This window comes from Dokdonia sinensis (genome assembly GCF_003688895.1).
Classification (GTDB): Bacteria; Bacteroidota; Bacteroidia; order Flavobacteriales; family Flavobacteriaceae; genus Dokdonia; species Dokdonia sinensis.
Genome location: NZ_REFV01000007.1, coordinates 57,672 through 173,014, shown reverse-complemented (window position 1 = coordinate 173,014; position 115,343 = coordinate 57,672). Strand labels below are relative to the sequence as shown.

At 40.4% G+C, this 115,343-nt stretch carries 96 protein-coding genes, 2 tRNA genes and 1 pseudogene (2 of these 99 cut by a window edge); 51 read left to right on the top strand and 48 right to left on the bottom strand.

Features of this window, described 5'->3' with window-relative positions:
- The 3 genes from infB to rimP all read right to left on the bottom strand — a co-directional run.
- On the bottom strand, positions 1-687 hold the 5' end (the start) of the coding sequence (infB, locus tag EAX61_RS09045; RefSeq protein ID WP_121917361.1) for a translation initiation factor IF-2. It extends 2,037 nt beyond the left edge of the window; 687 of the gene's 2,724 nt are visible here — the first part of the coding sequence; the start codon lies at positions 685-687; its stop codon lies beyond the left edge, outside the window.
- A gap of 62 nt (positions 688-749) precedes the next feature.
- A complete protein-coding gene (gene nusA, locus EAX61_RS09040) occupies positions 750-1,982 on the bottom strand; it encodes a transcription termination factor NusA (RefSeq protein WP_121917360.1) in 1,233 nt (410 codons plus the stop codon).
- Positions 1,983-1,992: 10 nt separating this feature from the next.
- The gene (gene rimP, locus EAX61_RS09035) at positions 1,993-2,457 is read right to left on the bottom strand and encodes a ribosome assembly cofactor RimP (RefSeq protein ID WP_121917359.1); all 465 of its coding nucleotides are present in this window, start codon (positions 2,455-2,457) and stop codon (positions 1,993-1,995) included.
- A 176-nt stretch (positions 2,458-2,633) separates the two neighbouring features.
- Between rimP and EAX61_RS09030 the strand changes: the two genes are divergently transcribed.
- Positions 2,634-3,470: a universal stress protein gene (locus tag EAX61_RS09030; protein WP_121917358.1), complete on the top strand. Its 837-nt coding sequence runs from the start codon at positions 2,634-2,636 to the stop codon at positions 3,468-3,470.
- Positions 3,471-3,618: 148 nt separating this feature from the next.
- Here EAX61_RS09030 and EAX61_RS09025 read toward each other — a convergent pair.
- Positions 3,619-3,700, bottom strand: a tRNA-Leu gene (locus EAX61_RS09025).
- Between the two features lie 132 nt (positions 3,701-3,832).
- On the opposite strand from EAX61_RS09025, the gene EAX61_RS09020 reads away from it, so the two are divergent.
- Positions 3,833-5,218 carry a dipeptidase gene (locus EAX61_RS09020; RefSeq protein WP_121917357.1) on the top strand — a complete coding sequence of 462 codons (1,386 nt, stop codon included), beginning with the start codon at positions 3,833-3,835 and terminating at the stop codon, positions 5,216-5,218.
- A 167-nt stretch (positions 5,219-5,385) separates the two neighbouring features.
- On the opposite strand, the gene EAX61_RS09015 is transcribed toward EAX61_RS09020, so the two are convergent.
- Positions 5,386-6,984, bottom strand: coding sequence for a DUF4139 domain-containing protein (locus EAX61_RS09015; RefSeq protein ID WP_121917356.1), 1,599 nt, complete (start codon positions 6,982-6,984; stop codon positions 5,386-5,388).
- Between the two features lie 296 nt (positions 6,985-7,280).
- On the opposite strand from EAX61_RS09015, the gene EAX61_RS09010 reads away from it, so the two are divergent.
- The 4 genes from EAX61_RS09010 to EAX61_RS08995 all read left to right on the top strand — a co-directional run bounded on the left by EAX61_RS09010 (position 7,281) and on the right by EAX61_RS08995 (position 11,812).
- The gene (locus EAX61_RS09010; protein WP_147448355.1) at positions 7,281-8,525 is read left to right on the top strand and encodes a hypothetical protein; all 1,245 of its coding nucleotides are present in this window, start codon (positions 7,281-7,283) and stop codon (positions 8,523-8,525) included.
- Positions 8,503-10,305, top strand: coding sequence for a MutS-related protein (locus tag EAX61_RS09005; RefSeq protein WP_236642016.1), 1,803 nt, complete (start codon positions 8,503-8,505; stop codon positions 10,303-10,305). Before EAX61_RS09010 ends, EAX61_RS09005 begins: the two co-directional genes overlap by 23 nt.
- A 71-nt stretch (positions 10,306-10,376) precedes the next feature.
- On the top strand, positions 10,377-10,748 hold the full coding sequence (locus tag EAX61_RS09000; protein WP_121917354.1) for a VOC family protein: 372 nt from the start codon (positions 10,377-10,379) through the stop codon (positions 10,746-10,748).
- Between the two features lie 62 nt (positions 10,749-10,810).
- Positions 10,811-11,812, top strand: coding sequence for a metal-dependent hydrolase (locus tag EAX61_RS08995; RefSeq protein ID WP_121917353.1), 1,002 nt, complete (start codon positions 10,811-10,813; stop codon positions 11,810-11,812).
- On the opposite strand, the gene EAX61_RS08990 is transcribed toward EAX61_RS08995, so the two are convergent.
- From EAX61_RS08990 to EAX61_RS08975, 4 genes are all read right to left on the bottom strand, one after another.
- Positions 11,809-12,228, bottom strand: coding sequence for a response regulator (locus EAX61_RS08990; RefSeq protein ID WP_121917352.1), 420 nt, complete (start codon positions 12,226-12,228; stop codon positions 11,809-11,811). The genes EAX61_RS08995 and EAX61_RS08990 overlap by 4 nt on opposite strands.
- Positions 12,229-12,233: 5 nt before the next feature.
- The gene (locus EAX61_RS08985) at positions 12,234-13,646 is read right to left on the bottom strand and encodes a sensor histidine kinase (RefSeq protein WP_121917351.1); all 1,413 of its coding nucleotides are present in this window, start codon (positions 13,644-13,646) and stop codon (positions 12,234-12,236) included.
- Positions 13,646-14,194, bottom strand: coding sequence for a response regulator (locus EAX61_RS08980; protein WP_121917350.1), 549 nt, complete (start codon positions 14,192-14,194; stop codon positions 13,646-13,648). The genes EAX61_RS08985 and EAX61_RS08980 overlap by 1 nt, the downstream gene beginning before the upstream one ends.
- Before the next feature lie 139 nt (positions 14,195-14,333).
- The gene (locus EAX61_RS08975) at positions 14,334-15,158 is read right to left on the bottom strand and encodes a helix-turn-helix domain-containing protein (protein WP_121917349.1); all 825 of its coding nucleotides are present in this window, start codon (positions 15,156-15,158) and stop codon (positions 14,334-14,336) included.
- 153 nt (positions 15,159-15,311) lie between these two features.
- On the opposite strand from EAX61_RS08975, the gene EAX61_RS08970 reads away from it, so the two are divergent.
- Genes EAX61_RS08970 through EAX61_RS08945 form a run of 6 tightly spaced genes read left to right on the top strand, consistent with a single transcriptional unit; the run spans position 15,312 to position 22,089 of the window.
- Positions 15,312-16,223, top strand: a complete 912-nt coding sequence (locus EAX61_RS08970) for a dihydrodipicolinate synthase family protein (RefSeq protein WP_121917348.1) — start codon at positions 15,312-15,314, stop codon at positions 16,221-16,223.
- Positions 16,224-16,273: 50 nt separating this feature from the next.
- Positions 16,274-16,537, top strand: a complete 264-nt coding sequence (locus tag EAX61_RS08965) for a DUF1272 domain-containing protein (protein ID WP_121917347.1) — start codon at positions 16,274-16,276, stop codon at positions 16,535-16,537.
- Positions 16,534-18,033 (top strand): aldehyde dehydrogenase (NADP(+)), encoded by a 1,500-nt coding sequence (locus EAX61_RS08960; protein ID WP_121917346.1) that lies wholly within the window; start codon positions 16,534-16,536, stop codon positions 18,031-18,033. The genes EAX61_RS08965 and EAX61_RS08960 overlap by 4 nt, the downstream gene beginning before the upstream one ends.
- A gap of 10 nt (positions 18,034-18,043) precedes the next feature.
- On the top strand, positions 18,044-19,753 hold the full coding sequence (locus tag EAX61_RS08955) for a DUF885 domain-containing protein (RefSeq protein ID WP_121917345.1): 1,710 nt from the start codon (positions 18,044-18,046) through the stop codon (positions 19,751-19,753).
- 54 nt (positions 19,754-19,807) lie between these two features.
- Positions 19,808-20,812, top strand: coding sequence for a 4-hydroxyproline epimerase (locus tag EAX61_RS08950; RefSeq protein ID WP_121917344.1), 1,005 nt, complete (start codon positions 19,808-19,810; stop codon positions 20,810-20,812).
- Positions 20,813-20,835: 23 nt separating this feature from the next.
- Positions 20,836-22,089, top strand: a complete 1,254-nt coding sequence (locus EAX61_RS08945) for an NAD(P)/FAD-dependent oxidoreductase (protein ID WP_121917343.1) — start codon at positions 20,836-20,838, stop codon at positions 22,087-22,089.
- A 65-nt stretch (positions 22,090-22,154) separates the two neighbouring features.
- Here the strand turns inward: EAX61_RS08945 and EAX61_RS08940 are convergent, their stop codons facing one another.
- The 6 genes from EAX61_RS08940 to EAX61_RS08915 form a co-directional block, all read right to left on the bottom strand.
- Positions 22,155-25,256, bottom strand: a complete 3,102-nt coding sequence (locus EAX61_RS08940) for an aminotransferase class III-fold pyridoxal phosphate-dependent enzyme (RefSeq protein WP_121917342.1) — start codon at positions 25,254-25,256, stop codon at positions 22,155-22,157.
- A 190-nt stretch (positions 25,257-25,446) separates the two neighbouring features.
- Entirely contained in the window at positions 25,447-26,550 is a 1,104-nt protein-coding gene (locus EAX61_RS08935; RefSeq protein ID WP_121917341.1) for a DUF4407 domain-containing protein, read from the bottom strand.
- Positions 26,551-26,753: 203 nt separating this feature from the next.
- Positions 26,754-28,019, bottom strand: a complete 1,266-nt coding sequence (locus EAX61_RS08930; protein WP_121917340.1) for a mechanosensitive ion channel family protein — start codon at positions 28,017-28,019, stop codon at positions 26,754-26,756.
- 588 nt (positions 28,020-28,607) lie between these two features.
- Positions 28,608-28,937: a hypothetical protein gene (locus tag EAX61_RS08925; RefSeq protein ID WP_121917339.1), complete on the bottom strand. Its 330-nt coding sequence runs from the start codon at positions 28,935-28,937 to the stop codon at positions 28,608-28,610.
- A 252-nt stretch (positions 28,938-29,189) separates the two neighbouring features.
- The gene (locus EAX61_RS08920) at positions 29,190-31,643 is read right to left on the bottom strand and encodes an alpha/beta hydrolase family protein (protein WP_121917338.1); all 2,454 of its coding nucleotides are present in this window, start codon (positions 31,641-31,643) and stop codon (positions 29,190-29,192) included.
- Positions 31,644-31,680: 37 nt separating this feature from the next.
- The gene (locus EAX61_RS08915; RefSeq protein WP_236642015.1) at positions 31,681-32,307 is read right to left on the bottom strand and encodes a DUF2306 domain-containing protein; all 627 of its coding nucleotides are present in this window, start codon (positions 32,305-32,307) and stop codon (positions 31,681-31,683) included.
- Between the two features lie 360 nt (positions 32,308-32,667).
- Between EAX61_RS08915 and EAX61_RS08910 the strand changes: the two genes are divergently transcribed.
- The gene (locus tag EAX61_RS08910) at positions 32,668-35,694 is read left to right on the top strand and encodes a class I tRNA ligase family protein (RefSeq protein ID WP_121917337.1); all 3,027 of its coding nucleotides are present in this window, start codon (positions 32,668-32,670) and stop codon (positions 35,692-35,694) included.
- Positions 35,695-35,967: a SemiSWEET family sugar transporter gene (locus tag EAX61_RS08905; protein ID WP_201739438.1), complete on the top strand. Its 273-nt coding sequence runs from the start codon at positions 35,695-35,697 to the stop codon at positions 35,965-35,967.
- A gap of 1 nt (position 35,968) precedes the next feature.
- On the opposite strand, the gene arfB is transcribed toward EAX61_RS08905, so the two are convergent.
- The 7 genes from arfB to EAX61_RS08870 form a co-directional block, all read right to left on the bottom strand.
- The gene (arfB, locus tag EAX61_RS08900) at positions 35,969-36,370 is read right to left on the bottom strand and encodes an alternative ribosome rescue aminoacyl-tRNA hydrolase ArfB (protein WP_121917336.1); all 402 of its coding nucleotides are present in this window, start codon (positions 36,368-36,370) and stop codon (positions 35,969-35,971) included.
- Between the two features lie 20 nt (positions 36,371-36,390).
- Positions 36,391-37,944 (bottom strand): DUF4301 family protein, encoded by a 1,554-nt coding sequence (locus tag EAX61_RS08895; RefSeq protein ID WP_121917335.1) that lies wholly within the window; start codon positions 37,942-37,944, stop codon positions 36,391-36,393.
- The gene (locus tag EAX61_RS08890; RefSeq protein WP_121917334.1) at positions 37,941-38,501 is read right to left on the bottom strand and encodes an AAA family ATPase; all 561 of its coding nucleotides are present in this window, start codon (positions 38,499-38,501) and stop codon (positions 37,941-37,943) included. Before EAX61_RS08890 ends, EAX61_RS08895 begins: the two co-directional genes overlap by 4 nt.
- Positions 38,462-39,094 (bottom strand): nicotinamide riboside transporter PnuC, encoded by a 633-nt coding sequence (pnuC, locus tag EAX61_RS08885; protein WP_121917333.1) that lies wholly within the window; start codon positions 39,092-39,094, stop codon positions 38,462-38,464. Before pnuC ends, EAX61_RS08890 begins: the two co-directional genes overlap by 40 nt.
- Positions 39,078-39,338 (bottom strand): hypothetical protein, encoded by a 261-nt coding sequence (locus tag EAX61_RS08880; RefSeq protein ID WP_121917332.1) that lies wholly within the window; start codon positions 39,336-39,338, stop codon positions 39,078-39,080. Before EAX61_RS08880 ends, pnuC begins: the two co-directional genes overlap by 17 nt.
- Positions 39,339-39,608: 270 nt before the next feature.
- Entirely contained in the window at positions 39,609-40,568 is a 960-nt protein-coding gene (locus EAX61_RS08875) for a peptidase associated/transthyretin-like domain-containing protein (protein WP_121917331.1), read from the bottom strand.
- A gap of 17 nt (positions 40,569-40,585) precedes the next feature.
- Positions 40,586-41,338, bottom strand: coding sequence for a phosphoglycerol geranylgeranyltransferase (locus EAX61_RS08870; RefSeq protein ID WP_121917330.1), 753 nt, complete (start codon positions 41,336-41,338; stop codon positions 40,586-40,588).
- Positions 41,339-41,469: 131 nt separating this feature from the next.
- Between EAX61_RS08870 and EAX61_RS08865 the strand changes: the two genes are divergently transcribed.
- From EAX61_RS08865 to EAX61_RS08835, 7 genes are all read left to right on the top strand, one after another.
- Positions 41,470-42,171 carry a zinc metallopeptidase gene (locus EAX61_RS08865; RefSeq protein WP_121917329.1) on the top strand — a complete coding sequence of 234 codons (702 nt, stop codon included), beginning with the start codon at positions 41,470-41,472 and terminating at the stop codon, positions 42,169-42,171.
- Positions 42,172-42,178: 7 nt separating this feature from the next.
- Positions 42,179-42,700 carry an STM3941 family protein gene (locus EAX61_RS08860; protein WP_121917328.1) on the top strand — a complete coding sequence of 174 codons (522 nt, stop codon included), beginning with the start codon at positions 42,179-42,181 and terminating at the stop codon, positions 42,698-42,700.
- A gap of 211 nt (positions 42,701-42,911) precedes the next feature.
- Entirely contained in the window at positions 42,912-43,229 is a 318-nt protein-coding gene (trxA, locus tag EAX61_RS08855) for a thioredoxin (RefSeq protein WP_121917327.1), read from the top strand.
- 287 nt (positions 43,230-43,516) lie between these two features.
- Positions 43,517-44,089, top strand: coding sequence for a ClpP family protease (locus tag EAX61_RS08850; RefSeq protein WP_347337925.1), 573 nt, complete (start codon positions 43,517-43,519; stop codon positions 44,087-44,089).
- Positions 44,090-44,150: 61 nt separating this feature from the next.
- Entirely contained in the window at positions 44,151-44,366 is a 216-nt protein-coding gene (locus EAX61_RS08845; protein WP_121917325.1) for a hypothetical protein, read from the top strand.
- Between the two features lie 62 nt (positions 44,367-44,428).
- On the top strand, positions 44,429-45,364 hold the full coding sequence (locus tag EAX61_RS08840) for a DUF58 domain-containing protein (RefSeq protein ID WP_121917324.1): 936 nt from the start codon (positions 44,429-44,431) through the stop codon (positions 45,362-45,364).
- A gap of 146 nt (positions 45,365-45,510) precedes the next feature.
- A tRNA-Asp gene (locus EAX61_RS08835) sits at positions 45,511-45,584 on the top strand.
- A 310-nt stretch (positions 45,585-45,894) separates the two neighbouring features.
- On the opposite strand, the gene EAX61_RS08830 is transcribed toward EAX61_RS08835, so the two are convergent.
- A complete protein-coding gene (locus EAX61_RS08830) occupies positions 45,895-46,911 on the bottom strand; it encodes a helix-turn-helix transcriptional regulator (RefSeq protein ID WP_121917323.1) in 1,017 nt (338 codons plus the stop codon).
- Between the two features lie 178 nt (positions 46,912-47,089).
- Between EAX61_RS08830 and EAX61_RS08825 the strand changes: the two genes are divergently transcribed.
- Positions 47,090-48,484 (top strand): RtcB family protein, encoded by a 1,395-nt coding sequence (locus EAX61_RS08825; protein ID WP_121917322.1) that lies wholly within the window; start codon positions 47,090-47,092, stop codon positions 48,482-48,484.
- Positions 48,485-48,750: 266 nt separating this feature from the next.
- On the opposite strand, the gene EAX61_RS08820 is transcribed toward EAX61_RS08825, so the two are convergent.
- Positions 48,751-49,458, bottom strand: a complete 708-nt coding sequence (locus EAX61_RS08820; RefSeq protein WP_121917321.1) for a hypothetical protein — start codon at positions 49,456-49,458, stop codon at positions 48,751-48,753.
- A 293-nt stretch (positions 49,459-49,751) separates the two neighbouring features.
- Here EAX61_RS08820 and EAX61_RS16465 point away from each other — a divergent pair, with 293 nt between their 5' ends.
- The 5 genes from EAX61_RS16465 to EAX61_RS08795 all read left to right on the top strand — a co-directional run bounded on the left by EAX61_RS16465 (position 49,752) and on the right by EAX61_RS08795 (position 54,888).
- Positions 49,752-49,910: a hypothetical protein gene (locus tag EAX61_RS16465; protein WP_161555214.1), complete on the top strand. Its 159-nt coding sequence runs from the start codon at positions 49,752-49,754 to the stop codon at positions 49,908-49,910.
- 96 nt (positions 49,911-50,006) lie between these two features.
- On the top strand, positions 50,007-51,590 hold the full coding sequence (locus EAX61_RS08810; RefSeq protein ID WP_147448354.1) for a tetratricopeptide repeat-containing sensor histidine kinase: 1,584 nt from the start codon (positions 50,007-50,009) through the stop codon (positions 51,588-51,590).
- Complete coding sequence (locus EAX61_RS08805) at positions 51,591-52,256, top strand: response regulator transcription factor (RefSeq protein ID WP_121917318.1); 666 nt, start codon at positions 51,591-51,593, stop codon at positions 52,254-52,256.
- Between the two features lie 294 nt (positions 52,257-52,550).
- Positions 52,551-52,916, top strand: coding sequence for a hypothetical protein (locus tag EAX61_RS16545; RefSeq protein ID WP_201739437.1), 366 nt, complete (start codon positions 52,551-52,553; stop codon positions 52,914-52,916).
- Positions 52,917-53,142: 226 nt separating this feature from the next.
- Positions 53,143-54,888 carry a hypothetical protein gene (locus tag EAX61_RS08795; protein WP_121917317.1) on the top strand — a complete coding sequence of 582 codons (1,746 nt, stop codon included), beginning with the start codon at positions 53,143-53,145 and terminating at the stop codon, positions 54,886-54,888.
- 261 nt (positions 54,889-55,149) lie between these two features.
- Here the strand turns inward: EAX61_RS08795 and EAX61_RS08790 are convergent, their stop codons facing one another.
- Complete coding sequence (locus EAX61_RS08790; protein WP_161555213.1) at positions 55,150-59,895, bottom strand: T9SS type A sorting domain-containing protein; 4,746 nt, start codon at positions 59,893-59,895, stop codon at positions 55,150-55,152.
- 139 nt (positions 59,896-60,034) lie between these two features.
- Positions 60,035-60,907: an alpha/beta hydrolase gene (locus EAX61_RS08785; protein ID WP_121917315.1), complete on the bottom strand. Its 873-nt coding sequence runs from the start codon at positions 60,905-60,907 to the stop codon at positions 60,035-60,037.
- A gap of 115 nt (positions 60,908-61,022) precedes the next feature.
- On the opposite strand from EAX61_RS08785, the gene EAX61_RS08780 reads away from it, so the two are divergent.
- The 5 genes and pseudogenes from EAX61_RS08780 (at position 61,023) to EAX61_RS08760 (ending at position 66,313) form a co-directional block, all read left to right on the top strand.
- On the top strand, positions 61,023-61,736 hold the full coding sequence (locus EAX61_RS08780) for an alpha/beta hydrolase-fold protein (RefSeq protein WP_121917314.1): 714 nt from the start codon (positions 61,023-61,025) through the stop codon (positions 61,734-61,736).
- A gap of 27 nt (positions 61,737-61,763) precedes the next feature.
- Positions 61,764-62,711, top strand: a pseudogene (locus EAX61_RS08775) (ATP-grasp domain-containing protein); the annotation flags it as partial.
- A 429-nt stretch (positions 62,712-63,140) separates the two neighbouring features.
- On the top strand, positions 63,141-64,238 hold the full coding sequence (locus tag EAX61_RS08770; protein WP_121917312.1) for a carboxylate-amine ligase: 1,098 nt from the start codon (positions 63,141-63,143) through the stop codon (positions 64,236-64,238).
- Between the two features lie 45 nt (positions 64,239-64,283).
- Positions 64,284-65,120, top strand: coding sequence for a type 1 glutamine amidotransferase (locus EAX61_RS08765; protein WP_121917311.1), 837 nt, complete (start codon positions 64,284-64,286; stop codon positions 65,118-65,120).
- Complete coding sequence (locus tag EAX61_RS08760) at positions 65,117-66,313, top strand: hypothetical protein (RefSeq protein WP_121917310.1); 1,197 nt, start codon at positions 65,117-65,119, stop codon at positions 66,311-66,313. Before EAX61_RS08765 ends, EAX61_RS08760 begins: the two co-directional genes overlap by 4 nt.
- A 57-nt stretch (positions 66,314-66,370) precedes the next feature.
- Here EAX61_RS08760 and EAX61_RS08755 read toward each other — a convergent pair whose 3' ends face one another.
- The 6 genes from EAX61_RS08755 to EAX61_RS08730 all read right to left on the bottom strand — a co-directional run bounded on the left by EAX61_RS08755 (position 66,371) and on the right by EAX61_RS08730 (position 72,162).
- Positions 66,371-66,775 (bottom strand): DUF2452 domain-containing protein, encoded by a 405-nt coding sequence (locus EAX61_RS08755; protein ID WP_121917309.1) that lies wholly within the window; start codon positions 66,773-66,775, stop codon positions 66,371-66,373.
- Between the two features lie 55 nt (positions 66,776-66,830).
- Entirely contained in the window at positions 66,831-67,115 is a 285-nt protein-coding gene (locus tag EAX61_RS08750; protein ID WP_121917398.1) for a TIGR03643 family protein, read from the bottom strand.
- A 92-nt stretch (positions 67,116-67,207) separates the two neighbouring features.
- A complete protein-coding gene (locus tag EAX61_RS08745; protein WP_347337924.1) occupies positions 67,208-68,710 on the bottom strand; it encodes a cryptochrome/deoxyribodipyrimidine photo-lyase family protein in 1,503 nt (500 codons plus the stop codon).
- 13 nt (positions 68,711-68,723) lie between these two features.
- Positions 68,724-70,259 carry a cryptochrome/photolyase family protein gene (locus EAX61_RS08740; RefSeq protein ID WP_121917307.1) on the bottom strand — a complete coding sequence of 512 codons (1,536 nt, stop codon included), beginning with the start codon at positions 70,257-70,259 and terminating at the stop codon, positions 68,724-68,726.
- Positions 70,260-70,656: 397 nt separating this feature from the next.
- Entirely contained in the window at positions 70,657-71,946 is a 1,290-nt protein-coding gene (locus EAX61_RS08735; RefSeq protein WP_121917306.1) for a DASH family cryptochrome, read from the bottom strand.
- A 78-nt stretch (positions 71,947-72,024) separates the two neighbouring features.
- Positions 72,025-72,162 (bottom strand): DUF2256 domain-containing protein, encoded by a 138-nt coding sequence (locus EAX61_RS08730; RefSeq protein WP_121917305.1) that lies wholly within the window; start codon positions 72,160-72,162, stop codon positions 72,025-72,027.
- A gap of 189 nt (positions 72,163-72,351) precedes the next feature.
- On the opposite strand from EAX61_RS08730, the gene EAX61_RS08725 reads away from it, so the two are divergent.
- Together EAX61_RS08725 and EAX61_RS08720 are read left to right on the top strand one after the other, a co-directional pair.
- Entirely contained in the window at positions 72,352-72,732 is a 381-nt protein-coding gene (locus EAX61_RS08725) for a hypothetical protein (protein WP_121917304.1), read from the top strand.
- A gap of 1 nt (position 72,733) precedes the next feature.
- Positions 72,734-73,876: a hypothetical protein gene (locus EAX61_RS08720; protein WP_121917303.1), complete on the top strand. Its 1,143-nt coding sequence runs from the start codon at positions 72,734-72,736 to the stop codon at positions 73,874-73,876.
- Between the two features lie 2 nt (positions 73,877-73,878).
- On the opposite strand, the gene EAX61_RS08715 is transcribed toward EAX61_RS08720, so the two are convergent.
- Entirely contained in the window at positions 73,879-74,829 is a 951-nt protein-coding gene (locus tag EAX61_RS08715; RefSeq protein WP_121917302.1) for an NAD-dependent epimerase/dehydratase family protein, read from the bottom strand.
- 143 nt (positions 74,830-74,972) lie between these two features.
- Here EAX61_RS08715 and EAX61_RS08710 point away from each other — a divergent pair, with 143 nt between their 5' ends.
- The 3 genes from EAX61_RS08710 to EAX61_RS08700 all read left to right on the top strand — a co-directional run bounded on the left by EAX61_RS08710 (position 74,973) and on the right by EAX61_RS08700 (position 78,833).
- A complete protein-coding gene (locus EAX61_RS08710; protein ID WP_121917301.1) occupies positions 74,973-75,614 on the top strand; it encodes a hypothetical protein in 642 nt (213 codons plus the stop codon).
- Between the two features lie 25 nt (positions 75,615-75,639).
- Positions 75,640-76,155, top strand: a complete 516-nt coding sequence (locus EAX61_RS08705; RefSeq protein WP_121917300.1) for a nuclear transport factor 2 family protein — start codon at positions 75,640-75,642, stop codon at positions 76,153-76,155.
- 146 nt (positions 76,156-76,301) lie between these two features.
- Positions 76,302-78,833 carry a T9SS type A sorting domain-containing protein gene (locus tag EAX61_RS08700; protein ID WP_161555212.1) on the top strand — a complete coding sequence of 844 codons (2,532 nt, stop codon included), beginning with the start codon at positions 76,302-76,304 and terminating at the stop codon, positions 78,831-78,833.
- A gap of 95 nt (positions 78,834-78,928) precedes the next feature.
- Here EAX61_RS08700 and EAX61_RS08695 read toward each other — a convergent pair whose 3' ends face one another.
- The 3 genes from EAX61_RS08695 to EAX61_RS08685 form a co-directional block, all read right to left on the bottom strand.
- On the bottom strand, positions 78,929-79,207 hold the full coding sequence (locus tag EAX61_RS08695) for a chaperone modulator CbpM (RefSeq protein WP_121917298.1): 279 nt from the start codon (positions 79,205-79,207) through the stop codon (positions 78,929-78,931).
- Positions 79,208-79,209: 2 nt separating this feature from the next.
- A complete protein-coding gene (locus tag EAX61_RS08690; protein ID WP_121917297.1) occupies positions 79,210-80,124 on the bottom strand; it encodes a DnaJ C-terminal domain-containing protein in 915 nt (304 codons plus the stop codon).
- An 88-nt stretch (positions 80,125-80,212) separates the two neighbouring features.
- Positions 80,213-80,758, bottom strand: coding sequence for a hypothetical protein (locus EAX61_RS08685; protein WP_121917296.1), 546 nt, complete (start codon positions 80,756-80,758; stop codon positions 80,213-80,215).
- A gap of 204 nt (positions 80,759-80,962) precedes the next feature.
- Between EAX61_RS08685 and EAX61_RS08680 the strand changes: the two genes are divergently transcribed.
- From EAX61_RS08680 to EAX61_RS08665, 4 genes are all read left to right on the top strand, one after another.
- Positions 80,963-81,991 carry a ligase-associated DNA damage response exonuclease gene (locus EAX61_RS08680; protein ID WP_121917295.1) on the top strand — a complete coding sequence of 343 codons (1,029 nt, stop codon included), beginning with the start codon at positions 80,963-80,965 and terminating at the stop codon, positions 81,989-81,991.
- The gene (locus tag EAX61_RS08675) at positions 81,988-83,652 is read left to right on the top strand and encodes an ATP-dependent DNA ligase (RefSeq protein WP_236642014.1); all 1,665 of its coding nucleotides are present in this window, start codon (positions 81,988-81,990) and stop codon (positions 83,650-83,652) included. Before EAX61_RS08680 ends, EAX61_RS08675 begins: the two co-directional genes overlap by 4 nt.
- Before the next feature lie 51 nt (positions 83,653-83,703).
- Positions 83,704-84,048, top strand: a complete 345-nt coding sequence (locus tag EAX61_RS08670; protein ID WP_121917294.1) for a GIY-YIG nuclease family protein — start codon at positions 83,704-83,706, stop codon at positions 84,046-84,048.
- Between the two features lie 151 nt (positions 84,049-84,199).
- Positions 84,200-86,683 (top strand): ligase-associated DNA damage response DEXH box helicase, encoded by a 2,484-nt coding sequence (locus tag EAX61_RS08665; protein ID WP_121917293.1) that lies wholly within the window; start codon positions 84,200-84,202, stop codon positions 86,681-86,683.
- Positions 86,684-86,704: 21 nt separating this feature from the next.
- Here EAX61_RS08665 and EAX61_RS08660 read toward each other — a convergent pair whose 3' ends face one another.
- The 8 genes from EAX61_RS08660 to EAX61_RS08625 form a co-directional block, all read right to left on the bottom strand.
- Positions 86,705-88,162: a hypothetical protein gene (locus tag EAX61_RS08660; protein ID WP_121917292.1), complete on the bottom strand. Its 1,458-nt coding sequence runs from the start codon at positions 88,160-88,162 to the stop codon at positions 86,705-86,707.
- A 97-nt stretch (positions 88,163-88,259) separates the two neighbouring features.
- Positions 88,260-89,726, bottom strand: a complete 1,467-nt coding sequence (locus tag EAX61_RS08655; protein ID WP_121917291.1) for a hypothetical protein — start codon at positions 89,724-89,726, stop codon at positions 88,260-88,262.
- Positions 89,727-89,779: 53 nt separating this feature from the next.
- Positions 89,780-91,906 (bottom strand): Tex family protein, encoded by a 2,127-nt coding sequence (locus EAX61_RS08650; protein ID WP_121917290.1) that lies wholly within the window; start codon positions 91,904-91,906, stop codon positions 89,780-89,782.
- A 12-nt stretch (positions 91,907-91,918) separates the two neighbouring features.
- The gene (locus EAX61_RS08645; protein WP_121917289.1) at positions 91,919-92,272 is read right to left on the bottom strand and encodes a hypothetical protein; all 354 of its coding nucleotides are present in this window, start codon (positions 92,270-92,272) and stop codon (positions 91,919-91,921) included.
- Positions 92,269-93,369, bottom strand: a complete 1,101-nt coding sequence (locus tag EAX61_RS08640; protein ID WP_121917288.1) for a hypothetical protein — start codon at positions 93,367-93,369, stop codon at positions 92,269-92,271. The genes EAX61_RS08645 and EAX61_RS08640 overlap by 4 nt, the downstream gene beginning before the upstream one ends.
- Before the next feature lie 19 nt (positions 93,370-93,388).
- On the bottom strand, positions 93,389-95,485 hold the full coding sequence (gene metG / locus EAX61_RS08635; protein WP_121917287.1) for a methionine--tRNA ligase: 2,097 nt from the start codon (positions 95,483-95,485) through the stop codon (positions 93,389-93,391).
- A 356-nt stretch (positions 95,486-95,841) separates the two neighbouring features.
- Positions 95,842-97,491, bottom strand: a complete 1,650-nt coding sequence (locus EAX61_RS08630) for a DUF1501 domain-containing protein (protein ID WP_121917286.1) — start codon at positions 97,489-97,491, stop codon at positions 95,842-95,844.
- 8 nt (positions 97,492-97,499) lie between these two features.
- Positions 97,500-98,957, bottom strand: coding sequence for a DUF1800 domain-containing protein (locus EAX61_RS08625; protein WP_121917285.1), 1,458 nt, complete (start codon positions 98,955-98,957; stop codon positions 97,500-97,502).
- A gap of 123 nt (positions 98,958-99,080) precedes the next feature.
- Here EAX61_RS08625 and EAX61_RS08620 point away from each other — a divergent pair, with 123 nt between their 5' ends.
- Positions 99,081-99,980, top strand: coding sequence for a S66 peptidase family protein (locus EAX61_RS08620; protein WP_121917284.1), 900 nt, complete (start codon positions 99,081-99,083; stop codon positions 99,978-99,980).
- An 82-nt stretch (positions 99,981-100,062) separates the two neighbouring features.
- Entirely contained in the window at positions 100,063-100,422 is a 360-nt protein-coding gene (locus EAX61_RS08615) for a YraN family protein (RefSeq protein WP_121917283.1), read from the top strand.
- 26 nt (positions 100,423-100,448) lie between these two features.
- Here the strand turns inward: EAX61_RS08615 and EAX61_RS08610 are convergent, their stop codons facing one another.
- Together EAX61_RS08610 and EAX61_RS08605 are read right to left on the bottom strand one after the other, a co-directional pair.
- A complete protein-coding gene (locus EAX61_RS08610) occupies positions 100,449-101,210 on the bottom strand; it encodes a patatin-like phospholipase family protein (protein WP_121917282.1) in 762 nt (253 codons plus the stop codon).
- A 57-nt stretch (positions 101,211-101,267) separates the two neighbouring features.
- Entirely contained in the window at positions 101,268-102,092 is an 825-nt protein-coding gene (locus tag EAX61_RS08605) for a helix-turn-helix domain-containing protein (RefSeq protein ID WP_236642013.1), read from the bottom strand.
- Positions 102,093-102,320: 228 nt separating this feature from the next.
- On the opposite strand from EAX61_RS08605, the gene EAX61_RS08600 reads away from it, so the two are divergent.
- The 3 genes from EAX61_RS08600 to EAX61_RS08590 all read left to right on the top strand — a co-directional run bounded on the left by EAX61_RS08600 (position 102,321) and on the right by EAX61_RS08590 (position 104,501).
- Entirely contained in the window at positions 102,321-102,770 is a 450-nt protein-coding gene (locus EAX61_RS08600; RefSeq protein WP_121917280.1) for a DUF3291 domain-containing protein, read from the top strand.
- Positions 102,771-102,898: 128 nt separating this feature from the next.
- On the top strand, positions 102,899-104,005 hold the full coding sequence (locus tag EAX61_RS08595) for a CNNM domain-containing protein (protein ID WP_121917279.1): 1,107 nt from the start codon (positions 102,899-102,901) through the stop codon (positions 104,003-104,005).
- Positions 103,998-104,501, top strand: a complete 504-nt coding sequence (locus tag EAX61_RS08590) for a DinB family protein (RefSeq protein WP_121917397.1) — start codon at positions 103,998-104,000, stop codon at positions 104,499-104,501. Before EAX61_RS08595 ends, EAX61_RS08590 begins: the two co-directional genes overlap by 8 nt.
- On the opposite strand, the gene EAX61_RS08585 is transcribed toward EAX61_RS08590, so the two are convergent.
- On the bottom strand, positions 104,502-106,736 hold the full coding sequence (locus EAX61_RS08585) for a tetratricopeptide repeat-containing hybrid sensor histidine kinase/response regulator (protein WP_121917278.1): 2,235 nt from the start codon (positions 106,734-106,736) through the stop codon (positions 104,502-104,504). It abuts the gene before it with no gap.
- A 113-nt stretch (positions 106,737-106,849) separates the two neighbouring features.
- Here EAX61_RS08585 and EAX61_RS08580 point away from each other — a divergent pair, with 113 nt between their 5' ends.
- From EAX61_RS08580 to EAX61_RS08560, 5 genes are all read left to right on the top strand, one after another.
- On the top strand, positions 106,850-107,323 hold the full coding sequence (locus EAX61_RS08580) for a methylated-DNA--[protein]-cysteine S-methyltransferase (RefSeq protein ID WP_121917277.1): 474 nt from the start codon (positions 106,850-106,852) through the stop codon (positions 107,321-107,323).
- Positions 107,324-107,402: 79 nt separating this feature from the next.
- Complete coding sequence (locus EAX61_RS08575) at positions 107,403-108,551, top strand: serine hydrolase domain-containing protein (RefSeq protein ID WP_121917276.1); 1,149 nt, start codon at positions 107,403-107,405, stop codon at positions 108,549-108,551.
- Positions 108,552-108,604: 53 nt separating this feature from the next.
- Positions 108,605-110,371 carry a DUF4153 domain-containing protein gene (locus EAX61_RS08570; RefSeq protein ID WP_121917275.1) on the top strand — a complete coding sequence of 589 codons (1,767 nt, stop codon included), beginning with the start codon at positions 108,605-108,607 and terminating at the stop codon, positions 110,369-110,371.
- Complete coding sequence (locus EAX61_RS08565) at positions 110,368-111,081, top strand: 3'-5' exonuclease (RefSeq protein WP_121917274.1); 714 nt, start codon at positions 110,368-110,370, stop codon at positions 111,079-111,081. Before EAX61_RS08570 ends, EAX61_RS08565 begins: the two co-directional genes overlap by 4 nt.
- 16 nt (positions 111,082-111,097) lie before the next feature.
- Positions 111,098-111,295 carry a GldL-related protein gene (locus tag EAX61_RS08560; RefSeq protein WP_121917273.1) on the top strand — a complete coding sequence of 66 codons (198 nt, stop codon included), beginning with the start codon at positions 111,098-111,100 and terminating at the stop codon, positions 111,293-111,295.
- Positions 111,296-111,436: 141 nt separating this feature from the next.
- Here the strand turns inward: EAX61_RS08560 and EAX61_RS08555 are convergent, their stop codons facing one another.
- Positions 111,437-115,343 carry the 3' portion of a M36 family metallopeptidase gene (locus EAX61_RS08555; RefSeq protein WP_121917272.1) on the bottom strand. It continues 41 nt past the right edge of the window, so only the last 3,907 of its 3,948 coding nucleotides appear in the window; the start codon falls outside the window, past its right edge — the gene reads right to left on this strand; the stop codon is at positions 111,437-111,439.

Genomic DNA, 115,343 nt, shown 5'->3' with positions numbered 1-115,343 from the left:
ATTATCAGCACTAGAAGCACTTTCCCTTTTCTTTTTCTCTGGTTTCTTAAATTGAGAGAGATCTATTTTTTGTCCTGTAAAATTAGGTCCATCTAATTTTTTATAATCCGTCTTAAGAACTTCTTTTTCAGGTTCAGCAGGAGTTACTTCTTTGACAGCCTCTTCTTTTTTTGCAACAGGTTTGTCTACTTCTTTTGCTTTCGCGGAAGCGGGCACATCCTTTTTCTTAGGAATAACTTTTTCGGCTATTGGCTTTTCTACTTTGGGAGATTCTTCCTTTTTGACCTCCTCTTTTTTAACCTCTACTTGAACAGGTTTCTCTTTTGTGGCAGGAGTCTCTTTCTTGCCAAGGTCAATTTTACCTACCTGTTTAGGACCAGTAAGCTGTGCTTTTGCTTTTACAACCTCAGGCTTCTTAGACTCTTGCTTGGCCTCGATCTCCACCTCACGAGCAATTCGCAGAGCCTCTTTTTCCTTTTGCTTTTCTACAGCAACTTCTTTGGACTCAATTTTTTTGTTTGCGTCCGTCTGAAACTCATCCGAAAGCACCCCATAAATCTCGGCTGAAATTTTTGTGGTCGGACGCGCCTCTATATCATGACCCTTTGAGTTCAAAAACTCAACGGCACGATCTAGAGAAATGTTCAGTTCTCGTAAAACTTTGTTTAATCGCATTGTTGCTGCCATAGACTGCTTGCTGTAATTGTAATTTTTATTGCTTTCCTACGTCAAATGTACTGTAGGAATGTTTAATCTTCAAATTCTGCCTTGAGGACATTCATAACCTCAAGCACTGTTTCTTCTTCTAGATCTGTACGACGTACTAAATCTTCAACTTCCTGTTCTAATATACTGCGCGCAGTATCTAGACCTATTTTTGCAAATTCCTCAATAATCCATCCTTCGATTTCATCTGAGAATTCTGTAAGCTCCACATCTTCCTCTACACCTTCTCTATATACGTCAATTTCGTAACCTGTGAGTTGACCCGCTAGACGGATATTGTGTCCACCTCGACCTATGGCCTTGCTCACTTCTTCTGGCTTAAGCATTACCTGAGCGGTTTTTGCCTCTTCATCTATTTTAATGCTTGTGATACGTGCAGGACTCAAAGCTCTTGTAATGTACAAGTTAAGATTATTTGTATAATTGATTACATCTATATTCTCATTTCCAAGCTCACGTACGATACCGTGAATACGTGATCCTTTCATTCCTACACAGGCTCCTACTGGATCTATACGGTCATCATAAGAGTCTACGGCTACTTTTGCCTTTTCCCCTGGGATACGCACTACTTTTTTGATAGAAATCAAACCGTCAAAAACTTCTGGAATTTCGGATTCAAATAATTTTTCAAGAAATAAAGGAGACGTACGAGACATCACTATAGATGGTTTGTTTCCTTTAAGCTCAACACTCTCAATAATACCTCTTACGTTTTCTCCTTTACGGAAAAAATCAGATGGTATCTGACGATCTTTAGGCAAAATTACTTCATTCCCTTCATCGTCTAATAGAATAATTGCTCTATGGCGAATGTGGTGCACCTCTGCTGTATACATTTCACCTTCAAGCTCTTTAAACTGCTTGTAGATATTCGTATTATCGTGCTCGTGAATCTTACTGATCAAGTTTTGGCGTAAAGCCAAAATAGAACGACGTCCAAGATCAATTAACTTCACCTCTTCAGACACATCTTCTCCTACCTCAAAATCTTCTTCAATTTTACGTGCTGCGGTTAGTGATATTTCAGCATTTTTATCCTCTACTTCTCCATCTGCCACAACAACGCGGTTACGCCAGATTTCTAGATCGCCTTTGTCTGGGTTTATAATAATATCAAAATTATCGTCACTTCCAAAACGTCTTTTTAACGTACTTCTAAATACCTCTTCGAGTATCGCCATAAGCGTTACACGATCGATTAACTTATCGTCTTTAAATTCTGAAAAAGAATCGATTAATGCGAGATTCTCCATATCAACTAGCTTAAAATTTTATTTTAACTTTTGCTTCTGTTATTTCTTTTACAAGAAACGTTTCTGTTTTCTCAACAGTTACTTTCCCTTTTCCTACTGGCTTAGGCTCACGCGTTTTCCAGTATAGGGTAACACTATCGTCTGTCACATCTTCCAGCTCACCTTCAATTTTATCTCCATTTTCCAGCTTTATCGTAAGAGTGCGACCTATATTCTTTTTATACTGTCGCATGTTTAATATAGGACCGGCAGCCCCATAAGACATTACTTCAAGAGAAAAATCCTCTTCATCTCGGTCCAGATTGTGCTCAACTTTGCGGCTTACCATTATACAATCTTCAACAGTTACACCATTATCGCCATCTATCACAACCTTTACCTCATTAGCCCCATGTATATCAAGATCTATAAGAAATAACGACGGATTTTCATCCATCACTTCTTGCAATAATTCTTGTACTTTTTCTCTAAACATATTGAAGTATAAAAAGAGGGGACATGCGTCCCCTCGTTAATTTTCTTAATTCAACGGTGCAAATATACTATAAATTTTCGATTTATAAAAGAAGGTTTGCAATGGCATAATTTCGTAACTTTAAGAAGCTTTAACCATATCGAAAGTGTGATCTAAATTATGACAAACCTCAAATTATGATAAAAAAAATACTCGTCCCAACTGACTTTTCTGTTCAAGCAGAAAATGCACTACGTGTTGCGGCAGACCTTGCCAAACGTCACGACGCAGAAATTAACCTATTACACATGCTAGAACTACCTATGCAATTAGTAGATGGGGCATATGGCGGCGCAAAAAGCGAGCTGCCTGAGGCAATCTTTTTTATGAAGCTTGCACATCAAAAATTTCAAGCAATGATGGCCTCTCCTTTTCTTGATGGAATTACAGTCATCGAGACAGCTGAGTTTGATGGTGCATTTGAAGGAATAATGGACTACGCAAAAAAGTATGAAGCAGACATGATTGTCATGGGCACCCACGGAGCAAGTGGTCTTCAGGAATTTTTTGTAGGCTCAAACACAGAAAAAGTTGTGCGCAACTCTGAAATTCCTGTACTGGTTATTAAAAACAGACACGAGAAATTTGAGATCAAAAACTTTGTTTATGCCCTTGACTTTCAGGCCGAAAACCACAATGCCTTCAAGCAAGCTATTGCTTTTGCAAAAATAAACGATGTAAAACTACACGGGCTGTATGTAAATACTCCAGGTGACTTTAGATCCACGCATGAAGTTGAAGCCCAGATGAAGAAATTTATTGATGAATATGGAGCTATAGACAATTATACTCTTAATATCTACAATGACTCCACCGTAGAAAGTGGTATCCTACATTTTGCAGAAATGGTAAATTCCGGTCTTGTTGGTATTGCCACTCACGGTCGTAAAGGGCTTGCTCACTTTCTAAACGGATCCCTAAGCGAGGGTCTTGTAAATCACGCAAATAGACCCGTGATCACTTTTAAAATATAAGATTACTTGCAAATAAAGCATTTGCAACTTCTATTTTTCGATTCGGAAAATCTTTTGATAGTTACACACCACATTTTTGCTCTTGCTACAATAAAGGTGCCCTATAACAGAAAAAAGCTAACTTTAATAAGTTAGCTTTTCTTCGTTGTACGGGCGAGAAGACTCGAACTTCCACACCGTGAGGCACCAGATCCTAAGTCTGGCGTGTCTACCAATTCCACCACGCCCGCATTTCAATAAGATCGTTACACATTGTTTTGTAACGGGGTGCAAATATAAAACATATTTTCAATTCCAAAATAATTTTTTGAATAAAAATTCGCTTTCAGATTTCGTATTTTTGAGGAAAACACCTTTTTATAATGCAAAACCCAAAAGATTATATCGATCAACACAAGGATCGTTTTATAAACGAACTCATAGAATTACTCAAGATTCCTAGCGTGAGTGCAGATTCCGCTTTCGCGAAAGCGACCCACCAAACCGCCTCTGTCGTAGCCGAAAGCCTGCGCAAAGCTGGGTGTGATTGTGTCGAAATATGTGAGACCCCAGGATATCCTATCGTTTATGCCGATAAAATCATAGACCCAGAATTACCCACGGTACTAGTTTACGGACATTACGATGTGCAACCACCAGATCCTGTGGAACTTTGGGATTCGCCACCTTTTGAACCCGTCGTCAAAAAAACAGAGCTACACCCAGACGGAGCCATTTATGCCCGCGGTGCCTGTGATGACAAAGGGCAGATGTATATGCACGTGAAAGCGATGGAATATATGACGGCAAACGATCAACTGCCGTGCAACGTGAAGTTTATGATCGAGGGTGAGGAAGAAGTAGGCAGTGAGAACCTCGCTTGGTATGTAGAGCGTAATCAGGAAAAACTGGCAAATGATGTTATTTTAATTTCAGATACAGGAATGATTGCAAATGATATTCCGTCTATAACCACAGGGTTACGTGGTCTAAGTTATGTGGAAGTAGAAGTGACAGGACCAAACAGAGATTTACATTCTGGATTGTATGGAGGAGCAGTAGCAAATCCTATTAATGTGCTCGCCAAAATGATTGCTTCCCTACACGATGAAAACAATCACATCACAGTAAAAGGGTTTTACGATAAAGTAGAAGAACTCTCGACAGCCGAACGCGAGAAAATGGCAGAGGCACCTTTCTCTTTAGAAAATTACAAGAAAGCGCTAGACATAGACGCTGTTTATGGAGAAAAAGGATACACCACAAACGAGCGCAACTCCATACGCCCCACCTTAGACGTAAACGGAATCTGGGGAGGTTATACAGGTGAAGGTGCAAAAACAGTAATCGCAAGCAAAGCTTATGCAAAAATCTCAATGCGTCTCGTGCCAAATCAAGATTGGAAAGAAATTACTGAGCTCTTCAAAACCCATTTTGAAAGTATCGCTCCCGCAGGTGTAAAAGTAAAGGTATCTCCACATCACGGAGGACAAGGCTATGTTACCCCGATAGACAACATCGCATACCAAGCTGCCGAAAAGGCTTACGAAAAGACCTTTGGCAAGTCGCCTATTCCACAGCGCAGTGGTGGGAGTATTCCTATAGTCGCCTTGTTTGAAAAGGAACTTAAGAGTAAAACGATTCTTATGGGATTTGGATTAGACAGCGATGCGATTCATTCGCCTAACGAGCATTTTGGAATATGGAATTACCTGAAAGGAATTGAAACCATTCCTTATTTTTACGAATATTTCACAGAGATGAGCTAGTAAATTTATGCTTACTCAAACCAAAAAATGGTCAATAGCTTTATACTACTGACCATTTTTTTATAGGGTATTGTTTGCTTTTGCGATGTATCCTGAGTACGACTCAGCGAAAGCGGAAAAACCATATCTCACACCGCAAGCCTACTACACCTCTAGTTTACTACAGATTAATAATACTGCAACACCATATCTTTAGGGTATTTTACTTCGTAATTAAAATTAATGGTAGTTCCTGCTCCGGCATCTAGAGATTTTTCCCAAAGAATACTTCCCGTGCCTTTATCATAGTCACCTCCTGCAAGATCGAGCGCCTCTATCTCTATCTTATTATTTTGCGATATAGGCAGTTGGTCAAAAATCTCAATACTAATTGCCTTAGGACCATTGTTGCGCACCGCAATCTCATAGCCAAAGGCTTCCACTTTCTTAGAGCTCAAAGTTCTTTTTGTAGAAAGATTATCTAGTAATCGATACTTTACAACAACGCGTTCATCTACACCCAGAGAAAGAGGATACTCATCTTTTGTGTAATTAGGGTTAATGGTCGTTTTTCCTATAAAATTCCCTTCAAAATAAAGGTTTGCTTCCGTGAGTAATAGATTAAGAGATCTCCAATTTTTTATTTTGGCGATTAGGAACGTTTCCTCCGTAAGTTTTGGGATGGTATGGTGCACATACTCGGCATTTACCTCTTTTGTGTCTAAAATAATCGTCTGCCCTTTTCCAGTAGAAGCTATAGATTGTTCTGAGTTGAGCACATAAACAGCATTAAACTGCTGTTCTACAACCTCCGTCACGGCTACATCTCCTAGTGCTTTTTTATTCTTAGCACGCATCTGTACGGAATTTACCATTTCTGGAGCAATAACCACTACTTCTTCTAAAGCATCCTCTCTAGCATAAGCATAAGTGGGTTGCTCGCGTATGTAAAATGGATTGAGAATAGGTCGGTTTTGGTTCCCTTTAGGTAAATAAGTAGACACCTTAAGCTGTACATTATCCCAGTCCTTACCTGTATTTTGATATATTTTCCCTTTTGTTACAAGTGATAACGGAGCCTCTAACGAGGTCGCTCTTATGTCATATAAAGGTTGCCATCCTGCGTTATTTACCACATAGGCCAGAGAAACTGTTGTTGTCATACTCCTGGATGCTTCTATCTCAAGGGTAACTAACTGTCTATTCTCATTACGTTCTGTGTTTGTCTCTGTAAGTTGCTTGTTTACCTTAGTTATGGAATCGCGCAGTTCTTTTAACTCCACGTCCAGCTTTATCTGTTTCTTAGTGATTTCTGGAATACGCTGGGCATAAAAGGTTGCCAGTTCGGCGAGTTGAGTGGTACTCCAACCTTCGTTTGTATTTCCTATTTTACGATTCTCTTCTATAAGTTGTATTTCCCCTGCGAGCGCACTTTTTTCTGCTTCTTTATATTTTATCGCAAGGTTAAGTGCATCGCGCTCGTCCATCAGCGCCTGCTCGCTTTCTGAAAAGGTATCTGCTTGTAGATAGTTGTTTCCAGGAGTTACAGACAATAAAGTGGCTCCGCTAGACAATCCTATCTGATACGTATTAGTATCAATGTAATTAGACAGGTTTTCTATAGTGATTGTGTTCTTACCTTTCACTAAAGAAACAGTACCACTTTCCTCCACCTTTGCAGATTGCAAATAGACCGTCACAGCCTCAGGCTTCGTTTTGACCGTTTTATCTTGTCCGTAAGTAATCGCCGTAACAAGGAATAGTAGTATAATGTGTAGTGTTCTCATAATCTTTTATTTAATACCGTAAAATTAGGCAGTACCTTATCCTCAAAAAAACATAAATGAGTAAAATGGTCTTTTGAACGCGTAAAGTGAGAAGTCCGAGCTGTAAATTAGACTAAAGAAGTTTTTGTTTTTTACGCTTTCGCTGAGTCGAGCTCAGGATAAATCGCGAAAGCGTAAACATAATTTCCTCCACACATTTGCTAAAATTAAAGTAGTTACAAAATCTTCAATCGCTCCCCAAAACTTGCAACCAAAGCTTGGTTTTTGCATCTTCGATATACCAATCAACCTTTTTTATGCGATTAAGTCACGAGTACCGCGAGCAATGGAGCACATCGAGTAAAGTTCTTTTTAGGCTTCTTTTTATTTACTTCTCCCTCTTTCTTTTCTTCTTTGTCGCTGGATCATTGCTCACACCTATCCTCGTAAAATTAGGCCAAGCCATAGGAAGCGAGGGACGACTGGAACGCTTTCCCACGGGGAGTGGTGACACGACTATGGCGTATCTCCAGCTATTATTTTTAGCCCTTATAACTCCACCGCTCACGATAATATGGAGTATTCTGGATAGAAAACGACCTTCTTACAATCAGTTTTTTTATTGGTTTTTAGTAATTCTCAGGATGTTTCTCATCCTCCAAATGTTCATTTACGGTTTTGCCAAAATCTATAAAGTCCAATTCCCCACAACATCCCTAGCACGGCTATTAATGCCTATAGGCGATATGTCACCTATGGGACTTGCGTGGACATATATGGGACACAGCGAGGGGTTCAATATGTTTGTGGGAATTATGGAAGTGCTGGGCGGATTGTTGCTCATCCCACGTAGGACGCAAACGCTGGGCGCATTTATCACAATAGGAGTGATGACGCAAGTGATGATGATGAATTTCTTTTTTGATATTCCTGTAAAGTTACTTTCTGCCCATCTTGTGATAATAGCACTCATAATTTTTCTGGCAGACTGGAAAAGGTTCAGTCAAGTCTTCATTAAAAACGAGACTGCTTCATCCCTAAAATATTACGAAGTCTCTCGAGATCCGCACTACAAGAAACTCATCTTCTGGTTTAAAGTTATTGTCGCTTCCATTCTTATTGGTTTAATGTGTTGGCAGGGATATTCCAGAGAGCGCAGTTTTGGGGACAAAAGAGAGAAACCCGAGTTGTATGGGATTTGGGAGGTTTCCACTTTCGTAAAAAATGCAGATACCCTACCACCACTCCTCACAGATCAAAACCGCTGGCGATACCTCATCGTAGACCGAAAAGGAAGCGCAACCATAAAATATATGACTGACAAAATGGTCTGGTACGACTTTGAAGTAGACAAACCCAACCAAAGCCTATCCATTTACAGAAAAGTAGACAGTACAGCGGTAAATACCTTTAAATTTGCACGCAGAGATTCTACATTGCACATCGACGGTATTTTTTATAAGGATACATTACGTGTAGATTTTAAAGCAAAGGACCTCTCAAAAATTGAGCTCCTTAATCGTGGTTTTCATTGGGTAAATGAAACTCCTTACAACAGATAATTTAAGAATGCAACAACCTGCTTCATTTTATAAAATACAACTTAAGTCACACAAGACTACCCTGAGCACACTCAAGAAAAAGCTCAACCTTTCTAGTAGTGTTCGATTACTGCTATTTATAGGAATAGGTGTGATGGTATACTTTACTTTCAACACCCCAAAGCTCGCTGGTGTGATTGCGATAGCAGGAATTGCATTCTTTCTATTTCTAGTGACCCGTCACGCAAAACTTAAATTACAACGTGATCTGACGAAAGCCCTTATAGCTATAAATACTAAGGAATTGCAAGCGCTGGAAGGAATCTATCAAAACTTCCCAGACGGCAACCAGTTTTACAATCCAGAGCACTTTTACAGTCAGGATATAGACCTCTTTGGGCGAGGGTCATTTTATCAATATGCAAATCGTACGGCGCTCGAGAGTGGTGCTCAGGTTTTTGCAGATACACTTCTTGCTAATGATATAGACCATATTCCAGAGAAACAGGAAGCCATAAAAGAACTCAGCAACCTTCCAGAGTGGCGACAAAGATTCTCGGCTATTGCAAGTCTTGTAAAAACAGAAATTCCAGCAGGTGATGTCGTAAGTTGGCTTGATAATTACAAACCGTTTACTCCCAAACACATAAAAACTATTGCGCGTATTTTCGGCATACTCTCAGTACTGATTTGTGCGCTTTATGGGTTCAGTATCATAAGCGGGTATTGGGTGTTTGTGATTTTTGGTCTTGGCCTCTTTATCTCTGCGCGATTTATGGGAAAGGTGAGTATGTTGCACAACAAAGCTTCAGAGGTACAAACTACCTTTCAGCAGTATGCGCAATTGTTGTTTGAAATTGAGGAGCAGGAATTTTTGAGTAGTACGCTTTCGCGAAAGCGTAAAAAAATTATTTCTACAGACCGTTCAAGTTCTGGAATATTAAAAAAATTTTCGCGTTATCTGGATGCACTCGATCAGCGCAATAATGTACTGGTAGCGGTTTTTGTAAACGGATTTTTCCTGCGCGACCTTATCATTGCAAGTAATATCGAGCAATGGATTAAAACGTATGGTCAAGATGCCGAAGTATGGTTTGAGACCATCGCGTTTTTTGACGGATACAATAGCTTAGGCAACTATGCCTTTAATCATCCCGAGCACACCTATCCAGAAATTACAGATTCAAAAACGACCATTCACGCTACAGAAGCAGTTCACCCGCTTTTAAAAGCAACAACGGCCGTTCCTAACGACATAGCTATAAACCGAAATGAGTTTTTTATTATCACAGGTGCAAATATGGCGGGTAAAAGTACCTTCCTGCGCACGGTAGCGTTGCAGATTGTTATGGCAAATGCTGGTCTACCCGTAAGAGCGACAGCTACTACATACACACCCATAAAACTCATCACGAGTATGCGCACCACAGATAGTCTTACGGATGATGAGAGTTACTTTTTCTCAGAGTTAAAACGCCTTAAGTTTATTGTAGATGCGATTAAAGAAGATGAATACTTTATCATTCTGGACGAAATATTGAAGGGCACAAATAGCACGGATAAGGCTACAGGTTCTCGCAAGTTTGTGGACAAGCTTGTTCAAGGTGGTGCCACGGGAATTATTGCCACGCACGACTTAAGCCTGTGTGAAGCGTCAGAGACTTTACCAGAAGTAACAAATTATTACTTTGACGCCCAGATTATAGACGACGAACTCTTCTTTGACTACACCTTTAAAAAAGGGATTTGTCAAAATATGAATGCCAGTTTCCTACTCAAGAAAATGGAAATTGTTGATTAAGCCATTTTGACTTTACACAAGCGGTTCAATCTTGTTTGTTTAACTTTAACTCCAATCCAAATCCATAGATTATGAAACTAGGAGCATTTTCGGCAAGTTTGAGTGTGAAGGACTTGCAAGTATCTCAGGAATTTTATGAGAAGTTAGGATTTTCAGTTTTTGCTGGTGATCCAGAGCACAACTACCTCATTATGAAAAATGGGAATGCGCTCATTGGACTTTTTCAGGGAATGTTTGACCAGAATATTTTAACCTTTAATCCAGGTTGGGACGAAAATGCAGACCCTGTTGATACATTTGATGATGTAAGAGCAATTCAAAAAGACCTAAAAGCAAAAGGATTAACATTAGAAAGAGAAGCAGATGAAGATGGCGAAGGCCCAGGAAGTATCGTACTTTCTGACCCAGACGGTAATGCTATTCTTATAGACCAGCACGTTTAAATGAGAGCATTTAAAATGTCCAAGGCCCCCATTACATTATATAACCCCATAATTAAAAAACATTGGACAGTCTTACACAAATAGTGCTCGGCGCCGCGGTGGGCGAAGCCGTTCTTGGCAAGAAAATAGGAAATCGTGCGATGCTCTGGGGTGCCATTGCTGGAACTATACCAGATCTAGATGTCATTGCGCGCTACCTTACAGACACGATTACGGCTACAGAAATGCACCGTGGTTTTAGCCACTCCATAGTTTTCTCCATCTTGATGGCTCCTATTTTAGGTTGGCTCGTGCATCAAATCAAGAAACGACCTGATGTCGGCTGGAAAGGATGGTCTTGGTTGTTCTTTTGGGGACTTTTTACGCATCCGCTTTTGGATGCTTTTACGACTTGGGGAACGCAACTGTTTTGGCCTTTTGAAACACGGCTCGCATTCAATAATATTTTTGTGATTGATCCTTTGTATACGCTTCCGTTCTTGACGTGTGTGATTATTGCAATGACGAGGAGGCGAGGTACGCTTTCGCGAAAGCGTATAAACAACCTCGGTATATATTTAAGCACCGGCTATCTTGCCATTACCTTATTGCTCAAGTGGGTCGCACACACAAAAATCACCGAAGCTTTAGAAAACCAAAACATTGCATACACGCAAATTTCTACCCGTCCTGCTCCTATGAACACTGTCTTATGGAATGCAAATGTGGATGCTGGAGACAACTATTTGATTGGGGACTACTCGTTATTTGATAGTGAACCAGTCTCATTTAAAGCATACCCAAAAAATCGTAAAGCCTCAGAAAAACTTGCAAGTCGTGATGAGGTAAAGCGTCTCATCAATATTTCTGAGGGGTGGTATATTCTAGAAAAAGAAGATGGAACGTGGATATACAATGATCTCCGTTTTGGGTTAATCCCAATAGATCCTGAGAATCCTCAATTTGTATTTCGCTATAAATTAACCGAAGAAAACGGCACCATCATCGCAACCGAAGATCGTCCAGAAACTGAAAATATGGATGCTGTTTTAGGAACGCTCTGGGAGCGTATTAAAGGGAATTAGTCTTCAAAATTTTGAGGAAAATGACCTTTTATGACTTTCATCAAATTTTCTTCGGTAAGCGGCTTGTTATCAAAATGCTGTAAGAGTTTAAACCCTGCGGCCTTTTCTCTATCTACTGGAGAGGTAGATGTTGTAAGCATTGCAATGACAACGTCTGCCTTTTGTATATCTTCCAGCTTCTCGTAGTGCTCAAGAAATTCCCAGCCGTCCATCCCTGGCATATTGATGTCCAAAAATATCAAACTAGGACGTGGATAATTCTCATTGATCAACGTCTTGAGGTAATCTATACCCTCTTCGCCAGAATATTTGATTGTTATCTTATCTGTAACCTGTGCTTTTTTAATTACTCTAGAATGTACGAAGTTGTCCGACTCTGAGTCGTCTATCAAAAGGATTTCTCTTAATTTTTTCATATGATCTATTTTTTAAGGGTAAATTTAAAAGTGCTGCCCTCGCCTAATGTAGAAGTCACACTTATTTTACCGCGATGTAATTCTATAATTTTTTGACAAAAGGCAAGCCCTATTCCCGTACCCTCGTAGTCCTTAGCACTATGAAGACGAGTAAACATATTAAAAATTTTATCGATATGTTCTTCCTTAATCCCTAGGCCGTTGTCTATAATTTTAAACTCGTGGAAGCTCTTAAGTTCTTTATAAGCGATGTGAATTTTAGGTGATCGCTCTGGTGGAGTAAATTTAATGGCATTGTTAATCAAATTCATAAACAATTGCCTAAGTTCAACAGGATACCCGTTTACCTTAGGGAGGTCATCTTGAGTGATAACAACTCCTCTTTCATTTATACGAACGCTAAGATCTTCTTTAATATTTGTAATTAATTCGTTGAGAAAGACATCTGCTTTCACACCAGACTTACCTAATCTACTATAATTAAGAAGCCCCGTTATCAAATCTTTCATCCTAGAAGTAGCACCTTTTATAAAACCAAAGTACTGACCTGCTTCTTCATCCAGCTTATCCTTATATTCCTCTTCAAAAATATCTATAAAATTATCTACTGTTCTTAACGGCTCCTGTAAATCGTGAGATGCTATGTATGCAAATTGATTGAGCTGTTTGTTCTTATCCTCCATCTGGAGTAGCAAATCTTCGTTTATTAAAACTTGTTTTTCTTTCTCTTTTATTTCCTCATCTCGTGAAGTAACCATATCAGACAACATATCGTTACTTTCTTCCATCATTAGGAATAATGGAAATAATCGTTTTCTCAACATAAAAAGGCTGAAAAACATAATACCTAAACCAATTATAATTAAAATTAGGCCAATGATGTAAATCAAGTCTGCGGTAGATTTACGCTCTTCTAAAAGCATATTTTCTTCCATAAGCATCGTATCTCGTAGATTCTCAATACTTTTTATAAGCCCTTTTACTTCATCTCTATTACTCCTGTTTATATTTTCACTTGCAGACCCAACTACATAACTTTTTATATTCTCATCCATAATGAGAATACGCTCGTTGATGAGTTCATTTAAAGTCGATAATGACTTCATTTGCACATCATTATCCTGAATTTTTGATTGAAGCACATCAATTATAGGTTGAATTTTATTTATCTCAACCTTATAGTCAATTCTATATTCTTCATCCTTAGTAAGGATATATCCTCGGTGTAAGCTTTCTGCTTTAATAACCTTCTCTGAAAGATTAATAATCGTAGACTTAACTTCACTTGTATGCGTAACCCAATCTTGAGCATATTGTGATGCAAAATACATTACCGCCACCATTACAACTACAGAAAGGGTTGCAAAAAAGCTGGTGTAAATGGACTTTATAATCTTATCAGAATGTTCGTGTTCCATTAACGAAAAGAGAGGAATTTAAGGACTTTGTCTTTAAAAGACTCTAACGCCATTTTATCTTCGGCAGCTTCATAATCATACTCTCTCAAAAAATCAGAAAGCTCTTTTGCCTTGGCTTCCTTGTCGTGCTGGCGCTGTAAACGCTCCATAAGCTCCTGCTTTTCCTGTATGAATCTCTGGAAAAGGGGCTCTAGTTTTTCACTAAGATTAGAAAGATTTTCCTTAAGAAAAAATGCTGATGCGCCTTCCATAATAAGTCTAGCGGCCTTTTCCTCATTGTTAAGGTTTCCAGTAATAATAATAACAGGGATTTCCTTGTTAAATTCTTTTACAGCTTTTATTACATCAAAACCTGTAAACCCTACAAGGTTAAAATCACTTATCACAATGTCTGGCACCATTTGTTTGAGTGCCACAGAAAGAGACAGCTCTTTATCTGAAATACTAATTTCTGCATTGCTACAAAATTTCTTGATCTGTTTCTGAACTAAAAATGCATCCGACACAAGGTCTTCTACAATTAAAATACGTAAAGGAGTATCTATCATAAGGTAAGTATTGATTGGTGATCAGTATACCGCGTAAAGATAAACGTTAAACAAAATCACCTACCTTTTTAAATCTTAAGATTTTCAGAAAAGATTTAACATTTGAGGTATAATGTAATTGTATCAGAAAAATAGAACACTATTGACCTCTAAACTGCGTTGGCACCGTTCCTTTTAACTCTTTAAAAGTGCGATTAAAATGAGATAATGTCTGGAATCCAGATTGTTCTGCAACTACTGCGACGGGGAGTTCTTTACTGGTAAGTAGCAACTCACAGGATTTCTCTACACGCAACTCCATAAGAAACCGGAAGTAGGTTTTATTCGTTCTTTTCTTAAAGTACTTGCAGAAGGCATTGGGCGTCATTGTGGCAACTTCGGCAACGTCATTTAAGGTAATTTGTCTTCGATAGTTCTCTAGCGAATATTCAAAAATTGCGCTCATTTTTTTACCCTCTTTTTCGGAAAGCATTTTATCCTGCACAAATTGAGAAAGATGTTCCCCTTTGGCCACCTGAAGGACTGCGACTAAATCAATAAAATGTTTCAGCTTGTGCATTCCTTGAGCACTTGCGATACTCTGAAATAATATATTTAGAGCTGGTGTGGTGGTTGTTTTAAAGCCCGCTTTCGCGAAAGCATAAAAATCCCCAATCCCCTTCCCTTCATCTAATTGTAAAAACAAATCGCCGAAGGCCTCAACACTAAAAAAAACAGAATGCATCATCGCCGAAGTATCTGTATTGCGAAAAACGTGGGGTTGCTGCCCACCTATGATGATAACATCTCCCGCGCGGTACGTATGCACCGCATCACCTACTAAAAGCGTTCCTTCTCCCTTTATAATCAAGCTTATCTGCACCTCTTTATGTTGATGTAAAAAACCATACAACGACCCACTATCTACTTGAAATAGTAGTGCAGCGTTTGAGGGTTTGGGTATTTTAAAAGGCAGAACTTTCACGCATCAAAGATACTTTTTTAACTCAATAAGAACACTATAGTTGATTTTTGGATAATTTACGCATAGTAATGGATAATTGGAGGGGAAAGATTGAAACCTCGAACTACTATTTTTGACATAGAAAACCTACCAACAAAATTTACATTTTACACTATGATACAATGGAAAGGCGTGATGCCCGCAGTAACCACAAAATTTACAGATAACGACGAGTTAGACCTAGATATGTTTGCCGTAAATATAAAAGCACAGTTAGACGCTGGAGTTCACGGGATCGTCCTGGGCGGAACATTAGGAGAAGCCAGTACACTGGAAGATCACGAGAAAAGGACTCTAACTACAGAGACTGTAAAACTTGTAAATGGTAAAGTGCCTGTGCTCATAAACATTGCAGAGCAAACGACTAAGGGCGCCATTGCCGCCGCTCAAAAGGCGCAAGATGATGGAGCAACAGGTTTAATGATGTTGCCTCCTATGCGCTACAAAGCGGGCGATCACGAAGTGGTCACGTATTTTAAAGCAGTGGCAAATAGTACGGACCTACCCATTATGGTATACAACAACCCTGTAGATTATAAGATTGAAGTCACGCTGGATATGTTTGACGACCTGCTTAAGTGCGATAATATTCAAGCCGTAAAAGAAAGTACTCGGGATATCTCAAATGTGACGCGTATCAAAAACAACTTTGGCGATAGGCTCAAAATTATGACAGGTGTAGACACGCTCGCATTAGAGTCATTACTTATGGGTGCAGACGGATGGGTTGCAGGACTTGTATGCGCATTTCCAGCAGAAACAGTTGCGATTTACGAACTTCAAAAAGCTGGAAAGATCAAAGAAGCACTAGAAATATACAGATGGTTCCTTCCCTTGCTAGAGTTAGATATAAACCCGAAATTAGTACAAAACATAAAACTGGCAGAAGTCCACACGGGAATCGGCACAGAAACAGTTCGTGCACCTCGACTTCCATTATCTGGTGCAGAACGTGAGCACGTGCTTTCAGTCATAAAAACTGGAATTAAGAATAGACCAACGTTACCCGATTATAAAAATCTGTAAGATTCACTTCTCCACTCTTTGGGGCGGAGGAACGAGAAATTTAATCTATAATGTTAGAGATAAGACCCTCTTGTGAACATTGTGACAAATCATTACCCTACGATTCAACAGAGGCAATGATATGTACGTTTGAATGTACGTTTTGCAAGGACTGTGTGGAAAATGTTTTACGCAAAATTTGCCCTAATTGCGGTGGTGGTTTTGAAAGGAGACCCGTTAGACCAAAAGAATTACTAGAAAAATATCCCGTTTCGACGAAGCGGGTTTACAAGCCCGTAGATATAGAGGCACATAAAAAGAAACACAACTTATGATAACAGGAAAAAATCAAATAGGTTTTAATCAAAGTGCCCAAGGCTCAAAGACCTATCACACTATAAATCCAAAAACAAACGCTACTAATCCTACTACATTCCACGAAGCGACGCAATCGGAAATTGATACCGCTTGCGCAAAAGCAAAAGATGCCTTCACTTCCTATTCCAAAACTACAGGTACTGAACGTGCCAAATTTTTAAGAACCATTGCCTCCGAAATTGAAGCACTAGGCGAATCGCTCATCCAGATGTACACTACCGAAAGTGCATTGCCAGAAGGAAGGGCTAATGGAGAGCGAGGACGCACCCTGGGCCAACTCAGAATGTTTGCAGACCTTGTAGAAAATGACGACTGGCGCAACCCCACCAAGACTGGAGAAAACAATGGGCTTAGAAAAGCCTTGATCCCTATCGGACCTATTGCCGTTTTTGGAGCTAGTAATTTCCCATTGGCATTTTCTACAGCAGGAGGAGACACGGCTAGTGCCCTTGCTTCTGGGTGTCCCGTAATTGTAAAGTCACACCCTATGCATTCAGGAACAGGAGAAATGATTGCCACAGCAATTACAAAAGCGGCGCAATCTTGCGATATTCCAGATGGAGTTTTCTCAAATCTAAACAGTTCTGGGATTGAAGTGGGAGAACAACTCGTAAAACATCCAGCCATAAAAGCGGTTGGTTTTACAGGAAGTCATAAAGGCGGGAGGGCGCTGTTCAATTTGGCAGCAAAACGGGATTCCCCCATCCCGGTTTTTGCCGAAATGGGTAGCATCAATCCCGTCATAATTACCACAAAAGCCATCAAAAAAAGAGGTGCCGAACTTGCCGAAACCTATGCAGGTTCCATTACGATGGGCGCAGGACAATTTTGTACAAACCCAGGACTCATTCTTACAGTAGTGAGCGACGAAACAACCGCCTTTGTTCAAGATCTTGCAGATAAGACCGCCGCGCTAGATGCACAATGTATGTTAGGTCCCAACATTGTAAAAACATACGTAAAAAATACTCAGGAAATGCAATCTCAAGAGGGCTTAAAAATAGTTGCTACCACCCAGAATGCATCGGGAGATAATATGGCTCAAGCACAAATAGCAACAGTTTCTGGAAAGCATTTTCTTAAGAATTCCACCTTACAGCAAGAGGTTTTTGGCCCTTTCTCGCTCGTTGTTCAGTCGCAAGATACAGATGAGCTCCTCAAAATTATTCACACCTTAGAAGGACAGCTCACGGCAACCCTGATTGCCGAAGATGAAGAATTAAATGAATTACAAGAAATCACAACAGGGTTACAAGAAAAAGTGGGTCGTATTATTTTTAATGGTGTTCCCACAGGAGTTGCCGTGGAGGATGCAATGACACACGGTGGTCCTTATCCTGCGAGTACAGACAGCCGGTTTACGGCGGTGGGGAATCATAGCATCCTGCGCTGGGTACGTCCGTTTAGTTTTCAGGATTTTCCTGAAGCGCTGTTACCAGAGTATTTAAAATAATATCAATATTATGAAAGCAGTCAATACCTTTTTGCTAGCACTATTTTTTCTTCCACTTTCGGCGCAGACGGCCTCGGAGCGACTTTCGGCAGTAATTGATACGGTTCAAAACCGAAATAGTGTGGACTATGGGAAGTACCCTATGGGACTGTTTTCAAAAAAGGTGTTTGAAGATGATGCCGCTTTTGCGAAAGCGCAACTTGCAACATTAAACGCCATCTCGCCAGAATCATTGACCGAAACAGAATCGATATCGCTAGAATTGCTCAAATTCAGACTGCAGGAAACCATAGATTATTTTGAATATGAAAGCTATCTGAATCCGCTGTTGTCTGACTCTGGATTTCATAGTAGTTGGAATTATATGGTACGCCCCATCACAAGTTACGAGCAAGCAAAATCCTATCTCAACAGACTCAATGCGCTTCCAGATGTAGTCGAGCAGTATTTGCCCTTGCTACGCGAAGGATTAGAAAAAGGAATGTCGCAACCTCGCGTTATATTTAACGGTTATGAAAGCACCTACGACTCTCAGATTGTAGACGATCATAAAACGAGCTTTTATTATGAGCCTTTTCTGACATTGCCGAGTACGCTTTCGCGAAAGCAAAAAGATTCACTTCTCGCTCAAGCAAAAGTGGCTATAGAAAAGAGCGTGGTTCCTTCCTTCAAGAAAGTAAAGACCTTCTTTGAAACAGAATATTTCCCAAAAACACGAACATCCATAGGCGTATCTGACACGCCAAACGGCAAGGAATACTATCAAAACCGCATCAACTATTACACAACGCTAGACATAACCGCAGACGAAATTCATAACAAAGGATTATCCGAAGTTGCCCGTATCAAAGCGCAAATGGAGGACATTATCAAGGAGGTAAACTTTAAAGGCTCCTTTGCAGATTTCCTACAATTCCTGCGTACAGACGAGCAATTTTATGCAAAAACACCAGAAGAACTTTTAATGATTGCCCGGGATATGGCAAAACGAGCAGATGCGCAATTACCTAGATTCTTCAAAACACTACCTCGCAAACCCTATGGTGTTGCCCCCGTACCAGATGCCATCGCTCCCAAATATACAGGAGGTCGCTACGTAGGAAGTGCAAAGGGCAGCACAAGCCCAGGATATTATTGGGTAAATACTTACGACCTACCAAGCCGGACATTATACACATTGCCAGCGCTTACCGTACACGAGGCTGTTCCTGGACATCATTTACAGGGTTCGCTCACACAAGAATTGGGCGATAGCATACCGCAATTTCGACGTAATATGTATGTAAATGCGTATGGCGAAGGCTGGGGACTCTACTGTGAATACCTCGCCGCCGAAATGGGAATGTACACCACGCCCTATGAGCGTTTTGGCCAACTCACCTACGAGATGTGGCGCGCTTGCCGTCTGGTAGTCGATACTGGAATACATGCCAAAGGCTGGACCCGCCAGCAGGTGGTAGATTATATGTCTCAAAACACAGCGCTGTCCATACACGAAGTAAACACAGAAACAGACCGCTATATCTCGTGGCCCGGACAAGCACTTGCCTACAAAATGGGCGAACTCAAAATTAGAGAACTACGAACACTTGCCGAGGAAGAATTAGGAGCACAATTTGACATCCGAGAATTTCACGAGATAGTGCTGGAGCAAGGTACGGTGACTTTAGCTATTTTAGATAGACGGGTTCGGGAGTGGATTGAGAAGGAGAAAAAATAAAAAATTAGTATAACCTTGATGAGATTTCCGCCTTCGCGGAAATTTAATAAAACTATGAAACACACCTTCACCTGCATAGACGCCCACACTTGTGGCAATCCTGTGAGACTTGTAGTACAAGGAGGCCCACAACTCATAGGAAATACAATGAGTGAGAAAAGACAACATTTCCTCAAAGAGTACGACTGGATACGCAAAGGGTTGATGTTTGAGCCTCGCGGTCACGATATGATGAGTGGGAGCATTCTTTTTCCACCTCACGATCCAAAAAATGACTTTGCGATACTCTTTATTGAGACTTCCGGCTGTCTCCCTATGTGCGGTCACGGTACGATAGGTACGATTACGATTGCTATAGAAGAAGGAATCGTAAAACCTAAAACCCCAGGGAAAATCAGGATGGAAGCTCCCGCTGGTCTTGTAGAAATTGATTATCAGCAAACTGGAGATAAGGTAGACTGGGTAAAGCTCACAAATGTTCCTTCCTTTCTTGCGGCTAAGGATTTAACCATCAAATGTCCTACTTTGGGCAAGATCACTTTTGACGTTGCTTATGGTGGGAATTATTATGCGATTGTTGATCCTCAAGAGAACTTTTCTGGCGTTCATGACTTTCGCGCAAGCGAGATAATTTCATTGAGCCAAGTGCTGCGCGAACTGATTAATAAAAAATATCCCAATCAATTTATCCACCCAGAAAATCCAACTATAAAGGATGTTACTCATATGCTGTGGACAGGAAACCCAATAGATATTACTTCAGACGGGCGCAATGCCGTTTTTTATGGAGATAAAGCGATTGATCGTAGTCCCTGTGGGACGGGAACTTCGGCGAGGCTGGCTCAATTGTATGCTAGAGGAAAACTAGAAATAGGACAACCTTTTGTACACGAAAGTTTTATAGGGTCGACTTTTGTAGGACGGGTGGAAAAAGAAATGACTTTAGGAGTATATAAAGCCATTATCCCGAGCATTCAGGGATGGGCGAGGGTATATGGACATAATACAATCACAATAGATGAAGAAGATCCGTATGCGTTTGGGTTTTCGGTGATCTAATTAAGACTGTAATTTATAGATAAGTGGCAGTTCAAAAAAACATAATAGTAGTAGGTGGTGGCATCATTGGTCTTTCCTGTGCTTATTTTTTAGAAAAATCTGGACATCAGGTAACCGTGATTGACGCCTCAAAAATGGATGGCGGAGCCTCCTATGTAAATGCGGGATATCTTTCCCCCAGCCACCTCGTACCGCTCGCAGCACCTGGAGTGATGAAGCAAGGGATAAAGTGGATGTTTAATCCTAAAAGTCCGCTGTACATAAAGCCACGATTGAATCCTGATTTTATAAAATGGTCGCTGGCTTTTAATCGGTCTTGTAATGCGACTCACGTACGCAAATCTATTCCTGTGATGAAGGAAATTGCGGTTTTGGGCAGGGATTTGTATCACCAAATCAAGCAAGAGGAAGGTTTTAATTTTCAGCTGGAGAAGAAAGGATTACTAATGCTTTGTAAGACGGAACAGGCCTTACATCACGAGGATGAACTCGCCCAAATTGCAGTAAAAGAAGGGCTTGTTGCACGCACTATTTCGGCAAAGGAGGTTCAAGAAATGATGCCAGATACTACGCTGGATATCGTGGGTGCTTCCTATTTTGAATGTGACCACCATACTACTCCGGGTGAATTTATGAGGGAGATGAAAACGCATCTTTTAAAGAAAGGTGTTATCATTCGGCAAGAGGAAAAGGTTGTGGATTTGAATACTGATAATGGCAAAATTACTTCCGTCATTACAAATAAAGAAACATTAAAAGCAGACGAATTTGTCCTTGCGGCTGGGAGTTGGACGAGTACGCTTTCGCGAAAGCTAAACCTCAAACTACTCCTTCAAGCAGGAAAAGGATATCGCATACAGACTACAAAAGAAACGGGAATTACCTACCCTTCTATTCTCGCCGAAGCTAAGGTCGCCATCACACCTATGAATGGATTTACCCGTTTTGCGGGAACAATGGAAATCGCGGGAATAAATCACAGCATCAACAAAAAACGTGTAGACTCCATCGCCGAAGGTGTATCAAAATACTTCCCAAACGTACACGTCACCTCCGAAGAAAAAAGTGACGCCGCCTGCGGATTGCGTCCTGTTTCTCCAGATGGGATGCCCTTTATAGGTAAGAGTGAGAAATGCAAAAACCTTACGATTGCCACAGGGCACGCGATGATGGGCTGGAGTCTGGGTCCGAGTACGGGGAAATTAGTGCAGGAAATTATAGATGAAGCATCTTTAAGTATGGGGATTGATGCTTTTCATCCAGATAGGAAGTTTTAATCTGCGAATTAATTATTCATCACAGGTGCGGAATTAATTTCGCACCTGTGATGATTTTGTGCATTTCATACACGCATAAAATCCTCTTGAAACACCTTTCTCAAATAATAAAGCAACGTCTCCGCATTCTCTTTTGAAAACACCATAGGTGGTTTGATTTTAATCACATTATGGTCTGCACCATCTGTGCTCATAAGGATGCTGTGTTCCTTCATTCTGTTTACGAGATAATCTGCATGGTCTGGTAATGGTCTCATCGTAGTGTCTAGCAGTTCAAAACCTAGAAATAATCCTTGTCCTCTTACGTCTGCAATGATCGGGAAATCTTTGGCGAGATTTTGTAATTCGGTTTTTAGGAACGCACCTACATCAAACGCGTGTTGTTGAAGATTCTCATTTCTAACAGTATCTAATACTGTTTTTCCTATCGCGCAGGAAACAGGGTTCCCACCAAATGTATTAAAGAATTCCATCCCGTTTGCAAAAGCATCTGCCACTTCTCGAGTACAGGCGACGACTGCAAGTGGGTGCCCATTACCTATAGGTTTTCCTATGGTTACAATATCTGGAACCACATCGTGCAACTCAAATCCCCAAAAGTTTTTTCCCACACGACCTACACCAGTTTGTACCTCATCAGAAATACAAATACCTCCCGCTTTTCTAACTGCGTCAAAGGCTCCTTTTAAAAACCCTTCTGGAAGTTCAATTTGCCCTCCACAGCTAATGATACTCTCTATGATAAACGCTCCTACACTTTCGTTTTTGTTATGAATGTTTTTAATACAATTCTCAACTTCAGCCAGATATTTTGCGCCAGCGTTTGCCCCTCGATGTTTTCCTCTAAAAGCGTCTGGCAATGGAAAAATATGGGTGAAATCTGGAGCTCCCGTCCCTCCTTTTCCATCAAATTTATAGGAGCTTATATCCACAGTCATATTTGTATTCCCGTGGTAGCCTATTTCTGAGGCGATCACTTGCCGACTTCCCGTTACTGCTCTTGCCATTCGGATAGCGAGTTCGTTTGCCTCACTTCCAGAATTTACAAAATGCAAAACAGAAAGTTCTGATGGAAGCGTTTCCAGCAAAGCCTCAGAAAAATCTACAATATTCTGATGCAGATATCTTGAGTTTGTGTTTAGGACTGCCATTTGATCGCGCCCTGCTTCCACCACAGCCCGATGCTCGTGACCTACGTGCGCTACATTATTTACAGTATCCAGATATTTTCTTCCGTTCTCGTCCAACAAGTATGCCCCGTTACCCCTTACGATATGGAGCGGCTCTTTGTATTGCAGGCTCATTCCTCGGCCTAGATGCTCAGAGCGGTAGTTTTTAATATGCTCTTTTGAAGGTTGTTTTTTACGCTTTACCGCTTCGCTCTCCCTTTGGTCGTGAATCTCGCAAGCTCGATTTCGCGAAACCTGTGCTGAGCGGGGTCGAAGTAGCGTATCTATCCCAAACAACTGCATCGGGTCGGGACAGATACTTTGCCAACTCTCAATCTCGTGCTGAAAGGCTACGCCAGGAAAATCATCTACATAATTTAATAGCGAAAGATGCACCTGAAAATGCAAATGTGGCGCCCAAGCACCGTTATCGTCCGGTGCGCCTAAATAGCCTATGCATCCTCCACTTTTGACAAGATCGCCTACGCGCACAGCCTCCGTAATCACTCGAGACAAATGACCGTACAAAGTGTAAAATGTAAGTTCGCCTTCTTGGTGTTTTAGAATAATAAGACCACCGTAGTTTTTATGCTGTTTTTGGTAGGTTGCCGTGACCACTTCTCCTTCTAAAATAGCGTGCACAGGAGTTCCTGCTGGAAGCCAAAAGTCTACCCCTAGATGTACGCTCCTACTCTGATTTCCATAATCGCCTTTTGTATCAAAACTATCATCAGTATAGAGCGGTCTGGGTTCTAGGTATCCGCCTGCAATAATTTTATCTGGCACCTCCTTTTGTAGTTGATCTATTTTATACTGAAACCAGTCTAGATTATTGAAGTCTATTTCGTGTCCTATCCAAGTGCTGAAAACACTTAAATCCAGCGGATGCACTTCGGTTCGATTAATGGTCGGGAAAAGTTGTTCTAAATTAAAATCTTGTTGTGAGATCCATTCGTCAAACGCTCTTCTTGATGGGTGTGGCGTGAGACCGCATATTTCGCGAAAGCGCACCAAAGCAAATTCCTCGTCTATCTTTTGCCATTTTTTCAATGCTTCCCAAGCAGGTTGCTCGCTTACAAAATGATACGTGTTTTCAGGTTCGGAAAGACGATTCATTGCGGCTTTTGTGACCGTGGTGGCCAGCCGCATCTGGATGGTGATGTAAAGATGCTCTAGCTCTGCCTCAGTTAGTATGCATTGCTCGTGATATCCATTTATGAGTGGTAAAATTGCTCGCAACGGCTCCAGATGCCCCATACTTGCATAAGCACAGGCGATGCCTAGATCATTAATGCGCTGGGTGTAAATTGCGTCGCCAAAATCTATAATTGCCGCTACCTCAGGTTTTCTAACATCTGTAGAAACTAAGATGTTATTCTCGTTTGCATCATTATGTACAACCTGTTTTGGCAATTCCTGATAGGTCGTTTGTACTTCATCAAATCTAGAAACTAGACCAGAAACGATTGCTAATTCCTCTCCATTAAAAAGAGACAACTTTTCCTTTATCCAAAGGGATTGCGCAGTATCCCAAGCTAACTCCCGATGTGCAAAAGGATGGTCAAATCCCGCGAGAGCCATCGTGATGTCTCCTGCTTTACGACCCAAACTTAGAGTGAGGTTTTCTGTTTTAGGATTTACGTGATTCCACAAACGACCGTCTATCCAAGTGATTAATCTAATGTAGCGACTGTTTCCTTGCTCATCTTTAAGTTGCAATAAATCCCGATTATTTAAAGTATTTTTTACTCGGGGCGCAGGAATATTGGGCCGCGTTTTTTCTAGATATTGTAAAAGTGCATTCTGAAACTCGAGTTCATCAGAATCCGTATTTGGACGTGATATTTTTAGAATAAAGGTGCCTCCATTATCAGAAACGATTTTAAAATTCTGGTCGAGTTCGCCTGGTAAAATGGTCGCTTTACCCTTCAATCCATAATTATTATTTAGGATTTCTGTTACTTGTGCAGTTGAAAAAACGGTGTGAGTAATGGCCATATAAATACATCGATTTTATATAGCCAAGATATACAATCAAGAAATGTTTGAAAAGTAAATTGACTACAACAATAGTACTTTTAAGGCAGATAGATTCATTCACAATATGCAAGCCCAATCGAGTTCTCGACTGCGCTCGAACAGACGCGCTAAACTGAATATTTAATTGCGCTCAAACGGAGAGGTTACTCTAGCCCAAAATCTTAGTCTGCCTGCGATAAAAGGCATCTTGCTGGCGTTTCATAATTTCTTTTGCCATTTTCTTTTTGTAGTTGTACAGTTCCTCATCATTTGCAATGTCCGTGTAGATGCGGTCGTTAAGGATATGGTCCGTTTGTGTGAGAACCTTGCGCTGTGCGGCCTTCTGAGCGCTCCACTCCTTAATGGTCATCTCGTGGTCTGCAAGTTTAATATCGTACTCGCCCATAGGGGAGATTAGTTTTGAGAAAATGGGTGCGGTTTCAATCGCCAGAAACAATAAGAAAATAAAGAGTGATGGCAACCATGGCAATTCGTTCATAGCATCGATGCGTGCCATCAGTCCATCAAAGTTGTTGATAATAGGCTGGCTGGTACTCACTGCGGTGTTAAATTCATCTCTTAACCCTATTTTTTCCGCTTCCGCGAAAGCGATTTTCTGCGCGTTTTCTGCTTTGAGGGCCGTGAGTTCGGCTAAAGCGGCGTCGTGCTTGTCTCGCTTTTCTTGATAGACGGGACCTTTGCCCAAAAGTTCTGTGCCTGCGGTTCCTTCGGCTTCGGCGATGTAGATGTCGTAGAGGTTATTTACTTCGGTTTCTTTAGTGGTGATTTCAGATTTTAAATCGGCGATTTGAGCATCCAGTTTGTTTGTTTCAGGTGTGAACTGCGCTAGGATTTCGCCCTGGTTCTGAACGGTAAACTCATTTTTTTGCGAAAGCATTACCCTGTCAATTTCCTTTTCAAAAATTTTAAGTTCTAGTGGTTTTGAGATGACTATTGCGATTATAACCGCGAGGATTAATCGCGGGATGGCCATCCCGAACTCCTTCCACCATTGATTGCGTTTTTTTAGTGTCGAAACAATAAAACGATCTAGATTAAAGATGACAAATCCCCAAAGGATGCCAAATAAAATAGCACGATAGATGTTGTCAAAAACAGTAAAAAGTGCGTAAGTAGCCGCAATGGTTGCGAGTACGGCTGTAAAGAAAACGGTGGCGCCTATGCCTGCGTACTTTGTTTTTTCGCCTCGGGAGCAAGTGTCGAGCACGTCACGGTCTGCTCCAGAGCAGAGGATAAAGAAGGATTGGATCATAACTTTGGTTCGTTAGGTTGGTTTTGTGTGGCTTCTTTAAAATTTTCGCGTAAGCGAAAGAAAAATCCACAACAAAAGATTGATTGATGAATAATCACGACAAGTTATCATAGCCAGACAAGCTCATTGTGAGACTATAAGAACGCAAAAAAATATAAAATGTTACAGAAGATGATCCAAAAAGTAATTTCCATCGTATGGAGCTACTCCATCTCCCCTGGCACGAACGGCGCTTCTTTCTGACTGCTTGGATATTCGAAAAGCTCAAGATCAAAGTAAGGGACTGCTGCTAGAAAATGGTCAAAGAGATCTGCCATTATATACTCGTAGTTTTCCCACTTTTTGTCTTTACTAAAACAGTATACTTCTAGAGGAACACCCTGTGCCGTAGGTGCTAGCTGGCGACACATTAACAGCATTTCCTTGTGGATGGCGCTGTGACCTTGAATATAGGTTTCCATGTATTTACGGAAAACGCCTACGTTTGTGAGATTTGTACCGTTAAGCAATAGCGACTTATCCGCATTGCTCTCTTCATTCATCTTATCTATTTTATCCTCCATATTTGATAAGTAGGAAGACACGAGATGGATTTTTTTAAAACGCTCTATTTCATCATCAGAAAGGAACTTGATGCTGTCTTGTTTAATGAGTAGTGAACGCTTAATACGGCGACCTTCACTATCTGTCATCCCGCGCCAGTTTTTAAAAGAGTCGGCAATAAGCGCGTAGGTCGGGATGGTTGTGATGGTCATATCAAAGTTTTGCACCTTAACGGTTGCAAGATTGATCTCGATCACATCGCCATCTGCTCCATATTTATCGAAGGTAACCCAGTCTCCTATACGTACCATATCGTTTATGGACACTTGAATACTGGCTACAAAACCAAGAATCGTATCCTTAAAAATCAATAATATAATTGCTGATGCCGCCCCAAAAGTGGTAAGCGCCTCTTTAAGGGAAATAGGCGTCACTAAACTGATAGCAAAGAATATCATAAACACCCAGGCAAAGATCATAAAGACCTGGATATAACTGTCTATGGGTTTATCTCTTAGTCCGGGAACTGTCTTAAAATAGTCTCTAAGCGTATGGAGGAAGGCCCTAATAATACGCAATGCAAGCACAATTCCCACCAATGTGAGCATAATAGAAAATAAGCGGTGGGTCTCTGGAAAATCGATGAGTACCACTGGCAACAAAACCAAGAGCATATACAATGGCAGAAGATGCGCCACCCGTCTAGGTGCTCGATTCTTGATGAGCAAATCGTCAAAATTCGTTTTAGAACGTTTAGAAATCCTGTACGCCACGCGACGCAACACTTTTCTAAATAGCGTATCGACAACAATGACAAGCGTCATAAGGATTATCCCTAGAATAAGTGCATTTATATACTTTGCACCATTCTCTGAAAGACCCAAGTTTATAAGATAATCGTAAAAGAAGTGCCCGATTTTTTGCATTGAATTATTTTAGGCAAAATTACATATCTTGTTATGGATAGCAGTATGGTTATTGCTTATTCATAGGGAATTAATATAAGTTTAAGAACTTAGGGATTTCCTATTGCTTTTGTTTTTTTAATGGGAGTCCGCTTGCGCTAAAACACAACTAGATGTTTTTCTATAGAGCATTTTATTTCAATTTGTGCCTACTTTGATCCAGTTTTCGGCTTGCCCGTTTTATGGTGAATGCTATTTTTCTTTTTCGTCTTTTAGTTATTAAATCCGTTATTGAGTGATTAATTCAATGAGAAATCTACCCGCGACAAGACTCGTTTTGTCAATGATTGATAGCAGATATTTACTGAATTGTTTTTCGCTCGTAAGGAGCTATTACCTTCGTTCGGGTCAGAAAGACGTTGCCGTATCCGTCGAAAGAATTTGATCATTGTGGTGGTGGTTATCACGCCAGAGGAGGGAACTGCGTGTATAAATATGTGTAAATAAGATTCTTATGTTTTTCTTCTTTTATAAGATTACTCATCAAAAATGTAAAATACATTTGAATAGCTCTACCTTGTTGGACAGAAGTCGCATCGTAGAAGCATCTTAATATAAGATATTGTCTAGAATCTCATCGACAATACTTTCTCGCATCATCATCTTATTATCTGTCATAAAAACCTGATGTACTTCTTTCTTAAATTGTCCCAGCTCCATAGCGGTGTAATGGAGCCACGATACATTTTTCTGAATTTTATATAGGCCCTCATCTTGGGAATCCTTGAGGATTTCTTGGTGCATTTTTTCAAAAGTTTCCGTATCCACTTTTGACTTGATAAGGTCTAGCTGCTCCTTAGATATATTATTATCTGCCTTAGCGCAAAGCAGTAAAGTGTAGATTTTTAATTCTTCCTTAGTCCATTGATTATTGTTCATAGTCGTGCATTTGAGTTTATATGATAAATACAGTATCGCTAGACAAGGAGTGCCCAACAATAGAAACGCAGGAAGAGGGAATTGCGCTCATAAATATATGACAATAAGTGTGTTAAATGATAAATTTGTTACAAATTAGCATTTTTAAAACTTATTACGCTTTTGCGATACGCTAAAAACGTATTTATAAAAAGCAAAAAAAACCACTCAACATACGTCAAGTGGTTTACATTTTATAAAATAAGTAACTACTTAATTTTTCATTTCTTCTTCATCCTTAATCTCAGAAACTTCTCTATTTTTTACATACTTTTCTAGCCATTGGTCTTGCTCCCACAACATATGAAGTATAGACTCTTTGGCCGCATAGCCGTGACTTTCTTTAGGCAACATAACAAGACGGGCAGTTGCTCCAAGTCCCTTAAGCGCATTAAAGTAGCGTTCACTTTGTAGTGGGTAGGTTCCAGAATTATTATCGGCAATACCGTGTACGAGAAGTAACGGTGTTTTCATTTTATCTGCATGCATAAAGGGTGACATCGTGTTGTACACGTCTGGGGCTTCCCAGTAGCTGCGCTCCTCACTCTGAAAACCAAAGGGTGTCAATGTCCTATTATAAGCCCCACTGCGAGCAATACCGGCTGCAAAAAGGTCAGAATGCGACAGCAAGTTTGCCGTCATAAACGCGCCATACGAATGACCACCTACTCCTACTCTATTCCGATCAATGTACCCTAGTTCATCTACCGCATCTATTGCTGCTTTACCATTTGCTACGAGTTGCTTTCTAAAACTATCATTAGGCTCTTCATCACCTTCTCCTACAATGGGAAACGACGCATCATCCAGCACTACGTAACCACGAGTTACCCAGTAGAGCATACTTCCATAATAGGGATATGTAAACTCATTGGGGTTTGCTGTACTCTGCGAAGCACTATTCTTATCCTTAAATTCACGTGGATATGCCCAGAGTATCATAGGCTTTTTCTCCTTTTTTACTTTGTCATAACCTACAGGTAAGTATAAGGTCCCCGTAAGCTCGAGTCCGTCATCACGTTTATAGGTAATCACTTCCTTATGTACATCTTGAATACTTGCAAATGGATTGTCAAAAGCCGTAATCTGCTTTAACTTTCCGTTCTTGATATTGCGAACGTAATAATTAGGGTACTCCGTAGGCGACTCAATACGAACGAGTATCTCACCCTTTTTCATATCGATTGCCTCTTGTAAATTCTCTAGTTTATCAGTGTATTTTGACTCGTATAATCGCTTCGTTTGTTGTGTTTTGAGATTTACCTCATCTATAAATGGAAACTGTCCTTTATCGGTATACCCATCTCCCATTCGGTACGCTTTTCCCTTTACTAGCGTAAGAACATTGCGGCCAAATTCATTTTCCTGCGACATAAAGTCTCCGGGATCGCTGTACACATCTTGGTAATTCCGGTCTACAATCACTTTTCCCTCGTTGCTCCCGTCTGACGGATTAAAAAGGTATTGTTTTGTATTACGCGTGTTCCACCAGTAATCATAAGCAATTGCTGTGTTGTCGTCTCCCCATTCAATCCCACTAAAACGGTTTATGGTTTTTAATACTTTTTGTGGCGCTTGCGCGAAAGGAGCCTCTTGCATCCACACCTGATCTCTAAAAGCCACATCAATCTCTGGGTCACCACTATCTAAAACTTCGGCCCAAACCAGCGTTGCTGGCTTGTCATCACGCCACTGCATCGAGCGTTTTCCCTTGCGGGCCGCCATAAATCCTTTAGGCAACTCCTCGATAAGCGGCACATTATTTACTTCTTTTATCATCTTTCCATCCGTATCATAAATCACGGACACCTGGGGGAAGCGACGGTATGGCACGATATAAGAAAACGGCTTCTCGATAGTTGTTATCATCCAGTACTTCCCATCTGGAGAATCTGAAATCCCGCTATACATTGCTGCATCCATAAATGGAGTTGTCTTACCCTGCATATCAATCTTTACAAGAGCAGAGGTTGCCAGCTGTTCAAAGTTGAACACGTCATTTGGATTTTGTAATAGATCTTGATAGGTTCTATTTTGAGCCTTGGCACCGTCACTTACAGATATTGTAGGTCCTGTGGGTACTGCGGCGGCTGTGTTAATTAACTCCTTTCGCGAAAGCGGAATCATCCTAACCAGCAAAGCGTTACCATCCTTAAACCAGCGTATGGGATTTCCCATATTTGCATTGACCTTAGGTTCAGAAATTTTAGAAACCTGAGCGGTTGCCACATCTAGCACCCATACCTCAACACCGTTTGAAACCGTGTTTGTAAGTGCCATCTTGCTTTCATCTGGTGACCAACTGAAATTTGCCAGTTTCGGATTTGCTGGAAGTCCCTTTACCTGCATAGGAGCACCGTCCAGGCCTTTGATTTTAACGTTGTTGTAATAGGTGGTCCTACTCCCGATGTTCGTTTTTGGGTTGATACGTAGGCCTCCCAGTCTCAATTCTTCTTCAGATAGGGTGGCGATGTCTTTATAGCTATCACGGTAAAGTAAAAGCATTTTATTTCCTTCTGTATTCATTACCACTGTAGGTGTCCGAGGTACATCTACAAGATCCAGAATTTCTTTAGGAGGTTTTTGATAGTCGAGATTAACTTGTGCAATGACGCTCGATGTTGCAATTAAGAAAAATAGCAACATACTTTGGATTATAATTTTCATAAGGATTGATGTTTTTCCTAAAATTACAGAAAAGTAATTACAATGTACTGGGCAACGCTGAAACTCGCCATCTGGCAAACAAAATATTAGGCACCCAGCACAGCCAGGCTAGGTATGGATAGAAATCCATAAAGGTCATTCCAGAAGCGATGCCTAAACCAAGATAAATACGCAATGTCACCGCACTAAAACAAAATGCATAACTATATATCATCCATCGTTCGTGGGCTTTTATATTTACTTTTCTTACGGAGATATATGCCAATGCCGTTGTCCAAAGCCAGCCAATACCGAGCAATGTAAATCCAGAAACAGCGATCCATCCTCCAGTTGCATACCCCGCAACGACAAGTCCCGAAAGACCACTAATCATCACAGAAATAACATAGATTTTACCCAGCGTTCTATGCAGTTTGAGCCTACGCTGTCTGAGCTTTTTAAAAAACTGAGTACTACCCACAAGAAGCGCAACTCCACCAAAACTAGTATGAACGTAAAATATAGGTTTGTACCAAGCGCTATTTAAAAGTGCGTCTGCCTTACTTCGAAAGAGCCCATCTGCGCCAGGTATCAATGCAAAAGCAATAGGATATAAGCTAATGACAACAGCAAGAACCACCATAGTAATGATCCAGAATGGTATTTTCTTATTTCTCAATGCCATAGTAAATGTATAAAAAGCTTAAATATATAATTTTACGACAAATAGTAGTTAAAGGTTTAAAATCATATTGATATGAAATCGTCATAGTATTTAGTAATGGACAGTTTATTTCATATTTAAGTCAATTTTAGGTAATGCTTTCTTTGTGATCACTGTTACGCAACAAAATCTCATTCGGACTGCTGTATTATCCTCCAGCTTTTCCACGTAAATAATTGTAAATTTGCCCGCTTAAACAAGGCTTTTGCTATTCCTCCTAAACTTGTTTTAAGGACAGCAAAACCAGTACTAAATTAGTTCTGATTCTTGACTCTATTAAATCTTGAATCCCTTTCGCGCAAGCGGAAAAAACATAAAATTATGAAATACCACTTTAATGCAATAGAAGCCAAATGGCAGAAATACTGGGCAGAAAAAGGCACTTTTCACGCTTCTAACGAGAGCGAAAAGCCTAAATATTACGTGCTCGATATGTTTCCTTACCCATCTGGCGCAGGGCTTCACGTAGGGCATCCACTGGGATATATTGCGAGTGATGTATATGCACGCTACAAGCGGTTAAAAGGCTTTAATGTACTGCATCCACAGGGATACGACTCTTTTGGATTACCAGCCGAGCAATATGCAATCCAGACAGGACAGCACCCAGCCGTAACGACAAAAGTAAACATCGAAGGTGGTGTGGATAATCAAGGCAATACGATTGCAGGATACCGCGCACAGTTAGATAAAATAGGTTTCTCCTTTGACTGGAGTCGCGAGGTACGCACCTCAGATCCACAATATTACAAGTGGACACAATGGATTTTTATCCAACTGTTTGAGTCTTGGTACAATTATGATACAAATAAAGCAGAGGATATTGAAGATTTGGTTTCCGCTTTCGCGAAAGCGGGGAACGCACAAATAAATGCCGCTTGCGATGAAGGCATAGCAACCTTTACAGCCGAAGAATGGAATGCCTTTTCAGAAAAAGAACAACAAGATATCTTATTAGGCTACCGCCTCACCTACCTTGCCGAAACTGAAGTAAACTGGTGCCCAGCACTAGGAACCGTACTTGCAAACGATGAGATTGTAAATGGTGTTTCCGAGCGTGGAGGACATCCCGTAGTCCGAAAGAAAATGACCCAATGGTCTATGCGAATCTCAGCGTATGCAGAGCGATTATTACAAGGTCTAGAAAATATAGACTGGAGCGAATCCATAAAAGAAGTGCAGCGTAACTGGATTGGAAAATCGGTTGGTGCTCAAGTAAAATTCAAAATTAAGAATGATGTCCGTTCGAGCACAGTCGAGAACTCGTTTATAGAAGTATTTACCACACGTCCAGACACCATTTTTGGCGTTTCGTTTATGACCCTTGCGCCAGAATTGGATTTAGTTCACGAAATCACAACCCCAGAACAAAAAGCTGAAGTTGACGCTTATATCGAAGTCACTGCAAAACGCTCTGAACGTGACCGTATGGCAGATGTAAAGACCATCTCTGGAGCATTTACAGGTGCTTATGCTGAGCATCCATTTACAAAGGAGCCTATTCCTATCTGGATAGGCGATTATGTTTTAGCAGGATATGGCACCGGAGCCGTGATGGCCGTTCCTTGCGGTGACCAGCGAGATTATAACTTTGCAAAACACTTTGGGATTCCTATTCCTAATGTTTTTGAGGGCGTAGATATTTCTGAAGAAGCCTTTTCAGATAAGGCAGCGACCGTAATCACAAACTCAGATTTTCTTAACGGTTTAAAATATAAGAAAGCTGTAAAACTTGCCATTTATGAGTTAGAGAAAATAGGCGCAGGAACAGGAAAAACGAACTATAGATTGCGTGATGCAGTTTTTAGCCGTCAACGTTATTGGGGAGAGCCATTCCCAGTGTATTATAAGAATGGTATTCCTAAAATGATAGATGCGCAGCACTTACCTATCGTCCTCCCTGAAGTAGAAAAATATCTTCCTACCGAAGAAGGAGAGCCACCGTTAGGACGTGCCGATGTTTGGGCGTGGGATACAAAGAACAATAAAGTAGTTTCAAATGATCTTGTCCGTTCGAGCGCAGTCGAGAACTCCGAGGATAATGGAGTTTACCCTCTTGAGCTTAACACGATGCCCGGTTGGGCAGGAAGTAGCTGGTATTTCTTTAGATATATGGAAAAGGCAAAGCGCGATGAAGTTTTTGCCAGCAAAGAAGCACTGGACTATTGGGGCAACGTAGATCTATACATAGGAGGCTCCGAGCACGGTACGGGGCACTTATTATACTCTCGTTTTTGGGTGAAATTCTTAAAAGACAGAGGTTTTGTGGGTGTGGATGAGCCTTTCCAAAAGATGATCAATCAAGGTATGATTTTGGGGGAGAGTGCTTTTGCATATGGATGCAAAATAAAACTCTCGGACTCGGAAAGTAAAATAGAAAAATTTTTTATTTCAAAAAAGGATTATGAAAATCTTGAAAATGGAGAAACTCCAGCAGAATTAGAATCTTGGTTAGAAAAGAAATACGGAGATAAAAAGCAGTGGGATTTCGAAATAAACTATGACCCGAGAATAAAGGTCAGAGTTTTTCTTAATTTCCTAAAAGGATTTACGAATGAGCTAAACGTAGAGGACTTCAAAAACTCTGAAATGTTTAAACATTACAAAGATTTTCAAGTTATTTCCAAGGACGGAATTTATCTCGTTGAGAGAGAGATTGAAAAAATGTCTAAATCAAAAGGTAATGTGGTAAACCCAGACGAGATTTGCGAGCAATACGGAGCAGACACCTTACGTATGTACGAGATGTTCCTTGGACCACTGGAACAAGCAAAACCTTGGAATACCGCAGGAATCTCTGGGGTACACAACTTCCTTAAAAAATTATGGAAACTCTACCATTCTGGAGCAGACGAGTCTTTTAATGTTACGGACGAAAGCGCAAGCAAAGACAGCTTAAAGACCCTTCATAAAACCATTAAAAAAGTAGAAGAGGATATCGAAAACTTCTCATTTAACACTTCGGTTTCTACATTTATGATTGCAGTAAATGAGCTTACGTCTCAAAAATGTACTTCTCGTGCAATTCTTGAACCACTGGTTATTCTTATCGCACCCTACGCGCCACACATTGCTGAGGAGCTCTGGGAAAAACTGGGACACAATGAATCAATTTCGGAAGCAGTATTCCCAATTTTTGACGCAAGTCATCTCGTTGAAAGCACAAAGAACTATCCTATTTCATTTAATGGAAAAATGAAGTTCACGTTAGAACTACCTCTTGATATGTCAAAGGATGAAATCGAGAAAACGGTGATGGCACACGAGAAAACACAGATGTACTTAAACGGCCGCGAGCCAAAAAAGGTCATTGTGGTGCCTGGGAAAATTGTGAACATCGTAGGATAGATGCCTGAAATAAACAACATCGAAATCATAGGGCTCATTGCAGCCTTTCTCACTACAGCATCCTTTGTGCCCCAAGTATACAAGACTTGGAAAACAAAGGATGTTTCAGGACTGAGCCTACCTATGTTTTCTATGTTCACCCTCGGGATTATTCTGTGGCTTATTTATGGGATATACAGCAATAGTATATCCATTATTCTTGCAAACACAGTTACTGTTGTCCTGTCTTTTATGCTCGTTTACTTTAAATTAAAGTATTCAAAGAGAAAATAGTTTAGTACTCCGGCTTCTTCCTATTTGCCTTCTTCTCTGCGTGTTGCTTTTTGGCTTTCAGCCGTTTGAGCTTTGCCATTTTTGATGGACGACGCTTTTTCCGGATGATGGGTGGGATGATGGCCACTTCTAGGAGTGCAAAAAATCTTTTAGTAACATCATCTTTATTACGATGCTGGCTGCGGGAGTCCTGTGATGCTAGTTGGAGTTCGCCGTCTTTTGTAAGGCGGTGACTTAATCTTTCGCGCAAGCGGGAAATTTCATTTTCAGAAAAAGCTTGCGTATTTTCTAATGACCAGTACAGTTCAACTCTTGTACTTGTTTTATTTACGTGCTGTCCTCCAGCGCCACTACTGCGCGTCGCTTTATAGGAAAGTTCAGAAAGAAGTTGATTTTTATCCATCGTCTGGCAAAAGTAGATTTTTATTTTACCTGATGCGCAGGTTTCAATAAATCGTTCACCGTTTTTACAGGATTAAAAGTAATGAGTGGCACCTCAACAAAAATGGTGTTCCAATACGCCATAGCTCCGTTCCAAAGTCCGGGATGTTCTAATGCTTTTATCGGTTTTCCGTTTACAGTTTTTTCTGAAATAAAACCTGCCTTAGGATCTACAAATTTAAGTAGGTCATACTTTTCGCTTTTGTAATTCTTAATGCCACATACCACATCTACAGGATTAAAATGGGTCGATGCCTGAAGGATTTCTTGTTGTTTTTTGTTCTTTTTGTCTATCTGTACGCTTTCAATTATTTCTAGATTAATACGACCACTCTCGCGCTTTACCCAAAATGGCCCTCCGCCTGGTTCTCCCTCGTTGCGCACCATACCACACACACGGATGGGCCTATCTAACTGCTCACGCAGGTATTCGACCTGATTTTCAGGAGCGTATTTATTAAAATCTACGGCTAGTTTGAGATTAAAATCATCCTCTAGAAATTGTAGGATATCTTGAATTTGTTCTCCAGAGAGCTTAGGGCTTTCGTCCATCATTTTCAGAAAATGGAATACTCGCGATTGCAGTCCAATTAACTTACCTGCAAGGATTTTTTTACTTCGAGCCACCTCATTCTCAAAAGAATAGGTTACCACATTATCTATATTTTTTATAAAGATAATGTCTGCATCCTGCTCATTGAGATTTTTAATTAAAGCCCCGTGACCACCTGGGCGGAAGTGGATATCTATTCCGCTTTCGCGAAAAATGGAGTTATCTGGATGCACCGCCACCGTATCCGTGCTTTCAGCCTGAAAAGAGTACGTAACATCAAATCTTGTAGCTGTTTTTTTTGCAATACGAGATTGTGCGCGTTTAAAGGCAGCCTCAAATTTTTCCTTATGCTGTGGTGAGATTGTGAAATGCAATCTAGAAAGACCATCATTACAAGCATAAAGTGCTCCCTCAAAAAGATGCTCCTCAAACGCCGAAGCATTGTGACGCTTGTATTTGTGAAAAGGGAACAAGCCCTTGGGCTGGTTTCCGAGATCAAGCCCATCTTTTTCTAACATCATCTTTACAAAACGATAGCGATTTATATTGATATCGGTTTCTTCCTCTCCATACACTTCGACCAGCTTCTTCCGTACTTCTTTATAAAATGGAAAGCTGTCTAGTCCAACAAAAAACAAGCGTAAATCTTGGGCTTTCTTATTATTGATATATGCATTTACGGTTTGTTCCTCCGGATTAAAATCATCCAGAAATTGAAATAAGAATTTGAACATTCTCGTCGCTGCGCCAGAAGCTGGTGTGAACTTTAAGAGATTTAAGGAACTTCTATGCGATTCAAAAAGTGATATCAACTCCTCTTCCTGCTCTTTAGAAAACTTATGAATACCATTCCCAATCGTTGCAGGTTTTTGCAGATTTACAAAGGGGATTCCCGTTTGAAAAATGGCTAATTGCTTATCCAGCGTTTCTTCAGAGATTCCTTTTCTAGCAAGTTGCTCTTTATCTGAGGTTGTTAGTTTCAAAAGTTTAAGTTGTTTATTGACTGTATTGCCATCTTCATTCTCTCTTCCACACCTCCTTTTAACAGCACATACGGTCTATTATTGTCATCGAGAGCTGCTTTAAAATACGAAAACATTTCTTCTCGTCGCTCCGGCCTATCTCTCAAATCATCCTGAGTCCAAGGTGTGTCAATATAAGTAAGTAAATATAAATCGTATCTATTTTCTAGCGCGTATTTAGAGAGTAACGGTGGGCACCAGCCTTGATAATAGGCCTCGCTGTACACTTTGGTTGTGAGCAGATCCGTATCACATATAATTAGTTTTTTGGCGACTTGAACGGCTTGATTTTCTAATTTCATCTGTCCTGCGGCGATGGGTAATAAATCCTTTGGACGGCAGATTTTTTGTTCCCTTTCCCAGAGATCCTGCAGGTATTCCCGAGCATATTCTGGAACGAGAGGAGCGGTGTAATGCTGAGAAAGCTTTCGCGAAAGCGTACTCTTCCCACTACTTTCTGGCCCAAAGAGACAGATTCTTATGCAAGTACTGGGTTGTTGTTTAAGTGCTTTTTCCACGCGAGGTAGCCAAAAATGGCAATTATAGTAAATACAAAATATTGCAGGCTGGTAAAGGTATAGCCTTTATAAAAATAAAGCGGCACCGAAATCAAATCACCCACAATCCAAAATATCCAGTTCTCCAACTTGCGCCGTGCCATTAACCACATTCCAACAAAGAAAATTGCAGTCGTAATGGTATCTACATAAGCCACCCAACTCGTCCAGCGATCAAAAGCCGTATATACAATGGCGACAAAAATAAGTGTAGCGATAAATATGAGAACGCTATATTTTTTCTCCTGAGCTGTTGTTCTAGTAATTGGGGTCACGTGCGTATCATCTACTTTGCGTGTCCATACATACCATCCGTATATGCTCATTACAAAATAATAACCATTAATCATCATATCACCCAGCAATCCCCACTGATAGCAGAGATAGACAAAAATGATAGTGCTTATAATCCCAGTGGGATACACCAAAATATTATTGCGCTTACTGAACCAAACCGAAAGTCCACCAAAAATTACCGCTAATATCTCAAGCCAAATCTGATGCTCAGGATAATCTGCATATTGCCCAAAGAGGAAATCAAAAAACTGCGACATAGTCTGAACGGTCTGTTTTTACAATTTTAAGGTAGAAAAGGCCTATTCCTATTGCCTCAAAGCTTGTTTTTATTTCTCTTTTTAAAGTATCCATCACGAGATCGTACTCTCCATATACTTGAGTCGCCAGCGGATTCTCAATCACGGTCAATCCTGATGCTCGCAGTTTCTTTATAAACTCGATAATATGTGCTTCATAGTCGTCCTGAAGCGGGCTGAAGGTTAGGTCTACTGATATGTTCATATTAATTACCCGCGCAGGCGGGTATCTCTGTGTTAAAGTGCCCCAAACTCAGTCTCAAAACCAAGCTAGAGTCGGACATCTATTATTCAATATTTCTTTCTACCTCTCACCTCACTCGTCGGAGACAAAGCGCAGGCGGATATCTCTGTGTTAAAGTCCCCCAAACTCAATCTCAAAACCAAGCCAAAATCGGACATCTATCATTAAAATTAGTCGCTTTGTCACACCTGCAAGGTTTTCAAAACCTCGCCGGAGGACCCTAAATTATCATTACTCCTGATACACGTGCAACAATGCTCCCATCCCGTAATTGTTCTGTCCGGACTGGATGAGTTTACTATTCTCGTTGTACGTTCTATCAAAAACTTGCCATTTCTTACTATTAAAAAAAACACGTCTGACAAAGGTTTTCTGACCTGCCAACTCATCTGTAAATGGCAACAAGGGTCTAAAGGTGGTGGACACTTTGGTAATACCACGACGGGTCTTGATCTCGTTATACTTTTTAGTCTGGATGAGTTTTCCATCTGGGTCTGCATAGCCTAGCACCTGGAGCGATGCGTAAATTCCATCTTTGGGAATGAAGACATTGAATTTTTCAAGGTCCAACTCATAAATTTCATCGTTATCCTGGGTAACGTTGAAAACGATATCACCATATTTAATGGCTTTTCCTGGCAATCCATTCTCATTTGTATAAAACTGAATACGGAAAAGGGTCGAGAATTTCATATTTCCCTTTTTTCGGTATTCCTCTTCGGCATTTATGGGGAGAAGGAGTTTTGCGATTTTTGAAGATTTTCCATCTTGTCGCTGGAAAAATACCGCGACCTCACTTTCGACGGTGGGTAACCAACAGCTAAAATAATCAGTATGAGTGGTGGGCTTGAGTTTGCGCTTTTTAAACTTCCCTCTCTTCTCTGCAGTTAGGATGACTTCTGATAGCTGACTTGCTTCTGGGGCGAGTATTATAACCTTAGGCAATTCATCTGTCGCAAAACCTATATCCCGATACCCAATGGCCGAAATAAACAGCGAATCAATATCCTCATATTTATCCTTTGAGAAATTAAATTCTCCTTCTGCTCCCGCAAATGTACCTCGACCATCACCAAAGGAAATCGTAGCAAACGATACAGGATCGCTGGTAATGGAATCCTTAACAAAGGTCATTTGAGCCGTCATTAAAGCGGGAAACAAAAGAAAAAGAGAACGTAATAGATTATTCATAATACAAAAATAGGGGTTTAGACCGAGGTCTCATTCCAGCTATCTGTTTCAAAAGCCGTGCCTATTACGACAATATCCGCCCCAGCGTTATAGGCCAGTTCTAATTGTGCGCTCGACCGAATCCCGCCACCCACAATTAAGGGAATATCAACAGCATTTTTTACAGCTCGAATTACCGCTGGTTTTACAGGAAATTGTGCCCCACTTCCCGCTTCTAGGTAGATACATTTTTTTCCCGTAAACTGTCCGGCGAGGGCTGTTGCCACTATAGTGTCCATATCCTTTTGAGATAATGGTGCAGTCTCACTCACGCGTTGCACGGCAGTTTCTGAGCCTCCATCTATGAGCAAATATCCTGTTGGGATAACTTCAAGACCACTTTCTTTTGCGGGGATGGCGCCTTTTACCTGTTGTCCTATCAAGTATTCTGGATTGCGACCTGAGAGTAAGGAGAGGTATAAGATAGCATCTGCCTCCTTTGTGATTTGAGCATAATTTCCAGGAAAAAGAAGTACAGGCAAATTTGTATTTGCTTTAATGGCTAAGACAACCTTTTCGGTTTTATTTGCGCCATCCGTGCTTCCGCCTACAAGGATGTGTGTGGTTGTTGTGGGAATTTTTTTTAGGTACGCTTTCGCGAAACTTGTCCTGAGCGCAGTCGAAGTAGCGTCATCATCCTCTCCATCAAGAAATTTATCTGGATCTATGAGAATGGCCAATTGTTTTCCACCCTCGTCAATTGCGTTTACTATGTCATTATAAATTCTCACGGTGCTAAACTATGGAAAATGCCTCGCACGAAAATGACAAACTTTGTCAAACTGCCAAAATGGGTGTTAAAAGATTTGGCATTATTTCTGACAGATAGTTTGTAACTTTAAAATATCAAAAACAGAAAATTATGTTAGGAGGATATATGGGCTACTACATTATTGTAGGAGCAATAGGATTAGTAAGTATGCTCGTGAGCGGAAAGCTTAAAAGCAAGTTTGAACATTACTCAAAACTACACCTGCGCAACGGCCTCTCTGGCGCCGAAATCGCCGAAAAAATGCTCGCAGATAATGGTATTACAGATGTGCGCGTAGTCTCCGTCGCAGGAAGACTTACGGATCATTATAATCCGAGAGATAAAACTGTAAACTTAAGTGAAGCCGTTTATGCACAGCGCAACGCAGCAGCGGCTGCGGTTGCCGCGCACGAAGTAGGTCACGCAGTACAGCACGCGAGAGCATACAGCTGGCTTACAATGCGATCTAAACTTGTGCCTGTCGTGAGCATTTCATCTAAAATGTCACAATGGGTTATTATAGGTGGTATTATGCTTATGGCTACAACAGCCTTAGGTGGCACCATTGCCTTGATTGGATTAGGAATGTATGCGATGCAAACGCTTTTTAGCTTTGTGACGTTACCTGTAGAATATGATGCAAGTAACCGAGCGCTGGCCTGGCTAGAAGCAGAAAATATGGTAACACAAGAGGAGCACGCGGGAGCCAAGGATGCCTTAAAATGGGCAGCCAGAACGTATGTGGTGGCTGCGATAGGGTCGCTGGCGACGTTGCTTTATTTTGCGTTGCAGGTTTTGGGGAGCAGGAGATAATAACTAAATGGATGACAGCAAGCAGATTTCTATAGGCTTCAATAAACTGATGCTATCTCTTTATTTTCTGGGAAGTTTAGCGTTTGTAGCTATTGGGGTTCTTTTTATGATAAAAGGAGAATTTGGACTGGTTGTATTGGGGAGTTTTTCTGTTTTGTTTTTTGGAGCTGCGGGATTATCTGTGGGCATTAAAGCTTTAGGTTCTAAACCCGCAATTCAAATAGGGCAAAAAGGTATAGTAGATAATGGTAGTGGCGTGAGTGCTGGGTTCATTCCCTGGAATGATATCATTTCTATTAGAACATCTAATATGGCAACGCATCAATTTCTGTATATTCAGACTAAGGATAATCTAGCTTATATCAATAAACAGAAAAATTTTCTCAAACGATATATGATGCGGTTAAATGAGCGATATTTTGGCGGGGGTATCACCATCCCTACAAAACCTCTTGAAAAACCTGGAAATGAAGTTTATGAAGCCTTACAAAACGCTCTTTCAGAATATCACAGTCATACCACAGCGTGAGGGATAGAGCGGTATGTCTGAGCTCTCCGTAGGAAGCGAGTAGCGAAAGCCCGACCCGAGTCCCGAGCGTAGCGAGAGGGCGAGGGTCACGCCCACATCAGTACAGACAATGACCGCATAATCAAAGTTGATTAACGGGGTGTAAGCTTTGGATAAATTATTGACTAAGTTTGTATATTAATTAGAATTACAATTATTAAAAGATATAATTATGGCATTAGAAATCACAGATGCAACTTTTGAAGAGCAAGTATTAAAGAGCGATAAGCCAGTATTAGTAGACTTTTGGGCTGCTTGGTGTGGACCTTGCCGTATGGTAGGACCCGTGATCGAAGAAATCGCTACGGAATATGAAGGAAAAGCCGTTGTAGGAAAAGTAGACGTAGATGCAAATCAAGAGTTTGCCGCAAAATATGGTGTGCGTAACATCCCAACCGTACTAATGTTCAAGGACGGAGAAGTTGTAGGACGCCAAGTAGGAGTTGCTCCTAAAGCGACTTATGCAGAGGCTATCGACGGACTTTTATAGTCACTCGTACCACATAAGATTATCAAAAAGGTTTGGCGTAGTGCCGAGCCTTTTTGTATTTTAGTAAGCTACAAGTTTTGGCGGTTCGCTTTGGCGAAAATTTGAAATGTCACGACCAAAGCTATTTAAATTAAATGAATTTGAAAATTAATGAGATTTCCTCTTTGATGGAAATATAATGAGATTTCCGCCTTCGCTTTGTCTCCGACGAATGAGGCACGAATGAGAGGAAGACATAATAGAAATCCGCTTTTGCGGTAATTAAGATAGGATAAAGTAATAATAGGATACCCGCCTTCGCGGGCACAAGTATGGAAAAGAAAACAAAAGTACAGGACGCAATAGATAGCCAATTGTTAAACGACCGCAAGATATTCTTGTGGGGGCAGGTAGATGATAAAAGTGCAAAGCACGTCATAGATAGACTTTTATATCTGGATGCGCAAAACCACGATGAGATACAGCTATTTATTAATAGCCCAGGAGGATATGTGACTTCGGGGTTCTCTATGTATGATACCATCAAGATGATAAAAAGCCCTGTCTCTACAATATGTACAGGCCTTGCAGCAAGTATGGGTTCAATCTTGCTCTCTGTGGGAGAAAAAGGACGTCGCTTTATCCAGCCACACGCACGGGTTATGATACACCAGCCCTCTGGAGGAGCACGCGGACAAGCATCTGATATTGAAATTACAGCTCAGGAGATTTTAAAAACCAAGGAATTAAGTGCTCGTATTCTTGCCGATAATTGTGGGCAGGACTACGATAAAGTAATGAAAGACTTTAACCGTGACCACTGGATGGGCGCAGAAGAATCCGTTGCTTACGGCATTGCAGACGGGATTTTTGAAGGCTAAGAAGCTGTTAAAACGCACTGATACCTTAGAGGCGGCAATCCCTCCGATTTAAAACAAGCTTATGGAACTTATATTTATTATTGCTATCGTATTTTTTGCCTGTGTAGTTATTGCACTGCATCTGGCAGCGATGAAGATGTATGGAAAAAGCATAAGCAAGAAGGAGCGGAAAAATGGTATGTTTTATCACTGGAACTGGTTATTGCTCATAGGTGGTTTATCTACCGCGCTCCTCATCGGAGTTTTAAAATGGACTGGGATTTTAGGTTTGGTTTAGTCATTTCACATTTTACATTTCACAATACTCACTGCGCTTAAAAAGGAAGGTACTTCCCATCTATGGACATTAAACAGGAACTTAATAAAACATCTGGATTTGGCAACCTTGAGTTGCTTGCAAAGCAGGTAGTAGAGGGTTTCATTTCGGGAATGCACAAGAGTCCGTTTCACGGGTTTTCAGCAGAGTTTGCAGAGCATAAGATTTACAACCCGGGGGAAAGCACAAAGCACATCGACTGGAAGTTGTATGCGAAGACTGATAGATTGTATACGAAGCGCTACGAGGAAGAAACAAACCTGCGCTGTCATCTTATCCTAGACAATAGTAGCTCGATGCACTTTCCTCACGTTAAGGAGCACAGCGTGTCAAATCTCAATAAGATCAGTTTTTCGGCACTAGCGAGCGCTGCAATTATGAATTTGATGAAAAAACAGCGAGACGCTGTTGGGATGAGTATTTACAGTGATACTTATGAGTTTTATACTGGCGAAAAGGGCAGTGATAGGCATCATCATATGTTGCTGGATCAACTCAATGGGGTTCTGGATTCCGCTTTCGCGAAAGCGGAAAAAAAAACCAACACCTACGCACACCTCCACCTCATCGCCGAAAAGTTAAAAAGGCGTTCTCTCGTTTTTCTTTTCTCAGATATGCTACAAGACGATGTGGAACAGGAACAGCTCTTTGAAGCACTACAACATTTAAAATACAATAAGCACGAGGTGTTGCTTTTTCACACCTACAGTAAGGAAAAGGAATATAATTTTGAGTTTAGCAATAGTCCAAAGAAATTTGTAGATGTAGAAAGTGGTGAGTCCTTGAATCTTTATGCAGATAACATAAGGGACATTTACACTGCAGCTATTGAAACTTACTTTAAAAACCTGCAATTACGCTGTGCTCAGTACCGTATAAAGTATATTCCTGCGGTTATCGAAAAGGGGTTTGCGCCTATTCTGACCACCTTTTTGGTAGAGCGTCAAAAATTTGTGTAAAAAGTTTATTTTTTTGTTTGTGCAATTAAAAAAGGCGTGTATATTTGCACCCGCAACAAAGCAAAAGCGAGTTGCATCTTTAAGAAATTAGAGTTGAAATATTGAAAACATTAAGACATACTCAAAGTCTCAAAAAGTGGAGTAACGGTCTGGTAGTTCAGTTGGTTAGAATATCTGCCTGTCACGCAGGGGGTCGCGAGTTCGAGTCTCGTCCAGACCGCATAATTAAGCCCTCACTCGAGGGCTTTTTTTTTAAGGTGTTGTGTTGGCCACGTCACACGTGGTAAGGATTTGTAGTTGAATCCGATGAGAAGCTTTTCCTGTTTGGAAAGGCTTTTTTTGTTTTATCCGTGACGCGATTCTAATACAATTTCATTTTTAAACCCTAGGTCCAGATTTGCTTATATTCTTGCTACCATAAAATTCAGGGAAGTTTTCTGCAACTTTATGATACCTGAAAAGTCAAAAGCAGCCTTAGGAAGTGGCACTTGTATTTAGGGTAGGCTTTCGCGAAAGCGCAACAAAAAAAATCAATTACGCTCATAACACTTTAGCCCTTCTCTAAACTTATTTCGCATCCGGCGTCTTAGCTGGCGCGGTGCTAAAACCTCAAGTGAATCTCCAAAACCTAGTAAGAGTCTTTCCAACTCAAAATTGAGATGAACTCGTATCTGAAAGGTAACACTCCCATCACGATGTTTCTCTACCAATTGCTGTGAAGTATGAAACGGTTTTGTTTCAATATAAGGAGCGTTTTGTTTATTCACTTTAAAAATGACGTTTTGTAGCTGAGCATCGTTGAGAACCGTTACGCCAATGGTGTTCGCATAATATTGATCTGCACGTATTTCTGATGACTTGTAAGGGACTGTAAAGTCATAGTCAACCCCCATTATCCTATCCAGCGCCAGCGTCAAAACTATATTGCTCCCAGCACGTTGCCCAACAAGAAACCAGCGATTATTAAACTCCTTGAGGAAATGAGGGTGAAAAATAAATGTCTGAGGTACTCTAGCCTTGAAAGATTGATACATTAAATCTAGAACCACCTCTTTCAGTATGGCCTGATATAATTCATCAAGGAGCTCTAAACCTTTGAGGTCAGTATTCTTATCGAGATGAATTACTGCAGGTTTCTTATGTCGTTCGGTATAAATCTTATCCTCTAACTTATTAAAGATTCCTTTAAACTCATTAAATAAAGAAAAATCTTGGAACTGGCGCAGCATATCCATGGTTTCAGATAGCACATTCATATCATTCTCTGTAAGCGGAATATTTGTAATACTATAATTAGGGTCTGAATAGTGATAAAATTTCCTCTCATAAACTTCAATGGGTGCATTATATCCTAGCTTATCGCTACGTAGCATCTGTATATCCAGCTGTACCGTTCGTGTACTTACGTTTACATCTCTACCCTCAAAGTCATAGAGCGCATCACTACAAGCCTCTATTAAGTCTTGAAGTGTCCAGTCGCGCATCCTGTTTTGCAAACACTTATCTATGGTTTTATAACGTATGAGCGCATTTTTATTTATTGCCATATTTAAAAATATATTGTGAATCTAGAAAATTAATTCTACTACGCAAAAAGATTGCGTAGTAGAATGGAAATATTTGTACAGAGAAAGAAAGAAGGTTGTTTTTGGAATGAGACCTTCTTTTTAAAAAGTAGTGCTCCGTCACTCAGAGGAAGTGGCGGAGCTTATTAAAATCAAAATTATGAAAACAGCAACAATCATTACAGGTAAAGACATAAGAGATATGGGATTCCCTCCTGGGAAGTGGTACCGATCTGCCATTGTCCATATTAACAACAATAACTTATCTAAGAAAGATATTGAAGCATACCTAGAGCAATTTAAATTACCACCGTCACAACCGCTTTTTGAGGAACCTGTGGCATACAATCTCAATATTTCAGCAGATAATGAATTGGAAGAAGAGAACATTGCTAAGGTAAGAGAAACTATGGACGCTGTAATGCGTACACCTACAGTAGTGGGTGGCTCTGTTATGCCAGATGCCTGTCCTGCCGGCCCTGTGGGAACCATTCCTGTAGGTGGTGTAGTTGCTACAAAAAATGCTATACACCCAGGAATGCATAGTGCAGATATTTGTTGTTCTGTGATGCTTACGGATTTCGGTAAAGCGCATCCTAAAACAATTTTAGACGCCGCACAAGCAACAACCCATTTTGGCCCTGGAGGTCGCCCTCGAGGACAGCAATTTAAACTGCCAGATGATTTAAAAGCAGCCTTTGAGGCAAACGACTTTTTATTTGATCAAAAGTCCCTCTCCATTGCTCAAGAACACTTGGGCACACAAGGTGATGGAAATCATTTCTTGTTTGTGGGGAAATCTGCTAAAACTGGCAATACCATGATGATCACGCATCACGGTTCACGTGGCCCGGGTGCCAGATTGTACAATAAAGGAATGGCTGCGGCTGCACGTTTTAAAGCGATACTCTCTCCTGAGACTTTGCGTCAAAATGCGTGGATACCCTTTGACACAGAAGAAGGTCAAGATTACTGGGAAGCGTTGCAAACTATTAGAAAATGGACGAAGCTCAATCACGAACTTTTACACGATGCAGTTGCCGAAAAAGCTAGGGCTGTTAAGGAAAATAGATTTTGGAATGAGCACAATTTTGTTTTTAAAGATGGCGATATCTTTTACCACGCAAAAGGTGCTACACCGCTAGATGCTAAGTTTATGCCTGATATAACTGGACCTCGATTAATACCATTAAATATGGCTGAGCCCGTTCTTATCGTAGAAGGACCTACGACAGCAACAAATCTAGGCTTTGCTCCTCACGGTGCAGGGCGTAATATGAGCAGGTCACAACACAAGCGTAATCTAGACCACCTAACAAATGAAGAAATCTTTGCTAAAGAAACCAAGGGAATAGACGCCCGGTTCTTTTCTAATGAGATTGATATTTCTGAATTGCCATCTGCGTACAAACCCGCAACGGCAGTTCGTGAGCAAATGGATACATTTGGGCTAGGAACTGTACTAGACGAAGTGATGCCCTACGGTTGTATTATGGCTGGAGATTGGCAAAAAAATGCACCTTGGAGAAAGAAGAGAAGAAATCGTCGAGATTAGAATTATATAATTGTCTTTGGAGTGACCTATCTTTTGATGGGTCACTTTTTTTTCTGATCTAAGCGCTCTAGATATCCATTTGGGCACACACTTTATTAATAGATTCAATACCTTCTCCTCTATATTTTCTACTACATATGTAAAGCCTAGCAAGTCCTGTTTTTTCTTATTATTTATCAATCGAGCCGATTAAATATTATATTCTGCTCCTAATGGTTTGCGCTCTCTATAAATTCAAAATTATAAACACTTGGGACGGCACTTTTTTATTCTGCGCATAAATATTTCTTAATCATATATATGGTAATAGGCTTTAATGATTTACCTGTTTCGGGATGTTGAGCTAGATCTGTAAAGAACTCTAACTCTTTATCGTTATTCTTTCCGTACCAAAACCGAGGATTACCAGCTTTTGTAAAAAATGTAGTATCACAAGTGAGCACTACTTTTCTAAAATTATCTAAACGTTCTTCTTTATAAAGTTTTAATCTCCCTTCTTTGAGCATTATTCTGTCAAAGGGAACCTCAACATATTGATTTTCTTGCCAGATCATCCATCGTTGCTTATTTGAAAAGAAATAAATACTTGACCCGACCAACATTACCAAAGCTAAAAGAGCAATCCACTTATAGTGCTTAACAGATTGTTTAGACTCGTTATCCTCTTGCTGTACTTTTTCCTCGGGTGAATGCGCTTCCCTTTCTCGAATATAATCTGCATAAGTCTCAAATCCCAGATACATACATAACGCATTTAGCACATCTGGCTGAAGGATCTTTACTGTTTTGGTTTTATCTAATGCATCATTGTGAGCATTGCGCAGACTTCTTGCACTAAAAGGAATTGTACTATAATCAGCAATATAAGCTTCAATACATTTTGAAGCCTTATTTACGGAAGGCTCTATTCTTGTTTTTTTGAATTCTTCTGTTTTTGCTTTCGCGAAAGCGGATAAAATAATATCCCTATGCATAATCAATAATTCTAAGTTCCTACCTACTCACCTATGGAAATTTTATGGAAACTCTTTTCCATATAAGTTCTACGGCTTTTCCATTTCTTTTTTCTCTTCCGTGCTTTATTTGCCTCAGGAATGATCTCATAAATCAATGCTATCTCCAGAGAAGTATTGCACTGATTTTACAGCTCATTTACTTCTCAGACCGAAGACGGCGCCTCTTCATTTTTTAAGCACGATTCACTTCGTCCAGTACAATATGAACAATCTGGATAGCCACAGCTATGTCCAGTATAAAGAAAAACAAAATGCAAAAATTAAATATCATTATCATTACGAGTTTCCTCATTTTAGGAATATTTTCCTGTACACCAGAAAAGGCTTACGAAGGATTTAATCCGCAAGCGTGTTGCGGGGAGGAGATACCTATCCCTCCACCGCCTCGAGACACTATTCCTAATAACTAACATCTAAAACCTAGAAATACCTATTTTAGAGGAATGAATAATAGACCCCATTCATTCCTCTTTTTATTGTTTATCATATTTTGCTATAGCACCAAATTGCTTAGCCAAGAAAAAACTGAAGGATATTACTACAAGAAAGTAACAAAGCCGCAATCTTCGCAAGATCTCATAGAAGGATATCGCTACTACAAAAATGTTAAAGAAGAGAGCAAGCAGGAACAAGATACTACCGCTTTAGTTTATGCTTTAAATATGATAACAATTTCTCAAATGGGAATAGGTGCTTACTATGATGCAGAGAGTTCTGCAGTTGAAGCCTTGGAGACTATGGATAATTATAATGGAGATCCAGCCACTATAAAGGCTAATAGAAAGTCTGCTTATGCAAACCTAAGTATCATCTACAATAATCTTGAGAAAAGACAGGAAGCTATTGGACGTTTTAAGGATGCTCTGGCCTTTGCAGAAAATGCAAAAGACAGCTCTAACTTGTATAATAATATAGGTGCCAGTTATGCTCAAAAAAAAGATTATGCAAATGCCAACACTCATTTCAAATTAGCCTATGAAAGGATAACAACTACGACAGATACCCTGTCTAAGGCGATTGTCTTAGATAATTGGGGAGCTACTCAGGCAAAACTCAATAATCCCGACGGTTTTAATAACTTAAAAATAGCGCTACGTCTTAAAAAACGAATTAAAGCACAAAGCTATTTATATTCTAGTTACAAGCACTTATCAGAATATTATAAAGACCTTGGAGAAGAAGAAATCTCAAGAATGTATGCAGATTCTGGATTAACAGTTGCAGAAAAGTATTCTGCACAGTATAGGCAAGATGCGCTCTATAATAAGTTATCATTAAATAGTGATCCTGATCTAACAGCCTATCTTAAACTAAATGATAGTATCGCTATTGCAAAGTTGCTTAATGAGAACAAATACGCTAGCGCAAAGTATAATCTTAATATCGAAAAGGAAGAAAAAGAACGCGCCCTGCTCCAAAGTGCTGTTGCTAAGTCAAAAACGAGAACCTATCAGTTTATCGTAATTCTTATTATTATTGCGGCAACCTCACTCCTTATTATTCTCATTATAAGGCACAGAAAAAAACAAATAGAGCAAGTATACATCACCGAAACTCGAATTTCTAAGCGCGTACACGACGAGGTGGCTAACGATATTTATAGGATAATGGTTAAGCTACAGACAAGCCCAACGGAGGTAGGTTATCTAATGGATGATTTAGACAGAATTTATAATAAAACTCGAGATATTTCTAGAGAAAACAATATGATAAATGTAGCGGGGGATTTTCGGCAGTTGCTCAACGATTTGTTTTTAAGTTACAAAAGTCCCACACTCAATATTATTACAAAATATGATGGCCAACTACAATGGGATGAAGTATCAGACTTAAAAAAGATGACAATTTATAGGGTATTACAAGAGCTCATAACGAACACTAAAAAACACAGTCAGGCAGGGATTGCCCTTATAGATTTTTCAAAAACTGGTAAAAAAATAGCAATTCTGTATAAAGACAATGGTGAAGGTGGGATGCTCAAAAGTAAGAATGGCCTTCAAAATGTGGAAACCCGTATTGAGGCTCTTAATGGAACCATTACTTTTAACTCCGAAGCTAACAAAGGTTTCACAGCACTTATTACTATTTAAATGTTCAACAAAGTTTTAATAGCAGATGACCTAGGCAGCATAAATGATGGTGTACTTGGGTTATTGCAGAAACTGGGTATAAATGATATTGTCCAAGTACAATACTGTGATGAGGCATATCTTAAGATTAAGGAAGGTCTGCTTAAAAAGGCACCTTTTGACCTTTTAATTTCTGACCTTTCCTTTGTGGCAGATTATCGTAAACAGACCTTTACTTCTGGTGATGCACTTGCAACAGCAATAAAAAAAGAGCATCCTGAACTTAAAGTAATTATATATTCTGTTGAGGATAGGTTTCAACGCATACGGCATCTTTACAATGAGATACGGGTAGATGCTTATGTAGGCAAGGGAAGAACAGGATTAAGCGATCTGCAAAAAGCGGTACAAGATGTTTTTATAGACAAAAGGTTTATCTCTCCAGCGATATCGCAGGCACTCTCCCCTACTCAAGACCTCGAGATCACAACGTATGACATCCGCCTTCTTAAATTACTCTCTCTAGGACACTCACATCAATCTATGAGTACTCAGCTAGAAGCCTTAAACATTACTCCAAGTGGTGTAAGCTCCATCGAAAAACGGATTAACGGGCTAAAAATGCAATTTGGCGCTCAGAATAGAGTGCATCTTATCTCGCTTGTAAAAGACTTGGGATTGATTTGATTTTACGCTTCTGCGATTTATTCTAAATTTCAGTTAAGCTTGAAGTTATTAAAAATGTATCTAACAACAACTTATACTTATTTTTTAATCGAAGATACAAGTATATCACATCCTTTACGGGAACCCGTAAAAGATGTAATAAAGAATATACTAATCTTGTTACGGTTCAATTGTTAGGGGCTTTGAACCAATTTTGATTTTTAGAGGGTGCACGGTCGCCCTCTATTAATCTTAAGCAAAGTTTCTCCTATTGAAGTAACATATAAATGCTTTCACCTTTAAGAGACTATTGTGATGAAAACCTTACAGCTATTATTGTTTGTAATCTCTGTCTCGCTAGCAACTAGTGTACGTGCACAAACTGTTTACAAAACAAAAACCGGAGAAAAATATCATACCGAGACGTGTCATTATCTCAACAGATCGAAGGCCGCTATAGCCCTTCATAAAGCAATAGAACTTGGATATACTGCCTGCGCTGTTTGTAAACCCAATAAAGTGACAAAAAAGACACACAACAACCATCTATCGAAGACAAGTTCATTTACAAAAGCATCTACTACGAGGACTATCGCTGTAAGGTGTAGCGGCCAGAATAAAGCTGGGAATAGATGTAAGCGAAAGACAAAAAGTGCAAATGGCAGATGCTACCAGCATTAAAATATTCCAACATTCTTTTCTAAAGTCAGAGATCCACAACTCCTTTTTATTGTGAACTTTTAGTAAACTATTTTACTCATCGCTGTGCAATTGTTATTTGAGGCATTTATTAAATGTATCTGGCAAAGATTAGGAGAAAAATTATATCCAAAGTACCCAATATAGGGTACATATTACAGCTCATTGTTTCTTATGTTTACAACGTAACCACCCAAAACCATTTCTCATGAGACCTCTAATACTGATTTTTATTTTCTTTATGAGTTATCAAATTATAGGGCAAACTGATATACTTACCCAAGCGCAGATAGACCTAGTGGCTAAAAGTGCCCTTTTTAAAATAAAAAAAGACGATTATAACAGTAAAGTCCAAGAGTACAACAACCTCAAAATATCTCAAGAATCGCAACGACTACGCTTACAAGCTTCACTTATAGATGTAGAGAAAGAGATATCTCAAATTCTAGACTCAGCAATTATTGCTTACAAATTTTATAATCAAGAAGGAATCTCTAAAGATAAGTTGAATAGCTTTTTTTTGATTCCTGAAGATCTTTCTGATCTATCTAGACCATACAAAGATCAAGCGCTAGAGATTGAGTTTTCTGATGATACGGGACTTATAAGTTCTAAGGCGTACGCACAAAAAATAAGTAAAGATTTTAGCTACCTTATATTAGGTGAAAATTCTCCTCAGCAAGGCCTGAGTGCTACGCTTAATGAAAAAGGAAGTTCTATAAAATTAAATGGTCTTTTGAGAAAAGGACTGGGTAGTATTATCTCTCTTGAAGCAGATCTTGCATCTACAAATGGAGTTTATTTTTTTGATGAAGAAAAAGGTGGGCAAAAGGGAAAAATTACGGTAAACTATATTAAAACACTCAAAGGCTGGTCTTTTTACACCCCAAATGAAAACACAAAAGAAATTATACATTATCAAATTGAAGAGCTTGTAGAAACTGCTTATTCTGATTACTACAATCTTTACAACTTATTAAAAAAAGCTACTAGTGATGGGGAAGATCCTAGATCTACAAAAGGTCTAAATGAAACAGACGTGGCGCAAGAAAAGGAAGTAAACAAAACTATATGCACCGTGTCGGAATCTTATATAAATATTCAGCAAGCCGTTGCTTTTAATAGGTTAAAAGTTCGCCCTTTTAAAGAAATACCCTATGAAAAGGGTAAGGATAACAAAGGGAAAACTACCTATAACACATCCAAAATACGCAAGGAGCTTGCAGATAAAAGCAAGTATATTACAGAGAGTCTAGAACAAAAAATTATAGCCGTAGAATTAAAGGAAGCCGCATCTTCTTGGACTATAGAGCATCTAACCTTTTACGGTTTTAGCCCTTTTTATCAGAGAGAAAGTTTTAAAAGGTTCACTTATGACTCAACACTTACATTTAACGAAATGTTTAATGATGAAAGGGGAGATATTTACGGTGGGAGTATCTTTTTTAGTCACAATATAACTTGGGGTAAGACTAGAACAAGACGCGCCTTTGCCAGAGCTACGACGGCAATGGCTAGAGCATCAAATATCTCAACCTTCAGCAATAGCACTTTAAACTTTACTAGTCCCGTAGGTAATGATGCTGAAGGAAACCCCATAGTTTTGAATGCCACAAACACCGCATTTACAGGTAATGCCACTTACGAATACGGGACTTCTAATAGCTTCAATATAGAGGCTTATATTTATCCTTTTAATATACCCATCGGATTTTTTGGAAATATTGGGTATGAATACATCAACTTTAGTAGAAAAAAAGATGTTACCGATAAAGAATTATCACCTTTACGGGCAGGTATCATTTATAATATTGCAAATAAAACAAAAGACAAGCCGCTTCTTGTACTTCAAGCATTTTTTGATCGGACAGATCTCAGCCTAAGTCCCAATGGCAACGATGATGACTTACGATTTGGTTTCGGAATTGGACTTCCGATAAATCTAAAACAATAAGGAATAGGGTTATTTGTAGGGGTATGGTTTTACAGTCAAATCGCTAAAATAGCTTTTATGTAATTTCTACTGCAATTCTAGTACAATTGTATCTTAACGTTCCACACTTTATATTTATAGCATACTGATCTTCATAATTTTTGAAAAACCTCTTTGTTTTCAAGACCCATCAAAAGACGGTAAAATTAAAAAAGAGACCTTAGTGCGTAAGACCTCTTTTTGAGTACGCTTTCGCGAAAGCGGAAAAAATATTATCCCGCTTTAGTTTTTTATAAGTCGCTTTACTGCCATACCGCCATCTACCGTTTTGATGATGACTAGGTAGACTGCGTTGCTTAAGTTACTTACGTCGATTTCCGCGACCTTACTATTTTCTTTTAGTGAAATATTGCGAATTAATCTTCCAGCAATATCGTACATGCTTATTTGATCAAGGTTTGAGGATCCTTTATACTCAATTCGTACTAATCTATTAGAAGGGTTTGGCGTTAAGAGAATATTGTTATCCAAGTTTTCTGAAGTTTCAATGCTCAAGGTAGAAGCGACTTCCAGTTCAAATGCGCAAGAGCTTATAAGTCCTGCATCATCTTCTGCTGTTAGGGTAATAGTATATATACCTTGATTTAGAGCTGTTCCAGGAGCAGGACTTTGTGAAGTTATGACCACAGGTGTGGTGCAATTATCTATCGCTGTCACTTGACCGCTCGTCCAATAGTCGGGTAGTTCATAGGCGGCTTCGTCTATTACAATACTCTGGTCGTCGAGACAGTCTATTTCCGGAGCTATTGTGTCTTCTACGGTTACGATTGCCGTTGCTGTAGACTCATTACTATTTACGTCTGTGACTGTAAGAGTTACCGTATTATCGCCTATGGAATCACAATCAAAGGTCGTGATATCAAGCGAAAGCGAATCTATATCACAATTATCTGTACTCCCATTATCAATTTGGTCAGCGGTTATTGTAGCCGTTCCAGAAGCATCTAGAGACACCGTAATGTTTTGAGTCGTGACCGTTGGTATAATATTATCTTCTACCGTTACGATTGCCGTTGCTGTAGACTCATTACTATTTACGTCTGTGACTGTAAGAGTTACCGTATTATCGCCTATCGAATTACAATCAAAGGTTGTGATATCAAGGGAAAGTGAATCTATATCACAATTATCTGTGCTCCCATTATCAATTTGGTCAGCGGTTATTGTAGCCGCTCCAGAAGCATCTAGAGACACCGTAATATTTTGAGTCGTGACCGTTGGTATAATATTATCTTCTACCGTTACGATTGCCGTTGCTGTAGATTCGTTATTATTTACGTCTGTTACTGTAAGAGTTACCGTATTATCGCCTATGGAATCACAATCAAAGGTTGTGATATCAAGGGAAAGAGAATCCATATCACAATTATCTGTGCTCCCATTATCAATTTGGTCAGCGGTTATTGTAGCCGTTCCAGAAGCATCTAGAGACACCGTAATATTTTGAGTCGTGACCGTTGGTATAATATTATCCTCTACCGTTACGATTGCCGTTGCTGTAGACTCATTACTATTTACATCTGTGACTGTAAGAGTTACCGTATTGTTACCTACATTACTGCAGTCAAAAGAAGTAATATCCAAGGACTTTTCATCAATACCACAGGCATCTTGACTTCCGTTATCAACATCATCAGGTACTATACTCGCGACACCATTTTCGTCTAATTGTACGATTATGTTTTGAGTTACAACCATCGGAGCCGTTGTGTCAGTAATCATCCTACCCAAAACTTCGACCTCTGCGAGTTTTAATTGCGTATTTACTCCTACCTTCTGAATACGCATATATCGTGCTTTTGTTCCAGCCACCTCAGTATCCAGAGATAATTTTCTACCTACGGGAGTAGTTTGATGATAAGACCAGTTAGCATCTGCCAACGCCTGCGTCAAATCTTTTCCTGCAAAAGATTCGTCATCTAGTAGAATATGAAAATCCGTAAGGTCATTATTGGTTGGTGCGATATCCTGCCCGTTGAGGGTTACAGTATTCCATATATCTATGTAGGTGATTTCTGCTTCTTCCCCAAAATCCAAATCATACCAAGGTTGATTTTCAGACTCTGTGAGAGAATAAGTACCTACTGGAACCCCTGTTTCAGAAAAACGTTGTAAGAACTGGGCATTATCTCTCGCATTATTATTTCCATCTATTGCTTTAAAAGGATTAGGATCTACAGGCAAGTCTTCACCATTAAATGAAACTACGACACCAGACTGCGTGCTACTTTGAGTGGCAACAGCCTTTCTACTGATAAGCTGATCTTCGGCTTCACAACCAAAACCAGCCTCTGTTTGAGGATTTGCAAAAACTCCTGAACTGGGAGCATTCATAATTTTAATTCTTATGGGGAATGACTTATAAACAGACGTTAGTCTGTCGGGAACAATTTCATTTATTATAAAATACAGAGATCCATCATTAGGGTTCTCATAAACCCCATTTTCTGTTACGTATTCTATAAACTTAGCTTCAGAGGCAAATTGATATAATCGCTCTGGGTAACCATTACGCAATGATCCTTGAGCAGCCGCCTGTTCTGTACCAAACTTATATGTACCCAATTTATCTGTAATAACACCATCCACAGCAAACCCAAATGCTATTTCAGGATCAGCTTCTGTGTAATCTATTGCAGCAAAAGGAAATTGTAAATCTCCGGGAATTTCATAATACGGTAATCCTGTACTTGCCTCATCAAGCAGGGTAAAAGTAGTCTCTCGATCCATCATCACATCTTGAGAGGTGAAGAATATTGGATTATCTGCGTGTTCTGGATAGAGAGCGTTCACATTATTATCTTCATCTACAATTTCATAAAATTTGGCAACGTTTTGGACTTTCAAATCAATGAATATCCACGGAGTAAATCCGTTATTTCTAGTCTTATACTCTCCATTTCCACTCAAAACCAATTTTGAGGGTACCATTGCATTATCTAAATCTCTGAACTTAATATTGTCATATACGTGATTGTGTGAGTGTTTCCACATATATAGCCCTTCTGTGGGGGAACCGCTATTAGACTTATCTCCAGAAATAAAAACATCGTGAAAGGTATAGTCCGCTTGATAAGTATTTGTAATGCCTTGTTTAGTTCCCCAAAGTATAAGACCATCAAATACAGATCTCGACTCATGATTTAATCCCATCTCCCGTTCTATAGACCGAAATCCTAGAGTAGAGGATATGACAGTTGTTCTGTTCATTACAAGCGCTACTTCTACGGGCATTACCCCGTCTCCTTCTTTACTATAACCATTCTGGCTCAAAGGAAATTGATCAATCAGAAAATTTGGTCTTACCGTAGCTAGTTGTATTGGATCCACACGATCTATACTCCCAACGTTAGGGTTCATATTCATAATAGAGATGCCTCGCACAACGTCTGCAATGACATTGTCATTACAGATTACTGCTCTCCCTTTCATTGCTAATCCTGCTCCACTAAATAAATAATCATTAAAAAACAAAGAACCTATGTAAGGGTCAGTGGCAGGGCCTGAGCCAGGTCGTCTCTTTATATCTACAACAAGGTTATTATCCCAAAATCCTGTTTCACTCCCAGTTTCAGATACAATTCCTGCTCCGGTTACATCGTATACAACATTATCTGAGACATTTGCATAAGCATCGTGATGTGTAATACCCCAACCAGGGTTACCCCAAACCACATTGCCGGTAACTTGTATTAAATTATCATCTGGAGTAGAACCATTTTTATGTAAGTGAATGGAGTAACGCCCTCGAGGATTCGTAATATCCTCTGGATTAGGCCTATAAGAGTTGGCTATACTTTGTCCTAGTGGAGAATATTTAGACTTTAAGATATCTGTTTCAACCCACTCATTAAATATGGAATCATCTAGCCACCGCGACTTATCCGTACGACCCATATCCTTAAAACGGGCATTTTTTATCTGAACATTTTCATCTGCCTGCATAATCATAAGATGACCCCTGTGATGAATGTTTAGAGTAGAGCCAGATTGGAAAACAATATTTCTGGAAAGATTACCCACATAACAATGTAATGTAAAATCGGCATCGGGAGTTCCTTCGTGATTTCTATCGAGATCATCTGTAGCAACTAAGGTGGTAGGAGTGTCATAACTATCTAGAATAAATGTCTCTGTTCCATTTTGAGTAGCATCAAGTTTTCCACTTTTTGTAATGAGAATTTCGTCCCCAACGTTCCAACCCATAGGAGCTTCTGCGAGTACTACTCTGTTTTGACGACGTAAAGCGTCTTGCGCTAGCTGCACATAAGTTGTTTTCTCTTGACCTATGACTTCAAATTCTCCTCTGATGATCATCCCAATAGACATTTGCATAGGATCCCACTCATATCTTCCTGTGACTCCTATTCCATCATTGTAAGTGGTAGATGTTTCACTAAAAGGAGATTGCCCAGCATAAGCAGCAACTGCATCGTCAAATGTATTAAAGCGCCTAGGTAAAACTACTTCTCGATCAATTTGATTAACGTCCAGTCCATCATTGTAATGCCCTCGCGCCGAGGGGCTCCAAGCATTATCGCCCGTCGTTACTGTGCTTTCGTGATTAAGGATATCAAAGGGGTTAATGGTAATCTCAATAGATCCGTCTGTAGAACCACTTGCTAGAAACTGGACGACCGAACTTGGACTACCATAAAATGTATCAAATTCTAATCGTGTTATCTTTGCGGCATCGGTCTGACTAACTGTAAAATTTCCATCTACACGAATCCCGAAAATATGTGGCGAAGTTTCAGAAGTATAGGCTACAGAAGTTCCCTGCGGAATATGAACAATAGCTCCTTCTCCAGGTACAGAAGATGGCGACCAGATTGCAGGGTCTGACCAGTCTCCGTCTGCAGTGGCGGTATGCGTTACAGCACTAGTAGGAATTAAATTTTCTGCTGGATTTTGAGCAGTTAGATAAGCAGAAAACAAGAAAACAACGATAAAGTAAAACTTCTTCATAATCAATAATTTACAACAAACAAAGGTATGTAAAAGGTAGGAAACTTCGCTCATTTTTAGATAGAACAATAGAATACTGTCCTGATAAACCTAAAATTATTTTTAAAGTAAAATTGTAGTTATAAACTGCCTTAAATGACTACTCCAAACCACTCGTAAAAACCCCACCCTTTCTTTTCAACTTTACATTAGTTTCAGCTGTGGTTGCCTTTCCAAATGCCCAACTGATGAATTCTGGAAAAATCTTTCCCCACGTAGGAAGATCGTGCTTGCCTCCGGGCACCTCTACATATACAATATCACGGGGGTACATATATCGCTTTTTACGTAATTCCTTTATGAGGTCCTGGGTATCGTCTATGGCATCTATGATTCCGTTATTATTGCGGTCTGCTTTTTCGTCTAAAGTGCCACACTGGAACCAAAACTTAAGATGTGCGGGAGCTACATTATTTTTGACCAAGTCTAAAACCATACGGCTTCTGTCGTGCATATCGTTTTTCACATACGCCTTGTTGCGCCACCAGAAACTTCCGCTAAAGACGCCAACTTTTCCAAAATAGTGCGCATTATTATACACGATATCAAAAGCAGAAAGACCACCTAATGACATCCCACAATAAACATAGTCGGTATGCTTTCGCGAAAGCGGAAAATTTCTTTTTACAGAAGGCAAAAACTCTTCGAGTACAAAAGCTGTGTACTGCTTTGCCCTAGACCCACGACCTTTAAAATCTGCCGAATGTGCTAGACCATACTCCTGCATCCTATTTTCATTAGTCTCCAGACCCATATAAATAAATGGCGCCGTATGTTCTGAAGTAAAGGATTTTTCCAGCGTAGCCGCTAGTTTCATCTTCTCGTAATCCTGCCCATCATTCATTAATAGAAGGGGATATTGCAGTCCAGATGTCTTGTAATCGGCGGGAGCGGCCCAGCGGTAGGTGACCTCGCGATTGAGATGTTTTGAGAATAGCTTTTCCTTTGCAGTAATCATTTTCTGAGCATTCATAAGTAGGCGCGCAAGTTACCAAATCAATACAGAAAAATAAATTGCTTTTTGCCAAATATTAAATCGTTCTTAATCCTACAAAGAGAAATGTTAATACGCTGTATATTTGCCGCTTATGGCAGAAACCAATCATTTTGAATATTACTCAAATAATTTGAGTAAAAACATCAAGGTAGAAGTTACAGGAAGCTGGGGCTATCCCGTACTTATGTTCCCTTCTTCTGGTGGAGAATATACTCAGAATAGAGACTTTTTACTCAATGAGTCCGTAATGAAATTTGTAGATGCTGGGAAAATAAAGCTTTACAATGTAGAAACCATTGATAATCTAAGTTTTTACGATGAGCATCTTCCTACAGATGTAAAAATTCACAACTATGACCTGTATATGCAGTTTATAGCAACGGAGTTTATTCCTTTCCTTCAAAAAGAGTGCAACACCCATCGCGTTGCGGTGGCTGGAGTTAGCTTTGGCGGATATCACGCGGCAAATACAGCATTTAGGTTTCCAGATCTTGTTTCACACCTTTTTGCAATGAGTGCCACCTTTAATATCAGGACGATGACGCCACTATCTGACGATATGCGCATTTACTTTAACTGTCCTAACGAGTTTATGCCCGGCGAAGAGACCTGGAAATATAAACATATGCACATCGTTTTGAGCACTTCAGATTGGGACATTTGTCTGGGACGCAATAAAGAAATGTCTGCCATTCTCAATGCAAAGGGCATTGATCACTGGTATGACGAGAAACAATGGATTTCTCACGACTGGCCGCTCTGGAGAATGGTTTTTCCAGAGTACGTAGGCACATATTTTAACTAACACAACCACAACAAAACACACAATATTATGATAAAGAAAGTAGGTATATTATTTGGGATGGAAGATACATTCCCTTGGGCATTTATAGATAAAGTAAATGAACTGGGAGCAGGTAAAATCATCGCAGAGCCGGTAAAAATAGATAAGTTACAACAGGGCATCGACTATGGATACAGCGTCATTTTTGACCGTATTTCTCAAGAGGTTCCTTTTTACAGAGCATATTTAAAAAACGCTGCATTACAAGGTACGGCGATCATTAACAACCCATTCTGGTGGAGTGCAGATGAGAAGTTTTTTAATAACGCGCTTGCACTCAAGTTAGGAGTTCCTGTCCCAAAAACAGTATTACTCCCTTCTAAAGAGCGCCCAGACAACACGACGGCAACTTCTTTTAGAAATCTCGAAGCACCACTGGACTGGGACTATATGTTTGAGCATATAGGTTTTCCAGCGTTTATGAAGCCTCACGATGGTGGTGGCTGGAAAAATGTGTACAAAGTAAAAAGCCCTGAAGATCTTTGGGAAAAATTTGCAGAGACAGAGCAACTCGTGATGATGCTCCAGGAAGAAATCATTTTTGAAGATTACTACCGTGTGTATTCTATCGGACAGAAGTATGTGCACATTATGCCCTACGCTCCAGACAATGAGCCACACTTAAGATATGAAACAACTCCTAAAACTACGGGAGCTGCGCACACTAAACTGATGAAGACTATTAAAGATTATACTCTTAGACTTAATAAAGCGCTAGGGTATGATTTTAATACCGTAGAATTTGCGATACGTGACGGAGTGCCGTATGCAATAGATTTTTGCAATCCTGCACCAGATGCAGATGTAAATTCTGTGGGTCAGGAAAACTTTGACTGGGTAGTGGAGCACGTAGCAAAGTATGCTATTGAGAAAGCAAAAGCACACAAAGCAGGACATGACAATACCTCTTGGGGCACTTTCGTGAAAGAGGCCATCGCCCCGGCACCTGCACGCAAAAACAAAACGACATTAAAGACCGCAGCCGAAGCGAAGAAATCTGTCAAAAAAGAGCCAATTGCCAAAAAGAAAGCTCCGGCCAAAGCAAAGCCAAAAGCAATCAAAGTTAATACTGTGAAAGCGAAAGCAGCCGCAAAGTCAGACTCCATCGAGAAGAAAGTCGCGACTAAAAAGACAGCAACAAAGAAAGCCACTGTAAAGAAGGCTACACCTAAAAAATAGAACACAACATATTAAGCAGAGAAGCTAGGTGTTTACAGCGCCTAGTTTTTCGGTTGAAATATTTAGTTTCAGATGTCATATAAGGCAGAAAGGTAATTATAAGTACCTTTCCTATAGGGTTTACGTTTTCGCTTTAAGCGAAAAAAAAGAAATACCCGTCTTTAGAAAATTAATAAGAAGAGGTTTATGCACAAGTTTACACTGGGAATAGAGGAAGAATTTCAGATTCTCGATAGTGATACGTTGCAATTGAGGTCACAGATGTCAAAAATCATTGAGGGCGGAAAAGTACATTTACAGGAGCGCATTAAAGAAGAGATGCACCAGTCTATCGTAGAGATGGGTACAAACGTGTGCGAAAACATCAATCAGGCACGTGACGAAGTTTCCTATTTAAGACAACAAGTTATTGCGCTGGCAGCTGAAGAAGGTCTTAAAGTGGGCGCCTCGGGAACGCATCCATTCTCTCTTTGGGATGAACAACTTATAACAAATGCGCCTCGATATGATGAAATTGTAAATGAAATGGGCGATGTCGCAAGAGGAAATCTCATTTTTGGGATGCACGTGCACGTTGCGATTCCTAACCGACAAGAAGGTCTGGATATTCTGAACGTAGCTCGTTATTTCTTGCCACATTTATATGCCTTATCTACAAATTCTCCTTTTTGGGAAGGTCGTGATACGGGTTTTAAGTCTTACAGATCTAAGGTTTTTGATAAGTTTCCACGTACAGGTATTCCTCCGTTCTTTAATAGCATCCAAGAATATGACAAGTTTGTAGAAATTCTGGTAAAAACGAGATGTCTGGACAACACGAAAAAGATATGGTGGGACATCCGTTTACATCCATTTTTTCCAACGGTAGAATTTCGTATCTGTGATGTGGTGATGACGGTAGATGAAGTGACATGTATTGCGGCTTTAATGCAATGTATTGTGGCCAAAATTTATAAATTACACCAAAAAAATCAGACCTTTAAATCCTATCGTCGTTTACTCCTCAATGAGAATAAGTGGCGTGCCGCACGATGGGGAATTGATGCAAAACTTATTGATTTTGGTAAGGAAGAAGAAGTTCCATTCCACCAACTTATGAATGAGTTGTTGGAATTTATAGACGATGTGGTCGATGGACTAGGATGCCGAAAAGAAGTGAACTATGTATATCAAATGATAGAACAAGGCGCGGGAGCAGACAGACAGTTGCAAGTCTACAAAGACACTGGAGACCTGAGAAAAGTTGCCGATTATGTAGTGCAACAGACCGCAAAGGGGCTTTAAATAACTTAGCTTTGCACGTTATATAAATAGCATAAAGAAATGCAGATGGAAAGGAGCTATAAAATAGCAATATTAGATATGAATGCTGGCGAGCCCAATGAGGGAATGCGCTGTTTAAAAATGCTTGCGGGTGACTTTCTCGCGCAAGAGGGCATTAAAGGAAACTACGATGTTTTTGAAGTGCGTATAAAAGGAGAAATTCCAGAGATAGAAGACTACGATATGTTCTTGTCTTCTGGAGGACCAGGCTCACCGCTAGCCTCTGGAGAAGCTTGGGAGAGTCATTTCTTTCATTTTCTTGATACTTTCTTGCACTATAATATGACCCACCATTGCAAGAAACACTTGTTTTTGATTTGTCACTCCTTCCAACTTGCCTGTAGGCATTGGGATCTAGCTAAAGTGACTAAAAGAAGGACTACATCTTTTGGGATCTTACCCATTCATAAAACCTTGAGTGGCACCCGAGAAGTATTATTGGAAGGTCTGGAAGACCCATTTTTTGCGGTAGACTCTAGAGATTATCAAGTCATAGGCCCCCAAGAATGGAAGTTGGAATCCTTAGATGGGAAAGTACTCTGTCGCGAAAAAATACGCCCTAATGTTTCTTTGGAACGTGCAGTAATGGCTATACGCTTTAGTCACGAGATTTTTGGAACACAATTTCACCCTGAGGCAGATGCCGAAGGAATGCTACGCTATTTCTTAAAAGAAGATAAAAAGGCGATTGTTATCAAGAAGCACGGCAAGAAAAAATATCAAGATATGATCGATCATCTGTACGATGATGATAAGATTATGAAAACCAACCAAACCATTATCCCGCGTTTTTTGCAACTTGCTGCAGAAGCCAAAGATAAAACTCAACTCGTCACCAAATGATACCAAGCATCCGGAAGACCTTTAACGATAATTTTAAAGAAGAATACTACGAAGGTCTTAAGGAGGATACTGTAAAAGATTTGGGCGAGCCCACAGCATTTCGGATTTCAGAAACGCCTGTTTTTATCCCTAAAGCACTTAGCGATACTATTTTTGAAGCTTGCGACTCCATTATTGAACAGTTATGGAAACTGGATTTTGACGAAATAAGAGAGCGTTTTATTCCTAAGGAATTGCGCTGTCCCGTACCGATGGATAAGCCAGAATTTCTCGCGATAGATTTTGGGATGTGTGAAGATGGAAATGGTGGCATCACACCTCAACTTATAGAGCTACAAGCTTTTCCTACACTATTTTTCTATCAGCCGTGGTTAGGGAAAACATTTAAGAAAAACTATCCTACCATTCCTCAAGAAGGATTTGACTATTTCTTCTCTGGACTGAATGACGAAACTTATTTTGAAGAGCTCAAGGAAGTCATTTTAGGAGATGAAAAGCCAGAGAATGTCATCCTACTTGAACTTTTTCCTGAGAAGCAAAAAACCCGAATAGACTTCTGGGCAACGAGAAAAGCCTTAGGCATAGAAGTGGTCTGTATGACTAAAGTGCTTAAAGAAGGTAGAAAATTATACTACCTCAAAGACGGAAAAAAAACGCCCATAAACAGAATATACAATCGCGTTATTCTAGACGAATTAAAAGGAATCGAAAATTTTAAGGCCAACTTTAGCCTTACGGACGATCTTGACGTAAAATATGTAAGTCATCCAGATTGGTTTTTTATGATTTCTAAGTGTATTGTTCCTATGCTCAAGCACAAGAACATACCAGAATCCTATTACCTCAACGACTTTCCAGCAGATATTGACCTGACCGATTATGTCCTTAAACCTTTATTTTCTTTTGCGGGAAAAGGTGTAAACCTCCATCCCGACCAAAAAACAATAGATGCCATTCAGGACAAGCACAATTACATCTTACAGAAAAAAGTACAGTACGCCTCCGTTATAGAAACAAACACGCCCAAAAATTCAAAAGTAGAGTTGCGTATGCTATATACTTGGAACAAAGAGGAAGCCTGTTTTAAACCGGTAATCAACCTCACCCGAATGAGTAAGGGCGAACTCATAAACGTATCCTACGCTACCGAAGATAGCTGGATAGGCTCCTCCATCAGTTTCTTTGAAAAATAGATTTTATTACGCTTTCGCACCTGGCTGCCGGTAGGCAAGAAAGCGTACAAAAAGCCCTCAAGAAACCTTCCCCCAAACCTTATCCGTATTTAATTTAAAAGTATCTACATAGTCCCAATTGCACTCCTCAGGCGAGATAAGGGAGAGAAATGGCTCTCCATTTTTAGAGCGGTAGAGGTGATAGATTTCACCCACAATAGGCTCAAATGAAAACTTAGCTGAGTATATCAAGTTGTTGTACTCAAACTGCTCCATCATTGCCTCATACTTAGCTTTTAAGTCTTCAAATTCGGTTTTAAACTGATGGTTAACCTTATTTATATTTGAGTTTTTCCAAGTCGTTACATCATCAGTCACGATGGCTGGGGCGCCTATGTTCGTGGCGTATGGTGTTAGGGAAGCATCATAGCGCTCCTTTTTCTCATTATAAACGACTTGATCTGGTCTTTTCTTAATTGTCATAATTGTCATTTCCACGAAGGTGGAAATCCTATTTTTATTAAACTACAGTCTTCAACTACCGCTTACTAATCTTATTATGCGTGATCTGTTTTTGGCGACTACACTTAAATCGGGCGTCGTCTATACCAAAATTCCGTTTTGCTTCGTGCTTTGTTCTACGTCCCTGCACACGTGCGCGCCACATTCTAAAACTGCTGGGCTTCATCTCGCGACGCATAATCTCAATGACTTCCTTTTCTGGAATACCAAATTGGTATTCAATTGCATCAAAAGTCGTGCGGTCTTCCCACGCCATTTCTATGATTCTATCCAGTTCTCTTATTGTAAATTCTTTTTCCATAGTTTTTTTATAAAATCGTATTCCTCTCGTTCGTGCCTCGCTCGTCGGATACGAGGCGAAAGCAGACTTCATATCCACTCTCTTTTTTCATTTCAATCAAAATTATTCCTATCTGCTAACGTATGCCGTTTCAGAATGCGCAAGGCATCCCGTTGCACCACATTGTTATCTTTTAATTTCCAAAGAATATCACTAGCCTTTCTTGCGGTTTCCTTCATCTTAATGATGGGTTCTGGATAATCCACTCCTATAAATGTATTGCAAAACTGCTGTTCCAGAAGTGGCAACGTCCAGGGCTCGTGAATGTAAGCCGTGGGAACTGCATTTAGTTCCGGAATCCATTGCTTTATAAAAACACCTTCGGGATCGTGTTCTTCGCTATTTTTTACTGGGTTATAGATGCGCAACGTATTAATGCCCGTCTCCCCAGCCTGCATCTGCAACTGCGGATAGTGAATTCCAGGCTCAAAATCCAAAAACTGCTGTGCCAGATGCGCCGAACAACCCTGCCACGGTTGCCATAAGTTATGGGTAAAAAAGGAAACAACCATTGCTCGCATTCTAAAATTGAGATAGCCTGTCTCGTTAAGGCAACGCATACAAGCATCTACTAATGGAAATCCAGTTTTCCCTTCTCGCCAAGCCTTTTGATGCTTCTCATTACGTGGTTTGTCCAAGTTGTGATACCCTTCGTTTACAGCAACAAACTCCATCCTATCTTCCATCTCAAATTTTTGGATAAAATGTGCCTGCCAGCGCAGTCGCGAGGTAAATCCGTCGATGGCGCGTTTATTTACCCGAACACCTGAAGTGGCCGAACTATTGTTTCTAAATACCTTAGCCGTTTGCCACACTTCCCGAATACTCAAATTCCCCCACGCGATATACGGCGACATCCGCGAGCAACTTTTGCGGGCTTTTAGCGGTTTACTGATGTGGTTACTGTAATTTTTATGGCGTCCTCCGTGTAAAAAAGACTGTAAATAGCGTCTTCCAATTGCTGTTCCTCCTTTTTGGAACGGAGTGTCTTTCGGCGTTTGGAGCGATGGGATTGTAAAGTAGCTTTCTAAATCTTCAATCGTACCTTTTGATACTAAATCGCCTTGTTTTGGAGCAAAAGGCAATTGCTTTTCCAGCATAAACGCCTCCCAATCCTGCGACCAGCCGTAGCGGTTTCTAAGTCCGCGTTGTACCCCATTGTTGCAATACTCCACCCAACCAAATTTATCTGGAGAACCTTGGGATTTTAACGCTTTCGCGAAAGCTTCCAATTCCAAATCTCTATCATACGTAATCCGCAATCCCGTTTCTTGATGAGAAAACAACGTGTGAATCTTTATGCACTCAAGCAATTGCTTAAAAATAGGAACCACCTCTCCCTCAACTATCAAAATCTTTGCGTCAAACCCAAAAAGCTGTTGCTGAAGGTCCCGCAAAGACTCTTTTATGAAATTAAAATGTCGCTCGCTGTAATGCTTGTCCTTGAGTAAAGAAGGTTCAAAAACATAGAGCAACAACAATGATTTGTCCTCCTTAAGTGCATTGTACAACGGCATATGGTCGTGCAAGCGCAAGTCCCGTTTAAACCATAATATGTTGACAGTCTCCTTAATAATTGGATGGATTTTCTATAATATCTTGCGCACGTTCTTTGTGAGCCGTGAGGGTGTCCTTGTTCATTTTATCCAGCAAGCTCAGCATCATATTCATACGCTGGTTGTTCTCAAAATGACTGCGTTTCTCGTCCAGAAAATTCCAGTACAAACTGTTGAACGGACACGCGTCTTCGCCCGTTTTCTTGCTCACTTTATAATGGCATCCTTTACAGTAATTACTCATTTTATTGATGTAACTCCCGCTGGAAACGTAGGGTTTTGTCGCAATCTTTCCGCCGTCTGCCCATTGTGACATCCCACGGGTATTTGTAATCTCCACCCACTCGATAGCATCTATGTAAACGCCCAGATACCACGCATCCACCTCATCTGGGTCGCACATCGTGAGTAGGGCATAATTGCCCGTAATCATCAGGCGCTGGATGTGATGGGCGTAAGCGTTGTCCAGACTATTATTAATACTGCATTTTAGGCAGTTCATTTTAGTATCGCCCGTCCAGTAAAAATCGGGTAGTTTATTTGAGTTTTCTAGGTGGTTTGCTTTCGCGAAAGCGGGCATCTCCCTCCAGTACATCCCTCTCATATATTCCCGCCAGCCTAGAATCTGCCGTACAAAACCCTCCACCTGACTGATGTCTATCTCATCCTGATGGTCGCGCCAGTAGCCTATGACGGTCTCAATCACTTCCTGCGGAGAGAGCAACTTGCTGTTCATCGCAAAGCTCAATCTGCTATGAAAGAGGTAGGCCTCCTCCGGATCCATCGCATCCTGAAAATCTCCAAAATGTACCAGTAGGTTCTTGCAGAAATAATTCAACACCGAAAGTCCATCCTCCCGACTCGTGGGCCAACTGAAGTTTTTAGCCTCTATCCGCCCCATCGTTTCTACTTCTTCCTTTTCGAGCAAATCCACAATATCAGAAACGTCTTTTCTAAAACCGCGCTCGTGAGGAATCTCCGTGTCGCCTTTCCACTTGTTACGGTTACTGTGATCATAATTCCATTTTCCGCCTTCAGGATCCTTTGCGTTTACCATCATAATGTCGTACTTCTTACGCATCATACGGTAAAAGTATTCCATTGTAAACTGCTTCTTGCCTTCATAAAATTCGGCGAGCTCTGTTCTGGTAGTCATAAAATGCTCGGTATCGAAGGACTCGGTGTCGATGGATATGCTCTCGCAAAAATCTTTAAGCTGTTCATCGAGTCTATACTCGTCAGGTAATTGATATTCAAACTTTTCAATATCGTGTTCCTTGATGAGTTTCTTCAAGTTCTCTGTTAGATCCTGCCCGTTCTTTTTATCGTCCAGTCTAAAATAAATCACCCTATGATCGCGTTCCTCCAGCCACGCACAAAACTCCCGCATCGCCTGAAAAAAAGCCACTACTTTCTGAATATGGTGTTTTACGTAATCTGTTTCTTGGCGCATTTCGGCCATAAAATAGATGATGTCTTCATTCGGGTCATTATACCACGAGTGTTTATGGTTGAGCTGGTCGCCTAGTATGAGTCTTAAGGTTTTCAATGGTTATCGGTTATCGGTTATCGGTTATCGGTTATCGGTTATCGGTTATCGGTTATCGGTTATCGGTTATCGGTTATCGGTTATCGGTTATCGGTTATCGGTTATCGGTTATCGGTTATCGGAAAAATGAAAAAATATTTCTTGCAAAAGCACGATGGCGTAAAGTGTTTTCGATTTCAAATTCGAGTTCGAGTTCTGGTTCATTTCACTCCAACCACAGGTCCACAAACTCGTTATTTGGATCGTAATTATCCGCCTGTTTTTCAATGTTAAATCGTCTATCTCGCGGATCATTCCCTACTCCAGATTTAAAAAGAGTGAAACGGAAAGTTTAAAATTTTCGAGCTGAAAAACTCTCAAAAATTTTAAACAACCACCCCTTCTCCATTTATACAATTTAGTCAAGCCATAAATCCACAAACTCATTATTCGGGTCGTAATTATTAGCCTGTTTTTCTATGTTAAATCGTCTATCTCGCGGATCATTTCCTACTCCTGCATTATACATCCAGTTGCCCCAATTGCTGTGTACGTCGTAATCTATAAGGACGCTTTCAAAATACGATGCGCCTACGCGCCAATCTTGTTCTTGTTCCTTGGCCCAAAAGCTAGCTACGTTCTGACGGCCTCTGTTTGACATCCAGCCTGTTTCTTTGAGCTCGATCATATTGGCGTTCACAAAATCATATTTCGTATTGCCATTAATCCAGTCACGCAATGCTTTATTGTTGTTTTTCCAGTCATAATCCTTTTCTAGAATTCCTCCTATTTGGAAAATTTTATTTCCGTGCTTAAGTGAGATATATTTGAAATAATCTCTCCATATCAATTCAAAAATCATCCAGTAAGTGTCTTGATTCTTTTTGACCTCCTTCTCAAATCGCTTCACTTCCCAATAAATCTGTCGTGCAGAAATACAACCCAATCCCAACCAAGCGGAAAATTTTGAGCTGTAGTCCTTACCTACAAGTCCGTTACGGGTTTGTTTATATTGTGCCAGATTTTTGGTTTCCCAGAAGTATGAATGTAACCGTTCCATCGCCGAAGTTTCTCCACCTTTGAAGGGAAATGCGGTGCGACTATCCTGTTCAAAAGGTTCAAAGCCCAAGTCTTCCAGAGATGGGATAGCAGTCTTATTTTCTTCAAGCCTATTATTTTCTGGTAATGCTTCAATATCCTTACCCAGCTCTCGAACGGACGCCTCTTTCTCGCACTTCTTCCTGAACTCAGTAAACACCTTTGGGATTTCTTGTGACGATTTGTACGGAATATCTTTTGGGTGAAATAAGAACTGGTCGTACTTCTCGTGAAAGGTTACTTCAGGCAATGATTCCTTTGCTCCATCTAAGGTTTTCTTCTCCTCCTGCGTCCATTCTCGTTGTAAAAATATCTCAGAAACATTATATTCTTTTACTAAATCAATTAATGATTCAATGGTATCATCGTTATAAAGCAATAAATCTATATTGCTTTTTTTTAGATTTGATTTTAAATCGGTGATGCTTTCAATTAGAAATTGTGCTCTGAACTTGCCAGTCTTCTTAAAACCAAAGTCAGTTTCGGCGAAATGAGTTGGGTCAAAGCAATAAAATCCAATCACCCGCTTGCCTGTTGCGATCGCATTTTTGAGCGAGTGATTATCTGCCACCCGCAAGTCATTTCTAAACCAAACTAAAACTGTATCCATTATTTTTTAACTAAATTAAATTCGAGCAAAGCACACTCTAAAAAATTACACAAAATCCACCACTCATAGCTCACCCGCTCATCTACTCCTCCTACATCGCTCACTACAATACTTTACTTCATCCCAATTTTTTTCCCATTTTTTGCGCCACGAGAAAGGTCGCTCACAGACGACACAAATCTTTTCGGGTAAATGTTGCTTCTTGTGATTACTCATTATGTTCAAAGATATTTATAATTCATTAGACAAAATAATGCTTTACAATCCTCTTAACAACTCTTGAAAGAAGATAATAGGGTAAATACCCTGCTATCTTCTTTCGCGAAAGCGATATCTTTATTTTAATAAAAACAATAAGTAACACGCTTTCGTTCAGCATATTAAATAATACTGTAACTTTAACTTATGAGCACCTATAGGCTAAATACAAGCAACACGCCCGTTATTCTGACCTTAGAATTAGTAAGTCCTGCACCTGGCAGAAGTTATGTAGAAGTGGACGGGACGGAGATTCTGACCTCTCCAGATTTTAGCGGAGGGAGTATTTTTCCTTCGGCTATCGGCATAAATAAAGAATTGCAGGGCAAAACTTTCAAAATTACCTCGATACTGGATTTGAGTCCGCTTACGGAACTTCAGAAAAAACAGGCGCTCCTAATGACCCGCTCTAGTTATTACCTAGACGGCGGTCCAGATGGTGAAAAATTGTATCGACTTCACGAATCCCGATGGATAAGAATAGGTGATGACCTATTTCTCACAAAATATATAGACCTAATTTCATAGTATGCGATTGCTAACGCTCTGTTTGATATTGCTTTTTTATTCTGCTTTCCTGCCGGACGGACAGGCGGGCGCGAAAGCGCAACAAGAACCCTTTGCTGTCCCTTTAGAAAATCTTGCTTTACCTAATTCACCCGCTTTCGTATTGCTGGACGAAGCACCCTCCATTATCGAAAGGCCCGCCACGCCCAAAGCATTTGCCGTAGAACTATTGCAGAATTTTGACGGAAACGCCTTTGATAATATCGCGGTGGAGTTTGCCCCGTTTTGGATGACAAAGCCCAAGAAACTCTCTTACTTTGACCTAAAAGGATTGCGACCAACTGCCGACGGCTCAGGACTAGAAAACAAAGGATTTAATCCGCTGGTAAATCTGGTGGTTTCCTTTGCTCACGTAAAAAATCAAGACTCGATTACCAATATTTCCTTTGGAGCAAGAACGACACTCATAGAAATCAAACACGCGCAAGATATCGCCCGCTTTGCCGAAGGATATCGAGCAATAAACGATTTATTTGACTTAAAAAAGCAGATAAAAGATGAGTTTGGCAATGAGGAGTTAGAACGTGCTAATCCATTAGAATATGCAGAACAATTTAAAATCTACTACAACCAAAGACTCCCAGAACTCACCGCTGAAAGACCTGCCACCGCAGCAAACATTCTCGAGACACTAGAGCTTAAACCACTTTTTGCACTTGACGTTGCTGCGGCCTACAATAAAAGATTTTATAATGACAACTATGAAGAAGGAGACGGTAATAGTCGTTACGGCATTTGGGCTACAGCAACGGCTACGATTCCCATAGGTCGCAGTTTAGATAACAGGAATTACCTCAACGCCTTTGGCTTTGTGCGCTATCTCGAGGATGAGATAGGAAACACGGCGTTTAATGCACTGGACATCGGACTAAAAGCAGAGCTTCAATTCAATAAATTATTTATTGGATACGAGTATGTAAAACGCAGTGGTGATCTGGATGATTTTAGATCTGTGGGCAACATACGTTATGTGCTTACAAAGAAGATAGATCTAGTGGGATCTTTTGGAAACAATTTTGGAGACACTAATGATTTGATTTCTATCCTAGGGATACGTTGGGGATTTGATTCAAAAAATCAAGAAGTTCTGGTGACTCAAGATTAAGATCAATTATATTTTGGCTGGAGGTTTTCCAGCATTATAGCGGTCATCTCATCAAGTCCAAACTTGTGTTTCCAGCCCCAATCTTCCCTCGCTCGAGAATCATCTATGGAGTTAGGCCAGCTGTCTGCAATTTCCTGACGGAAATCTATGTCATAGCTTATTTCAAAATCAGGAATATGTTTTTTGATACTCGCAGTCACATCTTCTGGCGCATAACTTACTCCTGCAAGATTGTAAGAAGAGCGTATTTTTATCTCCTCTTCTTCTGCATCCATAATACTTATTGTTGCCCGTATGGCATCATCCATATACATCATAGGAAGTATTGTTCCTTCCTTTAAAAAGCAACGATACTGGCCGTGCTTTAAGGCGCGATGGTAAATATCTACCGCATAATCTGTGGTACCTCCTCCAGGCTCCGTGGTATAGCTTATGAGACCAGGATAACGTATACTGCGCACGTCCACACCAAATTTATTAAAGTAATACTCGCACCATCGTTCCCCCGTTTGTTTAGAAATTCCATATACTGTGGTAGGTTCCATAACAGTGGTTTGAGGCGTATTTTCGGCGGGAGTGGTGGGTCCAAAAACGGCTATACTTGATGGCCAGAACAGTTTCTTGATTTTATTTTCTTTGGCAAGATTAAGTACGTTAAATAGCGAGGTCATATTGAGATGCCACGCCTTTGCAGGAAAACGCTCGGCAATTGCGCTTAACATTGCTGCCATAAGATAAACGGTGTCTACTTTGTATCTAAAAATTACATCTTCGACCGCTTTAAAATCTGTTGCATCCAGAGTTTCAAAATGCCCACTCGCCATAAGTTCATCGTTTCCCTCGCGTATGTCACTTGCTACCACTTTATCTTCTCCAAAACGCTCGCGGAGTTTCATCGTGAGTTCCGTCCCTATTTGCCCGCAGGCGCCTATAATAAGTATTCTTGATTTCATAAAGCTTGTGTGGGGTTAAGTACGCTTTCGCGAAAGCGTAAAAAGTATCTTTAAAACATCCGTCACTACGATAACGATTGCGTACTGCAAACATAATCATAAAACCTTTTTGTTCTCAAACAGATTCACATACTTTTGCCTTAATGAAGACGCCCTTTTACCTATTCTTATTGTGCCTAGGTTTCATCGCCTCCTCGCTATTTATAGCTTGTGGTGACACAAATCAAACCACCGAAGTTGTTGCCGAAGATACCGCGGCGGTGGACACACTTTCTATAAATGTAATTGATCGATTAAAGCCAGAGTTACGACTCACTCAAAAGGCGTCAGATTCTTCTAAAAATTGGACATTATACACCAGCCTGGAGAAGATACTTCTCAAAACAAAGGATATTAATCTGGGCGACCTCAAGGAAGAGATGGCAAATGCGAGAGCGCTTTTTGACAAAAAGGAACAAGCCGAAGAAGATAATATCTCTATGCCCGTAGCAATAAAACAGCCACCTGCCGTAAATGCTCGTGTACTGGTTATAGAAACTAAAATTAAAATTTTAAATGACCTCCTTCTTAAAGAATCTATAGATATAAATGCCATCGAGGTACAGCTCATTGAACTGCACAACGCATTCCAAGACTTAAGATTACAGATGAATGAGCGCTATGCAAAAAGCATAGAACAAATGCTAGAAGAGCTACGTGAGGAGCAGGAAGAACAAGATGCACGAGACATCAATGAAACAACTCCTACGAGTAGACCATCTTTATCCCTTTCTGAAAATTATTGATTTTGTATCTTGACAAAAAAACAAGATGCGCTATACATTTTCTATTTGCTTTTTATTCATAACACTTATAAGTTGTTCTGCTCAGAAAAGTAGTACCGTAGTTGATCCTAAAAAATCCATTGACACTTCCCTAGAGGCCTGGCACAAGGCTGCCGCAGGTGCAGACTTTGACGCCTATTTTGGACTAATGACCGAAGATGCTGTCTTTCTGGGCACTGATGCTACAGAAAACTGGCAAATACAAGAATTCAAGGCTTTCTCAAAGCCCTATTTTGATAAAGGTAAAGCTTGGTCTTTCTCAACTTTAGAGCGTAATATCTATCTTGATATAGATGGAGAAACAGCGTGGTTCGACGAACATTTAGACACACAAATGGGAATCTGTAGAGGCTCTGGAGTAATGAAGAAAACTGGTAACACTTGGAAGGTCCAGCACTACGTGCTTTCCATCGCAGTTCCTAATGAAAATGTCTCTGCCCTAACAGTAATGAAAGCAGATTGGGACCGTAAGCAGATGGAGAAAATGAGAAATGACAACTAAAACAGTTGAGAATTTATCAACTAAACAAGCCTTATACCTTTTTCTAAGTATTAATCTCATTGTAATCCCTCATTTATTAAGAATTTCCTATGATTTCCGCCGTTCGGCTCTTATATTTGTTTTCCATTTTAAATAAATCCTACAATATGATTAAAAAAACTCTCCTCACACTAACATTTTGCGCAGTCGCAGGAAGCGCTTTTGCACAAATAGGAACAGACGCCCCGTGGATGGAATCCTTTGCTGAAAATCCAAGAGCGGCAAAATTTCAAGATATTCAAGAAGCTTTTTATGCGTATTGGGCAGATAAAGATGAAACTGTAAAAGGAAGTGGTTATAAACCTTTTAAACGGTGGGAATCCATTAATCAGAATTTCCTTAATCCAGATGGAACGTTAATGACAAGTCAACAGCAACTTCAGGGCTGGAGGGATAAAGTGTCTATGCGCATTAATCGAGAAGATAGTGGCGACTGGCAGTCCGTGGGCCCTTTAAGTCATTTAGAAACAGGCTCTTGGTCTCCAGGTCAAGGACGTGTAAATGCTATGGCAGTAGATCCTAACAATGATGATATTCTTTATGTAGGTGCCCCTAATGGTGGTCTATGGAAGTCTACAGATGCGGGGACAAATTGGGAACCACTTACGGATGATTTACCACAAATAGGAGTTTCTGCTATTATGGTAGACCCAAATGATTCTAATATAATATACATAGGAACTGGAGATGATGATGCTGGAGATAGTGATGGGGTTGGAGTTTTAAAATCTTTAGATGGTGGAGAAACCTGGGACTTTACCGGACTTAATGAAACAAATTCTCCGCTTTCTTTTAATGAGATTTTTATTCACCCAACAGATAGTAATATTTTATGGACTTCTTCCTCTAGCGGTGTTTATAAAACGACTAACGGTGGTGACGACTGGACATTAGTTCGCTCTGGAAACATAAGAGATATGCGCGTACAACCAGGTAATCCTGATATATTGTACTGTGTATCTTCTAATAGATTTTATAAGTCTGTAGATGGTGGTGACACTTGGTCTTTGCGCACAGACGGAACTCCGAATGGAGCCGTAAACAGACTCACGATAGACGTAACACCTGCAAATCCTGATGTAGTCTATATTTTTGCTGCAAACGGTAATAATCAATTTAAAGGAATTTATAAATCTACAGATGCAGGAGAAACCTTTACCCTAACAAGTAATGGTGATCCAGGAGTGTTTGATGGGTCTTCACAATCCTGGTATGACTTTGCTTTCGCCGTTTCTGATACAGATGAGAATATTATTTTTACTGGAGTCCTAAATGTGTGGAGATCTACAAATTCTGGAGCCTCTTTTGTCCGGATAAATAATTGGAGTTCTCCCGAGCAGCCCTCATATACACACGCAGATATTCACAACCTCCGATACATTAACGGGAAACTATATTGTGGTAGTGACGGTGGGATTTATGTTTCAGAAAATAACGGAGTTGTTTTTACCGACCTTACAGAAAATCTAGCAATCGGTCAGTTTTATAGAATTGATGTCGCAAAAGATGACTCGCAAATTATTGCGGGAGGACTTCAGGATAATGGAGGTTATGGTCGATCAAACAATCAATGGCATAACTTTTACGGAGCAGATGGAATGAATGTGGTCATTGACCCGCAGGACTCAAATAAAATGACTGGTCTTATTCAAGGCGGTGGCGGGCCTTACATAACAGAGGATGGTGGTGCTTCACTAGCAACAAATGGTTTCCCAAACGGTCCTGATAGTGGTGACTGGATTACACCTCTTGGCTATTCTAAGGACGGCCGTGTTATTGGAGCATATCGAAGCATATGGGAATTTAATCCCGTAACCCTTTCTTGGTCTCGTCTCTCTAGCACAGTTGCAGCAGGTGGAACCGTTAAGCATATGGCTCTTGATCCTAGTGACGATGATATTATGTACGTCGCTTATAGCAATACCTTGCGCCAGAGTGTAAATGGCGGAACGAGTTTCACAACCCTAGCAACATCCTTCTCAAGCGATATTACCTGGGTTGATGTAGACGGAGAAGATAATCGCATTCTATATGTGACTACAAGAGGTGCTAATGGTAGAGTTTTTAAAATCACCCTAGATGATGATGATATTAGTGAAGTAGATGACATAGACGACATCACAGGCTCTTTACCTAATATTCCAAAACTTGTTATTAAAAACCAAAATAACCACTCTGATAATCCACTCTTTTTAGGAACAAGCATAGGTGTCTGGAGATATGATGATGTGACAGAAGATTGGACTCCATTTGATAATGGATTGCCTAATGTTACCGTACGTGATCTAGAGATAAACTATACAGATGGGAATATAACGGCAGGGACTTACGGAAGAGGAATTTGGCAGAGTGCTATACCTCAAGAAGCACTATCTGTAGATTCATTTTCAAGCAACAGTCTGCGTATTTTCCCTAATCCATCTAATGGTATTTTTAATCTGCAATGGAGAAGCGCTGGTAACAGTCTCGTTACTGAAATTAATGTATATGACATCACAGGAAAACGTGTGCTTTCTTCTAAAGTAACAGATGGAAGCTTATCATCTGCAGTAGACCTATCTTCAGTTTCGGCGGGAATTTACTTGCTCAAAATGCAAATAGAAGGTGTCGAGGTTACAAAAAAACTGGTTGTTCGATAGTAGAATTTAATGATGCGTATTTCGCTTTCGCGAAAGCAGAAAAAGGTCAACCCAATAAGGTTGACCTTTTCTTTTCAATATCATTTATGCTGCTACTATTCGTATAAATTCAGTCTATTACGTAATTTTTGTACGTCGGTGTCCAGTTTTTCTATGCGTTCTAGCAAATTGAGAATTACGTCTATCCCCTCAAAATTAATATCCATCTCCCGATTGAGCCTGATGATTTTTTCTACTCTGGGAAGTTCCTCGTGCTGAATGAACTCACGGTCGTGCAAGCTTATGAGTCCGTAATCTTGAAGACGCTCTACATACGTTGTCTCGATGCCGTGGCTACCGCAAAAATCCGTTATCTTAATATATGTTGTACTCATAGCTATTTATTTAAGTCTGCAATTTGTTTAAACAGGGCCTTTTGTTGGGCAGAAAGATTGGTCGGAGTTTTTACCTTGTAAGTAATATAAAGGTCGCCGTGATTGTTTTCCTGTTTGTATTTCGGGAAGCCTTTACCCTTTAGTTTGACCTGGGTGCCAGATTGGGTTTCGGGCTTCACTTTGAGTTTTACCTTGCTGTTAAAGGTATCAACTGTGATTTCCCCTCCAAGTACAGCAGTAATCATATCTAAGTCCACATCCTTGTAAAGGTTTGCCCTATCTCTCTTAAAGGCCGTGTTGTTCAAAATTTTAAAGGTGATGTATAAATCTCCTTTTGGCCCTCCATTTGTCCCTTCGCCACCATATCCAGAAATTTTTATGGTTTGTCCGTCCTCAACACCTGCGGGGATGGTGAGTCTGATGTTCTTTCCGTTTATAGTGAGCGTTTGTTTCTGGGAAGTATAAACATCCGTTAGATTGAGCTTAAGCTCTGCATTATAATCCTGCCCTCTAAACTGTGCCTGTCTTGAGTGGAAACCTCCTCCCGAAGCGCCTCCAAACATCGAACTGAAAAAATCTGAAAAATCCTCTCCCCCAAAATCTGTCTGTGTATACGTACGACCTCTTCCAAAAGGATCTCCGCCTCCTTGGCGATAGGCACCAGAACGCTTTGCTTTTTCAAACTCCTCTGCGTGTTTCCAGTCTTTTCCGTACTCGTCATATTTTTTACGATTTTCTGGATTGCTCAAAACTTCATTTGCCTCATTTATCTCCTTAAACTTACGTTCGGCTTCCTTGTCATTGGGGTTTACGTCGGGGTGGTATTTTCGCGCGAGCTTCCGATACGCCTTCTTGATTTCCTTATCAGAAGCCGTTTTGGGAATGCCTAGCGTTTTATAGTAGTCTATATATTCCATTATCAGGTTGTTCTTTCTTTAATAAAGTAACTAAATGAACCTAAATGTGGGTGTTAAAAAAATCCCATCTTTTAAGATGGGATTTAATTTAAATGGTGTGCTTCCAAGTAGTTTTTTCGGTTTTCCCACCAGCTGGTTCCTTAGCTTTTTCGGGTTCGGCGGGTATCCACGGTCTACCAAAACCGGGCGCTTCACTATGACGTTGCATCATTGCCTCCATACGTTTTCTTATGGCATCCATATTGGGAAAACTCTCAAACGGATCATTGTTAAAAAAGTCGTCCATAAATGGATTACCTTGCTCAGAGTCCTCTTCAAAAAAACCTGCAAAGGGGTCACCTCCCATCATCCCAAAGGAACTGCGCATACGCTCGCGCATCTGTGCCATAAGGCTATCGGGGTTTATTTCTTGTAGTTCGGCCAGGTTGTTACCCGAAGAAGACCAAGAATAAATGGAGTCATAGCGCACGATATTTCCGTGCTCATCTACTTCTCTATTCACACGCCATTGCCCTTTTGGTTTTACCGAATCTTTTTGTGTTTCTCTATGCGCAAAATCCTGAGAAGATTCTTCCTGCGCCTGACAACTGACAGCCAAAATTGCTGTCGATAGAAATATGATTAATCTCTTCATCTTGAACAATTTTTAAATTTAATATTGCACTTAAAAAAACAAAATCTGTGCCTTTCTCATTTGGGTACAAAATGTCAGTTTCGCATAATAATGTGTAGTGTTGGTGGACGTATTTACCCCTTACATTAGTTCTAAAGTTCTCTTAAGACATCAAATTTATAATCTCCCCACGCGTATCTTTAAGCTGAAAAAGAAAAATCCAGCTTGAAAAAACCACTCCTAGAATTTACAGATAAAGGCATTTACTGCCCACCCGCAAAGGTCTATCTCGACCCGTGGAAGCCTGTGGATAAAGCCCTCATTACCCACGGCCACGCAGACCACAGCCGGTGGGGACACAAACAATACATCACCCACGAGAGCAATGTGCCTATCATTTCACATCGTCTAGGAGATATAAATGTTTCAGGAGTACGCTTTCGCGAAAGCGTAAACATAAACAACGTAAAATTCACCTTTCACCCCGCAGGACACATTCCCGGCTCCAGTCAAATACGAGTAGAGCACAAAGGTGAAGTATGGGTATTTACTGGCGACTACAAAACCGAAATTGATGGCATTTCTGAACCCTACGAACCTGTAAAATGTAACACATTCATAACCGAATGTACCTTCGGCCTTCCTGCCTTTAAATGGACCCCGCAAGCCGAAGTTATGCACGACATCAACACCTGGTGGGCGCAAAACAAAGCCGAAGGGAAATGCTCTGTACTGTTTGCCTACAGCTTAGGAAAAGCACAGCGACTTTTAAAACATCTAGATCCCAGCATTGGCAAAATAATGACCCACGGAGCGATAGAAAAAATGACCGAAGTCCTGCGCCCAATGATGGATATGCCCGCCACCGAATTGATAACCAGAGACACCCCAAAAGCCGACTTTAAAGGAAGCATCGTCCTCGCCCCACCCAGTGCCCACGGCAGTACGTGGATTAGAAAAATGGTGCCCTATGTGACTGCTAGTGCCAGTGGCTGGATGACCTTTAGAGGTGCCCGTCGTCGCAGGGCGATAGATAAAGGTTTTGTAATGAGCGACCATTGTGACTGGCCAGCTTTATTAGAAAGCATAGAAGCCACAGGCGCTGAGAAAATAATCTGCACCCACGGATATACTGATATTTTCTCAAGATACCTTCGGAGTATTGGGTATGATGCCAGAACTGAAGAAACGCAATATGAAGGTGAACTTGCAGAAATGGACACCAAAAAAGAAGAGGAGGAAACCGCCGTATGAAACTATTTGCCTCCCTCATAAAAACCCTAGACTCCACAAATAAAACTAACGAAAAGGTAAAAGCCCTTGCGCACTATTTTCAAGAGGCTCCAGATGATGACAAGGTATGGACGATTGCAATACTCTCGCATCGTCGCCCGCCACGACCTGTGAATACAACTTTATTGCGCGAGTGGGCGAGCGAACTCGCAAACATTCCGCTCTGGTTGTTTGAAGAGAGCTATCATATCGTGGGTGACCTTGCCGAAACCATAGCGCTTGTCATCCCAACCGCTACAAACTCTTCTGAAAAATCGCTCACCCAGTTTCTTGAGGAGATGATTGCGCTCAAGCGAAAAAGTGATGAAGAAAAAAAAGAATATCTTTTTGATAATTGGGCAAATCTCAATTATTATGAACGTTTCGTTTTTACAAAATTAATTACAGGGGGTTTCCGCATCGGGGTGAGTCAGAAATTGATGACCCGTGCGCTCTCACAAGCAACCCAAATTGATGAAGACGAACTTGCCTATAAACTGATGGGCAACTGGGACCCAAAGACGGTTAACTTTCACGACCTTGTTATCGAGGAAGATGCGAGTCAAGAATTTTCCAGACCCTATCCCTTTTTTCTAGCCTACGCGATCGAAGATGATGCTAGCGAATTGGGCAATGTAAACGACTTCCTCGCCGAACACAAATGGGACGGCATACGCTCTCAAACTATTTTCCGGAACGGAGAAATCTTTATTTGGAGCCGTGGGGAAGAACTTGTGACCAACAAATATCCCGAGCTGGAAATCTTAAAGGAGCACATTCCAGACGGCACCGTAATCGATGGCGAGTTGTTACCATTTTATGACGGGCAGATAGGCACTTTTAATGATTTGCAAGCGCGCATCGGTCGGAAGACGGTGAGCAAAAAGATGCTCAAGGATGTACCCGTGATTATTAAAGCCTACGATATTTTAGAATGGGAAGGAGAAGATATACGTGAGACCGCTTTCGCGAAACGTAGAAATATTTTAGAATCGGTATATAGCAATATTACAGATAAAGATCTGCCAATAGGCATTTCAGAAACAATGGAATTTGACAGCTGGGAGGCTATGGCAACCGAGCGTGACCGAAGTAGAGAAATGCGCTCTGAAGGTTTGATGATTAAAAGAAAGGATAGCCCCTACCGCGTAGGCCGAAAAAAAGGCGACTGGTGGAAGTGGAAAGTAGACCCGCTCACTATAGACGCCGTACTCACCTACGCTATGCGAGGTCACGGAAGGCGAAGCAATTTATTTACAGACTATACCTTCGGCTTGTGGAATGAGGATAAGACCGAGCTAGTGACTTTCGCGAAAGCGTACTCAGGCCTTACCGACGCCGAGTTCCGAAAAGTAGATGCTTGGATTAAGAAAAATACGTTGGAACGTTTCGGCCCCGTGCGCAGTGTGACTCCGCATCACGTTTTTGAAATTGCTTTTGAGGGGATTGCATTATCAAAAAGACATAAGAGTGGAATTGCTACGCGATTTCCTAGAATTTTGAGATGGCGACAGGATAAGAAGATTGAGGAGGCTAATACGCTGGAGGATTTGAGGTTACTAATTCCGAGCAATTTGCCCGAAGGGCAAAAGGAGAAGGAATCTCTCCCAACCACAAAACAAAAGAAATCCAAGAAGCAATAGCCAAATCACCGCACAAGAGTGAGAAAAATAAACTCACAAAAGAGTAAACAAATGCCCTATTACACCTACATCCTAACGAACAAAAACAAAACAGTTCTTTATGTAGGAGCAACGAGTGATATGAGAAAAAGAATATTTCAGCACAAAACTAAGTTTTATCCCAAGTCCTTTAGTGCTCAATATAATTGCTATAATTTGATGTACTACGAAGTGTTTGACACGTGGAAAGAAGCGCTAGCAAGAGAAAAACAACTCAAAGCAGGGAATAGAAAGCGTAAAGAAAAATTAATCAATAGTAGGAATCCTGAGTGGAAGGATTTGGCTGGTTCCTTCGCTTCGCTTGGAGAGGTGCCGTCGTTACACTCGGAATTATTTTATATTGAGGAGATATGGTAGGAGGTGTGTTTAATTCCAAATCTGTACTGATTGCTTTGCTACGCTCGCAATTATTTTACGTGCTTACTGTTGCGTGGGGTGTGTTTGGTTTAGTAGGTATTAAATCCGCACAGATTGCTTCGCTTTGCTCGCAATTGTTGCTCGCTTGCTTATGACCCAAAAAGAACTCCTACATATCGCTGAAACTTGGTTCCAGTCTCAAAACTGGAAACCCTTCCCCTTCCAAAAACAAACGTGGAAGGCATTTCTTGCGGGTAAAAATGGGTTACTCAATGCACCGACGGGTAGTGGTAAGACGTATGCACTTTGGTTTCCCATTGTGCTCAACTACATCAAGCAAAATCCGGATTATAAAACCAAACACAAAAAGGGTCTAAAGGCTATTTGGATAACCCCCTTACGTGCGCTCTCTAATGAAATTGAACTTTCGGCCAATCGTATTACAGAGGATTTGGGCACGCAGATGACGGTGGGGATTCGAACTGGAGATACTTCTCAATCGGAGCGGGCAAAACAAAAACGGTCGATGCCCGACCTTTTGATAACAACACCAGAAAGTCTGATGTTGCTGTTGGCTTCTAAAGGATATGATAAAGTGTTTAAAGATTGTTCTGCCATTGTCATTGATGAGTGGCACGAACTTCTGGGCACCAAGCGCGGTGTACAGATGGAACTCGCCTTAAGCCGACTCAAAACGGTAGCCAAAGATTTAAGAATTTGGGGGATATCGGCAACTATTGGGAATTTGGAACAGGCTCGGGAAGTATTATTGGGACCTACGAGTAGCGCTTTTCGCGAAAGCGTAACTATCAAAGCAAACATCAACAAAAAAATAACTGTAAAATCCATCATTCCTGATGAGATGGAAACGTTTCCGTGGCGGGGTCATCTGGGGATACACCTGCTGGAATATGTTGTGCCCATCATAAACAATAGTAAAACGACGCTACTCTTTACAAACACGCGAAGTCAGTGCGAGATTTGGTTTCAGAAAATTCTTGCGGCGCATCCTGAGTATGCGGGGGAGATTGCGATGCACCACGGGAGTATCAATAAGGAAACGCGCACTTGGGTAGAAGGCGCCATACGCAACGAAACCTTAAAAGCAGTTGTGTGCACCTCATCATTGGACTTGGGAGTAGATTTTGCACCCGTAGAGACCATCGTGCAAATAGGTGGGCCGAAGGGTGTTGCGCGTTTCTTACAGCGCGCGGGACGTTCGGGACACAGCCCTGGAAAAGAAAGTGTAATTTATTTCTTACCCACCCACGCTATTGAGCTGGTCGAGGCCAGTGCGTTGCAACGCGCGGTAAAAGAAAATACGGTGGAAGATAGGATTCCCTACCTCAACAGTTTTGATGTCCTCATTCAGTATCTCACGACGCTTGCAGTATCTGATGGGTTTTTGCCCGAGGAAATTTGGCCTGAGGTGCAGAGCACCTTTTGTTTTCAGGCGATGACAAAAGACCAGTGGCAATGGCTCCTCAATTTTATCTCAATGGGCGCGCAATCCCTACAGGCCTACGACGAGTATAAAAAAGTTGAAGTTCTAGAAGATGGCCGTTTTAAAGTCAATTCTAGAATGGTCGCGATGCGTCATCGTCTACAAATAGGAACCATCGTGAGCGATGCCAGTCTGATGGTCAAATACCAAAAAGGCGGATACATCGGGATGATAGAGGAGTTCTTCATCAGCAAGCTTACGCGTGGCGATGTGTTTACGTTTGCCGGTAGAAATCTAGAGTTCATTCGCATTAAAAATATGGAAGTGCACGTGCGCAATAGCACAAAAAAGACCAATAAAGTCCCCTCGTGGATGGGTGGTCGCTTGACCTTAAGCAGCCAGATGTCGCAACTGTTACGGGAGGAGTTGTATACGGGGAATTTGCTTTCGCGAAAGCGAAGCCCCGAAATCAACGCCCTAGAACATATTTTCCGCCGGCAGAAAGTGGAAAGCATTGTGCCGGGAGCTGACCAATTTTTGATAGAAACCTTTAAAACCCGAGAAGGTTATCATCACGTCTTTTACCCGTTTGAGGGTCGTTTTGTACACGAGGCGATGGGGAGTTTGTTGGGATATCGTGTGAGTCTGCTGGACCCGATTACCTTCTCACTTGCCTTTAACGATTATGGGTTTGAATTACTGTCCGATAAACCGATTGATATACAATCTGTTTTAGACAATAATTTATTTACGGTGGAATATATGCACGATGACCTCCAGAAAAGTCTAAATGCAACCGAAATGGCGCGCCGAAAATTTCGCGATATCGCGGTGATTTCTGGATTGGTTTTTACGGGTTTCCCTAACAAACAACTTAAGCAGAAACATTTGCAAAGTAGTAGCCAGCTGTTTTTTGATGTGTTTCGGGATTATGAGCCGGACAATCTGTTATTTCAACAGGCGTTTACAGAGACCTTTGAACATTCTCTGGAAGAAGGAAGACTGCAAGAATCATTAGAACGCATCGCCACGCAAGAAATCGTTTGGAAACAATGCGAGCAGGCAACTCCCCTATCCTTCCCTATTATTACTGACCGCTTACGCGAAAAGTTGAGTAGTGAGAAACTAGCAGATCGAATCAAAAGGATGACCGCGATTCTGACGAAGAAAACGGGTAAAAAAAAGCGGTAATACCGAAATCCTTGCGAAGGATTAGTTTTTGAAGCGGTATAAATTTATTGTATTGAGTGTACGGTGATAAAACCCCAAGATAAAATCATCTCCATTTTTAAATAGCGTTGTTGCTCCTTTATCGTTACCATATTCCTCATCTAATTCTAATTCGAATGCTTGGATACGGTCAAAAATATTCACAGGAACGATGGCTCCTTTTAAATGATCATATTCTCTATTAAGAATTGTTTGTATACGGGCAGTTTTAGTACGGGTATAATTAAGATAATTGCCAAAAACAGCGTTACCTATTCCAATAACAATTCCGGCCCCTATCGCTCCACCCACCGAGGAGCTTACGATCAGGACTCCTGGTGACTCGATCTCTTGAGATGCTCCGAGGGTTACTACATAATCATCTCCGTTTTTAAGGACCGCCACCGCGGGGTTAGATGAAACAGTTTTTCTCAGAAACTGCCGTGTTCTATCGAGTTCCCTGTAATCATCTAGAGCACCTCCTTCTTGAATTATGGGTGTATTTGAGAAAGAGATGTGTTCCTTTTCATCAACTCTAATTTCTTTTAAAACATTTTTGGATTTTAAGTCAATGATAGCAAATAACAACTCATCGTACGAAGTTTTAAAACTGAAAAGATGGTCACCTTGCAGGAAGCTATTGGTCTTTTCCATACTGGACGGATCTCTTAAGCTGGGGCGTTCTATGATATGCACTTCGGACTTATTTGATTCCAAAAATAAATCGATGATAAAGGTGTACGTGCGTCTCATATCGAGAGTGATACGTACTTTATCATCTTGTGGGTACAGCTTTATAACCTCGTTTACGGTGTTGAGCGCCAAAGGCGTACCTTCCTCCACAACATTAGTCTTAAAGTTTTCCCTTTGCGGTTCTATAATATCACTTAAATCTCCACTTCTACGTTTCTTGGGAGTAAAATTTGTTGAGGAGAGATTGTAATCTGTGTGAGTGATGTCTCCGTTTTGGTCAAAACGATACATTCTAAACGTAGAACTATTACGCAATAAGGCAACTACATAATGAAAGCCATTGCGACTAAATTCGTTTATAAAATTTTCGCCCTTATGTTTAAAATCCAAATCAACTTGACGTACGCTCCTGTTATCAAAATCTAAAAAGACGGCTCCCCATTTTTTGTTATTTGCTTTCCGAAGGAAAATTGTACGCTTTTTTCCAGTACCTATAAAACTTGATATTTGGGGATACTTGTACAAAACATTGTCGATAAGCAACCCCTGGCCTACAGGTTCAAAATTTTCTGAATATAGATAGGTTGCGATTTTACCGCTATCTGGAATAAGAAATAGGCTTTCTCCCTCAGAATTTGAATTGGTATAAAGTATATTAATTTTCCTAGTACCTATTTTAAGTTTATTTTCAAACTCAAAGACTTTTTCCTGACCAAAAATTAATGTGCTCAAGAATAACAAGAAAATAGCGACAATCTGTGTTCTCATAAATGTATAAATCTTAAATACGCTTTCGCAGAAGCTTATATAATTATTAGTGTAACAAGAATACGGGCGCTTTAAAAAATGCGTGAGCTATGTGTTGTTAGTCAAAGGCATACAGTTGATATGTATCTGTCTCTTCATTAATAATTCCCAATAATTGCCTATCGCCTGCCATAAGGTTGAATTCTTGCCCCCTAAATTTACGATCGAGCAGCATTTTCTTTACAAGATGGTTTTTATCGATGGGGTAAATATTGCGAGGGCTCTTAGGGTTAGAAAGTTCAAAAGTTGTGGCCATAAAGGGTCTAATTCTCAACAAGCCTCCTTGGATGGTTTTAAGTATTTGTAATTCTGTCTTTATAGATGGAGCGATTTTGTCTTTACTTACATCTTGCGGGAAACGACTTAAACCCAGAGTAATCCCAGCTTCTCCATCGTGGTATAATCCTACTCGGGTTATAAGATCCTGTCTGCCTATTGAACCTACTCCGATAGAAGGGTTTTGTATCCCTCTTGTGGTGCTCCACTTTTCAAAACCGCGTGTATATAGTGTAGACAATGTGTCGTACACCCGATCTACTCTGAAGGATGAAATAAAATCAAAGTTATAACTCGATACAAACGCGGTATTTCTAGTTTTTGGTTCATCGTAAGTATACTCAAATTCATTAATAAGCGCGGCACCTAGCGCATCATATATTTTAAACTTTGCTACAAAATTGTTTGAGGCAACCGTGGTAATCTTATAGTTATGTAAAAGCGAATTAGTCTCTGCTAGCGTCCCTGATAAAAAGAGGTCAGCCTTCCGAAAAACTTTAATTTTTTTTGAATAGTCGTTTGTATTTACATCTATGAGATACGTGAAAGAATCATTTTCATCTACCGTAAGTTTAAATCCGTTTGTGTCGGGATATAATTTTGTGGGATTTGCAGTTTCAAAAAGATAATAATGATGTTTATTACTTATGACCTCAGCGGGAGAAACGAGTTCATATAGGTCTACACTTTTATTTTTATACCCTTTAAATGCCTTGGGGCGAATTGCCACCTCATTTATGGCAATCACTTCATTACCCGTTACTGTGCGCACAAGGATAACAGAAGATTTATCTTTTACAGAGATAAAATAGGTCTTTCCCTGCTCGTTATAAGCTCCTAGAAAAGTCTCTTTTTTGAATTTTAAATCGACAATCTCAATGCTCATTTTCTTGCTCACAAAATCAAAGGTGAGCGCTTTAAATACCTTTAGGCTGTTATCTGTAAACCAAAGTATAGCTTTTTTATCTGAGATCTGGCTCGCTAGAAATACTTTTTGAACGCTATCGTAAGTGTCTATAAAAGTGCTTTTAATAGTTTTCAAAGAGCTGTCCAGTAAAACGGCTTCAACGCTTTTTATCCTAAAAAGAAATAACCCTAGTTCGCCTGTTTTTTCATCATAACCCTCAAAAGAATAATCGATTATCGGGTTGTTATCACTGCGAGAAGCAAGTTTAATGTCGATAAGTTTTTCTTGGGAAACACTCACGCTTGTGAGTGTTAAGAGTATAGGTAATAATAGATATTTCATAGCCTAACAATAATAGTGAATATTTTAAACTCAAGAAAACACTAAATACCAGCTTATACCTTCTCTAATTTCAATTGTATCCGCTTCCGTTTTATATCCACTTCTAGCACTTTTACAATCACTTGTTGTTGTAAGCTTACGTGGGTATTTACATCGCTCACAAATCCATCTGCCAGGTTTGAGATATGTATGAGACCACTTTCTTTAATACCAATATCTACAAATGCGCCAAAGGCTGTCACATTATTCACAATACCAGGTAATAATTGTCCGGGTTGCACATCTTCTATCGTTCGGATGTTTTGATTAAAGGTGAAAATTTTTGCTTTTTCTCGTATGTCTAAACCTGGTTTTTCTAACTCGGCGATAATATCTTTAAGGGTTGGAAGACCTACCTCTTCAGTGACATAGTTGTTGAGGTCTATGTCTTTGAGATTTTTAGTATTTCCTATCAATTCCTGCACGGAAGTTTTTTGGTCTTTGGCTATTTTTTGGACAAGTGCGTAGCGTTCAGGATGCACCGACGAATCATCCAGCGGGTTTGTGCCATTCTTAATCCGTAAAAACCCAGCCGATTGTTCAAAAGCTTTCGCTCCCAAACGTGGAACATTTTTAATGTCGTGACGGGTGATGAAGGGTCCTTCGCTTTCGCGAAAGCGTACAACACTCTCTGCCAATTTTTCTCCTATTCCCGAAACATAGCTCAGTAACGGAGCACTTGCGGTGTTTACATTTACACCCACGGCATTCACACAGAGCTCTACCGTCTGGTCAAGACTTTTCTTAAGGGCGGTCTGGTCCACATCGTGTTGATATTGTCCTACGCCTAAGGACTTTGCATCTATTTTCACCAGCTCTGCCAGCGGGTCCTGTAATCTACGACCTATGGAGACAGCGCCACGCACGGTCACATCGTAATTAGGAAACTCGTCGCGGGCAATCTTGCTGGCGCTGTAAATGGATGCGCCAGCCTCGCTCACCACAAAAACCTCAATGGGATTTTTAAAATGAACGCGTTTTATGAGCCGTTCTGTCTCGCGGGAGGCGGTACCATTTCCTATAGCGATAGCTTCGATTTTATAAGCATCTGTAAGACTGGAAATCTTTTTTATGGTTCCTTTTTCATCACTCTTAGGAGGATGTAGATATATGGTCTCATTGTGTAGTAATTGCCCCTGAGCATCCAGACAAACCACCTTACACCCCGTGCGGAAACCAGGGTCAATCGCTAGTATGCGTTTCTCTCCCAGTGGTGAACCGAGCAGAAGTTGCTTGAGATTTTTTGCAAATACGGCGATGGCCGTCTCATCTGCTTTTTGTTTTGCTTCAGTGAGGGTCTCGTTAGATAATGCTGGTAGAAGTAAGCGCTTGTAGGCGTCTTTTATAGCGAGTTCTATTTGGCCGGCGCAGTCATTATTGGATTTTATGATTTTACGGGCTATCATATCGAGTGCTCGGTCATCATCTATGATAATTTTTACACGTATGAACCCTTCATTTTCAGCTCTGAGAATAGCGAGTAATCTGTGGGAAGGACAACGACTCAACGGCTCCGAAAAGTCGAAATAATCTCTGAACTTCTGTGCTTTCTCCCCTGTAGCTTTTTTCTTTACGACTTTGGTTTCTATAAGGGCGTGACGTGTGAGTTGGCGCCTGATGTTGTTGCGTATGTCCGTGCGCTCGTTAAGCCACTCTGCAATAATGTGTCTTGCGCCTTCAAAGGCGCTTTCTGCATCCGGGACTTCGTCGTTTGTATAGCGTTGTGCGAGGCCTTCTACATCTGTGGCGTTTTGTGCCATTATGATTTTGGCAAGTGGCTCTAGTCCGTTTTTGCGGGCTGTCTCGGCTTTGGTCTGGCGTTTCTTTTTATAGGGTAGGTAAAGGTCTTCGAGGGTGGTTAGGTCTTGCGTATCTTCTATTTTTGCTTTAAACTCAGGAGTTAAAACTTCTTGCTCTTCGAGTGATTTAAGGATTGCTTTTTTACGCTTTTCTAAAGCTTCAAACTGTTCTTTAAGTTCGATGATTTTACCTATTTCGACTTCATCCAGACCGCCAGTGGCTTCTTTACGATAACGTGCGATAAAGGGAAGGGTGCAGTCTTGTGCGAGGAGGGATAGGGTGTTTTTGACTTTTTCAATGGAAATTGTACTTTGTTCAGCAATAAAGACGGAACTATTCATTCGCTATTGTATTTAATCGTTCTCAAAAGAATACAGCGTGTATTCCTTAATGCGGGGGTCATAATTCCCAAATAGAACCTTCCCATCTTTCAAAAAAATATTATCTGCAAATTTTCTTAGTCTTTCGGTATGACGGTCTATCCTATCAAAAATGTTATCGACGACTTCCCCGTCAATGTGATTAAAATCTCCGTCAAACATACTCTCAATTCGAGTTGAGCCAGTTGCTCCATAGGAACCATAAGCAAATGATGCTGGATTGAAACTCATTGTGACTGCTCCTACTGTAGCAATGGGAAGCCCACCAAATCCTGGCATCATCATACCGCCTCCACCGCCTTGAGGACGAACACCGCCTACAGTCATACGATAACCATATTTAGTTCTAAACAGGGATATGCCATTTTTATCTGAGCAATTTTCCTTAAGAACTTTGATGTTTTCTCCATTTTTCTAGTTGCACCAAAACTATAAACAGAACCCTCTTGTAAAATGGGGGAATTTTTGAAGGTTATAGGGTCATCTTTTTCAAGTTTAAAATGCTGAACCTCTTCTAGGGTCTCAAGATTTTTAATCACAAGGTGCATCATCGAACTGTTAGAGACAAGTTGTGCAATTTTATCTCCTATCACATAGGAATTTGTAGGGTTGTTCTTAGAATTGTCTAAAGGTGCTGGTTTCTTTATGAAGCGTAAACTAGGTTGCAAGTAAGGTAACTTAAAGTCAAATAGAACTGTGTAGCTTTCATCCTCGTCAAGTGTCCAATAAAATCCCTCATTGTATTCGAACATTTTATTTTGCTCGGTGGTAATTTCCAATGTATTGGGAAGGTTATTCTCAATTTTTGCTAAAGAAATATCGGAGTTAAACCCTTGTGATTCTTGCATTAGTTTATAAATGTCAAGAGATTTAACTGAATTTCTATTAAGCTCCTCTGCCAAATCTATATCCTCCGTAGCAACAGTTCCGTCCACATGAAATATCCACTTCCTTATCAAATTTGAGTCTTTTAAAATCGTAAAGACATAACAGTGAGCTCCTCGGCTATAACTCTGCAGGAATACCTGGCGGCGTAGGTCGAGGTCATATTCTACCTCTTGGGTCGTATCGTTGTTAAAATTATAAAGTATGCTCGCAAACTTATTTCCTTTACTATTTTTCTGAACAAGTCTCACTTGACCTTGACTTACGGCTTGACCAATGATTTCTTTGTATTTTCTTTTTAAACCCTCTGAAACAAGTTGGGATTGTAATTCCTTATCCGCATTGTATAGGTATCCATAGGTAGTTTTAGGTTCTTCTGCAAACACCGAAAAGCTACCAGAATCATCGTGCAGAACTAGATGTACATTTTCTAAAGCGGTACCTGATTTTTTATTTGTTAAGGAGATTTTGTGATAAACACCTTGACCGTAACTGAACGCACAAATAAGCAATGCAATGAATTGAATTGATTTTTTCATTATTATGATTTGAGTATTTCTAACTTATCACGCTCCCGTTCCCAACCCCACCTGCACCGAGCGTAGCCGCGGTGTCAGGATTCACAAAAACCAACTTCCCACTAGCATCCTCCGTCATCAGTATCATCCCCTCGCTTTCCACACCGCGCAATGCGCGAGGAGCAAGATTTACAAGTACCGTTACTTGCTTTCCTACCACTTCTTCGGGTGTAAAACTTTCGGCGATGCCAGAGACTATAGTTCTTGTGTCTATGCCTGTGTCTACTTTTAGGATAAGAAGCTTTTTAGTCTTTGCCATTTTCTCAGCCTCGATGATGGTGCCTACGCGCATATCGAGTTTTGTAAAGTCATCAAAGGTGATGGTCTCTTTCTGCGGGGCGACCTCCTGCACCTCGAGCGTAGCCGAGAGGTCGTTTGCAATTTTACTCGCTTCTAGTTTGTCCAATTGTTTCTGAATTTGGTCGTCTTCTATTTTTGAGAAGAGGAGTTGAGATGTGTTGATCACATGATTTTTATCTAAGAGGGCTTCTCGGGTAGCGACCTCGCCCCACACAAGAGACTCCGCGCCATCGCTTGGAGTTAAATTCAGTATACCTTTCAATTTTTCACTCGTATGCGGTAATAATGGTTCACTCAAAACGGCGAGTGCGGCAGCAATTTGAAGTGCTACGTACATTACAGTTTTGGTGCGGGCTTCGTCTGTTTTTATGGTCTTCCAAGGCTCCTCATCGGCTAGGTATTTGTTTCCTAAGCGGGCGAGGTTGATGAGCTCTGTTTGGCTTTCGCGAAAGCGGTATTTCTCAATTGAGCTGCCTATTACCGAAGGGTAAGCACGCATTGTTTGTAGCGTTTCCTTGTCCACGTTATTAAACTCCCTAGGCTCTGGTACAGCCCCATCATAATATTTATGAGTAAGTACCGTCACTCGATTAATAAAATTACCAAAAATAGCTACGAGCTCACTATTATTACGCAACTGGAAGTCTGCCCACGTAAAGTCATTATCTTTAGTTTCTGGAGCATTTGCAGTAAGGGTATATCGCAATACATCCTGCTGACCGGGAAAATCCTCTAGATACTCGTGCAACCACACCGCCCAGTTCTTAGACGTAGAAAGTTTGCGACCTTCAAGATTTAAAAATTCGTTTGCTGGAACGTTATCTGGTAAAATATACTCGCCGTGTCCTTTGAGCATTGCAGGAAAAATCAAACAATGAAAGACAATATTATCCTTCCCGATAAAATGAAGCAACTTTGTGTTTTCATCCTTCCAATACGGTTCCCATTCCTTGCCTTCTCTAGCTGCCCACTCTTTTGTAGAAGAAATGTAGCCTATAGGTGCGTCAAACCAAACGTAAAGTACCTTACTTTCTGCTCCCTCAACTGGAACAGGAATTCCCCAATCAAGGTCACGAGTTACAGCGCGCGGGCGCAGGCCGTCGTCTATCCACGATTTGCATTGTCCGTAAACGTTTGTTTTCCAATCTTTTTTGTGTCCCTTTATGATCCACTTTTTAAAGAAGTCATTGTATTGATCTAAGGGTAAAAACCAATGTTTGGTTTCTTTAAGCGTAGGTACCGCTCCGGTAATGGCACTTTTAGGGTTGATAAGATCTGTAGCGTTGTGAGACGTACCACAATTCTCGCACTGATCGCCGTATGCTTCTTCAAAACCACACTTAGGACAAGTTCCTGTCACAAATCGATCTGCCAGAAACTGGTTTGCCTCTGCATCATATAATTGCTCGTTTGTCTCCTCAAGAAATTTCCCCTGATCATACATATTCTTAAAAAACTCACTCGCCGTGTCGTGGTGAACTTTTGCACTCGTACGTGAGTAATTATCAAAGGTGATTCCAAAATCTATAAAGGACTGCTTGATAATTGCGTGATATCTATCTACAACCTGCTGTGGTGTTATCCCCTCTTTTTTTGCCTTAATGGTAATGGGCACACCGTGCTCATCGCTTCCGCAAATAAAGGCTACGTCTGCCCCTTGCAGGCGCTGGTATCTGGCATAAATATCTGCTGGCACGTAAACCCCAGCAAGATGACCTATATGTATGGGTCCATTTGTGTATGGAAGGGCAGCAGTAATCGTATAACGTTGTGACATTTCTTGAATTTTGAAGCCACAAAAATAGGGATTTCAAGGTGAAGAAATGGGAATTGAAATCGAATCTATGATCAGACCTAAAGGTCTTTATAATATCTGTAATAAAAGGCCTAATCTTTAGCTTACAAAAGATGGGTTTTGAATAGGCTTTTCCAAAAGCAGAAATGTATTCAAACGTTTAAGACCTTATGTACATTGCGCCTTAAAGGTATAACTACTTGGCATTTTGAAAATTTAAAATATGAATTGAGGATGATGTTGGTACCGCTTTCGCGAAAGCGTAAAAAATAAATCATCGCGCAAAAAAAGCCACAACACCCTTTTAGTATTGCGGCTTTCTCAAACGGCTATGTATTTTACCGTATAAGGATACTCTTGCTGTACTTACGACCAGCAAAGCTTATCTGGTAAATATACTGTCCCGTAAAAAGACGTTTTTTAATTTGCTCTTGAACATCAATTTTATAGGGACCTTCCATTAGGAAGTCGTTACTTAATGTTCCCACGGGTTGTCCAAGTATATTAAAGAGTGTGATATCTACTTTTGCAGTGGTAGGCATTGTAAATTCTAGATAAGTGCGCCCATTGCTATACGTCCCAAAATGCTGAAAAGTATCACGTTGCCCTAAATCTGTGACCCCTAAAGAATCGCAACTAAAGCCCAGATCTACCGTTTCATAATCACCGAATAATAGCTCATCTACAGTTCCACCGTCTATACAAAGCCACTCTTTCATCATCGTAGCGTACACACTTCTAAAATCTGTGCCGAACTGTAAATTACCATTAGCATCTGGATTCTGAAGATCTGGATGTGATCCCACAAAACCATTACCCTGTAGTCCATCTCCGAAAACCATTACTGGTGACGCGGCTCCGTGATCTGTACCATTAGAGCCATTTTCTTCTATGCGACGTCCAAATTCTGAAAAGGTCATAGACATCACTTTATCTTGCATTCCAGATGCTGCCAGATCTTCATAAAAATCTTTCATTCCTTGCGCAACCTGATTCATACGGTTGTTATGAACCTCTACCTGATTTGCATGTGTGTCAAAACCGCCTAGGGTTACCAGATACACTTTAGTGCCTAATCCACCTTTTATCATACGGGCGACTATAGCAAGCTGCCTACCTAAGGATTGATTCTGATATTCTACCGCATTTGTTGCAGCTTCATACGCCTCATTTATGACACCTGCATACGTAAATGTCGTATTTGTAATTCCCCGCATAAACTCCAGCTGCTCACCAAAGGTGCAACCAGGGACGTCTGTCACATCGTGTATGACACCGTTTTCGGCAATACTAGATAACTGCTGCGGGTCTGCTACAGAAAAGGCGTAACTACTTTCTGCACCATCAAATATTAAGTTACCTATACTTCCTATCTGTATTGCCGGAGGGATTTCTGGTGGTGAGATCAAAAAATCTGGATACAGTCCTTCAAAATAGCGTCCTAAGACTCCTGTATCCTCCACTTCTATAGACTGCCCACTCGCCCATATGTCTGAACTCCTAAAGTGTGAAAGATTCTGGTCTGGATACCCTACTCCGTGTATCACTTTCATAGCACCTTCTCCCCATAAAGATTGCAAGGGCTGCATAGATGGAGGTATTCCGAAGTCTGAATTTAACTGATATAAAGAATTTTCTTGATGTCTTACAGAAGGTCTGTTTCCAGCATAAAAATCATAGTCGTAAATAGGAACGATTGTATTGAGTCCATCGTTTCCTCCTTTGAGTCTTACTAGAACAAGTACCCTATCCTCACTTGCTGCATTTGCGAGAGCGGCGGTCATTCTAGATGGCGATGATGCTGTAAGATTAGAACCTCCCAAGGCGATGCTACCTCCTCCTACAAGCCCCAGAGCTCTTAAAAAACTACGTCTATTCCAGGAGCTGTGTTCTTCATCGTGATGGTCATCTGTAATTTTGGCGGAGGGACTGATTCCTTTCTTAATAGCCGCTGCGCGTTTTTTATTCTTATGATCGTGATTGCACATAGCTCTTCTTATTTAAGTTGAAATTCGGGCATTCTAAAAATATGATGCATCAAGAGCAACACTTGATAGGCCGCAGAGCCCCAATCAAGATTCCAAGTGCCATCCTCATAATAATTTTCTGGTACTTCCCATTTAAATACTGTTGTCGCTATATCGTAATCTGCCTCTGTGTACAAAGGTTTAGAAAGGAAGAAATCTATAATTTCTTTTGTGATAAATGCAGGGTCTGCACTATTATTAGTAAGGTCTCTAGCAAATTCTCTAAACTGCTCCTCATCTTCGTTCCACATAGGCCAAGTAAGATACTCCATACTGAGCCACCTTCCCGTTAGAGTACTCGTATTAATCCAATCTCGATCACCTTGCCAACCAGCTACGTCCGTAGGTTCGTAAATTTCTTGACCTAAGTTTGCGTTTAGATATACGATAAAATCCGTGTAATCTTCTTCGGGTGTCTCGTATGTAAATCCTAGTTCGTTAAGATAGATTGAAGTCATATCAAACGGGCTTTTTACAATGAGTCCCGTAGCGTCTGTATCAAAAAAATGTTCGCTTTTTAAGAGCTGACGCAAGACCGGAACAATCTCAAAGTCATTTGTAATAAATGTAGAAGCCATTTCTTGTATAATCGCCTCATTAGTATCACGACTTACAAAAAAGGTGTACAGTTTTGTACATATAAAGGTGGCAATGAGATCTGACTTTTCTTCAAAAAGTAAATCAATCACCCCATCATAATCAAAGTTACTCGTCTGCCCGAAAATAGTTTTTTCAGTATCGTCAAAGTTATTAGGGTTAAAATTAATCTGTGCGCCGTAGTCATCCCATTGATTATAACCTGTAAGCGCTCTGGATGTTTCAACGATATCTTCCTGTGTGTAACCATTGTTCTCCCCTAATGTAAATAGCTCATAAAGTTCGCGAGCATAGTTTTCATTAGGGCTAAATTTTGAATTCTCAAAACCATTGAGATACAGCAACATAGCATTACTTACACCTATCACCCTGGTAAATTCCCTAAAATTACCCAAAGCATAAGTCTCTAATAAATTCCAGTATTGATATGCGTATGGCGGGTGATTATACACTTCTTTTTCTGTCACAAAATGATTATGCCAGAAAAGTGAAAGACGCCCCTTAAGACCAGAATCCTTAATATAGTTTGCTGTTTGTCTGTAGATGTATGTATTCTGTTCACCAGCTTCCAAGTCATAGTCATTATAATCCTGAAAAGACCAGTTTGCCCATTCAGGAACTGGAGAATTTGCAGCGGCGATTGCCTCATCTATGATCGCATCTATAAATGCAGAAGGCGAGCTTGACAGCGCGATATTAATTTGAGCTTGAGAAGCGCCAAAACCCACGCGCCTATACACGTGCTTTGCCTTAACAACATCCCACTCATTAGATCCTGTCGGAACAAAAGGTGCGATGGAAGCTGTGTTGCAAGAAGTAAGAATTTCCATAAGGTATTGATTAGGTGCGGTTCAATATAAAACAATCTTCCCGCATTAACAATATATTAACTATGACTACTTTAAAACTAAAAAGTTTAATTTTTAGTACATTGAGACATTTAAAAACGATGTATGGTTACACCTCCTTTTCTTAAATACGGCGATAAAGTCGGTTTGGTTGCTACGGCACGTAAAATTTCTCTTGATGAACTGGATGAGGGGATACAACTTCTTAAAAGTTGGGGGCTTGTTCCCGTGGTAGGAAAAACCATAGGTCTGGAAGACAATCAGTATGCGGGCACAGATTACCAGAGAGCTCAAGACTTTCAAACGATGCTGGATAACCCCGATATTAAAGCGATTTGGTGCGCGCGGGGAGGATATGGAACGGTGCGTATTATAGACCAACTAGATTTTTACAAATTTGTAAAATATCCTAAATGGATTGTGGGTTACTCTGACGTGACGGTATTGCACAGCCACGTTCACAAGATTGGGTTCAAAACAATACACGCTACAATGCCTGTAAGTGTTGAGGATAATACCGCTTTCGCGAAAGCGTCCCTAAAACAATCACTATTTGGCAAGAAACCTGACTTTACTTACAACACCACAAACTCCTTAAATCGCCCTGGCACAGCCAAAGGCGAGCTCGTAGGCGGAAACCTTTCCATCCTATACAGCCTTTGCGGAAGCAGCAGTAGTCTGGACACTAGTGGGAAAATACTTTTTATCGAAGACCTGGACGAATACCTCTACCATATAGACCGAATGGTGGTAAACCTAAAACGCAACGGAATGCTAGACCATTGCGCTGGAATGGTTGTGGGAGGAATGACAAAAATGCACGATAACCGCATTCCCTTTGGCAAGACCGCGCAACAAATTGTGATGGATGCTGTAAAGGAATGTACTTTTCCCGTAGCCTTTGATTTTCCTGCTGGACACGTAGATGATAACAGAGCGCTTGTTTTGGGGAGTGAGGTGGAGATAAATATTGATGACTCGAAGGTGTCTTTGCAGTATTTGTAAGAATAATAACAATTATGGTAATCATCATAGAGGTAGAATTAATTCCGCTACTGTGATTGGCATATTAGAAACCCAAAAATTAATGACCCCAAAAGAACTAGGAGAATATGGCGAAGAACTGGCAACCCTGCATTTAATTAAGCAAGGGTATACCATTCTCGAGCGTAATTGGTTTTTTGGGAAAATAGAAATTGATATTATTTGTCAGAAGGAGCAGGGAATCCTGGTGATTGTAGAGGTAAAAGCGCGTAACTCAGATTTCTTTGGCGATCCGCAGAGTTTTGTCAGTCAAGGCAAGCAAAAAACCATCGTAAAAGTGGCAGATGCCTACATCCAAGAAAACGATCTCGATGTTGAGGTACGATTTGATATTATCGGAGTGCTTAAAAATTCTAAGGAAGAGCGGCTACAACATTTTGAGGATGCTTTTTACTTTTTTTAATATTCCCAACGCACTTCTATACTTTTTTACTTGAGAAAAGTAGATTCGTCTTTTAATGAAATCGTTGCTGCCTGATACCCTAACTCCATCATACGTTCTAATGATTTAAACGAAAAAAGACCGTAGTGGTAAAGTTCTTGTGGTTCTACAAGAACATCTGCAAGGTGAAATTTACTGGCATCCTTAGAGTACTGACTTATTGCATAAGCTCTACCCGCAACGTCATAGGAACGTTTTAAGGACTTTGATCCCAGTTTTTCTACTTGATTTACATAACAACCTATGCGATAGTCGCAATCATCAAGTAGGTCTACAGGAAAATTATTGATAACTCCACCGTCGACATAGGTCTCGTCGTCTATTACAACGGGGGTGAATAAACCTGGAAAAGCTGCGCTTGCTAGAAGAGGCTTATAAAGTTCGCCTTGCGAAAACACTTTAAGTTTTGTAGAGTTAATATTTACTGCAGTAATTTTTAATGGTATTTTGAGGGATTCAAAGCTATCTTCTAGAATGTATTTTTTTATGTGCGCTTCAAAAACCTCAGAACGTATCAAACCAGGTCTACCGAAGGCATATTTCTTTACATCAAAGAGGTTGGGTGTTTTAAAAAACTCATATATCTTTTCTGCATCATTTCCAGCCGCAAAGAGTGCGGCCACGAGCGCACCAGAGCTAGTTCCAGACACAGCTCGTATCTTAATATTCTTTTCTTTCAAATATTTTATGAGACCTGCGTGTGCAATTCCCTTTGCGCCACCACCAGATAATGCTAAACCTATAATCATAGTATAAATATAAGACGATTTAGAAAACCCTAAAATGGTCTCAAAATAAACTAGGAGTTAACTGAGCTGCTTTTTAACTACCTCATAAACTTTTAAAATAATTGCCACATTCAATCCTTGTATGAGAATACTTGCAGGAGCAGCAACAATAGAAAATAGTACTGTTAGGAACATACCGCCTATTATCATTTGGATTATCCCGGCGGCTTTAGGCAACTGACCCAGATTTCTCAATTTTAATAGCGCATAGCCAAAGAAACCATAAGCCAAGCCATAAAAAACGCAAAATATAATAGCGTAAGCTCCTTGTGGCATATAATCAAAGTTCAAATCAATGATAACATACAATATTAATAGCGTATTAATTGATATGAACAGTATTGATGTAACCTTTAATAAGTAACTCTTAAATAATTCTCCTATCAAAATAAACGCACGCATATGCAATGCAAAAAGTATAATAGATACTACACCTAAAATGATGTAGAATAACCCTCCGAAGTAATAATCTCCTTGTGCTATAAAGTAGCTGTCCTCAATAAATTGAAATATAAAAGCGATCATACTTAAAATACCAGTAATCCATCCTATATGTAGATTCTTTAAAATAAAGGAGACATCTTTACTTTCATCTATTTCTAGAAGCATAGCTTCTTTTACTTTTGTCTCAAAAATTGAGTCTTGTTGTAAATCATCCAGATCACGATCTAAGGCCGAAAGTATGGTCTTAATCGTATAGACGCGTGGCATAGTCTCACCAGCTTCTATACGCTGTATAGTGCGCACGGAGATGTTACATTGTTCTACAAGTTCTTCCTGCGTCAGACCCTTGAGCTGGCGCAGTTCTAAAATCTTTTGTCCTAATTGTGGTTGTTTCATCATAATTGTTTTGCCTTGTAATGATGTGTGTCAAATTTACAAGAAGTTCTACAGTACAATAGTAGGGTAGGATTTCATTCTGTTTCAGTTTTACAGATGAATTTAACCCGACATTTGCCCGTCACTTTAGTAATGACAACGTTTAGGGAGAAGTTCGCTTTCGCGAAAGCGTACCTTAAACTATACTTTTTATCGATTAAACTTCTATCTTTCACAAAATAATTAAGCCCGATGAAGTACCAACTTGCACAGATAAATGTAGCGAGAATGAAAGGTCTATCTATAGATGATCCAGAAATGAAGGACTTTCGGGACAATACTGATCGGGTTAATGAGCTTGCAGAAACATCCCCCGGCTTTATCTGGAGAGATAGCATAGATACAGAAGCACCCAAAGAGCCTAATGTATTAAATGATGAGCAAGTGCTCATTAATATTTCAGTTTGGGAAGATGTAGCATCGCTCAGGAACTTTACATACAAGACCTTTCATTCTGAATTTATAAAAAGACAAAAGGAGTGGTTCCAGAAATATGGGACGGCTCATTATGTGCTTTGGTGGATCGAGGCTGGACAGTTCCCTTCAGAAAAAGAGGCGATTAAACGTTTAGATTATCTCGAAGAGCACGGAGCTAGTGAGCAGGGTTTTACTTTTAGACAGATTTTTGAAAGGCCTGAATAGTTTTTTTACACTCCCGAAACAAATACGGAACACGTTTTCGCGAAAGCGCACTCAACATTAAACTCCTGTGAATTGCATTCGAGCATCACAGCATTTTCCATACATTTACAGAAATCAAAAAAAATATTATGGGTCAACTCCTATTCTGGGCAACCATCTCGATATTCTTTTCTTTTCTCTGTTCCATACTTGAAGCGGTACTTTTAAGTGTCACGCCCACGTTTATTAATATTAAAAAAGGGGAAGGTAAATCGTATGCCGATACTCTCGAATTACTTAAAAAAGATGTAGACAAACCACTCATCGCTATCCTCACACTCAATACACTCGCGCATACCGTGGGCGCTATGATGGTAGGGACCGTGGCGGCAGATTTGTATCCAGAGTTTGTCATCAATCTAGGATTTACAGAAATTAATTTTCTTGGTTTTGTTTCGGCGTTAATGACGTTACTTATCTTGATTGCCAGTGAGATTATCCCTAAAACGATAGGTGCAAAGTTTTGGAAGCAACTTGCAAACTTCTCTGCAAAAACATTAAAGATTATGGTTCTCGTCCTAAAGTATACAGGCGTTTTATGGTTGTTACAACTCTTTACAAAAATGGTAGGTGGCGGTGGTCACCACGAGAGTGTCTTAAGTCGTGAGGATTTTACGGCAATGGCTCAGATCGCGGGGGACGAAGGTGTTTTTGAAGAAAGTGAATCTAAAATTCTCAACAATCTTCTAACGTTTAAAGAGGTGCTCACAAAAGATATTATGACCCCACGTACTGTTATTAAAATGGCAGATGCGACGATGACAATGGGAGATTTCTTTGCCGAGAACCAAAGCTTACGCTTTTCACGTATTCCAATTTTTGAAGGGACGCGCGATCATATTACCGGGATTGTTCTTAAAAATGAGGTTTTTAGAGAAATGGCGCTGGACAATCACGATAGAACGTTAAAGGAGATAGAACGTCCTATTATGATTACAAGTAGGTCGCTTCCTATCCCAGATTTATTTGACAAACTGGTTTCTACAAAAAACCACGTAGCACTTGTGGTAGATGAATACGGTACTGTAAGCGGTCTTGTAACGATGGAGGATGTTATTGAAACCTTATTGGGCTTAGAGATTATGGACGAAAGTGATAGCGTTGCAGATCTACAAACGCTGGCCCGTAGAAACTGGAAAAAACGTGCTAAGGATCTCGGATTAATAGATGAAAATGAAGCTGATACGAATGAATAAGATATTTCTACTTTTACTATGCGTATCCTTGTCTGCAGCGGGACAACAAGATAATTTTAAAGGAGCGTTTCTGGAGAAATGGGACAATTCAAGGGATTATCTTATTGAAATTGCTGAGGCTATGCCAGCTGATGGGTATGATTTTAGACCTACTGAAAGGCAAATGACTTTTAATGAACAACTAGAACATATTCAGGGAAATATAAGCTGGCTGAGTTCAAAGTACTTTAACGCCTCAAAAATTGATTCGGCCACTTCTGGGACTAAGAAGGATCAGATACTGGAAAACTTGAAAAGAGCATTTGCTTCGGCAAGAGTAGCGATTGAAAATACTCCAGAAGCTGATTTTAAGACTACAGTCGACTTCTTTGCTGGACCTAAATCAAAACTCCAAATCCTCAATTTATTACACGATCATCTTTCTCATCACAGGGGACAACTCATAGTTTATTTAAACTTGAATGAAATTGAACCTCCCAGTTATAGCGGGTGGTGATTAGGAGTCCGCTTTCGCGAAAGCGGCATTAAGATTTCTCAATATAATTGTGAGGAATTGTGAGATATCGTAGGGCTTGAGTATAATATCGTTCATTCCAGAATTCATAATCGTAGCGCGCATCTCATCCATCTCAACCGCTGTAAGAGCAACAATAGGAGTAGTTTTATCAAACTTTCTTATAACCTTTGTAGCTTGGATCCCATCTATTTTAGGCATATGAATGTCCATTAAAATAAGGTCGTAGTTCTGCTCTTGAACAAGGGCTATGGCCTCCTCACCATCATTTGCAAGACTACATTTAAACTTGCGCTTTTCTAAGATTTTTTGAGTGATTTTTTGATTGATACGATTGTCATCTACAACTAGAATATGAACTGTTTTTAAAGAGTGTATGGTATGATTTTCTAAATCCTGCAATGGCGCGCCCATATGGACTTCCATATTTACAGATGCATCTGCTTCTAAGTTCAGAATAAATGAAAAGGTTGAACCTTTACCCACAGAACTATCTAGATTTATCTCACTATCGTGTAGTGTTAGCAGCTTTTTTACAATGGGTAATCCTAAACCTGTTCCCTGATAGTTGTAGTTTCGGTTTTCTACTTGTGAGAATTCTTCAAAAATACTCTGATGCTTGCTAGCCGGAATCCCAATACCGTCATCCTTTACAGTAAATTGTGTACGATATAGTCCAGAAGGGGTTTTATCTATCAAGTCTATGTTCACCCAAATATTTCCGTTTTCGTTAAATTTTATGGCGTTCCCTATTAAATTCATAAGAATTTGAGAAAGCCGTACGGAGTCGCCTATAAGTTTATTCGGGACATTTTTATCTATAGCAAGATGTATTTTGTTCTTATTCTGCTCTAGACTAAACTCAAAAGAACGGGTTATACTTTTAGTAAGTGTACTTAGTCGGAAAGGGGTGTGCTCCAATTTAATTCCATTTGCATCCATCTTATTAATGAGAAGAACATCATTAATAAGTGCGAGAAGATAATCTGCCGAAAATTTTAATGACTTCAAATCATCTTGGTGTGTTTTGATGGTATTATCTTCTAGAAGGATAGAGGCTATTCCTATTACTCCATAAAGTGGAGTGCGTAACTCATGACTTACTGTAGAGAAGAACTGGGTTTTTAATTTAGACAAGCGCTCTGCGCTGTCCTTTGCTGCCATAAGCTGGTTGTTTTTCTCGTGTAAGCGTTTTATGTATTTTTTACGAGATTTAAAGGCAAAGTAAATTCCTATCAAAGCTCCCAGAAGAATAAGAGATGCGGCAATAAAAATGTAATTGAGTTGTTTAGATTTTTTTACAAGCTCTTCAGCAAACTGACTTTCCTTCTCTGCGGTAGCGATGGTACGCTCATATTGCTCTATCTTAAATTGTGCACTTGCTATCTGTATTTCGCTTAATTTATCAGACTCGTAAATGCGAGCGTCTAGTTCTTTATTCTTTTTGAGATAGCTATATGCTTTTTTGTAGTTTCCGCGCGCTTCTTCCAATTGTGCATAGTAGCGATATACTTCTGAACCCTCGTATACACAATTATACTTCTCTACGAGTGTTGCGGCTTCATTAAGAAGTTCATCAGCAAGCGTATAGTTTCCTTTTTTTATGTTATAACGACCTAATAATGTCTTGACATTTACCTGTGTTCTATAATTTAAAGTATCCTGTGTGGCTAGATTTTTTGCCTTAAGTAAAAAATAAAGTGCTTTATCCTCTTGATTTTCATCTAGGTAGGTCCACCCTATGTTTAGATAAGGAATTAAGTTTTGATTCTGCTTATTATTTGCATCATTTATGGCAATACTCTTTTCATAATAGTCGATTCCTTTCTGGTAATTTTCCTTTTGGTCTGACTCTACATTTCCTAGACTGACATAAGACCAGGACAAAAGACTATCTGCCTTTGTCTCACGAGCAATTCCTAAGGCTTTTTCGTAACTTAACCGTGCTTGAAGCGTGTCTTTAAGCTCGGTATAGATTGTTCCCAGTTGGTCATAACCCAGAAACTCATAGAATTTTTGTTTAGAATCTTTGGCATTTGAAATGAGGAGCGCTGCCGTTTCAATAGCTCCTTTATAGTCTAGATCATCTCGATGGTCGATGATTATATCGCTAAGTGATTCTAACGAATCTTTTGATATGGTTCGTTGCTGAGCGGTGGTTTTTAATGCGCTGGTGAAGCACAGTAAAAAAATGATAATAAGCAAGTTATGCTTCATATAAAAACGAATCTAGGGGGCATATCAAATCTAGTGATTCCAACTATGATAACCAAAAAACGCAGGATTAACCCAGAAGTTGTACGCAATCGTTTATATAGTATTTTTAACCTATGGAAATTGCATATTTAAACTCTCCCATAGGCAGCCTCAAAGTCCAAGGAGACACACAAGGGGTTACCGCTATCACATTTATGGACGACAATCATCCTGAAACTACTGTCATTCCAGAAGTACTTGAGGATGCCGTGCGCCAACTCAAGGAATACTTTAAGAAGGAGAGAACCACATTTTCATTTTTACAGAATCCACAAGGGACAGATTTTCAAAAGAAGGTATGGGAGGAGTTAAGAGAAATACCTTTTGGGAAGACAACCACCTACCTCGATATGGCAAAGCAACTGGGCGACCCGAAAGTGATACGAGCAGCTGCGAGTGCAAACGGTCGCAATCCTATTTCTATTGCAATTCCCTGTCATCGTGTTATCGGGAGCGATGGGGCGCTTACGGGATATGCCGGCGGATTGCACAGGAAGCAATGGTTGCTGGAACACGAGAGTCCCGTCACGCAAGGAACATTATTTTGAGTTAACAAGGGTTAAGGGGAGTTTTTACGCTTTCGCGAAAGCGTACTTATCCTATTTTTATCGCAATAAAGCAATCAATATGAAATACATCAAAGGTTTTTTTAAAGGGCTCATCGGGCTGCTGGTCATTATAGTTATCGCACTATATATTACTGATTATGAGTATATACTAAAGGGAGTGCGTGTCGTTTATATGACGGGTCACACCACAGCTTTTATAGACGATCACAAATATTTCGAAAATGATACTATTGATAATGGAACTGCGCAGCTGTGGCCCAAACACAAAGACTACAATACCGCTGAGCCCACTAAACAGTTAACCGAAATTAATGAGGCACTAGGTACCGTAGCTTATCTTATCATTAAAAATGACAGCATCTTTTACGAGAAATATGCAGAGGGTTACAGCGCAACTTCCCAAACGAATTCCTTCTCAATGGCAAAAAGTATCACGAGTGCAATGCTCGGAAAAGCCATTATGCAGGGAGCTATTAAAAGTATCGACCAGCCACTTGGAGATTTTTATGAGCAGTACGAGGGTGCGACAACTACGGTAGGAGACCTTTCTTCTATGTCCTCTGGGCTAGATTGGGAAGAGAGTTATAAAAGCCCTTTTAGCGTGACGGCAAGAGCCTATTACGACGACGATCTTGCTGAAACTATCCTTAATCAAAAAGTAACCGAAACCCCTGGACAGCGTGTAAAATACTTATCTGGAAACACACAATTGCTGGGAATGGTTGTTCAGAAAGCAACTGGGAAACCACTGGCGCAGTACCTCTCAGAAAGTTTCTGGAAACCTATGGGAATGGAGCAACCTGCATTGTGGCAACTGGACGATGAAGATAACAGACTTGCAAAAACATATTGCTGTATTGCGAGCAATGCAAGAGATTTTGCCCGCTTCGGAAAGCTGTATAAAGACCACGGAAAATGGAATGGAACTCAACTACTAGATTCCACTTTTGTAGTAAGAAGCATCCGACCACGTTTCCCTGCAGATGATGATTATGGCTATGGTTTCTGGTTGAGCAATCATCGTAATAAGGAGATTTTTGTAATGCGAGGCATCCTCGGACAATACGTTATTACAATCCCAGAAGACAATGTGATAATTGTGCGTTTAGGACATCAGCGAGGCGCTTGGGTTGATGGTAAATCGTTTACAAAAGACTTTTATGATTACATAGATGCAGGGTATGAGATGCTCGGCAACACTCGATGAGCAAATGAACTTCATTTTTTTGTTGTATTTTCATTTAACATTCTTGATGTTATATGAAATTATTCTCACTATCAGAGTTCTCCAGAAAAGCCACGGAGGCATTTAAACGTTTCCCGTTTACGCTGGTTTGGGCAATCGTAAGTGCGGTTATCACCATTATTCTGGTTGATCCAGGCGAGCGTGCTTTTGAGCGACACGGCAATCTTATTTTGATTTTTGTGCTGGGAATTAGTTGGCTCATAGGAGCGCAATTCTACATTGAGCAGTTCAAGAAAAAAACACTTTGGTGGATTAAGATTGTTGTTATAGGACTGCTTATAGCTTTATATTTTACGCTTCCAGAATATGAAGTAGGTCGTTTTGATACGGATGATACGCCGTATATTAGGTGGACATTATACTTTATCGCTGGGCATCTCGCACTATTTTTTGCACCATTTATAACCGTATGGCACCCTAAGGCGTACTGGAATTACCTAAGTAATATTATTATTGCGATTGCTCGGAGCGCTCTATTTTCTGGTGTATTATATTTGGGACTTGTACTGGCGATGCTCGCTGTACAGTTTCTGTTTGAAATAGATATAGACGGGATACGTTATTTTCAACTCTTTATTATTTGTTTGGGGATTGTAAACACTTGGGTTTACCTGTCCGATTTTCCAAAAGAAATCCAGCACGATATTCGGATGGAATTTCATAAGCCTGTTGAGGTTTTTGTAAAGTTTATTTTGATCCCGCTGGCGGGACTTTATGTTGTTATTTTGTATGCTTATGCTATTAAAATTTTGGCGCTTTGGGAATTGCCAAAGGGCTGGGTAAGCTACCTTATTATTGCGCTTGCGACCTTACTTTTTATCATTCAGATTATCATTCATCCTGTGCGACTGAGTCATTCATCACGACTCATTCGGAAATTTCAACCAGCGTTTTACTGGGCGATGCTCCCGTTATTATTTCTATTTTACGTTGCCATATACAGGCGGATTGCGGATTATGGTGTGACAGAGGCGCGATATTTTCTAGTACTCATAGCCGTTTTTATCACAGGAGCGACGCTTTACTTAATTTTCAGCAGGAAGCAACAGTTGCGATTTTTACCTATGGCTTTGGCGGTGATGGCAATGGTGGGTTCTTTTGGATTTTGGGGAGCGTTTTCGGTTTCGGAGCGCAGTCAGCTGGAGCAGTTTGAGGAGGTTTATAACGCTTTCGCGAAAGCGGACTCCACCACATTATCTCGTGAAACCGCTGATCGCTTTGTTTCCATAACAAGATATCTCTCTGACCGAAATACATTAGATAAAACCGAAAGCACTTTAGGATACAACCCCAAAGTAGCGTTTCCTGATGCTAGAAGTTGGAATATGGGAGATAAGATTTTAGACAGTTTGGGACTGAAAATCTCTCTTTATAACCAAAATCCAGAGCGACTAGCCTACTATAATGACGAGGCAAATGCATACGTGGTTTCTGGATACGATTATATAAAGGACTTGTATCTCAATAAGCAACAGCGACATAATAATCCAGAAAACATCATACAAGGGTATCGCTTTTCATTAGAAGAAAATTCCAATGCTATTCAAGTCACAAAAGATCAAGAGCAGGTCCTTAGTATCTCATTAGACACCGTAACGGCTGAGTTGCGTAAGAACGGGGGTAATAATGGTTCGTTTGATAGTGAGCTTATTTATGCCACAGGAAACAATGACAGTATCGCTGTAAAAGTTTATTTCAAACAACTAGAACTCGTAAAGGAGGACACTCAATTTCAAGTGGCATATTGTAACGTTATGGTACTTTTTAAACTCAATAAATGATAGACCGACTACAACTTGAGAATATATTATTTCTCGATATAGAGACCGTACCTCAGCACGAACAATTTGATGCGCTGGACGATACGGAAAAACAATTGTACGCAGATAAAACTAAATACCTGCGCAAAGATGAATTTACGCCAGAAGATTATTATGAGCGTGCTGGAATCTGGGCGGAGTTTGGGAAAATAGTCTGTATCTCTGTAGGATACTTTACAAATGGTGGTGATGGTAGGAGTTTTAGAACAACTTCTTATCACGGAGAAGAACGCTCGTTGCTCCAAGAATTTAAAAATCTACTGGAGACTCATTTTAACCATCGCAACCACTTGTTGTGTGCGCATAATGGTAAAGAGTTTGACTTCCCGTACATCGCAAGAAGAATGGTCATAAATGGGATATCCTTACCCATAAAGCTTAATCTTTTTGGCAAGAAACCTTGGGAGATCCCACATATTGATACGCTGGATTTGTGGAAGTTTGGTGACTATAAACATTATACTTCGCTCAAATTAATGACCAAAATTTTAGGAATTCCTTCACCTAAAGATGATATAGACGGTAGCCAAGTAAGAAAGGTCTTTTACGAAGACAAAGACATCGATAGAATTATCATTTATTGTGAGAAGGACACTGTTGCAGTAGCTCAAATCTTATTGCGCTTGCGCAATGAACCTATTCTCGAGGAACACGAAATCTTATCTGTTTAATATTAAAACAAAGACTATGAAAGTAAAACATATTTTGGCACTATTTGTACTGGGATTTACACTGACCATTGCGGGTTCTTTGTTTAAAGTAATGCATTGGCAGTTTGCTCCCGAATTGCTCATTTTTGGGATGGGTGTTTCTGTGATTGCTGGGTTTCTGCTTATTTGGAAATTGTTAACGATAAAGGATTTTAAGGGATTTCTGAATAGTTAAAGAGATTATTGTTTCGCTTTCCTTGAGAGAAGCTCAGGATAAATGGCGAAAGCGTAAAAGCAACAATCAATAAAAGCAAAAGCCCGATATCTCTCGATATCGGGCTTTCTTTCATAATTGACGGTTAGTGTCTATTAAGAATTATTTTTTGATGAAGCGTTTGTTCATTGTGGTGTCTCCCACTTGTACTTCAATCATATATACGCCAGTTTGAAGATTTGAGACGTCTAGCGTGCTCGTAAATTCTCCGGCGCGTACCGTTTGCCCTAGCATATTGTAAATCGTGTAACGATCTGCAGTTGCTCCTAGAACTTCTACATTGAGTTGACCACGAGTTACCGGATTAGGATAAATCGAGAATTCAAAAGCTTCTGACGATAAGAGGTTGTCTTGGGCAACTTCGTTTCCGCCAAATGATGCTGTATTACCTATATTCACGATGTAGTCTTCTACCTCGCCATAAGTAAAGCTCTCACAAGCTGTTGGTACTCCATTGTACTTCATAGAAACTCGCATACGTGTAGGTCCTTGCGATGCTCCAGATGGCACACTAAATGTTCCAGTAACAGGAGTTGCGGTAGAGGCAGCTCTTGTGTAAACAGTTTCTCCAGCATCTGTAAAGTCACCGTCACGGTTCCAGTCTACAAATACAGCATAACCTTCACTATAAACTGTTCCAGTCCACGCTGGAGTGATTGTGATAGTATTACTAGAACCTAAATTAGTAGAAAGATTTGTAAAATCTCCATAACCTCCAGCGGATGCTCCAGTTGCATTGTTTATGCTACCTATCTGTACTCTCTGAATGTACTCATCATTTGTATTATTTCCATTTGATGCACAGTATCCAGAAGGTGGGTTTTGGTCAGCACCCGCAGTTAGACGAGTATTGTCTATAGCAACATCAGATTGCCAAGTGTTTCCAGTAACTCTATTAAATCTCAACTGAACGCTTCCGCCTACATAAGCTGCTAGACTTACTGTTTGTGTATTCCAAGCATTGCCTTGATGTGCAGTCTGACTCCATAATGAAGTCCACGTTGAACCATCATCATTACTCGCTTCTAGAGCAATACTTCCCATTGTTCCAGAACCATTTGCGTGGTAGCTAAAGGTGAAATCTGCCGTTGTTTCTCCAGAAAGATCAAAACAAGGAGAATTTAAAATTGCTCTCTTATTAGGATATCCTGTACCGTTTCCAGAAGCTTCTACATACATATAGAAAGAACCAGCACTTCCCGAAGATGGTCCAGTTCCACTAGATGGAGTGCCACTAGCATCTCTTGTCCAGTTTATGTCATCTCCACCACCCTGAGACCACAGACCTAAGTTTGCTTCAAAACTCTCTGCATAAGGGAATGAGGTAACACCTCCAGCACATCCACCGGATGAACCTCCAGTTGTTGTTGCACTTGCGGTATTACTGAAACCTGATACATTACCTGCAGCATCCTTTGCTCTTACACGGAAGGTGTAAGCCGTTGCTTCAGTAAGCCCGGTTACTTGCGCTGTCGTTCCGGCAACTTCTCCAAGAAGGGTAGCTCCTTGATATACGTCATAAGCCGTTACCGCCACATTATCAGAAGAGGCATTCCAAGATAAGTCTATTGTTGTATCTGTCGCTCCTCCAGCAACTAAGCTAGTAGGCACAGTAGGCGCTTGAGTGTCTGCTGTTGCAGCAGTAATTTCAAATGCATCAATAGCAATATCACCTTGCCAAGAAGTTGAAGTAGTGCCATTAAAACGAAGCTGTATGTTTTGCCCTGCATAAGCCGCTAGAGAAACAGAAGCTTCTATCCAGTTTGCACCTTGATCACCAGATTGCGACCAAATTTCTGTCCAAGTGTTTTCTCCATCCTTGCGCACTTCTAATTGAATTGTTCCTACTGAGTTTCCAGTCATTTGAAAATGGAACCCTACAGTTGCAACAGCCGATGGGAGTTCAAAACAAGGTGAATTTAAAATAGTAGATTTATTTCCAAAATTTGGATCAGAAGCTTCTACGTATACATAGTGAGTTCCCTCAAAAGCCCCAGAAGGTCCAGTACTGTTAGACGGTGTTCCTCCTGTACGTAGCGTCCAGTCAAAATCATCTCCTGAACCTTGAGTCCAAGCTCCAAGTGTGTTTTCAAAACCTTCACTATAAGGGAAAGATGATACTTGAGAATCACAACTTGCTGGTGGTGGTGGTCCAGAACATCCACTTGTAAACGAGACAGTTTGGTCGGTATTCGTATTTGTACCTCCGTTATTATTTTCTACAGCATCTACACCTACACCTCTAGCAGCAAAAGCATCCCAAATTAAACAGTTGTACTGACCTCCGTAAAGATCTTGATCTGCCTGAAGAATACCATCACGTCCAGAAACATATCCTGGATTGTTTGCAGTATTCTTTAATCCTTCGATAACTAATGCCATAGCGATATTATTACCGCCCGTACCATTATATTGATCACTATCATATCCTTCTAGATCTATAAGATCCCAAGTCATATCCCATAAAATAGTGGCAAATCCATATCCTACTCCATGTGGTATAGAAAGTGACCCTATGCTTCCATAAGTTGTTCCATTAACCGCTGTGTCTGTAGAGTATCGCGTAGGGCGTATTCCTGCCCCAGTAGTAGGTTGTCCTATAGCATAGGTACCTACGCCACGGGCAGTATCTCTCGTATCACCTGGGCGAATTGTCATTACAAGTCCAAACCAGTCTGACCATCCTTCTCCCATTTGCTCAGAACCACCTAACGCATTTGTTCCTGGACCTCCTACAAGTCTTGTAGAAATCCCGTGACCGTATTCGTGCGCGATAATTACGTTATCTAAATCTCCATCTCTAGTAGGGTTCGTAAATAAGAACATTTGCATTCTAGGGTTACTGCCATCTGGAGGAGTTGCAAAGTTTGCGTTATTTGTACCGCTTCCATCTTGTGCATCTGCGTTTACAGAGTCACTTCCTGCACCACCTTTACCGTAATTATTTTCTTGGAAATTTCCAGCTGCCTCTGTAAAACCGTACTGATACCACACATCGTGCATAATATTATTCCAGTAGAAAAGGTTAGTTGTCGCCGCAGGTAAAAAAGTAGACGGCGCGTTATTTAGATTTAAAGGGAAATCAAAATTTAAACTAGAGCCTCCATTAGGAGCCACTCCAGTCCCATTATTACCATTCGTATCGTCTTGAGCCCATACATTGTTACCACGGGTTGTTGTAAACTCCGCACCAGACGCTCCGTTTGTATCGTGCCATCCAAAAGGAGAGGCGTTAGCAACCGCAGGATCTGTAACTATAGAACGGCTACCGTGACTTGGACTTTCAATTCCTAATGGGTAGACATTATACGAACCACCACCCACAAGTGTGGCTTTAGTATCAAAAAATGCCTCCTCAGTTTGAGGACCAACATTAAGATTATTATCACTTTCTGGGTTGTGATTATGATTATGAGTTCCATCTGGATCCTCAAAAGAACATGTAATAACCCAATCATTAGCCTTAATAACTTGTCCTGAACTGGCGTCTATTAGAGCATCCCACCAATGTGATCCGTCTAATTCATAATAGTTTACCTTCCAAGCAAGTTTTAGGTTGTTGTTCTCACTTACGTAAACTTTTTCGGCCTTGATAGGCTCACTACTTACTCTAGAATCGCTATAATTAGCAGTAAAAGCCGTCTTACTCGTGGCTCTAAGTTGAGGCGTAGCTAATCCTTTTGCCGTTACAAGTCTCATTACTGCATCTTCTGGAGTAAGAGAACCTTGAAGCTTACTTGCTTGTTCAGCAATGTTTCCTACAAAATTATTAATGGCATAAGAAATCTGTCCATTCTTTAGCGTGAGCTTAAATCTACCATTTTCTACAGGGATTCCCTGATGAACTTGTTGCACGTAAACGTGCTTAATTTGTGGGTTAATAGATGGCACCACATCAGTAATTTTAAAATCGGTAACATCTGTTGTCTTGAGACTAGATGCGCTCGTAAGGTCATTGAGATAGTCATTTACGACACTCCTTACATCTTGAGCGTAAATAAGTTGCGTT

What these genes read in the sequence shown, in the direction of transcription:
- EAX61_RS08575 (WP_121917276.1), top strand. Translation starts at nt 107,403, where the DNA reads ATGAAATACATCAAAGGTTTTTTTAAAGGGCTCATCGGGCTGCTGGTC.
- EAX61_RS08830 (WP_121917323.1), bottom strand. Translation starts at nt 46,911, where the DNA reads ATGGCAATAAATAAAAATGCGCTCATACGTTATAAAACCATAGATAAG.
- EAX61_RS09020 (WP_121917357.1), top strand. Translation starts at nt 3,833, where the DNA reads ATGCAAAACCCAAAAGATTATATCGATCAACACAAGGATCGTTTTATA.
- EAX61_RS08770 (WP_121917312.1), top strand. Translation starts at nt 63,141, where the DNA reads ATGCACAAGTTTACACTGGGAATAGAGGAAGAATTTCAGATTCTCGAT.
- EAX61_RS08970 (WP_121917348.1), top strand. Translation starts at nt 15,312, where the DNA reads ATGATACAATGGAAAGGCGTGATGCCCGCAGTAACCACAAAATTTACA.
- metG (WP_121917287.1), bottom strand. Translation starts at nt 95,485, where the DNA reads ATGTCACAACGTTATACGATTACTGCTGCCCTTCCATACACAAATGGA.
- EAX61_RS08960 (WP_121917346.1), top strand. Translation starts at nt 16,534, where the DNA reads ATGATAACAGGAAAAAATCAAATAGGTTTTAATCAAAGTGCCCAAGGC.
- EAX61_RS09005 (WP_236642016.1), top strand. Translation starts at nt 8,503, where the DNA reads ATGAAACTCCTTACAACAGATAATTTAAGAATGCAACAACCTGCTTCA.
- EAX61_RS08880 (WP_121917332.1), bottom strand. Translation starts at nt 39,338, where the DNA reads ATGAACATATCAGTAGACCTAACCTTCAGCCCGCTTCAGGACGACTAT.
- EAX61_RS08560 (WP_121917273.1), top strand. Translation starts at nt 111,098, where the DNA reads ATGAAAGTAAAACATATTTTGGCACTATTTGTACTGGGATTTACACTG.
- EAX61_RS08725 (WP_121917304.1), top strand. Translation starts at nt 72,352, where the DNA reads ATGAGCACCTATAGGCTAAATACAAGCAACACGCCCGTTATTCTGACC.
- EAX61_RS08590 (WP_121917397.1), top strand. Translation starts at nt 103,998, where the DNA reads ATGAATAAGATATTTCTACTTTTACTATGCGTATCCTTGTCTGCAGCG.
- EAX61_RS08840 (WP_121917324.1), top strand. Translation starts at nt 44,429, where the DNA reads ATGGACATTAAACAGGAACTTAATAAAACATCTGGATTTGGCAACCTT.
- EAX61_RS08915 (WP_236642015.1), bottom strand. Translation starts at nt 32,307, where the DNA reads ATGGCATTGAGAAATAAGAAAATACCATTCTGGATCATTACTATGGTG.
- EAX61_RS08595 (WP_121917279.1), top strand. Translation starts at nt 102,899, where the DNA reads ATGGGTCAACTCCTATTCTGGGCAACCATCTCGATATTCTTTTCTTTT.
- EAX61_RS08675 (WP_236642014.1), top strand. Translation starts at nt 81,988, where the DNA reads ATGAAACTATTTGCCTCCCTCATAAAAACCCTAGACTCCACAAATAAA.
- EAX61_RS08690 (WP_121917297.1), bottom strand. Translation starts at nt 80,124, where the DNA reads ATGGAATATATAGACTACTATAAAACGCTAGGCATTCCCAAAACGGCT.
- rimP (WP_121917359.1), bottom strand. Translation starts at nt 2,457, where the DNA reads ATGTTTAGAGAAAAAGTACAAGAATTATTGCAAGAAGTGATGGATGAA.
- EAX61_RS08990 (WP_121917352.1), bottom strand. Translation starts at nt 12,228, where the DNA reads ATGAAAAAATTAAGAGAAATCCTTTTGATAGACGACTCAGAGTCGGAC.
- EAX61_RS08630 (WP_121917286.1), bottom strand. Translation starts at nt 97,491, where the DNA reads ATGTGCAATCACGATCATAAGAATAAAAAACGCGCAGCGGCTATTAAG.
- EAX61_RS08920 (WP_121917338.1), bottom strand. Translation starts at nt 31,643, where the DNA reads ATGAAAATTATAATCCAAAGTATGTTGCTATTTTTCTTAATTGCAACA.
- EAX61_RS08665 (WP_121917293.1), top strand. Translation starts at nt 84,200, where the DNA reads ATGACCCAAAAAGAACTCCTACATATCGCTGAAACTTGGTTCCAGTCT.
- EAX61_RS08655 (WP_121917291.1), bottom strand. Translation starts at nt 89,726, where the DNA reads ATGAAATATCTATTATTACCTATACTCTTAACACTCACAAGCGTGAGT.
- EAX61_RS08760 (WP_121917310.1), top strand. Translation starts at nt 65,117, where the DNA reads ATGATACCAAGCATCCGGAAGACCTTTAACGATAATTTTAAAGAAGAA.
- EAX61_RS08935 (WP_121917341.1), bottom strand. Translation starts at nt 26,550, where the DNA reads ATGATCCAATCCTTCTTTATCCTCTGCTCTGGAGCAGACCGTGACGTG.
- pnuC (WP_121917333.1), bottom strand. Translation starts at nt 39,094, where the DNA reads ATGTCGCAGTTTTTTGATTTCCTCTTTGGGCAATATGCAGATTATCCT.
- EAX61_RS08715 (WP_121917302.1), bottom strand. Translation starts at nt 74,829, where the DNA reads ATGAAATCAAGAATACTTATTATAGGCGCCTGCGGGCAAATAGGGACG.
- EAX61_RS08610 (WP_121917282.1), bottom strand. Translation starts at nt 101,210, where the DNA reads ATGATTATAGGTTTAGCATTATCTGGTGGTGGCGCAAAGGGAATTGCA.
- EAX61_RS08930 (WP_121917340.1), bottom strand. Translation starts at nt 28,019, where the DNA reads ATGCAAAAAATCGGGCACTTCTTTTACGATTATCTTATAAACTTGGGT.
- EAX61_RS08905 (WP_201739438.1), top strand. Translation starts at nt 35,695, where the DNA reads ATGCCTGAAATAAACAACATCGAAATCATAGGGCTCATTGCAGCCTTT.
- EAX61_RS08765 (WP_121917311.1), top strand. Translation starts at nt 64,284, where the DNA reads ATGGAAAGGAGCTATAAAATAGCAATATTAGATATGAATGCTGGCGAG.
- EAX61_RS08730 (WP_121917305.1), bottom strand. Translation starts at nt 72,162, where the DNA reads ATGAGTAATCACAAGAAGCAACATTTACCCGAAAAGATTTGTGTCGTC.
- EAX61_RS08980 (WP_121917350.1), bottom strand. Translation starts at nt 14,194, where the DNA reads ATGATAGATACTCCTTTACGTATTTTAATTGTAGAAGACCTTGTGTCG.
- EAX61_RS09015 (WP_121917356.1), bottom strand. Translation starts at nt 6,984, where the DNA reads ATGAGAACACTACACATTATACTACTATTCCTTGTTACGGCGATTACT.
- EAX61_RS08790 (WP_161555213.1), bottom strand. Translation starts at nt 59,895, where the DNA reads ATGAAGAAGTTTTACTTTATCGTTGTTTTCTTGTTTTCTGCTTATCTA.
- EAX61_RS08780 (WP_121917314.1), top strand. Translation starts at nt 61,023, where the DNA reads ATGGCAGAAACCAATCATTTTGAATATTACTCAAATAATTTGAGTAAA.
- EAX61_RS08700 (WP_161555212.1), top strand. Translation starts at nt 76,302, where the DNA reads ATGATTAAAAAAACTCTCCTCACACTAACATTTTGCGCAGTCGCAGGA.
- EAX61_RS08615 (WP_121917283.1), top strand. Translation starts at nt 100,063, where the DNA reads ATGACCCCAAAAGAACTAGGAGAATATGGCGAAGAACTGGCAACCCTG.
- EAX61_RS09000 (WP_121917354.1), top strand. Translation starts at nt 10,377, where the DNA reads ATGAAACTAGGAGCATTTTCGGCAAGTTTGAGTGTGAAGGACTTGCAA.
- EAX61_RS08985 (WP_121917351.1), bottom strand. Translation starts at nt 13,646, where the DNA reads ATGGAACACGAACATTCTGATAAGATTATAAAGTCCATTTACACCAGC.
- EAX61_RS08670 (WP_121917294.1), top strand. Translation starts at nt 83,704, where the DNA reads ATGCCCTATTACACCTACATCCTAACGAACAAAAACAAAACAGTTCTT.
- EAX61_RS08820 (WP_121917321.1), bottom strand. Translation starts at nt 49,458, where the DNA reads ATGCATAGGGATATTATTTTATCCGCTTTCGCGAAAGCAAAAACAGAA.
- EAX61_RS08605 (WP_236642013.1), bottom strand. Translation starts at nt 102,092, where the DNA reads ATGATGAAACAACCACAATTAGGACAAAAGATTTTAGAACTGCGCCAG.
- EAX61_RS16465 (WP_161555214.1), top strand. Translation starts at nt 49,752, where the DNA reads ATGCAAAAATTAAATATCATTATCATTACGAGTTTCCTCATTTTAGGA.
- EAX61_RS08875 (WP_121917331.1), bottom strand. Translation starts at nt 40,568, where the DNA reads ATGAATAATCTATTACGTTCTCTTTTTCTTTTGTTTCCCGCTTTAATG.
- EAX61_RS08625 (WP_121917285.1), bottom strand. Translation starts at nt 98,957, where the DNA reads ATGGAAATTCTTACTTCTTGCAACACAGCTTCCATCGCACCTTTTGTT.
- EAX61_RS08865 (WP_121917329.1), top strand. Translation starts at nt 41,470, where the DNA reads ATGTTAGGAGGATATATGGGCTACTACATTATTGTAGGAGCAATAGGA.
- EAX61_RS08710 (WP_121917301.1), top strand. Translation starts at nt 74,973, where the DNA reads ATGAAGACGCCCTTTTACCTATTCTTATTGTGCCTAGGTTTCATCGCC.
- EAX61_RS08785 (WP_121917315.1), bottom strand. Translation starts at nt 60,907, where the DNA reads ATGAATGCTCAGAAAATGATTACTGCAAAGGAAAAGCTATTCTCAAAA.
- EAX61_RS08965 (WP_121917347.1), top strand. Translation starts at nt 16,274, where the DNA reads ATGTTAGAGATAAGACCCTCTTGTGAACATTGTGACAAATCATTACCC.
- EAX61_RS08955 (WP_121917345.1), top strand. Translation starts at nt 18,044, where the DNA reads ATGAAAGCAGTCAATACCTTTTTGCTAGCACTATTTTTTCTTCCACTT.
- EAX61_RS08845 (WP_121917325.1), top strand. Translation starts at nt 44,151, where the DNA reads ATGGAACTTATATTTATTATTGCTATCGTATTTTTTGCCTGTGTAGTT.
- EAX61_RS08755 (WP_121917309.1), bottom strand. Translation starts at nt 66,775, where the DNA reads ATGACAATTAAGAAAAGACCAGATCAAGTCGTTTATAATGAGAAAAAG.
- EAX61_RS08910 (WP_121917337.1), top strand. Translation starts at nt 32,668, where the DNA reads ATGAAATACCACTTTAATGCAATAGAAGCCAAATGGCAGAAATACTGG.
- EAX61_RS08660 (WP_121917292.1), bottom strand. Translation starts at nt 88,162, where the DNA reads ATGAGAACACAGATTGTCGCTATTTTCTTGTTATTCTTGAGCACATTA.
- EAX61_RS08600 (WP_121917280.1), top strand. Translation starts at nt 102,321, where the DNA reads ATGAAGTACCAACTTGCACAGATAAATGTAGCGAGAATGAAAGGTCTA.
- EAX61_RS08580 (WP_121917277.1), top strand. Translation starts at nt 106,850, where the DNA reads ATGGAAATTGCATATTTAAACTCTCCCATAGGCAGCCTCAAAGTCCAA.
- EAX61_RS08805 (WP_121917318.1), top strand. Translation starts at nt 51,591, where the DNA reads ATGTTCAACAAAGTTTTAATAGCAGATGACCTAGGCAGCATAAATGAT.
- trxA (WP_121917327.1), top strand. Translation starts at nt 42,912, where the DNA reads ATGGCATTAGAAATCACAGATGCAACTTTTGAAGAGCAAGTATTAAAG.
- EAX61_RS08585 (WP_121917278.1), bottom strand. Translation starts at nt 106,736, where the DNA reads ATGAAGCATAACTTGCTTATTATCATTTTTTTACTGTGCTTCACCAGC.
- EAX61_RS08750 (WP_121917398.1), bottom strand. Translation starts at nt 67,115, where the DNA reads ATGGAAAAAGAATTTACAATAAGAGAACTGGATAGAATCATAGAAATG.
- EAX61_RS08645 (WP_121917289.1), bottom strand. Translation starts at nt 92,272, where the DNA reads ATGACTGTAGGCGGTGTTCGTCCTCAAGGCGGTGGAGGCGGTATGATG.
- EAX61_RS08940 (WP_121917342.1), bottom strand. Translation starts at nt 25,256, where the DNA reads ATGGCCATTACTCACACCGTTTTTTCAACTGCACAAGTAACAGAAATC.
- EAX61_RS08620 (WP_121917284.1), top strand. Translation starts at nt 99,081, where the DNA reads ATGGTTACACCTCCTTTTCTTAAATACGGCGATAAAGTCGGTTTGGTT.
- EAX61_RS09010 (WP_147448355.1), top strand. Translation starts at nt 7,281, where the DNA reads ATGCGATTAAGTCACGAGTACCGCGAGCAATGGAGCACATCGAGTAAA.
- nusA (WP_121917360.1), bottom strand. Translation starts at nt 1,982, where the DNA reads ATGGAGAATCTCGCATTAATCGATTCTTTTTCAGAATTTAAAGACGAT.
- EAX61_RS08705 (WP_121917300.1), top strand. Translation starts at nt 75,640, where the DNA reads ATGCGCTATACATTTTCTATTTGCTTTTTATTCATAACACTTATAAGT.
- EAX61_RS08825 (WP_121917322.1), top strand. Translation starts at nt 47,090, where the DNA reads ATGAAAACAGCAACAATCATTACAGGTAAAGACATAAGAGATATGGGA.
- EAX61_RS08685 (WP_121917296.1), bottom strand. Translation starts at nt 80,758, where the DNA reads ATGAAGAGATTAATCATATTTCTATCGACAGCAATTTTGGCTGTCAGT.
- arfB (WP_121917336.1), bottom strand. Translation starts at nt 36,370, where the DNA reads ATGGATAAAAATCAACTTCTTTCTGAACTTTCCTATAAAGCGACGCGC.
- EAX61_RS08925 (WP_121917339.1), bottom strand. Translation starts at nt 28,937, where the DNA reads ATGAACAATAATCAATGGACTAAGGAAGAATTAAAAATCTACACTTTA.
- EAX61_RS08735 (WP_121917306.1), bottom strand. Translation starts at nt 71,946, where the DNA reads ATGGATACAGTTTTAGTTTGGTTTAGAAATGACTTGCGGGTGGCAGAT.
- EAX61_RS08650 (WP_121917290.1), bottom strand. Translation starts at nt 91,906, where the DNA reads ATGAATAGTTCCGTCTTTATTGCTGAACAAAGTACAATTTCCATTGAA.
- EAX61_RS08860 (WP_121917328.1), top strand. Translation starts at nt 42,179, where the DNA reads ATGGATGACAGCAAGCAGATTTCTATAGGCTTCAATAAACTGATGCTA.
- EAX61_RS16545 (WP_201739437.1), top strand. Translation starts at nt 52,551, where the DNA reads ATGAAAACCTTACAGCTATTATTGTTTGTAATCTCTGTCTCGCTAGCA.
- EAX61_RS08695 (WP_121917298.1), bottom strand. Translation starts at nt 79,207, where the DNA reads ATGAGTACAACATATATTAAGATAACGGATTTTTGCGGTAGCCACGGC.
- EAX61_RS09030 (WP_121917358.1), top strand. Translation starts at nt 2,634, where the DNA reads ATGATAAAAAAAATACTCGTCCCAACTGACTTTTCTGTTCAAGCAGAA.
- EAX61_RS08640 (WP_121917288.1), bottom strand. Translation starts at nt 93,369, where the DNA reads ATGAAAAAATCAATTCAATTCATTGCATTGCTTATTTGTGCGTTCAGT.
- EAX61_RS08720 (WP_121917303.1), top strand. Translation starts at nt 72,734, where the DNA reads ATGCGATTGCTAACGCTCTGTTTGATATTGCTTTTTTATTCTGCTTTC.
- EAX61_RS08570 (WP_121917275.1), top strand. Translation starts at nt 108,605, where the DNA reads ATGAAATTATTCTCACTATCAGAGTTCTCCAGAAAAGCCACGGAGGCA.
- EAX61_RS08950 (WP_121917344.1), top strand. Translation starts at nt 19,808, where the DNA reads ATGAAACACACCTTCACCTGCATAGACGCCCACACTTGTGGCAATCCT.
- EAX61_RS08795 (WP_121917317.1), top strand. Translation starts at nt 53,143, where the DNA reads ATGAGACCTCTAATACTGATTTTTATTTTCTTTATGAGTTATCAAATT.
- EAX61_RS08565 (WP_121917274.1), top strand. Translation starts at nt 110,368, where the DNA reads ATGATAGACCGACTACAACTTGAGAATATATTATTTCTCGATATAGAG.